The sequence below is a fragment of the Pseudomonas sp. SORGH_AS_0199 genome (assembly GCF_031453735.1).
GTDB lineage: Bacteria > Pseudomonadota > Gammaproteobacteria > Pseudomonadales > Pseudomonadaceae > Chryseomonas > Chryseomonas aestiva.
In genome coordinates, this window is sequence record NZ_JAVJAE010000001.1 from 4,081,685 (window position 1) to 4,192,599 (window position 110,915).

The 110,915-nt window shown below is 66.4% G+C and carries 110 protein-coding genes and 1 pseudogene (1 of these 111 cut by a window edge); 47 read left to right on the forward strand and 64 right to left on the reverse strand.

The features are described from left to right. Window positions 1–61, reverse strand: the 5' portion of a protein-coding gene (locus tag QE444_RS19115; RefSeq protein WP_263259825.1) for a LysR family transcriptional regulator. Its footprint begins 815 nt before the window's first position; 61 of the gene's 876 nt are visible here — the first part of the coding sequence; its start codon is at window positions 59–61; the stop codon falls past the left edge of the window. Between the two features lie 176 nt (window positions 62–237). Between QE444_RS19115 and QE444_RS19120 the strand changes: the two genes are divergently transcribed. Then, a complete protein-coding gene (locus QE444_RS19120) occupies window positions 238–996 on the forward strand; it encodes an SDR family NAD(P)-dependent oxidoreductase (protein WP_263259823.1) in 759 nt (252 codons plus the stop codon). A 6-nt stretch (window positions 997–1,002) separates the two neighbouring features. On the opposite strand, the gene QE444_RS19125 is transcribed toward QE444_RS19120, so the two are convergent. Next, window positions 1,003–1,746, reverse strand: a complete 744-nt coding sequence (locus QE444_RS19125) for a class I SAM-dependent methyltransferase (RefSeq protein ID WP_263259821.1) — start codon at window positions 1,744–1,746, stop codon at window positions 1,003–1,005. Between the two features lie 97 nt (window positions 1,747–1,843). On the opposite strand from QE444_RS19125, the gene QE444_RS19130 reads away from it, so the two are divergent. After that, window positions 1,844–2,311, forward strand: a complete 468-nt coding sequence (locus QE444_RS19130) for an RNA methyltransferase (protein ID WP_208692104.1) — start codon at window positions 1,844–1,846, stop codon at window positions 2,309–2,311. On the opposite strand, the gene QE444_RS19135 is transcribed toward QE444_RS19130, so the two are convergent. After that, entirely contained in the window at window positions 2,308–3,138 is an 831-nt protein-coding gene (locus QE444_RS19135; RefSeq protein WP_263259819.1) for an IclR family transcriptional regulator, read from the reverse strand. The two genes, QE444_RS19130 and QE444_RS19135, sit on opposite strands and share 4 nt — an antisense overlap. A 240-nt stretch (window positions 3,139–3,378) precedes the next feature. On the opposite strand from QE444_RS19135, the gene QE444_RS19140 reads away from it, so the two are divergent. From QE444_RS19140 to QE444_RS19175, 8 genes are all read left to right on the forward strand, one after another. Continuing rightward, window positions 3,379–4,398 carry an ABC transporter ATP-binding protein gene (locus QE444_RS19140; protein ID WP_263259818.1) on the forward strand — a complete coding sequence of 340 codons (1,020 nt, stop codon included), beginning with the start codon at window positions 3,379–3,381 and terminating at the stop codon, window positions 4,396–4,398. Then, window positions 4,395–5,261: an ABC transporter permease gene (locus tag QE444_RS19145; RefSeq protein WP_160923395.1), complete on the forward strand. Its 867-nt coding sequence runs from the start codon at window positions 4,395–4,397 to the stop codon at window positions 5,259–5,261. Before QE444_RS19140 ends, QE444_RS19145 begins: the two co-directional genes overlap by 4 nt. A gap of 4 nt (window positions 5,262–5,265) precedes the next feature. Beyond that, window positions 5,266–6,060, forward strand: a complete 795-nt coding sequence (locus QE444_RS19150; protein ID WP_133863274.1) for an ABC transporter permease — start codon at window positions 5,266–5,268, stop codon at window positions 6,058–6,060. Window positions 6,061–6,077: 17 nt separating this feature from the next. After that, the gene (locus tag QE444_RS19155; RefSeq protein WP_007160508.1) at window positions 6,078–6,368 is read left to right on the forward strand and encodes a (2Fe-2S)-binding protein; all 291 of its coding nucleotides are present in this window, start codon (window positions 6,078–6,080) and stop codon (window positions 6,366–6,368) included. After that, window positions 6,365–7,726 (forward strand): NAD(P)/FAD-dependent oxidoreductase, encoded by a 1,362-nt coding sequence (locus tag QE444_RS19160; RefSeq protein WP_263259815.1) that lies wholly within the window; start codon window positions 6,365–6,367, stop codon window positions 7,724–7,726. The genes QE444_RS19155 and QE444_RS19160 overlap by 4 nt, the downstream gene beginning before the upstream one ends. Next, window positions 7,723–8,859 (forward strand): FAD-binding oxidoreductase, encoded by a 1,137-nt coding sequence (locus QE444_RS19165; RefSeq protein ID WP_263259814.1) that lies wholly within the window; start codon window positions 7,723–7,725, stop codon window positions 8,857–8,859. The genes QE444_RS19160 and QE444_RS19165 overlap by 4 nt, the downstream gene beginning before the upstream one ends. Beyond that, a complete protein-coding gene (locus QE444_RS19170; protein ID WP_263259812.1) occupies window positions 8,850–9,878 on the forward strand; it encodes an ABC transporter substrate-binding protein in 1,029 nt (342 codons plus the stop codon). Before QE444_RS19165 ends, QE444_RS19170 begins: the two co-directional genes overlap by 10 nt. Window positions 9,879–9,980: 102 nt before the next feature. After that, complete coding sequence (locus QE444_RS19175) at window positions 9,981–10,328, forward strand: cupin domain-containing protein (protein WP_263259811.1); 348 nt, start codon at window positions 9,981–9,983, stop codon at window positions 10,326–10,328. A gap of 39 nt (window positions 10,329–10,367) precedes the next feature. On the opposite strand, the gene QE444_RS19180 is transcribed toward QE444_RS19175, so the two are convergent. From QE444_RS19180 to QE444_RS19190, 3 genes are read right to left on the reverse strand one after another with little or no spacing between them, the layout of a single operon-like run. Next, on the reverse strand, window positions 10,368–11,390 hold the full coding sequence (locus QE444_RS19180) for a histone deacetylase family protein (RefSeq protein WP_309740959.1): 1,023 nt from the start codon (window positions 11,388–11,390) through the stop codon (window positions 10,368–10,370). 1 nt (window position 11,391) lies between these two features. Continuing rightward, window positions 11,392–12,621 (reverse strand): Zn-dependent hydrolase, encoded by a 1,230-nt coding sequence (locus tag QE444_RS19185; protein WP_263259808.1) that lies wholly within the window; start codon window positions 12,619–12,621, stop codon window positions 11,392–11,394. A gap of 16 nt (window positions 12,622–12,637) precedes the next feature. Further along, window positions 12,638–13,933 carry an MFS transporter gene (locus tag QE444_RS19190; protein WP_263259797.1) on the reverse strand — a complete coding sequence of 432 codons (1,296 nt, stop codon included), beginning with the start codon at window positions 13,931–13,933 and terminating at the stop codon, window positions 12,638–12,640. A gap of 239 nt (window positions 13,934–14,172) precedes the next feature. On the opposite strand from QE444_RS19190, the gene QE444_RS19195 reads away from it, so the two are divergent. Together QE444_RS19195 and QE444_RS19200 are read left to right on the forward strand one after the other, a co-directional pair. Beyond that, window positions 14,173–15,159, forward strand: a complete 987-nt coding sequence (locus QE444_RS19195; RefSeq protein WP_263259795.1) for a LysR family transcriptional regulator — start codon at window positions 14,173–14,175, stop codon at window positions 15,157–15,159. Window positions 15,160–15,231: 72 nt separating this feature from the next. Continuing rightward, on the forward strand, window positions 15,232–16,092 hold the full coding sequence (locus QE444_RS19200) for an ion transporter (protein ID WP_187979975.1): 861 nt from the start codon (window positions 15,232–15,234) through the stop codon (window positions 16,090–16,092). Window positions 16,093–16,107: 15 nt separating this feature from the next. Here QE444_RS19200 and QE444_RS19205 read toward each other — a convergent pair whose 3' ends face one another. Next, window positions 16,108–16,731, reverse strand: a complete 624-nt coding sequence (locus tag QE444_RS19205) for a glutathione S-transferase family protein (RefSeq protein ID WP_263259794.1) — start codon at window positions 16,729–16,731, stop codon at window positions 16,108–16,110. Next, the gene (locus QE444_RS19210; RefSeq protein ID WP_263259793.1) at window positions 16,725–17,357 is read right to left on the reverse strand and encodes a DJ-1/PfpI family protein; all 633 of its coding nucleotides are present in this window, start codon (window positions 17,355–17,357) and stop codon (window positions 16,725–16,727) included. The genes QE444_RS19205 and QE444_RS19210 overlap by 7 nt, the downstream gene beginning before the upstream one ends. A gap of 245 nt (window positions 17,358–17,602) precedes the next feature. On the opposite strand from QE444_RS19210, the gene QE444_RS19215 reads away from it, so the two are divergent. Then, window positions 17,603–18,619: a diguanylate cyclase gene (locus tag QE444_RS19215; RefSeq protein WP_263259792.1), complete on the forward strand. Its 1,017-nt coding sequence runs from the start codon at window positions 17,603–17,605 to the stop codon at window positions 18,617–18,619. Window positions 18,620–18,625: 6 nt separating this feature from the next. Here QE444_RS19215 and QE444_RS19220 read toward each other — a convergent pair whose 3' ends face one another. The 3 genes from QE444_RS19220 to QE444_RS19230 all read right to left on the reverse strand — a co-directional run bounded on the left by QE444_RS19220 (window position 18,626) and on the right by QE444_RS19230 (window position 21,186). Beyond that, window positions 18,626–19,024 carry a septal ring lytic transglycosylase RlpA family protein gene (locus QE444_RS19220; RefSeq protein ID WP_263259791.1) on the reverse strand — a complete coding sequence of 133 codons (399 nt, stop codon included), beginning with the start codon at window positions 19,022–19,024 and terminating at the stop codon, window positions 18,626–18,628. Between the two features lie 144 nt (window positions 19,025–19,168). Continuing rightward, window positions 19,169–19,795 (reverse strand): hemolysin III family protein, encoded by a 627-nt coding sequence (locus QE444_RS19225; protein WP_133863286.1) that lies wholly within the window; start codon window positions 19,793–19,795, stop codon window positions 19,169–19,171. 29 nt (window positions 19,796–19,824) lie between these two features. Next, window positions 19,825–21,186 carry a sodium:proton antiporter gene (locus tag QE444_RS19230; protein ID WP_263259789.1) on the reverse strand — a complete coding sequence of 454 codons (1,362 nt, stop codon included), beginning with the start codon at window positions 21,184–21,186 and terminating at the stop codon, window positions 19,825–19,827. A 180-nt stretch (window positions 21,187–21,366) separates the two neighbouring features. Between QE444_RS19230 and QE444_RS19235 the strand changes: the two genes are divergently transcribed. Beyond that, complete coding sequence (locus QE444_RS19235) at window positions 21,367–23,766, forward strand: DEAD/DEAH box helicase (RefSeq protein ID WP_263259787.1); 2,400 nt, start codon at window positions 21,367–21,369, stop codon at window positions 23,764–23,766. A gap of 247 nt (window positions 23,767–24,013) precedes the next feature. On the opposite strand, the gene QE444_RS19240 is transcribed toward QE444_RS19235, so the two are convergent. Then, a complete protein-coding gene (locus QE444_RS19240; protein ID WP_187979981.1) occupies window positions 24,014–24,481 on the reverse strand; it encodes a DUF4442 domain-containing protein in 468 nt (155 codons plus the stop codon). Window positions 24,482–24,638: 157 nt separating this feature from the next. Then, on the reverse strand, window positions 24,639–25,829 hold the full coding sequence (locus QE444_RS19245; protein ID WP_183628990.1) for a sugar transporter: 1,191 nt from the start codon (window positions 25,827–25,829) through the stop codon (window positions 24,639–24,641). Between the two features lie 416 nt (window positions 25,830–26,245). Here QE444_RS19245 and QE444_RS19250 point away from each other — a divergent pair, with 416 nt between their 5' ends. Continuing rightward, complete coding sequence (locus QE444_RS19250) at window positions 26,246–26,581, forward strand: DUF305 domain-containing protein (protein ID WP_263259784.1); 336 nt, start codon at window positions 26,246–26,248, stop codon at window positions 26,579–26,581. A gap of 61 nt (window positions 26,582–26,642) precedes the next feature. Then, on the forward strand, window positions 26,643–27,023 hold the full coding sequence (locus tag QE444_RS19255; RefSeq protein WP_178083934.1) for a VOC family protein: 381 nt from the start codon (window positions 26,643–26,645) through the stop codon (window positions 27,021–27,023). Here QE444_RS19255 and QE444_RS19260 read toward each other — a convergent pair. After that, window positions 27,020–27,868 (reverse strand): CAP domain-containing protein, encoded by an 849-nt coding sequence (locus QE444_RS19260; RefSeq protein WP_263259782.1) that lies wholly within the window; start codon window positions 27,866–27,868, stop codon window positions 27,020–27,022. The genes QE444_RS19255 and QE444_RS19260 overlap by 4 nt on opposite strands. Window positions 27,869–28,021: 153 nt before the next feature. Between QE444_RS19260 and QE444_RS19265 the strand changes: the two genes are divergently transcribed. The 5 genes from QE444_RS19265 (at window position 28,022) to QE444_RS19285 (ending at window position 33,638) form a co-directional block, all read left to right on the forward strand. Then, a complete protein-coding gene (locus tag QE444_RS19265) occupies window positions 28,022–28,303 on the forward strand; it encodes a peptidylprolyl isomerase (protein ID WP_133862742.1) in 282 nt (93 codons plus the stop codon). A 94-nt stretch (window positions 28,304–28,397) separates the two neighbouring features. Further along, window positions 28,398–28,820, forward strand: a complete 423-nt coding sequence (locus QE444_RS19270; protein ID WP_263259780.1) for a GFA family protein — start codon at window positions 28,398–28,400, stop codon at window positions 28,818–28,820. A 237-nt stretch (window positions 28,821–29,057) separates the two neighbouring features. Beyond that, window positions 29,058–31,091, forward strand: coding sequence for a methyl-accepting chemotaxis protein (locus QE444_RS19275; protein ID WP_309740987.1), 2,034 nt, complete (start codon window positions 29,058–29,060; stop codon window positions 31,089–31,091). Window positions 31,092–31,686: 595 nt separating this feature from the next. After that, window positions 31,687–33,282, forward strand: coding sequence for an isocitrate lyase (locus QE444_RS19280; protein WP_263259492.1), 1,596 nt, complete (start codon window positions 31,687–31,689; stop codon window positions 33,280–33,282). Window positions 33,283–33,308: 26 nt separating this feature from the next. After that, window positions 33,309–33,638, forward strand: coding sequence for a hypothetical protein (locus QE444_RS19285; RefSeq protein WP_187979988.1), 330 nt, complete (start codon window positions 33,309–33,311; stop codon window positions 33,636–33,638). A 115-nt stretch (window positions 33,639–33,753) separates the two neighbouring features. On the opposite strand, the gene prpD is transcribed toward QE444_RS19285, so the two are convergent. From prpD to QE444_RS19305, 4 genes are all read right to left on the reverse strand, one after another. Beyond that, window positions 33,754–35,238 (reverse strand): 2-methylcitrate dehydratase, encoded by a 1,485-nt coding sequence (prpD, locus tag QE444_RS19290; protein WP_263259490.1) that lies wholly within the window; start codon window positions 35,236–35,238, stop codon window positions 33,754–33,756. A gap of 106 nt (window positions 35,239–35,344) precedes the next feature. Then, a complete protein-coding gene (prpC, locus tag QE444_RS19295) occupies window positions 35,345–36,472 on the reverse strand; it encodes a 2-methylcitrate synthase (RefSeq protein ID WP_263259489.1) in 1,128 nt (375 codons plus the stop codon). 207 nt (window positions 36,473–36,679) lie between these two features. Beyond that, the gene (gene prpB / locus QE444_RS19300) at window positions 36,680–37,567 is read right to left on the reverse strand and encodes a methylisocitrate lyase (RefSeq protein WP_309740998.1); all 888 of its coding nucleotides are present in this window, start codon (window positions 37,565–37,567) and stop codon (window positions 36,680–36,682) included. Between the two features lie 4 nt (window positions 37,568–37,571). Then, window positions 37,572–38,273, reverse strand: a complete 702-nt coding sequence (locus tag QE444_RS19305; protein WP_158892711.1) for a GntR family transcriptional regulator — start codon at window positions 38,271–38,273, stop codon at window positions 37,572–37,574. 153 nt (window positions 38,274–38,426) lie between these two features. On the opposite strand from QE444_RS19305, the gene pabB reads away from it, so the two are divergent. From pabB to QE444_RS19320, 3 genes are all read left to right on the forward strand, one after another. Beyond that, on the forward strand, window positions 38,427–39,770 hold the full coding sequence (gene pabB / locus QE444_RS19310) for an aminodeoxychorismate synthase component I (RefSeq protein ID WP_263259487.1): 1,344 nt from the start codon (window positions 38,427–38,429) through the stop codon (window positions 39,768–39,770). A 48-nt stretch (window positions 39,771–39,818) separates the two neighbouring features. Next, window positions 39,819–40,439 (forward strand): phosphoadenosine phosphosulfate reductase family protein, encoded by a 621-nt coding sequence (locus QE444_RS19315; RefSeq protein WP_263259486.1) that lies wholly within the window; start codon window positions 39,819–39,821, stop codon window positions 40,437–40,439. 61 nt (window positions 40,440–40,500) lie between these two features. Then, complete coding sequence (locus tag QE444_RS19320) at window positions 40,501–41,781, forward strand: MFS transporter (RefSeq protein ID WP_263259485.1); 1,281 nt, start codon at window positions 40,501–40,503, stop codon at window positions 41,779–41,781. On the opposite strand, the gene QE444_RS19325 is transcribed toward QE444_RS19320, so the two are convergent. Beyond that, window positions 41,754–43,064: an MFS transporter gene (locus QE444_RS19325; RefSeq protein WP_187979994.1), complete on the reverse strand. Its 1,311-nt coding sequence runs from the start codon at window positions 43,062–43,064 to the stop codon at window positions 41,754–41,756. The genes QE444_RS19320 and QE444_RS19325 overlap by 28 nt on opposite strands. Window positions 43,065–43,332: 268 nt before the next feature. On the opposite strand from QE444_RS19325, the gene QE444_RS19330 reads away from it, so the two are divergent. From QE444_RS19330 to QE444_RS19365, 8 genes are all read left to right on the forward strand, one after another. After that, complete coding sequence (locus tag QE444_RS19330; protein ID WP_133862729.1) at window positions 43,333–44,088, forward strand: FadR/GntR family transcriptional regulator; 756 nt, start codon at window positions 43,333–43,335, stop codon at window positions 44,086–44,088. Between the two features lie 29 nt (window positions 44,089–44,117). Then, entirely contained in the window at window positions 44,118–44,804 is a 687-nt protein-coding gene (locus QE444_RS19335; protein WP_133862728.1) for a FadR/GntR family transcriptional regulator, read from the forward strand. 80 nt (window positions 44,805–44,884) lie between these two features. Then, window positions 44,885–45,754, forward strand: a complete 870-nt coding sequence (locus tag QE444_RS19340) for an SMP-30/gluconolactonase/LRE family protein (protein WP_263259484.1) — start codon at window positions 44,885–44,887, stop codon at window positions 45,752–45,754. A 221-nt stretch (window positions 45,755–45,975) separates the two neighbouring features. Further along, window positions 45,976–46,980, forward strand: a complete 1,005-nt coding sequence (locus QE444_RS19345) for a substrate-binding domain-containing protein (protein WP_263259483.1) — start codon at window positions 45,976–45,978, stop codon at window positions 46,978–46,980. Window positions 46,981–47,039: 59 nt separating this feature from the next. Then, entirely contained in the window at window positions 47,040–48,566 is a 1,527-nt protein-coding gene (araG, locus tag QE444_RS19350) for an L-arabinose ABC transporter ATP-binding protein AraG (RefSeq protein WP_133862725.1), read from the forward strand. Window positions 48,567–48,592: 26 nt separating this feature from the next. After that, the gene (gene araH, locus QE444_RS19355; protein ID WP_166655940.1) at window positions 48,593–49,561 is read left to right on the forward strand and encodes an L-arabinose ABC transporter permease AraH; all 969 of its coding nucleotides are present in this window, start codon (window positions 48,593–48,595) and stop codon (window positions 49,559–49,561) included. Between the two features lie 82 nt (window positions 49,562–49,643). Continuing rightward, window positions 49,644–51,383 carry an IlvD/Edd family dehydratase gene (locus tag QE444_RS19360; protein ID WP_158892690.1) on the forward strand — a complete coding sequence of 580 codons (1,740 nt, stop codon included), beginning with the start codon at window positions 49,644–49,646 and terminating at the stop codon, window positions 51,381–51,383. Between the two features lie 123 nt (window positions 51,384–51,506). Next, on the forward strand, window positions 51,507–52,655 hold the full coding sequence (locus tag QE444_RS19365) for an aldose epimerase family protein (RefSeq protein WP_263259482.1): 1,149 nt from the start codon (window positions 51,507–51,509) through the stop codon (window positions 52,653–52,655). 357 nt (window positions 52,656–53,012) lie between these two features. On the opposite strand, the gene QE444_RS19370 is transcribed toward QE444_RS19365, so the two are convergent. Together QE444_RS19370 and araD1 are read right to left on the reverse strand one after the other, a co-directional pair. After that, window positions 53,013–54,590: an aldehyde dehydrogenase (NADP(+)) gene (locus tag QE444_RS19370; RefSeq protein ID WP_263259481.1), complete on the reverse strand. Its 1,578-nt coding sequence runs from the start codon at window positions 54,588–54,590 to the stop codon at window positions 53,013–53,015. A gap of 151 nt (window positions 54,591–54,741) precedes the next feature. Beyond that, a complete protein-coding gene (gene araD1 / locus QE444_RS19375; RefSeq protein WP_263259480.1) occupies window positions 54,742–55,737 on the reverse strand; it encodes an AraD1 family protein in 996 nt (331 codons plus the stop codon). A 102-nt stretch (window positions 55,738–55,839) separates the two neighbouring features. Between araD1 and QE444_RS19380 the strand changes: the two genes are divergently transcribed. Beyond that, window positions 55,840–56,763 carry a LysR family transcriptional regulator gene (locus QE444_RS19380; protein WP_187979999.1) on the forward strand — a complete coding sequence of 308 codons (924 nt, stop codon included), beginning with the start codon at window positions 55,840–55,842 and terminating at the stop codon, window positions 56,761–56,763. A gap of 324 nt (window positions 56,764–57,087) precedes the next feature. Here QE444_RS19380 and cysB read toward each other — a convergent pair whose 3' ends face one another. The 3 genes from cysB to QE444_RS19395 all read right to left on the reverse strand — a co-directional run bounded on the left by cysB (window position 57,088) and on the right by QE444_RS19395 (window position 59,100). Further along, window positions 57,088–58,062 carry an HTH-type transcriptional regulator CysB gene (gene cysB, locus QE444_RS19385; RefSeq protein WP_007160555.1) on the reverse strand — a complete coding sequence of 325 codons (975 nt, stop codon included), beginning with the start codon at window positions 58,060–58,062 and terminating at the stop codon, window positions 57,088–57,090. 112 nt (window positions 58,063–58,174) lie between these two features. Continuing rightward, window positions 58,175–58,657 carry a universal stress protein gene (locus tag QE444_RS19390; protein ID WP_133862718.1) on the reverse strand — a complete coding sequence of 161 codons (483 nt, stop codon included), beginning with the start codon at window positions 58,655–58,657 and terminating at the stop codon, window positions 58,175–58,177. A gap of 116 nt (window positions 58,658–58,773) precedes the next feature. Next, a complete protein-coding gene (locus tag QE444_RS19395) occupies window positions 58,774–59,100 on the reverse strand; it encodes a co-chaperone YbbN (protein WP_187980000.1) in 327 nt (108 codons plus the stop codon). Between the two features lie 165 nt (window positions 59,101–59,265). Here QE444_RS19395 and QE444_RS19400 point away from each other — a divergent pair, with 165 nt between their 5' ends. Continuing rightward, window positions 59,266–60,345 (forward strand): 3-deoxy-7-phosphoheptulonate synthase, encoded by a 1,080-nt coding sequence (locus tag QE444_RS19400; protein WP_133862716.1) that lies wholly within the window; start codon window positions 59,266–59,268, stop codon window positions 60,343–60,345. Between the two features lie 241 nt (window positions 60,346–60,586). On the opposite strand, the gene QE444_RS19405 is transcribed toward QE444_RS19400, so the two are convergent. After that, window positions 60,587–60,868, reverse strand: coding sequence for a GNAT family N-acetyltransferase (locus QE444_RS19405; RefSeq protein ID WP_187980002.1), 282 nt, complete (start codon window positions 60,866–60,868; stop codon window positions 60,587–60,589). Window positions 60,869–61,312: 444 nt separating this feature from the next. On the opposite strand from QE444_RS19405, the gene QE444_RS19410 reads away from it, so the two are divergent. Further along, window positions 61,313–61,564: an Lpp/OprI family alanine-zipper lipoprotein gene (locus QE444_RS19410; protein ID WP_059315705.1), complete on the forward strand. Its 252-nt coding sequence runs from the start codon at window positions 61,313–61,315 to the stop codon at window positions 61,562–61,564. 122 nt (window positions 61,565–61,686) lie between these two features. Here QE444_RS19410 and QE444_RS19415 read toward each other — a convergent pair whose 3' ends face one another. The 3 genes from QE444_RS19415 to QE444_RS19425 all read right to left on the reverse strand — a co-directional run bounded on the left by QE444_RS19415 (window position 61,687) and on the right by QE444_RS19425 (window position 63,673). After that, a complete protein-coding gene (locus QE444_RS19415; protein WP_133862714.1) occupies window positions 61,687–62,664 on the reverse strand; it encodes a L,D-transpeptidase family protein in 978 nt (325 codons plus the stop codon). Window positions 62,665–62,738: 74 nt separating this feature from the next. Further along, window positions 62,739–63,020: a hypothetical protein gene (locus tag QE444_RS19420; RefSeq protein ID WP_007160562.1), complete on the reverse strand. Its 282-nt coding sequence runs from the start codon at window positions 63,018–63,020 to the stop codon at window positions 62,739–62,741. A gap of 98 nt (window positions 63,021–63,118) precedes the next feature. After that, window positions 63,119–63,673 (reverse strand): arylesterase, encoded by a 555-nt coding sequence (locus QE444_RS19425; protein WP_178083933.1) that lies wholly within the window; start codon window positions 63,671–63,673, stop codon window positions 63,119–63,121. 148 nt (window positions 63,674–63,821) lie between these two features. Between QE444_RS19425 and QE444_RS19430 the strand changes: the two genes are divergently transcribed. From QE444_RS19430 to greB, 3 genes are read left to right on the forward strand one after another with little or no spacing between them, the layout of a single operon-like run. Then, on the forward strand, window positions 63,822–64,496 hold the full coding sequence (locus QE444_RS19430; protein ID WP_133862712.1) for an ABC transporter ATP-binding protein: 675 nt from the start codon (window positions 63,822–63,824) through the stop codon (window positions 64,494–64,496). After that, window positions 64,493–67,003 carry an FtsX-like permease family protein gene (locus QE444_RS19435; protein WP_309741049.1) on the forward strand — a complete coding sequence of 837 codons (2,511 nt, stop codon included), beginning with the start codon at window positions 64,493–64,495 and terminating at the stop codon, window positions 67,001–67,003. Before QE444_RS19430 ends, QE444_RS19435 begins: the two co-directional genes overlap by 4 nt. Before the next feature lie 3 nt (window positions 67,004–67,006). Then, window positions 67,007–67,516 (forward strand): transcription elongation factor GreB, encoded by a 510-nt coding sequence (gene greB, locus QE444_RS19440; protein ID WP_133862710.1) that lies wholly within the window; start codon window positions 67,007–67,009, stop codon window positions 67,514–67,516. Here greB and QE444_RS19445 read toward each other — a convergent pair. Both QE444_RS19445 and QE444_RS19450 read right to left on the reverse strand, forming a co-directional pair. After that, window positions 67,513–67,818, reverse strand: coding sequence for a hypothetical protein (locus QE444_RS19445; protein WP_309741052.1), 306 nt, complete (start codon window positions 67,816–67,818; stop codon window positions 67,513–67,515). The two genes, greB and QE444_RS19445, sit on opposite strands and share 4 nt — an antisense overlap. Before the next feature lie 153 nt (window positions 67,819–67,971). Beyond that, window positions 67,972–69,402, reverse strand: a complete 1,431-nt coding sequence (locus QE444_RS19450; RefSeq protein ID WP_309741054.1) for a transglycosylase SLT domain-containing protein — start codon at window positions 69,400–69,402, stop codon at window positions 67,972–67,974. Between the two features lie 88 nt (window positions 69,403–69,490). On the opposite strand from QE444_RS19450, the gene QE444_RS19455 reads away from it, so the two are divergent. The 3 genes from QE444_RS19455 (at window position 69,491) to QE444_RS19465 (ending at window position 72,010) form a co-directional block, all read left to right on the forward strand. After that, window positions 69,491–70,321 carry a TatD family hydrolase gene (locus QE444_RS19455; RefSeq protein WP_280306047.1) on the forward strand — a complete coding sequence of 277 codons (831 nt, stop codon included), beginning with the start codon at window positions 69,491–69,493 and terminating at the stop codon, window positions 70,319–70,321. Window positions 70,322–70,481: 160 nt separating this feature from the next. Next, the gene (locus tag QE444_RS19460; RefSeq protein ID WP_187980010.1) at window positions 70,482–71,756 is read left to right on the forward strand and encodes a methyl-accepting chemotaxis protein; all 1,275 of its coding nucleotides are present in this window, start codon (window positions 70,482–70,484) and stop codon (window positions 71,754–71,756) included. A 74-nt stretch (window positions 71,757–71,830) separates the two neighbouring features. After that, on the forward strand, window positions 71,831–72,010 hold the full coding sequence (locus tag QE444_RS19465; protein ID WP_309741059.1) for a hypothetical protein: 180 nt from the start codon (window positions 71,831–71,833) through the stop codon (window positions 72,008–72,010). On the opposite strand, the gene QE444_RS19470 is transcribed toward QE444_RS19465, so the two are convergent. The 5 genes and pseudogenes from QE444_RS19470 to QE444_RS19490 all read right to left on the reverse strand — a co-directional run bounded on the left by QE444_RS19470 (window position 71,992) and on the right by QE444_RS19490 (window position 77,638). Further along, window positions 71,992–74,001, reverse strand: coding sequence for a DUF3488 and transglutaminase-like domain-containing protein (locus QE444_RS19470; RefSeq protein ID WP_309741061.1), 2,010 nt, complete (start codon window positions 73,999–74,001; stop codon window positions 71,992–71,994). The genes QE444_RS19465 and QE444_RS19470 overlap by 19 nt on opposite strands. Continuing rightward, a pseudogene (locus tag QE444_RS19475) lies at window positions 73,998–74,983 on the reverse strand (DUF58 domain-containing protein). Before QE444_RS19475 ends, QE444_RS19470 begins: the two are co-directional and overlap by 4 nt. Beyond that, window positions 74,953–75,870: a MoxR family ATPase gene (locus QE444_RS19480; RefSeq protein ID WP_007160574.1), complete on the reverse strand. Its 918-nt coding sequence runs from the start codon at window positions 75,868–75,870 to the stop codon at window positions 74,953–74,955. The pseudogene QE444_RS19475 and the gene QE444_RS19480 overlap by 31 nt, the downstream one beginning before the upstream one ends. 103 nt (window positions 75,871–75,973) lie before the next feature. Then, window positions 75,974–76,672 carry an orotidine-5'-phosphate decarboxylase gene (gene pyrF, locus QE444_RS19485; RefSeq protein WP_187980013.1) on the reverse strand — a complete coding sequence of 233 codons (699 nt, stop codon included), beginning with the start codon at window positions 76,670–76,672 and terminating at the stop codon, window positions 75,974–75,976. Between the two features lie 90 nt (window positions 76,673–76,762). Continuing rightward, the gene (locus tag QE444_RS19490) at window positions 76,763–77,638 is read right to left on the reverse strand and encodes a LysR family transcriptional regulator (RefSeq protein ID WP_309741066.1); all 876 of its coding nucleotides are present in this window, start codon (window positions 77,636–77,638) and stop codon (window positions 76,763–76,765) included. Between the two features lie 82 nt (window positions 77,639–77,720). On the opposite strand from QE444_RS19490, the gene QE444_RS19495 reads away from it, so the two are divergent. After that, a complete protein-coding gene (locus tag QE444_RS19495) occupies window positions 77,721–78,176 on the forward strand; it encodes a multidrug/biocide efflux PACE transporter (protein ID WP_309741068.1) in 456 nt (151 codons plus the stop codon). A 48-nt stretch (window positions 78,177–78,224) separates the two neighbouring features. Beyond that, complete coding sequence (locus tag QE444_RS19500) at window positions 78,225–78,392, forward strand: DUF2897 family protein (RefSeq protein WP_007160578.1); 168 nt, start codon at window positions 78,225–78,227, stop codon at window positions 78,390–78,392. Window positions 78,393–78,453: 61 nt separating this feature from the next. Here QE444_RS19500 and QE444_RS19505 read toward each other — a convergent pair whose 3' ends face one another. The 5 genes from QE444_RS19505 to QE444_RS19525 form a co-directional block, all read right to left on the reverse strand. Next, window positions 78,454–79,563: a Gfo/Idh/MocA family oxidoreductase gene (locus QE444_RS19505; protein WP_309741072.1), complete on the reverse strand. Its 1,110-nt coding sequence runs from the start codon at window positions 79,561–79,563 to the stop codon at window positions 78,454–78,456. Between the two features lie 113 nt (window positions 79,564–79,676). Continuing rightward, window positions 79,677–80,204, reverse strand: coding sequence for a hypothetical protein (locus QE444_RS19510; RefSeq protein WP_252977182.1), 528 nt, complete (start codon window positions 80,202–80,204; stop codon window positions 79,677–79,679). 107 nt (window positions 80,205–80,311) lie between these two features. Next, the gene (locus QE444_RS19515; protein WP_309741076.1) at window positions 80,312–81,745 is read right to left on the reverse strand and encodes a PLP-dependent aminotransferase family protein; all 1,434 of its coding nucleotides are present in this window, start codon (window positions 81,743–81,745) and stop codon (window positions 80,312–80,314) included. Between the two features lie 217 nt (window positions 81,746–81,962). After that, window positions 81,963–82,892: an electron transfer flavoprotein subunit alpha/FixB family protein gene (locus QE444_RS19520; RefSeq protein ID WP_133862695.1), complete on the reverse strand. Its 930-nt coding sequence runs from the start codon at window positions 82,890–82,892 to the stop codon at window positions 81,963–81,965. Next, entirely contained in the window at window positions 82,892–83,644 is a 753-nt protein-coding gene (locus QE444_RS19525) for an electron transfer flavoprotein subunit beta/FixA family protein (RefSeq protein WP_309741078.1), read from the reverse strand. Before QE444_RS19525 ends, QE444_RS19520 begins: the two co-directional genes overlap by 1 nt. 292 nt (window positions 83,645–83,936) lie before the next feature. Between QE444_RS19525 and QE444_RS19530 the strand changes: the two genes are divergently transcribed. After that, window positions 83,937–85,586: an electron transfer flavoprotein-ubiquinone oxidoreductase gene (locus tag QE444_RS19530; protein WP_133862693.1), complete on the forward strand. Its 1,650-nt coding sequence runs from the start codon at window positions 83,937–83,939 to the stop codon at window positions 85,584–85,586. Window positions 85,587–85,617: 31 nt separating this feature from the next. On the opposite strand, the gene QE444_RS19535 is transcribed toward QE444_RS19530, so the two are convergent. The 4 genes from QE444_RS19535 to QE444_RS19550 form a co-directional block, all read right to left on the reverse strand. Further along, window positions 85,618–86,178 carry a DUF1285 domain-containing protein gene (locus QE444_RS19535; RefSeq protein WP_309741082.1) on the reverse strand — a complete coding sequence of 187 codons (561 nt, stop codon included), beginning with the start codon at window positions 86,176–86,178 and terminating at the stop codon, window positions 85,618–85,620. Between the two features lie 11 nt (window positions 86,179–86,189). Continuing rightward, window positions 86,190–86,804 (reverse strand): DUF4823 domain-containing protein, encoded by a 615-nt coding sequence (locus QE444_RS19540; protein WP_273807815.1) that lies wholly within the window; start codon window positions 86,802–86,804, stop codon window positions 86,190–86,192. A gap of 87 nt (window positions 86,805–86,891) precedes the next feature. Beyond that, window positions 86,892–87,860 (reverse strand): GTP 3',8-cyclase MoaA, encoded by a 969-nt coding sequence (locus QE444_RS19545; protein WP_133862690.1) that lies wholly within the window; start codon window positions 87,858–87,860, stop codon window positions 86,892–86,894. A 65-nt stretch (window positions 87,861–87,925) separates the two neighbouring features. Next, the gene (locus QE444_RS19550) at window positions 87,926–88,567 is read right to left on the reverse strand and encodes a TetR/AcrR family transcriptional regulator (protein WP_007160588.1); all 642 of its coding nucleotides are present in this window, start codon (window positions 88,565–88,567) and stop codon (window positions 87,926–87,928) included. Window positions 88,568–88,738: 171 nt separating this feature from the next. On the opposite strand from QE444_RS19550, the gene QE444_RS19555 reads away from it, so the two are divergent. Continuing rightward, complete coding sequence (locus QE444_RS19555; RefSeq protein WP_309741090.1) at window positions 88,739–89,869, forward strand: aminotransferase class V-fold PLP-dependent enzyme; 1,131 nt, start codon at window positions 88,739–88,741, stop codon at window positions 89,867–89,869. Window positions 89,870–90,085: 216 nt separating this feature from the next. Here the strand turns inward: QE444_RS19555 and QE444_RS19560 are convergent, their stop codons facing one another. From QE444_RS19560 to QE444_RS19620, 13 genes are all read right to left on the reverse strand, one after another. After that, window positions 90,086–90,868, reverse strand: a complete 783-nt coding sequence (locus QE444_RS19560) for a TatD family hydrolase (RefSeq protein ID WP_187980021.1) — start codon at window positions 90,866–90,868, stop codon at window positions 90,086–90,088. A 55-nt stretch (window positions 90,869–90,923) separates the two neighbouring features. Continuing rightward, window positions 90,924–91,280 (reverse strand): PilZ domain-containing protein, encoded by a 357-nt coding sequence (locus tag QE444_RS19565; protein ID WP_017641886.1) that lies wholly within the window; start codon window positions 91,278–91,280, stop codon window positions 90,924–90,926. A 39-nt stretch (window positions 91,281–91,319) separates the two neighbouring features. Beyond that, entirely contained in the window at window positions 91,320–92,303 is a 984-nt protein-coding gene (locus tag QE444_RS19570) for a DNA polymerase III subunit delta' (protein ID WP_309741094.1), read from the reverse strand. Continuing rightward, the gene (gene tmk / locus QE444_RS19575; RefSeq protein WP_309741096.1) at window positions 92,296–92,934 is read right to left on the reverse strand and encodes a dTMP kinase; all 639 of its coding nucleotides are present in this window, start codon (window positions 92,932–92,934) and stop codon (window positions 92,296–92,298) included. Before tmk ends, QE444_RS19570 begins: the two co-directional genes overlap by 8 nt. After that, complete coding sequence (mltG, locus tag QE444_RS19580) at window positions 92,931–93,989, reverse strand: endolytic transglycosylase MltG (RefSeq protein WP_309741097.1); 1,059 nt, start codon at window positions 93,987–93,989, stop codon at window positions 92,931–92,933. The genes tmk and mltG overlap by 4 nt, the downstream gene beginning before the upstream one ends. A 3-nt stretch (window positions 93,990–93,992) precedes the next feature. Continuing rightward, the gene (gene pabC, locus QE444_RS19585; protein ID WP_273861496.1) at window positions 93,993–94,805 is read right to left on the reverse strand and encodes an aminodeoxychorismate lyase; all 813 of its coding nucleotides are present in this window, start codon (window positions 94,803–94,805) and stop codon (window positions 93,993–93,995) included. Continuing rightward, window positions 94,805–96,049: a beta-ketoacyl-ACP synthase II gene (gene fabF / locus QE444_RS19590; protein WP_183628885.1), complete on the reverse strand. Its 1,245-nt coding sequence runs from the start codon at window positions 96,047–96,049 to the stop codon at window positions 94,805–94,807. Before fabF ends, pabC begins: the two co-directional genes overlap by 1 nt. 137 nt (window positions 96,050–96,186) lie before the next feature. After that, window positions 96,187–96,423: an acyl carrier protein gene (gene acpP, locus QE444_RS19595; RefSeq protein WP_007160597.1), complete on the reverse strand. Its 237-nt coding sequence runs from the start codon at window positions 96,421–96,423 to the stop codon at window positions 96,187–96,189. Window positions 96,424–96,591: 168 nt separating this feature from the next. Beyond that, window positions 96,592–97,335 carry a 3-oxoacyl-ACP reductase FabG gene (fabG, locus tag QE444_RS19600; protein ID WP_133862682.1) on the reverse strand — a complete coding sequence of 248 codons (744 nt, stop codon included), beginning with the start codon at window positions 97,333–97,335 and terminating at the stop codon, window positions 96,592–96,594. A gap of 15 nt (window positions 97,336–97,350) precedes the next feature. Then, window positions 97,351–98,286 carry an ACP S-malonyltransferase gene (gene fabD, locus QE444_RS19605; RefSeq protein ID WP_187980024.1) on the reverse strand — a complete coding sequence of 312 codons (936 nt, stop codon included), beginning with the start codon at window positions 98,284–98,286 and terminating at the stop codon, window positions 97,351–97,353. Window positions 98,287–98,368: 82 nt separating this feature from the next. Continuing rightward, window positions 98,369–99,358 carry a phosphate acyltransferase PlsX gene (gene plsX, locus QE444_RS19610; RefSeq protein ID WP_405046484.1) on the reverse strand — a complete coding sequence of 330 codons (990 nt, stop codon included), beginning with the start codon at window positions 99,356–99,358 and terminating at the stop codon, window positions 98,369–98,371. Between the two features lie 6 nt (window positions 99,359–99,364). Beyond that, window positions 99,365–99,547 carry a 50S ribosomal protein L32 gene (rpmF, locus tag QE444_RS19615; RefSeq protein WP_007160601.1) on the reverse strand — a complete coding sequence of 61 codons (183 nt, stop codon included), beginning with the start codon at window positions 99,545–99,547 and terminating at the stop codon, window positions 99,365–99,367. Window positions 99,548–99,557: 10 nt separating this feature from the next. After that, on the reverse strand, window positions 99,558–100,085 hold the full coding sequence (locus QE444_RS19620) for a YceD family protein (RefSeq protein WP_133862679.1): 528 nt from the start codon (window positions 100,083–100,085) through the stop codon (window positions 99,558–99,560). A 99-nt stretch (window positions 100,086–100,184) separates the two neighbouring features. Here QE444_RS19620 and QE444_RS19625 point away from each other — a divergent pair, with 99 nt between their 5' ends. Then, window positions 100,185–100,763, forward strand: coding sequence for a nucleoside triphosphate pyrophosphatase (locus QE444_RS19625; RefSeq protein ID WP_280306008.1), 579 nt, complete (start codon window positions 100,185–100,187; stop codon window positions 100,761–100,763). Between the two features lie 21 nt (window positions 100,764–100,784). Here the strand turns inward: QE444_RS19625 and sppA are convergent, their stop codons facing one another. The 3 genes from sppA to rluC are packed head-to-tail and all read right to left on the reverse strand — an operon-like array spanning window position 100,785 to window position 103,402. Continuing rightward, entirely contained in the window at window positions 100,785–101,777 is a 993-nt protein-coding gene (sppA, locus tag QE444_RS19630; RefSeq protein WP_133862677.1) for a signal peptide peptidase SppA, read from the reverse strand. After that, entirely contained in the window at window positions 101,770–102,456 is a 687-nt protein-coding gene (locus tag QE444_RS19635) for an HAD-IA family hydrolase (protein ID WP_133862676.1), read from the reverse strand. The genes sppA and QE444_RS19635 overlap by 8 nt, the downstream gene beginning before the upstream one ends. Next, window positions 102,449–103,402 carry a 23S rRNA pseudouridine(955/2504/2580) synthase RluC gene (gene rluC / locus QE444_RS19640; protein ID WP_309741128.1) on the reverse strand — a complete coding sequence of 318 codons (954 nt, stop codon included), beginning with the start codon at window positions 103,400–103,402 and terminating at the stop codon, window positions 102,449–102,451. Before rluC ends, QE444_RS19635 begins: the two co-directional genes overlap by 8 nt. 704 nt (window positions 103,403–104,106) lie before the next feature. On the opposite strand from rluC, the gene rne reads away from it, so the two are divergent. Beyond that, a complete protein-coding gene (gene rne / locus QE444_RS19645) occupies window positions 104,107–107,385 on the forward strand; it encodes a ribonuclease E (protein WP_309741129.1) in 3,279 nt (1,092 codons plus the stop codon). A gap of 569 nt (window positions 107,386–107,954) precedes the next feature. Here the strand turns inward: rne and rpsI are convergent. The 4 genes from rpsI to zapE form a co-directional block, all read right to left on the reverse strand. Beyond that, window positions 107,955–108,347 carry a 30S ribosomal protein S9 gene (gene rpsI, locus QE444_RS19650; RefSeq protein WP_017640910.1) on the reverse strand — a complete coding sequence of 131 codons (393 nt, stop codon included), beginning with the start codon at window positions 108,345–108,347 and terminating at the stop codon, window positions 107,955–107,957. 15 nt (window positions 108,348–108,362) lie between these two features. After that, the gene (gene rplM / locus QE444_RS19655; protein ID WP_007160609.1) at window positions 108,363–108,791 is read right to left on the reverse strand and encodes a 50S ribosomal protein L13; all 429 of its coding nucleotides are present in this window, start codon (window positions 108,789–108,791) and stop codon (window positions 108,363–108,365) included. Between the two features lie 207 nt (window positions 108,792–108,998). Further along, the gene (gene nfi / locus QE444_RS19660; RefSeq protein WP_187980029.1) at window positions 108,999–109,700 is read right to left on the reverse strand and encodes a deoxyribonuclease V; all 702 of its coding nucleotides are present in this window, start codon (window positions 109,698–109,700) and stop codon (window positions 108,999–109,001) included. A 54-nt stretch (window positions 109,701–109,754) separates the two neighbouring features. Continuing rightward, window positions 109,755–110,849, reverse strand: a complete 1,095-nt coding sequence (gene zapE / locus QE444_RS19665; RefSeq protein ID WP_133862673.1) for a cell division protein ZapE — start codon at window positions 110,847–110,849, stop codon at window positions 109,755–109,757. Window positions 110,850–110,915: the final 66 nt, after the last annotated feature.

Consider the following 110,915-nt stretch of genomic DNA (forward strand, 5'->3'; position numbering starts at 1 on the left):
CGGCCAGGCTGCCGCGCTCAACCACGGCGACGAACACCTGCATGCTGTCGAGCAGATCCATTCCACACTCCTGCTAAGGAATCCTCGCACTGGGACGGCGTTTATCTCATTTGGGTGATGGGTGAGGCTAGTGGTGTGGATGAGGTGGCGGCGTGTTGGACTTCGCTGCGCTTGGCCAACCGCGTGGAAAAGGCTGCGCCGTTTTCCACCCTACGACCCTGAAGTGGAGAATCGATCATGGATCTGCAACTGCACGACCGTACCGCCCTGGTGACCGGCGCCAGCATGGGCATAGGCACTGGCATCGCCCGCATCCTGGCGGCCGAAGGCGTTCGGCTGGCGATCACCGCGCGGCGGCGGGACGCCCTGGAGGACCTGGCCGAGGAGATTGCCGCAGCCGGTCATGCCCGGCCGCTGGTGATCGTGGCGGATATCACCGACGCCGAAGACGTCCAGCGCCTGGCGCGGGAAGCGGAGGAAGGGCTGGGCCGGGTGGACATCCTGATTAACAATGCCGGCGGTACAAGACCGCTTTCAGTGACAGCGGACGATGCGGCCTGGGACGAAGCCTGGAATCTCAACTTCACCGCCACGCGCCGCCTGACCCAGGCGCTGCTGGGTGGAATGCGCGAAAGGCGTTGGGGACGCATCATCAATTTCAGCGGCAGCATGGAGCCGCGGGACGTGAACGGCGCCGGAACGGCCAAGGCGGCGATCCAGTTCTGGTCCAAGGGGCTGGCGAGTCAGCTGGCGGCCGAGGACATCACGGTCAACACCATCGCCCCGGGGCGGATCAATTCCGAGCAGATCCTGCAGCGGCTGCATCCGACGCCCGAGGCGCGCCAGGCCTTTATCGCCCGGCACATTCCCATCGGCTATTTCGGCGAGCCGGAAGACGTGGGCCAGGTGGTGGCCTTTCTCGCCTCACCGCTGGCGCGCTACCTCACCGGCGATGTGATCGCGGTGGATGGCGGGATGCATGCCCATGCCCACTAACACCCTCTAGCGCCTGACGCAGACAAACAGCGCATTGCCCGCCTCGCCGGCCCAGGGTTCGATGCGCTGGTAGTCGTGCTCCAGCATCTGCACCTCGAACTGTGGCTCCAGCAGGGCCAGCAGTTCGGGGAAGTCCACCGCCACCATGGGGTGCTCGTCCTGCCAGGTCTGCTGCTGGCCGGCGTAGCGGCGTTCGATGCGCAGGCGGAGTTGCTGGTGTTCGCCCTCGCCCGGGTAGTGCCAGGCGGAGGCGAAGCTGAAGTGGCCATCGGCCCGTTCGACGCTGTGGCCGACGCTGGAGGCATTGTCGATACGGCGCTTGTCGACGGCGTTGAAGCAGAACAGGCCGCCGGGGGTCAGGGCCGCCCGGACCTGCGTCAGGCACGCCTGGAGCCGGGCAAGGCTGCCGCTGTAGTGCAGGGAGTAGAGAAAGCAGGTGATCAGGTCGACCGGCTGGTCCAGCTCGAAAGCGCACATGTCCTGGCAGGAGAAGTCCGCCTCGGGGCAACGCAGCGCGGCCTGGGCCAGCATCGGCGGATTGAGGTCCAGCCCGCTGCTCTGGAAGCCGGCATCGAGGAAATGCCGCACATGGGGGCCGGTGCCGCAGGCGAGGTCGAGATGACGACTGCCACCGTTGCCGAACAGTCGCTGCAGGCGCAGCACCGCCTGGCTCTGGGCCCGGTAGTCGATGTCGGCGCAGAGCAGGTCGTAGTAGGCCGACAGGTCGGTGTAGAGTGCGGTGGCGGACATCGCAGGGGCTCGGGGCTGGAGACGCGGGCGCGCATCTTAGTCGGTTTCTGCAATCTTCGACGCCTTATACTGGCGGTTTTCCCGAGAGTCCCCTGACGTGAGCAACAAGAGATACGCCTGCATCGGCCTGAGCAACCCCAAGTCGCCGTCCAACGTCGGGTCCATCATGAGGGCGGCGGGTTGCTACGGGGTGGCCTCGGTGTTCTATACCGGCACCCGCTACGACCGCGCCAAGGACTTCGTCACCGACACCAAGAAGGTCCATCAGGACATCCCGCTGATCAACATCGACGACCTGCGCCGCATCCTGCCGCTGGGTTGCGTGCCGGTGGCGGTTGAGCTGGTGGAGGGCGCCCGGCCGCTGCCCGAGTACACCCATCCCGATCGCGCGCTCTATCTGTTCGGCTCGGAGGACGGTTCGCTGAGCCAGGAGCTGCGCGACTGGTGCGAGGACGTGGTGTACATCCCCACCCAGGGCTGCATGAATCTGGCGGCCACGGTCAATGTGGTGCTCTATGACCGCCTGGCGAAGGGCAATAACACCCGCTCCGGTCCGCTGTTTTAACCAAACCCCTGGGTCGGCCGGCGCAAGACCGGATCGAAGGGGTTGATGCGCGCGGCGATCACCCCGGCTTCGCGGCGGAGCAGTTCGATCACCGTGGGCAGGCGCTGGGGGTTGAGGCGTTCGCTCAGGGTGCCCACGCTCAGCGCCGCCACCGCCCGGCCATTGCGGTCGAGGATGGGCACGGCGAGGCCCGCCATGCCGGCCAGCACCCCGGTGTTGCGCGCGGCGTAGCCCTGCTGGCGGACGTTGTCGATTTCGGCGCGCAGCAGCACCTCATCGTAATGATGGGCATCGCGCAGCCGCGGTAGGTTGTAGCGGATCACCTCGTCGCGCTCTTCCTCGGGCAGGAAGGCCAGGATCGCCAGGGCGCCCTGGCCTCCGCCCAGCGGCACGCGACCGCCGATGTCGCCGGTGAAGGTACGGATCGGATAGGGCCCCTCGCTGCGATCCAGGCACATGGCGTCGAAGCCGCTGCGCGCCAGCAGGAACAGCGAATCACCTAGGGACGCCGACAGCCGCAGCAGACTCGGCCGCGCCAGGTCGCGCAGATTGCCGACCTGGCCGGCGCGGGCCGCCAGGGCGAAGAAGTCCAGGCTCAGGCGGTATCTCTTGCTGCGGGCGCACTGCTCGACCATGCCCTCTTCCACCAGGCCACGCAGCAGCCGGTGGGTGGTGGGTTGCGACAGGCCCACTCGCTCGGCGAGGCGGGTGACCTTTTCCCCCTCCGGATCACCCTCACCCAGGGCGCGCACCACGGCGAACACCCGGCTGATGGCGCCAACACCTACCTCACCTGCCGCTGTCTTTCTTTCACTGGAATCTTCCATCTAACACGCTCCAAAATATTCCACTGAGTGAATAAATCTGAAAAAAGAGTTCATTCAGTGAAAAACCTGCTTGTCCCGCATCCTAGGTCGCCCTTACCTTCAGGTCCATAGGGCGATACTCACAATCACCGGACGCCGCCAATCGAGCGAGCGCCAACGTCCCAGATCCAGGCTGTCTTTCGCCCTGCCAAAACCTTGCCCAGCCTCTCCCGTGGGCGCGACCGGAGGAGCATTGCGGCCATGGCTTTCCTGACTCTCGACAATCTCAGCAAGCGCTACGGCGACAGCTACGCGGTGGCCGGTTCGACCCTGGCCATCGAGCGCGGCGAATTTGTCTCCCTGCTCGGCCCCTCCGGCTGCGGCAAGACCACCACCCTGCAGATGATTGCCGGCTTCGTCGACGTCAGCAGCGGGCGCATCCTACTCGACGGCCAGGACATCACCCACGCCAAGCCGGCCAGTCGCGGCCTCGGGGTGGTCTTCCAGAGCTATGCGCTGTTCCCCCACATGACGGTGCGCGACAACGTCGCCTTCGGCCTGCGCATGCGCAAGGTGGCGGGCGCCGAGCTGGCGCGCCGCGTCGAGGAAGCCCTGGGCCTGGTGCACCTGGGCCAGCACGCCGAGCGCTATCCGCGCGAACTTTCCGGTGGCCAGCGCCAGCGGGTCGCCCTGGCCAGAGCGCTGGTGATAGCACCCCCGGTGCTGCTGCTGGACGAGCCGCTGTCCAACCTGGACGCCCATCTGCGCGAAGAGATGCAGTTCGAGATCCGCCGCATCCAGCGCGAGGTGGGCATCACCACCCTGATGGTCACCCACGACCAGTCCGAGGCGCTGTCCATCAGCGACCGGGTGGTGGTGATGGAGGCCGGGCGCATCACCCAGGTGGATGCGCCCTATCGGCTCTACGAACATCCGCGCAACAGATTCATCTCCGACTTCGTCGGCAAGGCCAATCTGCTGCCCGGCAGCCTGGATGCCCAGGGTCGGCCACAGGTCACCGCGGGCGGCGCCCTGGCGATCTCGCTGCGGCCGGAAAAGATCGAGTTGCGCACCGCTGGTGAGGGGCGTCTGCAAGGGCGAGTGCTGACCCGCTTCTTCCTCGGCAGCCAGTGGCTGTATCGCCTGGAGACGGCACTGGGCGAGGTGTCGGTGCTGCGCAGCAACGACGGGCTGCCGCCGCTGGACGAAGGCCAGCGCGTCGGGCTGCACTGGGACGACGGTCTGCTGCGCCGCCTGGAAGCCACGGAGGCCGCGGCATGAGCACCCTGCTGCGCGGCACCGGTCGCGCCTATCTGCTCAGCGCCCCGGCCCTGGTGCTGTTCGCCGGACTGCTGCTGGCGCCCCTGGCGCTGACCCTGGCGCTGTCGTTCAACGTCTTCGACTACGAAACCGGGATCAAGGAAGGCAGCTACACCCTGGCCCACTACCTGAGCCTGCTGGGCGATCCCTACTTCTACGAGATCTTCCTGCGCACCTTCTGGATCAGCGCCCTGGTCACCCTGCTCTGCGTGCTGATCGGGGTCCCGGAGGCCATCGTCCTCAGTCGCATGGGCGCGCCCTGGCGCTCGATCTTCCTGATCCTGGTACTGACGCCGCTGTTGATCTCGGTGGTGGTGCGCGCCTTTGGCTGGAGTCTGCTGCTGGGCGCCGACGGCCTGGTCAACCAGGCCATCGTGGCCCTGGGCGGGCGGCCGCTGAAGCTGCTCTACACCCCCTTCGCGGTGATCGTCGGCCTGGTCCACGTGATGCTGCCCTTCATGATCATCCCGGTCTGGACCTCGCTGCAAAAGCTCGATCCCGCCGCCGAGCAGGCCGCGCTGTCGCTGGGCGCCAGTCACCTGACGGTGCTGCGGCGCATCGTGCTGCCCCAGGTGATGCCCGGGGTGCTGTCGGGGACGCTGATCGTCTTCGGCCTGGCCGCCAGCTCCTTCGCCATTCCCGGCCTGCTCGGCGGACGCCGCTTGAAGATGGTCGCCACCCTGATCTACGACCAGTACCTGGCGGAACTCAACTGGCCGATGGGCGCCACCCTGGCGGTGGCCCTGCTGCTGCTCAACCTGCTGGTGATGCTGGGCTGGAATCGCCTGGTGGAACGCCGCTACAAACGTGCCCTGGGAGTCTGACCTCATGACCCGCAACGGCCCGCTCGGGCTCGCCTTCCATACCTTGGTGATGGTCTTCATGCTGGCGCCGCTGGTGGTGGTCTGCCTGGTGGCCTTCACCCCGGAAAACACCCTCAGCCTGCCCACCTCCGGCTTCTCGCTGCGCTGGTTCGCCGCCGTGTTCGAGCGGGCGGATTTCCTCACCGCCTTCTACAACAGCCTGCAGCTGGCGGCGCTGTCGGCCACCCTGGCGACACTGATCGCGGTGCCGGCGGGGCTGGCCATCACCCGCTACCGCTTTCCCGGCCAGGGCTTTCTCAATGGCCTGTTCCTCTCGCCGATCATCATCCCGCACCTGGTGCTGGGCGTGGCCATGCTGCGGCTGTTCGCCCTGCTGGGGGTGAATGGCAGCTTCAGCTGGCTGGTGCTGGCCCACGTGGTGGTGATCACCCCCTATGTGCTGCGCCTGGTGATCGCCGCCGCCATCGGCATCGACCGCAGCGCCGAGCAGGCCGCCGAGAGCCTGGGCGCCAGTCGCACCACGCTGTTCTGCCGCATCACCCTGCCGATGATCCTGCCCGGGGTGGCCGGCGGCTGGCTGCTGGCCTTCATCAACAGTTTCGACGAGGTCACCCTGTCGATCTTCGTCACCTCTCCGGCGACCCAGACCCTGCCGGTGCGGATGTACGTCTACGCCACCGAATCCATCGATCCGATGATGGCGGCGGTGTCGGCGCTGGTGATCGCCCTGACCGCGGCCACCATGATCCTGCTCGACCGCATCTATGGCCTGGATCGCGTGCTGGTGGGCAAACAATGAACAGCCGAGACCCGTCCATGGCACTGCTCAAGCGGGTGGCCGAACGCGACCGCCCGACCCTGGCCTTCACCCTCGACGGCCAGCCGGCCGAGGGCCTGCAGGGCGACACCCTGCTCACCGCCATCCTCACCCAGAGCGATCACCTGCGCGGCAGCGACTTCGGCGGCGAACCCCGCGCTGGCTTCTGCCTGATGGGCGCCTGCCAGGACTGCTGGGTGCGCCTGGCCGACGGCCGCCGGGTGCGTGCCTGCGCCACCTTTCTCGAAGCGGGCCAGCAGGTCAGCCGCGATCCAGGGCGGCCGCTGTGAGCGCCGTCGTGGTGGTGGGCGCCGGGCCGGCGGGCATTCGCGCGGCCCAGACCCTGGTCGCCCATGGCCTTGAGCCGGTGCTGCTGGACGAAAGCGCCCGCGGCGGTGGCCAGATCTATCGCCAGCAACCGGGCAATTTCCAGCGTCCGAGCAAGGCGCTGTACGGCTTCGAAGCTGGCAAGGCCCAGGCGCTGCACGGTGCTTTGACCGAGATGCAGACGACGCTGGACTATCGGCCTGACACCTTGGTGTGGAATGCCGAGCAAAGCGCCCTGGATACCCTCAGCCAGGGCCGCTATGTCGATCGCCTGGCCTTCGACCAGGTGATCGTCGCCACCGGTGCCACCGACCGCATCCTGCCGGTGCCGGGTTGGACCCTGCCGGGCGTCTACAGCCTGGGCGCCGCCCAGGTGGCGCTCAAGTTCCAGGGCTGCGCCATCGGCAGCCGCTCGGTGCTGGCCGGTACCGGTCCGCTGCTCTATCTCGTCGCCTATCAATACGCCAAGGCCGGGGCCAAGCCACTGGCGGTGCTGGACAGCGCGCCCTTCCGCGACCAGGCCGCAGCTACCCCGGCCCTGTTCGGTCAACCGGCCACCTTCGCCAAAGGGCTCTATTACCGCAGCTGGCTGGCGCTGCATGGCGTGCCCGTGCACCAGGGCGCTGAACTCCTTGCCGTCGAAGGCGAACGCCGGGTGGAGGCCGTGCGTTGGCGCGCTGCCGATGGTGAAGCGCACCGGCTGGAGTGCGATGCGCTGGGCTTCGGCCAGACGCTGCGCAGCGAGACGCAACTGGCCGACCTGCTGGGGTGCGACTTCGCCTGGAGTGCCCTCAATAGGGCCTGGTTGCCGGTGCGGGACAACGGCGGGCGCAGCAGTCAGACCGGGGTCTACCTGGCCGGCGACGGCGCCGGCATCCAGGGCGCCGATGCTGCCGAACTGGCGGGCGAACTGGCAGCCCTGAGTCTGCTGGAGGATCGTGGCGTGCCGGTGGACAGGGCGCGTATCCAGGCCCTGCAGGCACGCCTGGCGCGCTTCGAGGTCTTTCGCCAGGGCTTGGAGCGGGCCTTCCCCTTCCCCGCGGACTGGGCGGCCAAGGCGCCGGACGAACTCATGGTCTGTCGCTGCGAACAGGTCAGCGCCGGCGAGATCCGCGCTGCGGTGGATCAGGGGCACTGGGAGATCAACCGGGTCAAGGCCACCTGCCGGGTCGGCATGGGCCGCTGCCAGGGCCGCATCTGCGGCGCGGCGGCGGCCGAGTTGATCGCCTGCGCCAGTGGTCGGCCGCTGGACCAGATCGGTCGGTTGCGCGCCCAGGCGCCGATCAAGCCGCTGCCCTTTGGCGTGGAGCTGGCGCCATGAGCCGGCTGGACGTGGATGTCCTGATCATCGGCGGCGGCATCGTCGGCAGCAGCGCGGCGCTGTTCCTGGCCCAGGGCGGCCAGCGCATCGCGCTGCTGGAACGCAACTTCTGCGGCGCCCAGGCCAGTGGCGTCAACTACGGCGGGGTGCGCCGCCAGGGCCGCCCGCTGGTGCAGTTGCCGCTGTCCAGTCGCGCCCATCAGCTCTGGGGCGGTCTGCAGGACCTGCTGGGTACCGATGGCGAATACCTCAGATCCGGCCACCTCAAGCTGGCCCGCAGCGACACCGACTTCGCCTCCCTGCAGGCCTATGCCCAGGCCAGCCAGGGCTTCGACCTCGACCTGCAACTGCTCGACCGGAGCGAATTGCGCCGGCGCTTTCCCTGGGTCGGCGACATCGCCGTGGGCGCCTCCTTCTGCCCGGAGGACGGCCACGCCAATCCACGGCTGGTCTCCCCGGCCTTCGCCCGGGCAGCCGCGCGTGCCGGCGCGCAGATTTTCGAGCGTACCGCCGTGACCGCCGTCGAGCACGACGGCCAGCGCTTCCAGCTCCGCACCGACAGCGGCCTGACCTTGAGCGCACCCTGGCTGCTGAATTGCGCCGGCGCCTGGGCCGCGGAGCTGGCCGCCCGCTTCGGCGAGCCGGTCCCCCTCACCGCGGCCCATCCGGCCATGCTGGTGACCGAACCGCTGCCGCCCTTCATGAGCGCCAGCACCGGCGTGGAAGGCGGCGGCATCTATGCCCGCCAGGTGGCGCGCGGCAATTGCGTGCTGGGCGGCGGGCGCGGTTTCGCCCTCGACGCCGATCGCGCCCGCCCCGGCCAGCTGGCCATCCTCGACATCCTCAGAAACGCCGCCGAACTCTATCCGGCTCTCACCGGTGCCCAGGCCATCCGCACCTGGAGCGGCGTCGAGGGCTATCTACCGGATCACCAGCCGGTGCTCGGCCCCAGTCTTACCACCCCCGGCCTGCTGCACGGCTTCGGCTTTGCCGGCGCGGGCTTCCAGATCGGGCCGGCGGCTGGCGAAGCCCTGGCCGAGTGCATCCTGCAGGGCGCGCCCCGGCACAGCCTGCAGGCCTTTTCCATCGCCCGTTTCCCTTCCCAGCCCAGGAGTTCCCAATCATGCGCCTGACCCCCGCCCTGCTCGTGGCCCTCGCCGGCCTGCCCCTGGCCGCCGTGGCCGAACCGACGCTCTACCTCGGCATGAACGGCGGCACCATGGAGCGCCTCTATGCCGACAGCGTGCTGCCCGCCTTCGAGAAGGCGCACAACGTCAAGGTGGTGATCGTGCCCGGCACCTCGGCGGACATCCTCGCCAAGGTCCAGGCCAGTCCGCAGAAGCCGCCGATCCACGTGATGTTTCTCGACGACGGCATCATGTACCGCGCCATCGGCATGAATCTCTGCAGCCCGCTCAAGCCCAGCGCGAGCCTGGCGCAGATTCCCGAAAAGGCCAAGATCAAGGACCAGGCCGCCGCCGTCAGCCTGGGCGTGACCGGTCTGGCCTACAACAGCCGGCTGTTCAAGGACAAGGGCTGGGCGGCGCCGACCTCCTGGGCGGACCTCGCCGATCCCAAGTACAAGGGCAAGGTGGTGTTCCAGTCGCTGTCCTCGTCGACCTTCGGCCTGCACGGTTTCCTGATGTTCAACCGCCTCAAGGGCGGCACCGAGCAGGACGTCGACCCCGGCTTCAAGGCCTGGCCCACCACCGTCGGCCCCAATGTGCTGGAGTACATCCCCAGTTCGGCCAAGCTCTCGGAGATGGTGCAGACCGACGAGGCGGCACTGTTCCCGCTCACGCCCACCCAGGTCACCGCGCTCAAGCTCAAGGGCATCCCGGTGGAATACGCGCCGCCCAAGGAAGGCGCCGTGGTGCTCAACGTCGCCGAATGCGTGACCGCCAACAACGACCAGCCGGAGCTGGCCCAGCAGCTGGCGGAATACCTGCTGACGCCCGAAGCCCAGGCGCCGGCGCTGGAACTGGGCGACCAGATCCCGTCCAACCCCAACACCCCCACCACCGACAAGACCCGCGGCCAGGTGGACGCCATGCAGAACTACCTGAAGACCGCCGTGACCATCGACTGGGATGAGGTCAACAAGGTGCGGCCGCAGTGGAACGCCCGCTGGAACCGGCAGGTGGAGCGCTAGTCGCTCGAACAGCGCAAACGCACCGCTGGATGTCGACCCTGGACAACTCCGGTCCGGGGCGACCCCTCACCCTTGACGGCTTCCATCACCAGGAGAGCCGCCATGGCCAACCCGCCCATCACCGTTCTGCGCGACACCCAACCCCTGCCCGTGGTCGATGCCTGCAAATGGGAGCGCATCGAAGGTGAGCCCCATACCGTCAACCTCAATGCCTACACCTCCGATGACGGCAGCAAGATCATGGGCACCTGGATCTGCACCCCCGGCAAGTGGCGCGTCGACTACGTGAAGTGGGAGTACTGCCACTTCCAGGAGGGGTACTGCATCATCACCCCCGATGGCCAGCAACCCATTCACCTCAAGGCCGGCGACATCTTCGTCGTCGAACCCGGCATGAAGGGCACCTGGGAAGTGGTCGAGACGGTGCGCAAGTATTTCGTCTTCGCCTGATCCCGCCAGGCCCCGGCACCGCTGCCGGCGGCCCAGGCTTCAGCGACCGTCGAAGCCGCGGAAGAAGCGCTCGGCGTTGTCGCTCAGGGTGTCCAGGTCGTACCCCCCTTCCTGCACGATCACCGTGGGCAGTCCCAGGGCCTTGATCCTTTCGCCCAGCACGCCGAATCCCGCCTGACTCACCGCCACCTTGGACTGAGGATCGTTTTCGTAGATGTCGAAGCCGAGGGACAGCACCAGCACGTCCGGCGCCCACTGCCGTAGCGCCGCCTCGGCTTCCTCAAGCCGGGCGAAGAAGTCGGCCTCGGAAGCGCCATGGGGCATCGGCAGGTTGAGGTTGCAGCCTTCGCCCTGCCCACTGCCATGCTCGTCGGCGAAGCCGGCCACCACCGGATAGAAGTTGGTCGGATCGCCGTGGATCGACAGGTAAAAGACGTCGTCGCGCTCGTAGAAGATTTCCTGGATGCCCTGACCGTGGTGCATGTCGGTATCCAGGATGGCGACTCGGGCAAAGCGCGTCCGTAGCTCCTGGGCGGCGATGGCCGCTCCGTTCAGGTAGCAGAAACCACCAGCCGCCTCGGCCCGGGCATGGTGGCCTGGCGGGCGACACAGCGCATAGGCGGCCGGCTCGCCGTCACGTACGCAGCGCGCCGCCGCCACCGCGCTCTGGGCGGAGCCATAGACGGCGGCCCAGGTCTGGGCGCCGATCGGGCAACTGCCGTCCGCCAGGTAGCGGGCGGTCTGGCCAAGGATGCCACGCAATGGGTTGTTCTCGCGGACATAGATGTTCGACATCACCTCGTCACCCCAGTCTTCGGGCACCTGGTGCCAGTCGCGATAGGCATTCTCCAGGTAGGTCACATAGGCCTCGCCGTGCACGGCATGCAGCGGCGCGCGGCCGTGATCCGCCGGCTGTTCGAGGGGATAGCCCAGCCGCTCCACCGCGGCCAGCAGGGCGTCGAGGCGGGCCGGCACTTCCTGGGGGGTGCGCATCTGGCCACGGGACAGGTAGCTGGTGCGCGGATGATGCAGGCGCTGATCGGGATGGAAAAAGGTCTTCATGTCATCTCTCCTGACGGCCCGCGCGGGCCAGCACGGCATTGAACAGGACGTCGGCGCCGCGGCGGACGTCATCGAAACTGGCCGATTCGGCCTCGTTGTGGCTCAGGCCGCCGGCACAGGGGATGAAGATCATCGCCGTGGGGCAGTGCCTGGCCAGGTGGATGGCGTCGTGACCGGCGCCGCTGATGATGTCGCGGTGGGGATAGCCCAGCGCCTGGACCGCCTCGCGCACGGCGCCGACGCAGTCGGCGGCAAAGGGGGTGGCAGGGCTCAGCCAGTGCCGCTGGACGTCCAGCGACAAGCCGCGCTCGTCGGCCACGGCGGCCAGGCAATCGCGTGCGGCGGTTTCCAGCGCTGCCAGGGTCTGGTCCTGGGGGTGACGCAGGTCCAGGGTGAAGCGCACCTCGCCGGCGATGGTGTTGCGCGAGGAGCGCGCCACGTCCAGTTGCCCCACGGTGACCAGTCCGTCACCGAAGCGAAAAGCCAGATCCTCCAGCGCCGCCAGCATCCGGCCGACGCCGAACAGGGCATCCCGGCGCCTGGCCATGGGGGTGGTGCCGGCGTGGGCCGCGGTGCCGCGAACGCACACGTCGAGCCAGCAGATCGCCTGGCCCCCGGTGACCACGCCCACGGCCAGGCCTTCGTCTTCAAGCACCGGGCCCTGCTCGATATGGGCCTCGAAATAGCTATCGAAGGACCGCCCCAACGGCTGGTCGCCGGCATAGCCGGTGCGTTCCAGACTCGTGGCCACGGAGATGCCGTCACGGTCGCAGGTCGCCAGGGCCTCGGCCAGGGGCAACTGCCCGGTGAAGACCGCGGAACCCAGCATGGCCGGCGTGAAGCGCGCACCCTCCTCGTTGGTCCAGACGGCGAGTTCCAGGGGTCGATCGGTCTGGATGTCCGCGTCGTTCAGGCTGCGCATCACCTCCAGCCCGGCGAGCACGCCATAGACGCCATCGAAGCGACCGCCCTTGGGTTGGGTGTCCAGATGGCTGCCCATGACCACCGGCGCGGCCTGGTCATCAAGCCCCGGACGACGGGCGAACAGGTTGCCGATGGGGTCCACCGTCAGGCTGAGGCCGGCGGCCACGCACCACTGGCTGAACAGCGCCCGCCCCTGGCGATCTTCTTCGCTCAGGGCCAGGCGACTGCTGCCCCCGGCCTCGCCCGGGCCGACCTCGGCCATGGCCGCCAGACTCTGCCAGAGGCGCTCGCCATCAACTTTATACATGCGGGATTCCTTGTGCTCAGGCGTGAGAGACATGGGCGGTGGCCTCCCGGCGGCGCGCCAGAGCCGCCACGCACAGCAGCGACAGGCCGGCCAGCAGGGAATAGAAGACCGCCAGCGGCCACCACTCGCCCGTGAAGCGATGGGCCAGCAGGGTGCCGACCATGGGGGTCAGGCCACCGGCAATGGCGCCACAGACCTGGTAGGCCATGGAGATGGCGGTGTAGCGCACCCGGGTAGCGAAGACGCCACTGACGAAGCCGGCGATCACCGCATAGAAGGACGCCATGCAGGCGGCCGCCAGGGCGATTCCCAGCACGATCAGCGGCGCCGAGCCGGTCTTGACCAGCACGAACATCGGATAGGGCGAGGCCATGGCCAGGGCCGCGATCAACAGCAGGAAACGTGCGCTGCCCATACGCTCGGCGAGCAGCGCGGCCAGCGGCTGGACCAGGAACTGGATGAGGGCGACGAACAGCAGGCAATCAAGGATCAGCGAGCGCGACAACTCCAGCACCTGGGTGGTGTAGCTGAGCATGAAGGTGTTGGTGAAATAGACTCCGGCGATGCCCAGGGTATTGGCGCCGATGCACAGCAGCAGCGGACGCCAGGCGGTGCGCAGCACTTCGGCCGCCGGCGCCTTGGCCGTTTCCTGGCGCTCCTTCATCTCGGCGAATTCGGGGGACTCGTCCACGCCCAGGCGGATGGCCAGGCCGACCACCAGCAGCAGCGCGCTGGCCAGGAACGGCAGGCGCCAGCCCCAGTCGAGCAGATCCTCTTCCGGCAGGCTGGTGACGCTACGAAAGGCGATGATCGACAGGATCAGGCCGGCCGGGCTGCCCCACTGGGCGAAGGAGGCGAAAAAGGTCCGTCGACCGGCCGGTGCATGCTCGCCGGCCATCAGCACGGCGCCGCCCCATTCGCCACCCACGGCGATGCCCTGCACCACCCGCAGCAGGATCAGCAGGATCGGCGCCCAGACGCCGGCCTGGCTGTAGGTGGGTAGCACGCCGATGAGCACGGTGACCACGCCCATCATCAGCAGGGTGACGATCAGGGATTTCTTGCGGCCGATGCGGTCGCCGATATGGCCGAAGACCAGGCCACCCAATGGCCGGGCGAAGAACCCCACGGCGAAGGTGCCGAAGGCGGCCAGGGTGCTCAGCAAGCGGTCTTCGGAGGGAAAGAACAGCTGGCCGAAGACCAGCGCGGCGGCGGTGGCGAAGATGTAGTAGTCGTACCACTCGATGGTGGTGCCCACGAAGGCAGCGGCGGCGGCGCGCCTGGGTTGGCGACGCGGTGAGGTGGACGGCATGCAGGGTGCTCCTATCGACTGCCGGAAAAGGAAGCGGCGCGGCGGATCAAAGGCCGGACGCACGGAGAGCGATGGGCAGGGGCGGTCAGGGAGACATGGACGCAGCACTCCTGGGGATATCGTTCTTGTTGGGCAGGAGAGAGAGAAGAATGCAGGAGCGTTCTAGGGCGCCTTGACGTCGTTATCCCTTGGCAGGCTAAGATTAGTCAATTTTCTAATTCTTATACCTATCTATAAGCATGGCTAATAATCAGGATGAACCGCTCTCCCCCGCGCCCTTGCCAGACGGCCGGCGTTTTCTCAACGATCGGCTGGACTGGAATCTCCTGCGCACCTATCTGGTGATCGTTCAGGAGGGCAGCGTGAGTCGTGCGGCCGCGCGGCTGCACCTGACTCAGCCAGCCGTCAGCCAGGCTCTCAAACGGCTGGAGGAACAACTCGATCGCGGGCTGATCATTCGCCGGGGGCCGCGCTTCGCCCTCACCGAGGCCGGCGAAGAGGTGGCCCGCATCGCCAGCGACCTCTATGGCAACGTCTCCCGCCTCGGCGCTGCGCTGGAGCGCTCAACGGAAACCGTGGTGGGCAAGGTGCGGATGCTCACCATCAGCCGTATCCAGTCGCGCTGCTACGACGACTTCCTCGCCGACTTCCACCGCCGCTTTCCGCGGGTGGAACTGGTGATCGACGTGATGCGCAGCTCGGACATCATCAGCTCCCTGCTGCAGAAGACCGCGACCCTGGGCCTCGCCCTCTGCCGTATTCCTCAGCCAAAACTGGAGCAACGGGTGCTGTTGCAGCAGCGCTATGCCTTTTTCTGCGGACGTCGCCATCCCCTGTTCGGGCGCAGTGACCTGTCGCTGGCCGATCTGCAGGGCGAGAACTTCGTCAGTTTCACCAGCGACCAGATTGGCGGCAGCCTCTCGCCGCTCACCATCTTTCGCGATCAGCAGGGCTTCACCGGACGGATCGTCGCTTCCTCACCCAGCCTCGAAGAAATCCGCCGCCTGGTCGGCGCCGGTTACGGCATCGGCTGTCTGCCCCAGCATGTAGTGGCCGATGACGTGGCCGCCGGCCAACTCTGGCGACTGCCGCCCGGCGAAGGCGTGGCCGATGTCGACGTGCACCTGCTCTGGCACCGCGAGCAGCGCATGACCCAGGCGGAAACGGCGCTGCTGGAAGGCTTCCAGCATCTGCTGGCGACCACCGAGGTGGCCGCGCGGCTCTAGGGCGCTTTCACTCGGTCCACGGGAAGGGTCTTGCTATGCTGATCCGTTGGATATCCCTGCTAAGGAGCTCCCATGGATCCCTACCCTCGCCCAGGCACCTGGCGCGAGCGCCTGTACATCATCATCTTCCACACCTACACCCCGGCCGGAAGACTCTTCGACACCCTGCTGCTGGCGGTCATCATGGCCAGCCTGGGCGTGGTGATGCTGGACAGCATCCAGGCCATCCATCTGCGCTACGGCAGCTGGCTCTATGGACTGGAATGGATCTTTACCGGTCTCTTCGCGATCGAATACCTGCTGCGGGTGATCTGCGCGCCCCGACCGCGCCAGTACGTCACCAGTTTCTATGGCTTCATCGATTTGCTGGCCGTGCTGCCGGCCTTTATCGCCCTGCTGATGCCCGATGCCCAGTATTTCCTCGTCATCCGGGTGCTGCGGATGATGCGGGTGTTCCGCGTGCTCAAGCTGACGCCCTACCTGAGCCAGGCGGATTTCCTGATGGTGGCGCTGAGCAGCAGCCGGCAGAAGATCACCGTCTTCCTGCTGGCCATCTGCACCCTGGTGACCATGTTCGGCACCTTCATGTACGTCATCGAAGGACCGGCCAACGGCTTTACCAGCATCCCGCGCAGCATCTACTGGGCGGTGGTGACCCTGACCACCGTGGGCTTCGGCGACATGGTGCCCAAGACGGCGCTGGGCCAGACCCTGGCGGGCATGATCATGATCACCGGTTATTCGATCATCGCCGTGCCCACCGGCATCTTTACCGCGGAGCTGGCCAACGCCATGCGCAGCGCCACGCTACAGCGCGACTGTCCACGCTGCCAGAAGCCTACCCACGAGCCCGACTCCTCCTTTTGCAATCGCTGCGGCAATCCGCTGTTCCCTCCTACTGAGAAGAGCCAGCCGGAGGAGTCGGCCCACTAGGCCGGACGCTGCGTCTCAGGGCGTGGCGTCGCTGGCATAGCAGGCCCAGGCCGGGCGCGTGGCCAGACGTTCGAGATAGGCCGCGATTGCCGGCGTCGCGAAGCGCTCGATCGGAGTGCACCGCCAGCGGTGCAGCGACAGGCCGAGGGCGATGTCGGCCAGGCTGAAGTGTTCGCCGGCCACATAGGGGCCGTGCTGCGCCAGGTGCGCTTCCAGAATGGCGATGCGCCCGTTCCAGGCGGCGACACCTTGCGCCAGGCGCTGCGGATCGGGTTCCGCTGGTTGCTGCTTCACCAGGGCCAGATAGGCGTAGCTCCAGGCCGGATTGAGTTCGCAGGCCTGCCAGTCCAGCCACTGATCGACCCGCGCCCGGGCGCGCGGAGCGGTGGGATACAACGCTTCGCCACCATGGGCATTGGCCAGGTAGCGCAGGATGCTGTTGGATTCCCAGAGCACGAAGTCGCCATCCAGCAGGACCGGGATCTGGCCATTGGGATTCCACTGCAGGTACTCGGCGGATTGCGCCGAGCGAAAGCCGGCGCCCCAGTCCTCGCGCTCATAGCCCAGGCCCAGTTCGTCGAGGCACCAGAGCGCCTTGCGGACGTTGATCGAAGAGACGCGACCGAGAATTTTCAGCATGCCGAGGCGACCTCCCGGGATGGATGGCTGAGATAGGGCTCGATATTGCCGAGCGCGCGCTGCACATAGTCCTCCTTCTCGCCCACCGGTGCCACGTAATGCAGCGCCTCGGCCGCGGCCTCGCGGCCCAGCAGCCGGGCGATGGCCCAGGCCGCCAGGTAGCTGGAGGCCAGGCAGCCGCCGGCGGTGGCCAGGTTGCCGTGGGCGAAGAAGGGTTGCGCCAGCACCTCGATGCCGGCTTCCTGCACCCAGGGCCTGGTGGTGAGATCGGTGCAGCCGGGTACACCGTCGAGCAGGCCGAGGCGCGCCAGCAACAGGGTGCCGGAGCACTGGGCGCCGATCAGCTGGCGTTCGGGGTCGAGCACCGCCAACTGTTCCAGCAGGGCGGCGTCTCGCGCCAGTTCCCGGGTACGGCTGCCACTGCCCACCAGCACGGCGGTGCAGTCCGCCAGCTCGTCGAAGCCGGCCTGACGCTCCAGGCGAACACCGTTCATGGAGGTCACGCAGGGGGTCGGCGCCATCAGCGAAGCCCGCCAGTCCGGACGCTTGATGCGATTGAGGAGGCCCAGGGCGATCAGGGAGTCCAGTTCATTGAAGCCGTCGAAGGTGAGGATGGCAAGGTGCATGGGGCTACCAGGGGCGCGGGGTGAAGCGAGAGTCTCGGCTCCACGGGCGGGCGTCGGCCAGATACAGTGCCGTGCCAGGCTGGCCATACAGTCAGGCCGGCCATCGACAAACCGCTCTAAGGCGGGCAATAGCACCCCTGCCCTACTTGGAAGTACTAGCACTTAGACATTACAGTGACGCACCCTGGCCGAGCCATCGGCCGATTTGCCATCGTCCAGCGGCCCTATCCCTTTCCGAGATGTCGATGGACGACGATATTCGCTATGAACAGCATGTCCGCCGGGTGCTGCGCACGCCCCTGCTGGTGTTGCAGCCCCTGATGCTGGCGATGTGGCCGCTGAGCCTGTGGAGCAATCCGCTGATCGGCAGTCCCTACAAGACGCGCTATTTCGCGCTGATGCTGCTGTTGCTAGGGATCAGCGCCCTGCTCAGCGTGGCGCGCAGCGCGCGCATGATGAGTCTGACCTTCACGGGCAACATCTGGGCGCTCATCCTCGCCTTTCGCATCCAGATCCAGGATGGCGGCGCCGTGGGTCACTACTGGAATCTCCCCATCGCCATCGTCGTCGTGCTGGGCACCTGCGGCCTGACCTATCGCCTCTCCCACTACCTGACCACCCTCGCCGGCGCCGCCTTCATCCTCTTCGCCGGTCAGGCCCAGCTGATACCCGCCGCCATGCCGGTGCAACTGGTCGGTTTGCTGGTAGGCGCCACCCTGGCCATCGGCATCGCCTACAACCACGCCAACAGCCAGTGGATGCGGCGGACCTTCATTCTCAAGGAGCGCTATCGGATTCTCGCGGAGACCGATGAACTCACCGGAATCGCCAACCGCCGCAAGCTCCTCGAGCGGGTCGACGCGGCCCGCGGCGAGAGCGGGCAGGCGCCCAGGCATTTCGTCATGCTCGACATCGACAACTTCAAGGAGATCAACGACCGCCATGGCCATCAGGTCGGTGACCAGGTGCTGTTCGCCACGGCGCGGCAACTCGATCAGCTCGATCCGCGGTTGCAGGGCGGCCGGCTGGGCGGCGAGGAATTCGGGCTGCTGATCCGCGACCTCGACGAGGCACGAGTCAGTCAGCTGCTGGAAACCCTGCGCAGGCGCCTGGCTGAAGCCGAGCCCCTGGGTATCCGCTTCAGTGCCGGGGCGCTACGGCTCACGCCGGAGCTGTCGCTGAACGAATTGCTGCGCCAGGCGGACGAAGGGCTCTATCGGGCCAAGCGCCAGGGCAAGGACCAGACCGTCTGGATCCGTTGAGGGTCGCTACTCCAGCTTTTCCACCTTCACCGCGGTGGTGCCGTCGTCGACCATGTCCACCCGCCGGGCAGCGGCGCGCGAAAGATCGATGATGCGGCCGCGGATATAGGGGCCGCGGTCGTTGATGCGCACCACCACGGCGCGATCGTTTTCCAGGTTGGTCACCTTGACCCGGGTGCCAAGCGGCAGGGTCTTGTGAGCGGCGACCAGCTCGTTGTTGTTGAAGGTCTCGCCACTGGCGGTTTCCTTGCCATGGAATTTGCGCGCATAGAAGGAGGCCTTGCCGCGCTGTTCGAAGCTGGCTTCCTTCTTGACTGGCGCGGCGACGGTCTTGGCATCCTTTTCCTGGCAGGCGCTGCAGGCGAGCAACAGGAGCAATACGAGGGATCTGGGACGGATGAACACGTTTCACCTTCCTCTTTTTCTTCGTTTTCGGGAAAGCAACGCTCGGGGATCGGGTTCAGCTAGCTCTGAACCCGGGCGTCCCCCGGAGGTTCGCCAGGGATGGCCAGCGGCCATCCTATCTGTGACGAGCGCCTCAAGACCGCCCTAGGGCGCCGGCAGCACGTACCTGAGAATGGCGACGAAGTGCAGCGCGCTGCCGGCCATGACGAAGCCATGCCAGATGCCATGCCAGTGGCGGAAGCGATCGTCGAAGACGAAGAAGAGGATGCCCACGGTATAGAGCACGCCGCCGGCCGCCAGCCAGGCGAAGCCTTCACCGCCCAGGCGGTCCAGCAGCGGTCCCACCGCCACCAGCACGATCCAGCCCATGACGGCGTAGATCACCAGCGACAGGATGCGCGCCTCCGAGCGCGGCTTGAGCTCCTGCGCCATGCCGATCAGCGCCAGGCCCCAGACGATGCCGAACAGCGTCCAGCCCCAGGGCCCGCGCAGGGTGACCAGGCAAAACGGCGTGTAGCTGCCGGCGATCAGCAGATAGATCGACAGGTGATCGAGCTTCTGCAGCAGGCGTTTCGCGCGCCCCTTCACGCTGTGGTAGAGGGTCGAGACGCTGTAGAGGATCACCAGCGCGACTCCGTAGATGGCCACGCTGACGATGCGCCAGGGATCGCCCTGCAGGCTGGCCAGCACCACCAGGGTGATGGCGCCGGCCAGGGCCAGCAGGGCGCCGACCAGATGGGTCCAGGCATTGAGACGTTCGCCGTGATACATGCGTCCTCCGGTATGGGTCGCAAACGGGCTCAGGGTCTCGCCGAGCCCTCGCGACGGGCAGTGAGGCGCTCGTAGCGGTCGAGCAGCGGCTGGATGGAAATCCCGTGGACCGCGATGCTCAAGGCCACCACCGACAGGGTCAGGTCGACGATGGTCCCGGCCCAGTCGGCCGTGACGTGATGCGTGAGCGCGTAGCACAGATAATACAGGCTACCGATGCCACGGATGCCGAACCAGCCGATCAGCGCACCCTGGTGGCGATCGATGCGCGTGAAGGGCAGCATGGTGGCCACGCCCAGCGGGCGGATCACCACGAACAGCAAGGCGCCCAGCAGCAGCGCGCGGCTGTCCCAGTGGGTGATCAGCACCACTCCGAGCAGGGTCACCAGCAGCACCTCGAAGGAGCGCTCCACCAGGCTACCGAAGGCGAGCATGTCACCCATCATCACCCCGGCCGCCATCCGCGGCTCTTCGATGTCCTCGGCGCTGGCGACGGTGGCGCGCTCCGGCGCGCCGGTGAGATGACCGATCACCGGCTGCGCCAGGTGCTCGGAAGGCACTTCCGCATGGCCGGAGGTCTGCACCTCGGCCTGGCGCAGGCCCAGGCCGGCGGCGAACACCGCGAGAAAGCCGAAGGCGCCGATCTCGTCGGCCAGCACATAGGACAGGGCGATCAGCGCCAGGGCGAGAAAGTCATTGGGCGAGATGGTGCTGTCGCCATGCCGGGTGCGCAGGAAGATCATCAGCCGTCCGACCCCCTTGCCCATGAAATAGCCCAGCAGCAGGCCCGCCGGCACGCCCCAGACCACATTCTTGAGGAACCACTCCAGGGTCCAGCCCCACTGCAGTTCGCCATGCTGCAGGAGCAGCAGGCCGAGCAGCACGAAGGGAAAGGCGGTGCCGTCGTTGAGGCCCGCCTCGCCGGAGAGACCGAAGCGCACCCGGTCGAAATCCTGGGCATGGTTGACCTGCACCAGCCCGGCCAGCACCGGATCGGTGGGCGCGAGAATGGCGCCGATCAGCAGGGCCACGCCCCAGGGCAGGCCGAGCAGATAGTGGGCCACCAGGCAGACCCCGGCGATGCTGAGGATCATCACCGGACCGGCCAGCAGGTAGGCGCCGTGCCAGGACGAGCGATGAAAGGACAGGCGCAGCTTGAGGCCGCTGACGAACAGCGAAAAGAGCACGGCCACCTCGGTGAGGTGACCGATCCAGGTCGCCGACTCCTGGAAGTTGACCTCGGCGAGCCCCAGGCCGATGGGACTGATCAGCATGCCGAAGGCCAGACAGACCACCGAGGTGGTGACCGGCAGCCAGCGCAGATAGGCGGATGTCAGGGCCAGGATCATCAACAGCGATCCCAATACCCCGACCCAGACGAGAAATGTCATGTGGGTAGCGTGATCCAGAACAGAAGAAGGAGAGCGGGTGGCGAACGCCACCCTTGTGATGGAGACTGCGCAAACGCAGCCACGGTGCCCCCTATCTGCCGAATGGCGCGCGCAGCCGTGACCCCGTGCCCATCGCCGGGGTCCCATGCCCTATAGTCCCCAAGGAAAATCTCTCCTCGCATGAGCGATCACCGCCTCCGCAAGCAACGCCGCCTCGAACGCCTGCAGCGCTTCCTCGACTGGGCCGGCCGCACCCATCCCGACTTCGTCGCCAGGCAACAGCACCAGGAACTCTGGTTCAAGCCCTATTCGGGTTATCCCCTGCCGCACCTGGGGCGGATCGCCAAGGCCTTCTGGCTGGGTCTGGACGAAGCCGCCGCGGTGGCTGCAGGCAGCGCGCCCGATCCCGACAGCCTGCTGGGCCAGGCGCTGCTCAATGCCGGCAAGACCTTCGGCTATCCGGTGGATGTCTTCGGCAGTGAAAAGCTCTTTACCGGCGGCGCGGCAAGCGAACTGCTCGAACCCCACTGGGCGCTCAATCTGGCTGACAGCGCTTGCGCCGAAGCCTTCGCCGCCGCGGTCGGCGAGCGCCTGGGTGACGCTGTGCGCGAGCGTCTGGGCCTCCTGGCGGTGCCCTTCGCCGAGATGGCCGACGAGGATCGCCAGCGGGTGCTGGAGCGGGTGCCCCAGGCGCTGATCCGTCTGGACGACTTCCTGCCGCGGGCGGTGGAGGTGCTCAACGAGACGCGCCACGAACTGAGATTCAACGTGGTCCTGACCCACGACGACATTCGCCTGGAGATCCCCCGGCGGCTGGCGGCCAACCAGGGCCGCCTGCTCGGCGCTGCCGATGTCGCCGCGCTCAGGGCCGAAGCCGAGAGGGACCTGCGCGAGCGTTTCGCCGTGCTGGTGGGCGAAGCCGACGCCCTGGACTTCGACCTGCACCAGCTGGGCACGCCGCGTCTGCAGGAGCTGATGCGCCTGGAAGCCGACAAGCTGCGCCGCGCCCTGCGCCATGCGGTGGCCCAGCAGCGCGAGAAGATGGCCTTCGCCGTGCTGCTGGAAAACAACCCGCGCTTCGGCCAGTACCACCAGAACTATCCGGCCCGGCGGCTGACCCGCACCTGGACCGCCCTGCTCGGCCCCACCAACAGCGGCAAGACCCACAGATCCATCGAGGCCATGGCGGCGGTGACCCATGCCATCTACCTCTCGCCGCTGCGGCTGATGGCCCTGGAAAACCAGGAGCGCCTGGAATCCCTCGGCGTACCCTGCTCGCTGGTCACCGGCGAGGAGGAGATCATCCGTCCGGGCGCCACCCACTTCTGCTGCACCGTCGAGGAATTCGCCCGCTTCCGCCGCCAGCAGTGGGAGGTGGTGGTGGTCGACGAGGTGCAGATGCTGGCCGATCCGCAGCGCGGCTGGGCCTGGGTCGATGCCCTGGTCAGTGCCCACACCAAACGCCTGCTGATGACCGGTCCGGCGCTGATCGAACCCTCGCTGCGCACCCTCAGCGCCCTGTGCGAGGACCGTCTGGAGATCAAGCCTACCAAGCGCCTGTCACCGGTCACGGTGGCGCGCCACGCCACCACCCTGGAACGCCTGGAACCGGGTTCGCTGCTGGTGGCCTTCAGCCGGCGGGTAGTGCTGGAACTCAAGGGCCTGCTGGAGATGGCCGGCCGCCGGGTCTCGGTGGTCTACGGCGCCCTCTCGCCGGAAGTGCGCCGGGAGCAGGCACGCCGCTTCCGCGAAGGCGAGACCGAGATCATGGTCGCCACCGATGCGGTGGGCATGGGCCTCAACCTGCCGGCCCACACCCTGTGCTTCTACACCGACGAGAAATTTGACGGGGTGGAGAATCGTCCACTGCGGGTGCAGGAGGTCAAGCAGATCGGCGGGCGCGCCGGGCGCTTCGGTCACCATGCCGAAGGCGAGATCACCGCGCTGGAACCCCATGTGCTGCGCAACATCAAGCGGCTGTTCCACAGTCCGGACGATCCGGTTGACCTGCACCAGTTCCAGGTGCGGCCGAGTCTGGAGCACCTGCGCGCGCTGTCCGAGTTCATGGAAGAGCCCAGCCTGCTGCGCACCTGGCTGACCTTCAATCGCAACATCAACTATGGCGACGCCTTCGTCTCGGTACTGCCCGACGAGCTGGCCGAGTGGATCAAGCTGATCGACCTGCCCGGCATCGATTTCCAGCTGCGCTGGATCTTCGCCTGCACGCCGATCCGCGGCGGCCTGGAAGGCCCGGCCAGCGGCCAGGCCCAGCGCTGGCTGCGCAGCGTCGCCCGTGGCGAGCCGGTGGACCTGCCGCGCATCCCCATGGGCACCGATCTCGCCGGGCTGGAAAGCGCCCTGCACGTGGTGGAGACCTATCTGCACCTGTCGCGCAGCCTGCCCGAGCTGTTTCCGGCGCTGGAACGCGGCCAGGACCATCGCGACCTGCTCAACGACGCCATCACCCGGGAGTTGTCGCGCCGGCGGCGGCCACGCGGCCAGGAAAAGGGTCAGGGCAAAGGCAAGGGCGAGCGTCGCCAGGGACGGGGCGAGCGGCGCAGTGGGCGCTTCGGGCGTTAGGCGGCGCGGAAAGCCACAGGGGGTCACGCTACCAATCGCGGCCATGGCGGTCCGCCTGCCACAGGTACCATGGTAACCGTAGGAGCGGCCCATGGCCGCGATCAACCGCGTAGGGTGGATAACGGCGAAGCCTTATCCACCCCTCGAAGCATCCTGCCCGTGGATCACGCTGCCGATCGCGGCCATGGGCCGCTCCTACGTGAAACGGATATTCCTATAGGAGTGGCCGCGATAAAGACAGTCGCTCCTACCGGGACGTCCCTAGCGGCACCCGCGCCTTGAAGCTCCAGGTAAAGAAGAACTCCGACACCTGCTCACCGCTTTCGTCGGTGCCTACGCTTCGCAGCTCGACCTGCTGCGGCTCGCCGGTCTCCCGGGCGCGCACCAGCGCTGCGGCGATGGCCGCGCCCTGGTCGCAGCGAAAGACGAGGGTGCCCACGGCCTTCTTGCTGAAGGTCGCGCTCATGGCCACCACCAGCATGGCGTAGCGGCTGCCGGAACGGCGAATGTGCCGGTCGGCGAGGATGCCGGTGGAAAATTCCGCCGCCATGCCCTCCACCGCCCAGAACATGCTCTTGAAGGGATTCTGGTTCAGCCAGCCATGGGTGACCTGCATCTGGCAGCCGGCATCGTCCAGGTGCCGCAGGCGCAGGCCGGCGATCTTGGCGATGGGCACCTTGGTCCAGACGAAGAGATTGAACAGCAGTCGATTCATGGCGAGCGCATCCGGCAGCCTGGCCGGAGCGCCAGGTGTCCGCAGCTTAGCGCTTCGTCCCGGGCTGCTCCACGACTGGCGGACGCGGCGCGGCAGACAGTTCGCGACCCCCGGGTCGCGTGGCCGGGGCGCCTCGCCGAGGAGGCGCCCGCGGGCCTTACAGCGGGTTGGCGTTGAGCTGCTCGGTGTAGCGCCGCGTCATGAAGATCGCGAACAGCAGGCCGGCCACCGCCAGGCTGCCACCCACCAGGCCGATGTAGGGCATGCCGACATGGGTCCCCACCACGCTGCCCAGCAGGGCGCCGCCACCGATGCCGACGTTGTAGATGCCGGAGAACAGCGCCATGGCAACGTCGGTGGCGTCCTTGGCCAGGGCCAGCACCTTGGATTGCAGCGCCAGGCCGAAACTCATGATGGCGATGCCCCAGACCACGCTCAGCCCTTCCAGCATGAAGCTCTTCCAGGCGAAGGGCAGCAGCAACAGCAGCGACAGGGCGATGCCGGCGATGGCCGCAACCAGGAAGCCATTGGGGAATCTCAGGCTGTAGCGGCTGAACAGCAGCGAACCTATGACGCCGGAACCGCCGAACAGCAGCAGCAAGGCGGTGATCTGCATGCCGCCCATGCCCGCCACTTCCACGGCGAAGGGCTCGATGTAGCTGTAGCCGGTGAAGTGGGCGGTCACCACCAGGGTGGTGAGCAAGTAGATGCACAGCAGCGCGGGGCGCTTGAACAGCACCGGCAGGCTGGCCAGGGAACCGGAGTTCTCGCTGGGCAGCAGCGGCAGGTTGCGCGCCAGCCACAGGACCGTGCCCACCGCCAGCGCCGCGATGGCGACGAAGGTGTAGCGCCAGCCCAGCAACTCGCCCAGTACCCGACCCAGTGGAATGCCCAGCACCATGGCCAGGCAGGTGCCGGTGGCCAGCAGGCCGAGCGCCTGGGTCTGCTTGCCGGCCGGGGCGATGCGCACCGCCAGCGAGGCGGTGATCGACCAGAACACCGCATGGGCAAAGGCGATGCCGATGCGGCTGGCCACCAGCACCTCGAAGCTCCAGGCCACCCCGGAGAGGCCGTGGCAGGCGATGAAAACAATGAAGACGAACATCAGCAGGCGGCGCCGCTCGATGGAGCGGGTGGCGAGCATCATCGGCAGCGACATCAGGGCGACCACCCAGGCATAGATGGTCAGCATCAACCCGACCTGCGAGGGACGCATGTCGAAACTGCGGCCGATGTCGCTGAGCAGCGCCACCGGGACGAATTCCGTGGTGTTGAAGATGAAGGCGGCCAGGGCCAGGGCGATGACACCGGACCAGCTGGATTTCCGGGCTTCGGCGGTAGCATCCATGGGGGGTCTTCTACTCCAGAGCGAAAGGGTGGACAGCGACTTCCAGGCAGAAAGCCGACGACGAAAACCCACGAGCAAAGGCTTGGCCCGCCTGCGACGCCTGTTCGCGAGCGAGAAGTCTGCTGTAGGTAGGGATTGGAATTGGATGTGGTAAAAATTCTACGCTGTCGATTCGGACCCTCACAACCACCCGCAGTTGCGCCCGGCTGCCGCAATTGGCGGTCCAGAGTACCCAACTGCCTGATCGGCGGCGCTTTTTCGCCTAGTAACCGGCCTGGCAGCTGCCCGTCGCTGCGACAAAACATCGCGAAACCTTTTGCCCGGCTCAAGCTGTTGGCGAAAGGCAGCGGGTCATTGACCTTGCCCCAGGGGCAAGCTCTAGCCTCGCGTCATCAGCCCAGTCAGGAGCTCTGAACATGCGTATTACCCTTACCTCCACCCTGCTCGCCCTCACCTTGCTGGCGGGCGGCGTCGCCCAGGCCGCCGAGACCCAGCACCCGGCCCACCAGGACATGCAGAAGAGCATGGAGACCATGCACCAGGGCATGGAAGAAGGCCTCAAGGCCAAGGACCCGGACCTGGCCTTCGCCAAGGGCATGCTGGCCCACCACGAGGGCGCCGTCGACATGGCTCGCTACCAGCTCCAGCACGGCAAGGACCCGGAGATGCGCAAGCTGGCCGAAGACATCATCCAGGCCCAGCAGAAGGAAATCGACCAGCTCAACCGCTGGATCAAGGCCCACGACAAGTGATGGTGCGCCGCGTCCGGGACTGGCACAGTGAGCTGCCAGTCCCGACACGGAGACCACCATGCTGATCGACCATCTGGATCATCTGGTCCTGACCACCACGGACCTCGCCGCCTGCGAGGATTTCTACACCCGGGTGCTGGGTATGCGCCTGGAGACATTCGGCGCGGGGCGCAAGGCGCTGCGCTATGGCAACCAGAAGATCAATCTGCACGAGCGGGGGCACGAATTCGAACCCAAGGCCCACCTGCCGGTGCCGGGCGCCCTCGACCTCTGCTTCATCGCCCGTGAGCCGCTGGAGCGAGTGATCGCCCATCTGCAGCACGAAGGCTGGCCGATCATCGAGGGTCCGGTGGCGCGCACCGGCGCCACCGGACCGATTCGCTCGGTCTATGTGCGCGATCCCGACCTCAACCTGATCGAGATCGCCGAATACCCGACCTAGCGCGGCCGGCCAAACACCTGGGTCCAGTAGAGGCTGTGGGTGCTGCGCGGATTCAGGGCATAGGCCGCGCCCATTTCGGTGAATTCCGGATTCATCAGATTGGCGCAGTGGCCCGGACTCGCCAGCCAGCCCTGCATCGCCTGGGTGACCGAACCGGCGCCGGCGGCGATGTTCTCGCCGATGCGGGTCCAGCCGTAACCCTGCCTGGCTACCCGCTCGGCCACGGTGCCGCCACCGGGGGCGGTGTGGGAGAAGTAGTCGCGCCCGGCCATGTCCTGGCTGTGGGCCAGGGCGGCATTGGCCAGCGCCGGATTCCAGCGCAACGGCGTGGTGGCGGCAAAGCGGCGGGTGCCGCAGGTGCGCGCCTGGGCCCGGGCGCGATTGACCTCGGCGAGCACCGCCTTGCCGGCGGTCTGCCAGTCGCCCAGGCCGGCGCTCACCACCGGCCGCGCCAGCACCAGTTGCCAGCGCGGTCCCTGCTGACTCACCCCGATCTGCGCATAGTCACTGCTGGCCAGCGGTCGGCAATACTGCTGGCGCAGCCCGGCCATGGCCGCTTGGGCGGTCGGCGCGCCTGCCAGCATGATCACCTGCACCGCGGACGCCTGATAACCCGCGGCGCGCAGATCGCTCTGCAGCCGATCACGACCGGTCAGGCGCACCGCCGCCAGGCGACCGTCGGCGGCGAGGGGCGCCGCGGCGCGGGTGCCGGGGCAGCCCTGGGGCACGGCGCGATAGGCGTTGATCAGGCTGACCAGCCGCGCCTCCTCGGGCGTCGCGGCCAGGGCGGCCTGGGCCAGCAGGCCGGTAGTCAGCAACAGGGAAAAGACAGATAGACGAGGCATGCGCGAGCGGATCCGGAAAACAGGGAAGCGCTATGTACCCGGCCTGAACGCGAGGCGCAAGCCAGCCGCCTGGCCAACCGAGGAACGGATGGCAGTTTGCTTGCAGGGGTGATTGGGGTAGGCTCGCCGGCTCATTCAACAGGAGTCTCTCCCATGGCCAAAGCCTCTGCCCGCCACATCCTGGTTTCCGACGAAGCCAAGTGCAACGAACTCAAAGCCGCCATCGAAGGGGGCGCCGACTTCGCCCAGGTGGCCAAGGACAATTCCAGCTGCCCCTCCAGCCGCCAGGGCGGCGACCTGGGCACCTTCCGCCCGGGCCAGATGGTCAAGGAATTCGACACCGTGGTGTTCAGCGCGCCGCTGCACCAGGTCCAGGGTCCGGTAAAGACCCAGTTCGGCTATCACCTGGTGGAAGTCACCAGCCGCGAGGATTGATCGCGCCGGTGCTCCCGCTGAAGGCGGGAGCACCCTCCCCGCCCTGCCTCCAAACGACTATCCTGCAGACTTCCTGCCTCCCGAGGATAGCGCCATGCCCCTGCCCCTCGAACGTCACGGCCAGTGCCTGTGCGGCGCTGTTCAGCTGGATTGTCGCCTTGATACCCTCGCCGTTTCGGCCTGCCATTGCCGGACCTGTCGCCGCTGGAGCGGTGGCCCGCTGCTGGCGGTGGAATGCGCCCAGCCGCCGGTGATCGGTGGCGGCGACGCCCTGACCGTCCATGCCTCGTCCGCCTGGGCCGAGCGCGGCTTCTGTCGCAACTGCGGCACCCACCTGTTCTACCGCCTCAAGGCCGAACCGCACTACGCCATCCCGGTCGGCCTGCTCGAAGGCGCGGACTGGTTGCTGGACAGCGAAATCTTCATCGAGGAAAAGCCGGCCTGGTACTGCTTCACGCACTCGCGCCGCCAGTTGACCGGGACCGAAGCCTTGGCCGAGCACGACAACCGGGACTAGCTGCCCGGGTTCGCCCCCGGGCGCCAGCCATGACCGCTGGTCGGCTGACCCCGGGCGTCTCCAGGCAAGGCGCTTAGCGCGCCAAGGCTCGTGCCAGAGCCCCCTTCCCTTTCCCACCCCTGAGCCACCCTGCCCGCGTGCCTGCGGCCTGGGCGCACACCCCTATCAAGCCGCCGCCAAACGCGCCGATGCCTGGGTGAGCTCCCTTTCCCAGCCTGCCAGACAAGAGGAACAATCATGGGGTTTCTGCAACGCTTCGGCGCGCGTGCCCGCCAGGGCGGTAGCGGCGTGTTCAGCCTGACCTGCTCCGCTCGCGAATTGGGCGACCGCCTCGGCGGCGTCGCCCTCAAGCCCACCTACATCGCCGGCTTCGTCTCGCCGCACCTGGACCTGGACGCCATTGCCCGGCAACTGGCCGGACGCTTCCCCGCGGCGTCCATCAGCCTGTGCACCACCTCCGGCGAACTCTGTGGCAGCGAGCAGCGCCTGTATTGCGCCGCCGACGGCGCCTGGGACCGGCTGGTGCTGCAATTCTTCGACGCCTCGGTCATCGCCTCGGCCGAGGTGGTGCACGTCCCGCTGGACAGCGAAGACATCCGCCGCGGCGGACCGCGGCGCAGCATGAAGGAACGCCTTGCCCGCCTGACCGAGTCGCTCAAGCGCCTGCAGGTGCGCACGCCCATCGATCACCGCGATACCCTGGCCTTCGTGCTGTTCGACGGCCTGTCCGCCTCGGAATCCTTCTTCATGGAGGCACTGTACGAGTCCGGCCGCTTCCCCTGCCTGTTCGTCGGCGGCTCCGCCGGCGGCAAGGGCGACTTCCGCCAGACGCTGCTGCACGATGGCCGCCAGGCCTATGAAAACCATGCCCAGCTGGTCTTTCTGAAGATGGCCAGGAACACCCGCTTCGGGGTGTTCAAGAGCCAGAATTTCAGCGCCACGCCGCTCAGCCTCAGTGTCCTCACCGCCTCCCTGGAAGAGCGCTACATCAGCCAGGTGGTCGACAGCCGCGGCCAGATCAAGAGCATGGTGGCGGCCCTCTGCGAGGCCCTGAGCTGCCGCGCCGAACAGCTGGAGCAGCGCCTGGCGGATTATTCCTTCGCGATCCGCGTGGGCGAGGAGCTGTTCGTCCGCTCCATCGCCCGCATCGACTACGCGCGCGAGCGCATCCATCTGTTTTGCGACGTGGCGCCCGGCGAAGAGCTGGTGATGGTTAAGCGCACCTCGCTGGTGGACGCCACCCGCCAGGACTTCGCGCGCTTCCTGCAGGGCAAGAGCGGCACCCCGCTGGTGGGCGTGCTCAACGACTGCATCCTGCGCCGCGCCAACAATGGCGCCGAGCTGCCGCGCATGGGCGAGGTGTTCGGCCAGACGCCAGTGGTGGGCTTCTCCACCTTTGGCGAGATCCTTGGCCTGAATCTCAACCAGACGCTCACCGCGGTGTTCTTTTTCCGCACCCCCGAAGGCGCGCCCTTCCGCGACGACTACGTCGACAACTTCGCCGCCCACTACGGCGAGTTCAAGGCCTTCTTCCTGCGCCGGCAGATCAAGAAGCTGGCCGGCCTGAGCCAGGTGGTGGTCAATCAGATCAACGAATTCAAGCGGCAGAACTTCACCGGCGTGGTGGATGCCCAGGGCCTCGACGACTCCATCCAGGCGGTGTTCGGCGGCCTCGCCGATCTGGGTCAGGTCCTGCGCCAGGCCCACCAGAGTCGCCAGGAGATCGGCGAACAGCTGCGGCACTACTCCGGCGAACTGCACAGCAGCATGGACGATCTGGCGGGCAACATCCTGCAGCAGGGCGAGGTCACCCGCCAGGCCGACAGCACCGTGCAGCACCTCACCGAACAGGCCGAGGACGTGGTGCGCAGCGCCAACGAACTGAGCCAGTCGAGTCTGCGCATCCAGTCCATCGTCCAGGTGATCCAGCAGATCGCCGGCCAGACCAACCTGCTGGCGCTCAACGCGGCCATCGAGGCGGCGCGCGCCGGCGAGAGCGGTCGCGGCTTCGCGGTGGTGGCCGACGAGGTGCGCAACCTGGCGGCCATCACTCACAAGAACGCCGCCGAGATCGGCGGCGACATCGACCAGCTGTCCCGCGCCATCAGCGACGTCGGCGCCCATATCGCCGGCCAGGCCGAGGACGTGGGCTCGCTGCAGGAGTTGCTCGCCGTCCTGCGCGAATCCGGGCGGCTCACCGCCCAGACCTCTCATCGTACCAAGGACATCGCCGATACCCTCACCGGCCTCACCGCCGCCACGTCGTCCTAGGCCGCAGGGACTTACCGTTCGTCGGCACTGACCGGCAAGTCGCACCCGCCGCCCCCGTATCTGCCCCTCACCAGGGGCAGATACCGGTGGGCGCCGGATCACCTTCCGAGTGACCGCAGGGTCACGGCCAGCGCCGTGGCTTGCACCCCCATTTTGCCCCTGCCAGCGACCCATGAGTCAGCAATAGACGCCCCAAACCCGCTCCCAGTCGCGTCTACGACTTTTGTAGTGACTATACGAAAGCACTACAAAACTCGATTGACGACGGCCTGATCTCCTGTAAATCTCTAGCTGCACCGGACGCGAACCCCCTATTCATGCGGGTCGCGCCTGGGCTCCGGGTGACCCTCGGGCCGTCTTGCGTAGTGATGCTCAAGAGGCACTACAAAAGAAGACGACTGAAATGCCGCGCTGCTCGAGGCAGCGTCGCCAGAGGTGACGTCCGGATCCATGCAGGTACGTACGGCGACATGACTCGACAGCTGGGCTGACCTTTCGCCTTCGCGACCGGCATCCGGATGGCAACCGCCATCCCGCTGCCGGACGTTGGGAAAAGACTGGTACCCAAGCCAACCTCATCGAGAAGGATCGACTCATGTCCGCTTACGAGAACGACGTTCAGGCCATCGCCGCCCTCAAGAACAGCACCGGCAATCACTGGAGCGCCATCAATCCGGAATACGCAGCGAGGATGCGCCTGCAGAATCGCTTCAAGACCGGTCTCGACATCGCCCGCCACTGCGCGGCCATCATGCGCCGGGACATGGCCGCCTACGACGCCGACAGCAGCGCCTACACCCAGTCGCTGGGCTGCTGGCACGGTTTCATCGGGCAGCAGAAGCTGATCGCCATCAAGAAGCACCTGGGCAGCACGAAAGGCCGCTACCTCTATCTGTCGGGCTGGATGATCGCCGCGCTGCGTTCGGAATTCGGCCCGCTGCCGGATCAATCCATGCACGAGAAGACCAGCGTGCCGGCGCTGATCGAAGAGCTCTACACCTTCCTGCGCCAGGCCGACGCCCGCGAGCTGGCCATGCTGTTCCGCGACCTGGACGCCGCCCGCGCCGCCGACGAGAACGCCAAGGCCGCCGCCATCCAGGCGAAGATCGACAACTACGAGACCCACGTGGTGCCGATCATCGCCGACATCGACGCCGGCTTTGGCAACGCCGAGGCCACCTACCTGCTGGCCAAGAAGATGATCGAGGCCGGCGCCTGCTGCATCCAGCTGGAAAACCAGGTCTCCGACGAGAAGCAGTGCGGCCACCAGGACGGCAAGGTCACGGTGCCCCACGAGGACTTCCTGGCCAAGATCAACGCGGTGCGCTACGCCTTTCTGGAGCTGGGCGTGGACGAGGGCGTCATCGTCGCCCGTACCGATTCCCTGGGCGCCGGCCTGACCAAGCAGATCGCCGTGAGCAAGCAGCCGGGCGACCTGGGCGACCAGTACAACGGCTTCCTCGACTGCGATGAGGTGGATGCCAGCCAGCTCGGCAACGGCGAGGTGCTGATCAGCCGCGACGGCAAGCTGCTGCGGCCCAAGCGTCTGGCCAGCGGCCTGTTCCAGTTCCGTGCCGGCAGCGGCGTGGACCGGGTGGTGCTGGACTGCATCACCTCGCTGCAGAACGGCGCCGACCTGCTGTGGATCGAGACCGAGAAGCCCCACGTCGGCCAGATCAAGGCCATGGTCGACCGCATCCGCGAAGTCGTGCCCAACGCCAAGCTGGTCTACAACAACAGCCCCTCCTTCAACTGGACCCTGAGTTTCCGTCAGCAGGTATTCGACGCCCTGCAGGCCGAAGGCAAGGACGTGTCCGCCTACGACCGCGCCAAGCTGATGAGCGTGGACTACGACGATACCGAACTGGGGCGTCTAGCCGATGCGCGGATCCAGAGCTTCCAGCGCGATGCGGCGCGGGAAGCGGGCATCTTCCACCACCTGATCACCCTGCCCACCTACCACACCGCGGCCCTGTCCACCGACAACCTGGCCAAGGGCTACTTCGCCGAGGAAGGCATGCTGGCCTACGTCAAGGGCGTGCAGCGCCAGGAGATCCGCCAGGGCATCGCCTGCGTCAAGCACCAGAACATGGCCGGCTCGGACATGGGCGACGACCACAAGGAATACTTTGCCGGGGAGGCCGCGCTCAAGGCGGCGGGCAAGGACAACACCATGAACCAGTTCCATTGATCACGGCCACTGCGGAGGACACGCTCATGAACCTGAACGACAACCCCAGCCTGGACGATCTCAAGCAACTGTTCGGCCGGCTCAAGGACAAGAACCACACCCACATCCTCTGGGTCTGCGAGAGCGGCGCGGTGCACGTCGACCGCCTGCCCGGCGGCGAGACGCCCGAGCAGTTCGAGGAGCGCCATCCCAGCCTGCGCATCCGCTTCAAGACCTACAACAAGGGCGGCGGCTACGTCGGCAAGTCGGCCGCGGCGGACGACAACTTCATCAGGAGCGTCCACGCCGCCCTGCAGGAGCACTGGCGCCTGGCCGGTCGGCAGCAGCAGCCGGCCTATGTGGATCGCTACTGCTAGCCATGAAAAAAGGGCGCGCCGGGTGATTGACCACCCGGCGCGCCCTGCCCCACCTATGAGGTGACTCGCCTGATCCTGCATGGCCCTGCAGGGCCATGCGAGTCACCTCTTCTCTTCATAGAACGAACAGATCGACGAAGCGATGCACCGGAGTGGCTTCCAGTCCCGCCTGGTCCTTGCACAGCTCGAAGATCTGGGCGCAGCGAGCGGCCGGGAAGCGCGTCGCCAGGTTGCTCTGGAATTTGCGCTCCAGCAGCGGAATGCCCTCCTCGCGGCGACGGCGATGACCGATGGGATATTCCACGGCGATCTTCTCGGTGCTGCTGCCGTCGGTGAAGAACACCTGCAGGGCGTTGGCGATGGAACGCTTGTCGGCTTCCAGGTACTCGCGGCTGTAGCGCTCGTCCTCGACGATCTCCATCTTCTCGCGCAGCTGGTCGATGCGCGGATGGGCCTGGTGGAAGGCATCCTCGTAATGCTCGGCGACCAGGTCGCCGAACAGCAGCGGTACGGCGATCATGTACTGCAGGCAGTGGTCGCGGTCGGCGGCATTGGCCATGGGGCCCTGCTTGGAGATGATACGGATGGCCGATTCGTGGGTGGTCACCACGATCCTCTCGATCTGATCGACGCGATCGCGCACCTGGGGATGCAGGATCACCGCGGCCTCGGCGGCGGTCTGGGCATGGAATTCCGCCGGGAAGCTGATCTTGAACAGCACGTGTTCCATCACGTAGCTGCCAAAGGCCTGGGGAAAGCTGAACTGGCGCTGGTCGGCCGGCTTGGTGGCCAGGTCCTTGTTGGTGTGGCTGAAGAGCACGTCGTAGAAGCCCCACTGGGGTGCGCTGAGCACGCCGGGAATGCCCATCTCGCCGCGCAGGGCGATGTCGGCCAGGCGCACGCCGCGGCTGGAGGCGTCACCGGCGGCCCAGGACTTGCGGCTGCCGGCATTGGGCGCATGGCGATAGGTGCGCAGCGCCTGGCCATCGACGAAGGCGTGGGACAGCGCCGCCAGCAGTTGCTCGCGGTTGGCGCCCATCAGCTTGGCGCTGACCGCGGTGGAGGCCAGCTTGACCAGGAAGACGTGGTCGAGACCGACACGGTTGAAGGAGTTTTCCAGGGCGAAGACGCCCTGGATCTCGTGGGCCATGACCATGGCTTCCAGCACCTGGCGCATGGTCAGGGGGGCTTCGCCCTGGGCCACGCGGCGCTGGGAGAGGTGGTCGGCCACCGCCAGGATGGCACCGAGGTTGTCGGAAGGATGGCCCCACTCGGCGGCCAGCCAGGTGTCGTTGTAGTCCAGCCAGCGAATGATGCAGCCGATGTCCCAGGCCGCCTTAACCGGGTCCAGGCGATAGCTGGTGCCCGGCACTCGCGCGCCCTGGGGCACCACGGTGCCCTCCACCTGGGGGCCGAGCAGCTTGGTGCACTCGGGGAAGCGCAGGGACAGCAGGCCGCAGCCGAGGGTGTCCATCAGGCAGTTGCGGGCGGTGTCCAGGGCCTCGCGGGAGGTGACCTGGTAGGTCAGCACGTAATCGGCCAGGTCCTGGATGACCTGGTCGTAATCGGGTCGGTTGTTGAGATCGACGTTGGCGCTCATGAATTTTCCTTATATCGCGTCTATCGCGGCCATGGGCCGCTCGTACAGGGGATTGGCAGCCGTAGGCGCTCCCGCAGGAGCGGCCCATGGCCGCGGTCAGAGATATTCAGCGATTGGCGATGGGCGTGAAGGCCCGCTGCTCGACGCCGGTGTAATCCGCGCTGGGGCGGATGATGCGGTTGTCGGCGCGCTGCTCGAAGACGTGGGCGCACCAGCCGGCCGTGCGCGAGCAGACGAAGATCGGCGTGAACAGCGGCGTCGGGATACCGAGGAAGTGATAGGCCGAGGCATGGTAGAAGTCGGCGTTGGGGAACAGCCCCTTCTCTTCCTTCATGGTGCGGTCGATGGCTTCCGATACCGGGAACAGCACGCTGTCGCCCACCTCCGCCGCCAGTTGCCGGGCGTAGTCCTTGATCACCTCGTTGCGCGGATCGCTGTCGCGGTAGATGGCGTGGCCGAAGCCCATCACCTTTTCCTTGCGTTCGAGCATCTGCTTGAGGCCGGTGACCGCTTCCTCGGGCGAGGCGAAGCGCTCGATCAGCGCCATGGCCGCCTCGTTGGCGCCGCCATGCAGTGGGCCGCGCAGGGAGCCGATGGCGCCGGTGACGCAGGAATAGAGGTCGGACAGCGTCGAGGCGCAGACCCGGGCGGTAAAGGTGGAGGCGTTGAATTCGTGCTCGGCATAGAGGATCAGTGAGACGTTCATCACCCGGGCATGCAGGTCGCTGGGTGCCTTGCCGTGCAGCAGGGTGAGGAAGTGGCTGGCGATGTCCGGGGCGTCACTGCTGCAGTCGATACGGGTGCCGCGCTGGCTGAAGTGATGCCAATAGAGCAGGATCGCCGGAAAGGCGCCGAGCAGGCGATCGGCCACCTGCTGCTGGTCGGCGAAGCTGTGCTCCGGCTCCAGGGTGCCGAGCAAGGAGGCGCCGGTGCGCATCACGTCCATGGGGTGGGCACTGGCGGGAATGCGCTCCAGGCCTTCCTTGAGCGGCTGCGGCAGGTCGCGCAGCGCCGCCAGGCGCTGGCGATAGGCGTCCAGTTGCGCCTGGGTGGGCAATTCGCCATAGAGCAACAGGTGGGCGACTTCCTCGAAGTCGGCTCCTGCCGCCAGTTCACGGATGTCATAGCCCCGGTAGGTGAGGCCGGCGCCGGTCTTGCCGACGGTGCAAAGCGCGGTGCGGCCGGCGACCTGGCCACGCAGGCCGGCGCCGCCGAGGGTTTTGCTGTCTGCCATCGTCTCGCTCCTCTTGGAGTTGTTGTGCGAAAAAGCGGGCGTTCAAAGCTTTCTTTACGATCTCGCGAGCTAGCGACAAACAAGGCGGAAGTGGCTGAGGAAGCGGATCGGACTCGCGCTCGAGTTTACGAGTGGTAAATGAGCATTCCGACCGGGCTGGCGACCCAGGCCACTTCCAACGCAGTTTGGCCGACGCGCAGCAGATCGTTAGGATTTCTGCTGCTGGAACAGGCGATCCAACTGGTCCTCATACCTGTGATAGTCGATGCGGTCATAGAGCTCGGCGCGGGTCTGCATGGTGTCGACCACTGCCTGCTGGCTGCCGTCGCGGCGGATCGCCGTATAGACGTTCTCGGCGGCGCGATTGGCCGCGCGGAAGGCCGACAGCGGATAGAGCACCAGGCTCACGTCGGCGCCGGCCAGTTGCTCGGTGGTGAACAGCGGCGTGGCGCCGAATTCGGTGATGTTGGCCAGGATCGGCACCCCTACCGCCTGGGCGAACTGGCGGTACATGGGCAGCTCGGTGATGGCCTCGGGAAAGATCATGTCGGCGCCGGCCTCGACGCATGCGCAGGCGCGGTCGATGGCGGCCTGCAGGCCCTCCACTGCCAGGGCGTCGGTGCGCGCCATGATGACGAAGTCGGGATCGGTGCGGGCATCCACCGCCGCCTTGATGCGATCGACCATCTCCTGCTGGCTGACGATTTCCTTGCCCGGTCGATGGCCGCAGCGCTTGGCGCCCACCTGATCCTCGATGTGCATGGCCGCCGCGCCGGCCTTGATCAGGGCGCGGGTGGTACGGGCCACGTTGAAGGCCGAGGCACCGAAGCCGGTATCAACATCCACCAGCAATGGCAGGTCGCAGACATCGGTGATGCGGCGGACGTCGATCAGCACGTCTTCCAGGCCGCTGATGCCCAGGTCCGGCAGCCCCAGGGAGCCGGCCGCGACGCCGCCGCCGGACAGGTAGACGGCCTGGAAGCCGGCGCGCCTGGCCAGCAGCGCATGATTGGCGTTGAGGGTGCCGACCACCTGCAGCGGGCGTTCGGCGGCGACGGCGGCGCGGAATTTCTGGCCGGGACTGACGGCAGGCATGGCGTTACCTCGACTGATCTTGGACTAGGGGATGGTGCTGCAGATTGCGCTTGGAGGCGGCGATGTGGCGGCGCATCAGCAGCTCGGCCAGTTCGCCGTCGCCCTCGGCCAGGGCATCGAGGATGCGATGGTGCTCGGCGAAGGCTTGGCGCGGCCGATTGGGGGTGGCGGAGACCTTGAGCCGGTACATGCGCACCAGGTGATAGAGCTCGCCGCAGAGCAGCCGCACCAGCATGCCGTTGCCGCTGGCCTGGATGATGCGGTAGTGGAAGTCGTGGTCGCCTTCCTGCAGGTAGTAGCCGGTGCCGGCCTGGAACGCCGGATCGCGCTCGTGGGTGTCCAGCAACTGGCGCAATTCGTCGATGCCCTGGGGCGTGAGGCGTTCGGCCGCGAGGCGGCAGGCCATGCCTTCGAGGGATTCGCGGATTTCGTAGAGTTCGACCAGTTCGGCCAGGCTCAGGGCAGCGACCCGGGCGCCGGCATGGGGCACCCGCACCACCAGGCGCTGGCCTTCCAGCCGGTGGATGGCTTCGCGCAGCGGTCCGCGGCTGATGCCATAGGTGCGGGCCAGCTCCGGCTCGGAAATCTTGCTGCCCGGCGCCACGTCGCCACGGACGATGGCCTCGCGGATCCGCCGGAACACCTGCTCGGAGAGGGTCCCGCTGTCGGTCTCGGGCGCTTCGGCCGGGAGGGGGCTATCGATCATTGTCGACACCTTTTGTGTTTATGGGCTGAATAACTACGCCTGAACGCCTTATCAGTCAATATTTGTCGACAATCCGGCTGTGACAGCCTGTATCTCGCTCCGCCAGAGGCGGTTCGCTACACTAGCGCGCCGTCCCTCCCAGCCGATTTCGCCATGCCCCTCTGCCACCTGCATCCCCTGCCCTACCACGCCGATCCCACGGTGCGTTTCACCCTGCTGCAGGGCGAACCCGGCGCGGTGCTGCTGGATTCAGGGCGGCCGCTTGCCGAGCGGGGTCGCTACGACCTCATGGCGGCCTGGCCGCTGCAGGTGCTGCAGCCCGCTGCCGGTGAAACGGGCCAGGCCTTCTTCACGCGGACGCGCGCGGCCCTGGCCAGCCTGGGTCGCGCCGACCTGCCGGCTGGTGCGGACCTGCCCTTCGCCGGTGGCCTGCTGGGCTATCTCGGCTATGACTTCGGCCGGCGCCTGGAGCGCCTGCCCACGGGCGCCCGCGCCGACCTGGCACTACCCGATGCGCACCTGGGCCTCCATGCCTGGGCGCTGGTCAGTGATCACCAGGCCCGCACCAGCCAACTGGTCTGCCATCCGGCGCTGGACGCCGGGGAACGCCAGCGACTGATCGCCCTGTTCGACACCGGGGCGGCGCCCAGGGCCGAGGGCTTCCGGCTGACCGCCCCCTTCGCCGCCGAGATCGACCAGCCCACCTATCGCCAGCGCATCGAGGCCATCCAGGCCTATATCGCCGCCGGCGACTGCTATCAGGTCAACTTCGCCCAGCGCTTTCGCGCGCCCTTCCAGGGTTCGCCCTGGACCGCCTACCAGGCCCTGCGCGCGGCCTGCCCGACGCCCTTCTCCGGCTATCTGGCACTGGAGCGCGGCGCCCTGCTCAGCCATTCGCCGGAGCGTTTCCTGCGGGTGAGCCGTGGCCAGGTGGAAACCCGCCCGATCAAGGGTACTCGCCCGCGCCGCGCCGACCCGGCCGCCGATGCCGGCGAAGCCCGCGCGCTGCTGGCCAGCCCCAAGGATCGCGCCGAGAACCTGATGATCGTCGACCTGCTGCGCAACGACCTGGGGCGCAGTTGCCGCATCGGCTCGGTGCGGGTGCCCGAGTTGTTCGCCCTGGAGAGCTATCCCAACGTCCATCACCTGGTCAGCGCCGTCACCGGCGAATTGGCCACGGACCTGGACGCCCTCGACCTCCTGGCCGGCAGCTTTCCCGGTGGCTCCATCACCGGCGCGCCGAAGATCCGCGCCATGCAGATCATCGACGAGCTGGAGGAAACCCGCCGCGGCCCCTACTGCGGCTCGCTGCTCTATCTGGACGTGCGCGGCGAGAGCGACAGCTCCATCCTGATCCGCAGCCTGCTGGCCGAAGACGGCATGCTTAGCTGCTGGGGCGGCGGCGGCATCGTCATGGATTCCCACTGGGCCGACGAATACGCCGAATCCCTGGCCAAGGTGCGGGTGCTGCTGGAGACGCTGGAGACCCACAGCTGATCCGGCTTTGCTACCATGGCGGCATCCCTTCCCCGGCTGGAGCCCGCCATGTCTCTCGATCTCGCCCGCATCAACGCCGACCTCGGCCGCGATCCCGAAAAGCTCGTCGCCTGGGCCCTGGGCCTGGGTAAGAGCGCCATCGTCACCACCAACTTCCGCCCCTTCGAGGCGGTGATCCTGCACCTGGTCAGCCAGGTCAAGCCGGATATCCCGGTGGTCTGGATGGATAGCGGCTACAACACCCCCGCCACCTACCGCTGCGCCGACGAGATCGTGCGCAAGCTCGATCTCAACCTGGTGACCTACCTGCCCAGGCGCTCCCGCGCCCATCGCGAGGCCATCGACGGCCCGGTGCCGGGGCTGGACGATCCGCGCCACACCGCCTTCACCGAAGAGGTCAAGCTGGAACCCTTCGCCCGCGCCCTGCGCGAGACGGCGCCTGAAGTCTGGTTCACCGCCCTGCGCGCCACCGACACCGCGGTACGCGCCCAGATGGACCCGGTCAGCGTCAATCCGGACGGCCTGATCAAGGTCGCGCCGCTGCTGCACTGGACCTCCAAGGACCTCTACCAGTACCTCACCGCCCACGACCTGCCCAACGAATTCGACTACTTCGACCCCACCAAGGGTGACGAAAACCGCGAGTGCGGCCTGCACCTCGCCCACTGAGTCGATACCTCCCGCGCGCTCGGTTCCGGGCGCGCGCTCTGCTCCTGCTGAACCATCGCCCATGACTGCTTCCCGCCCTATCCACTCCCGCAAGGGCGTCTTTGCCGTGGTGCTCGGCAACGCCGTGGAGTTTTTCGACTTCGGCGTCTACGCCACCTTCGCCGTGCTGATCGGCCAGGTGTTCTTTCCTTCGCAGAATGCCTTCGCCAGCCTGATGGCCAGCGTCATCACCTTTGGCGTCGGCTTCGTCGTCCGGCCGCTGGGCGCCATTCTCATCGGCGCCTGGGCCGACCGCGTCGGGCGCAAGCCGGCGATGCTGCTGACCATGGTGCTGATGGCCCTGGGCACCGGTGGCATCGCCGTGCTGCCGGGCTACGAGCAGATCGGCATCGCCGCCCCCATCCTGCTGGTGCTGACGCGGCTGTTGCAGGGCCTGGCCTGGGGTGGCGAGGCCGGCCCGGCCACCACCTACATCCTGGAGGCGGCGCCGCTGCACAAGAGAGGCACCTACGCCTGCTGGCAGGTCGTGGCCCAGGGGCTGGCCGCGGTAGCGGCCGGGCTGATCGGCTATGGCCTGACCCTCTGGCTGACGCCGGAGCAACTGCTGGCCTGGGGCTGGCGCCTGCCCTTCCTGCTGGGCCTGGCGATCCTGCCCATCGGCCTCTATATCCGCCGGGGCCTGGTGGATACCCACGTCGGCGAAAGCCGGGGCGCCGGCGCGGTGCTGGGCGAGGTGCTGGCCACCCAGCGGCGGCCACTGCTGCTGGGGCTGCTGATCCTCTCCGGCAGCACCATCACCCAGTACTTCCTCAACTACATGACCACCTTCGCCCTGGTGGAACTGAAGCTGCCGACCGGGACCGCCATGCTCGCCACCCTGGTGATGGGCGCGGCCATGGCGGTCTGCTCGATCCTGGGCGGGGTGCTCAGCGATCGCTATGGCCGGCGCATCGTACTGATCCTGCCGCGACTGCTGTTGCTGGTGCTGCTCTATCCGGCGCTGCAGCTCATCACCCAGGCACCCGGGCCGGGCACCTTCCTGCTGACCCTGGCGGTGCTCTCCGGCCTGCACGGCATGAGTGGCGCCGCCCTGATCGTGCTGCTGGTGGAAAGCTTTCCGCAGCGGGTGCGGGCGACCGGCTTCTCGCTGGTCTATGCGCTGGGGGTGGCGGCCTTCGGCGGCACCGCCCAGATCGTGGTGACCTGGCTGATCGGCGCCACCGGCGACCGTATGGCGCCGGCCGCCTACCTGCTGGTGGCCAACCTGGTGTGTCTCGGCGCCGCCTGGTTCGCCGCCGAGACCTGTCCGGGGCGTCAGCCGGCGGAACGCTCCGCGGCATAACCCTCTTCCCGCCGATTCTTGCGCTCCAGGCGGACGTAGACGAGGCCGGTGAGCAAGAGGCCGAACAGCAGCACCGCGGCCAGCAGATAGAGCCCCGAGGCCAGGGTGCCGGTGGCCGCCTTGAGCGCGCCGATACCATAGGGGCCGAGATAACCGCCGAGATTGCCCACCGAGTTGATCAGGGCGATACCGGCGGCGGCGCTGGCCCCGGCGAAGAAGCGCCCCGGCAGGGTCCAGAACAGCGCGGTGAGGGAAAACAGACAGAAGGCCACCACCGACAGCGCCGCCAGTTGCAGCACGGCAGTGCCGAACCAGGCGCTGCCGGCCATGGCCAGGGCACCCACCCCATAGAGCACGGCCAGGTGGCCATAGCGATCGCCCAGGCGATCGGAACTGCGCGGCACGATGAGCAGGCCGAGAATGCCGAAGGCGTAGGGAATGGCGGAAATGAAGCCTGTGGTGAGATCGCTGCCGCCGAACTGGTGGATCAGCGTCGGCAGCCACAGCCCCAGGCCATAGATGCTCAGGGTCACCGGCAGATAATAGAGCGCCAAGAGCAGCACGCGGCGATCCTTGAGCGCATGCAGGGGATTGCCATGGCGGGTCTGGTCGAAGAGGTGCAGGTCCTTTTCCAGCTCCGTTGCCAGCCAGCGCTTTTCATCGGCGTCCAGCCAGGCGACCTGTTGCGGACCATCCGGCAACCGGGTCAGGGTCGGCCAGGCCAGCAGCACCGCCGGCGCGCCGATGCAGAGGAACAGCCACTGCCAGCCGTGCAGACCGAGTGCGCCATCCAGTTGCAGGAGCATGCCCGACAGCGGTCCCGTCACCAGCATGGCGATGGGCTGGGAGAGGATGAACAGCCCCATGATCTTGCCGCGATGGCGTACCGGGAACCACTGGGTGAGGTAGTAGAGCACGCCGGGAAAGAAGCCGGCCTCGGCCGCACCCAGCAGGAAGCGCATGACATAGAAGCTGTTCGGTCCCTGGACGAAGGCCATGCCCATGGTGATGGCACCCCAGGTCACCAGGATGCGGGCGAACCAGCGGCGCGCACCGAAGCGCTCCAGCAGCAGGTTGCTGGGCACCTCGCAGAGGAAATAGCCGATGAAGAACAGCCCGGCACCAAGGCCGTAGGCGGCATCGCCGATGCCGATGTCGGCGCCCATGTGCAGCTTGGCAAAGCCCACGGCAGAGCGGTCGATGTAGGCGACCAGATAGAGCAATACGAGAAAGGGGACCAGCTTGAGCGTGATCCGACGGATGAGGGCGGATTCAGGGTGCATGGCGTTCTCCGACTTGTTGTTGTTGTGCGGTTGAAGCGCAGATTGCTCAAAATTCTAACGTACTATCATTGAATCGTTAAATACCCTAATCAGGCCATTAATCGGCTCTTAAGGTTATTTTGATAATACTAAAATATTGTTACGAAGTGGGAGATCTTACCTCTTGATTTCCGCTGATCCCCGTTACAGAGCCGCTTGGCCCGCGATAACATCGGTTATCGCGCTGATGGTGTTATAGTGATGGCACGACGACTTCGGATGCCTTTCGATGAATTACAAGACACCGCTGCCGCGCAAAAGCAGACACGCTCGCATCGTTCATGAGCTCGGCACCCAGATCGTGTCCGGGCACTTCCTGCCAGAACAGCGCCTGCCCCCCGAGGCGCAGCTGTGCGAAGAGTACGAAGTGAGCCGCCCCGTCCTGCGTGAGGCCACCCGGGTGCTCGTGGCCAAGGGTCTGGTCAGGTCCAAGCCCAAGGTCGGAACCGTAGTCAAACCACGCAACGAGTGGCATCTGCTCGATCCGGACGTGCTCCATTGGCTGCTGGAGAGCGATTCGCGGCACAGCTTCTACGAGACCCTGGTCAAGGTGCGCAACATCATCGAGCCGGAGGTCGCCGCCATGGCGGCTGCCAACGCCCAGCCCGAAGACGTCAAGGCCATCGAGGACGCCTACCAGCGGATGGAGCAGGCGGCGGACATCGCCAACATGGCCGAGCCGGACATGGCCTTCCATCTGTCCATCGCCACGGCCACCCACAACGAATTGCTGACTCACCTCTACAGCATCATGCTGCTGCCGGTGCGGGACTATCTGGAACGCTCCTCGGCGCTGTTCGCCGCCGGAGACAGCCTCAACCTGCTGGTCTCCCGGCACAAGGCGATCCTCACCGCGATCCAGCACCGTGATCCGCTGACCGCCCGCCACGCCGCCATCGCCCAGTTGGCCGGTGTCGATGACATGGTCGCCGAAGCCTTCCGGCCGCAGCCCTTGTCTGAAGGTGAAATTTCGTATGATCATTGAGGGCAAGAACCCACTCGCGGTATGCCCTTATGTCCAGCAGCTACCATGCCTCTACCGTAGAACAACTCGGCCAGCGACTCGCGGCCGGGCAATTTCCACCCGGTAGCGCCCTTAAGGTAGAGGCGGACCTCTGCCAGGAACTGGGTGTCAGTCGTACCATCCTGCGCGAGGCGATCAAGACCCTGGCGGCCAAGGGCATGCTGGAAGTCGGCCCGAAGGTCGGTACCCGGGTCCTGCCGCTCAGTCGCTGGAATCTGTTCGATACCCAGGTGGTGGGCTGGCTGGCCACGGGCGGTCTGCCCGCTCATTTCGTCAAGGACCTGCTGGATCTGCGTCACGCCATCGAGCCGGCGGCGGTGCGCTGGGCCTGCGAAAGGGCCACTCCCGAGCAGGTCCAGGCGATCCAGGTCGCCTACCAGCACCTGGAAGCGTCGCTCGATGGCGGCGACTACAACACCGCCGACCAGCGCTTCCACGAATGCGTCCTGGCGGCCAGCCACAATCAGTTCATCGAGCAGATGGTGCCCGCCCTGGGCGCGCTGCTAGCAGCCTCCTTCACCCTGTCGTCGGCCGATCCCGACGAATTGCGGCGTACCCTCCCCCTGCACAAGACCCTGGCCGACGGCATCGCCTCGCGCGATGCGGCGCGCGCCGTCTGGGCCTGCATGATGCTGATCGACAGCGCGGCGGTGACCCTGGCGCGCTATACCGACTGACGTTTCGGTCGGCAACCTTGGCGTCTCTCCAGGTTCCCATGCCTGGATTTCCCGTCCTGCCACAACAAGAGAGGTGAACGATGGATTGGCAGCCGCTGCTTCCCCAGCGCTTCAAACTGGCCGAAGGTCCCTTCTGGGACCAGGAGACCCAGGCGCTCTACTGGGTAGATATCGCCGGCTTCAAGGCCTGCCGCCTGCGCGGCGAGCAGTATCAGGAATGGCAGCTGGATCGTCCCTGCTCCGCCTTCGTGCCCACGGTCCGCGGCGATGCCCTGGTGACCCTGCCGAACGGCGTCTTCCGCCTGGATCTCGATTCCCCGCCAGAGCGTCCCGCGCTGGAACTCTTCTGCGTCGCCGATCCCGATCCGGGCAATCGCGGCAACGAGGCCCGCTGTGACGCCCAGGGGCGTCTGTGGCTGGGCACCATGCAGAACAACCTCGATGCCCAGGGCGGCGACGTGGCCATCGACCGACACTCGGGCGCTCTGTTCCGCATCGATCCCGACGGCAGCGTCAGCCGGCACGCCAGCGACCTCGGTATCGCCAACACCCTGGTATGGAGCGCGGCGGACAACCACGTCATCAGCGCCGACACCCTCAAGGACACCCTCTATCGCTATCCGCTGGATGCCAGCGGCAACCTGGGTGCACCCACCGTCTGGGCCGGTCCCCACGAGCGCGGCTCGCCGGACGGCTCGGCCATCGACAGCGAAGGCTGCGTATGGAACGCACGCTGGGACGGCAACTGCCTGCTGCGTTTCTCGCCGGAGGGCGAGCTGCTGGAGATCGTCGAGCTGCCTGTGCAGCGGCCCACCAGCTGCGTCTTCGGCGGAGCGGATCTGCGCACCCTCTACGTCACCAGTGCCGCCGCCGACGGTACCCTCGACGGCGCCCTGCTCAAGGCGACCGCGCCGGTCGCCGGCATGCCCTGCCACAGGTTCGCCGGCTGATTCATCCTACCGACCCAGGCGCCCTTCCGCGGCGCCTTTCCGCTTCGGGCCCTATGTAACAGCTTGGTGACAGAGGTGACGAAAAATCTCGTCACCTTTTTCTTGCGCCCGCACCCATCCAATCATAATATCAATGCAGAGCGGCGTCGTCTGACCTCCTCGACGGCAGCCCGCCGCCTCGCATTGCCTGGCCACACCAATAAAAACAAGGAGTTCCAGCTATGTTCCGTGTTCCGGGAGTTCGTTCTCTGCTGCGTGCCGCCCTCGCCGCCGGCGCTGTCAGCCTGTCCCTTTCCGCTTTCGCTGCCGATCCGGTCAAGATCGGTTTCCTGGTCAAGCAACCCGAGGAACCCTGGTTCCAGACCGAGTGGGCCTTCGCCGAGAAAGCCGCCAAGGACAAGGGTTTTACCCTGCTCAAGATCGCCGTGCCGGATGGCGAGAAGACCCTCGCCGCCATCGACAGCCTGGCCGCCAACGGCGCCAAGGGCTTCGTGATCTGCCCGCCCGACGTCTCCCTCGGCCCGGCCATCGTGGCCAAGGCCAAGCTCAACGACCTCAAGGTCATGGCCGTGGACGACCGCTTCGTCGACGCCAAGGGCAAGTTCATGGAAGACGTGCCCTACCTGGGCATGGCCGCCTTCGAGGTCGGTCAGCAGCAGGGCGCCGCCATGGCCGCCGAAGCCGAGAAGCGTGGCTGGAAGTGGGATGACACCTATGCGGTGATCAACACCTACAACGAGCTGGATACCGGCAAGAAGCGCACCGACGGTTCGGTGGAAGCCCTGAAGAAGGCCGGCCTGCCCGCCGACCACATCATCTTCGCGCCGCAGAAGACCCTGGACGTGCCCGGCAGCATGGACTCCACCACCTCCGCGCTGGTCAAGCTGCCTTCGGCCGCCAAGCACCTGATCATCGGCGGCATGAACGACAACACCGTGCTGGGCGGCGTCCGCGCCACCGAAAGCGCCGGCTTCAAGGCCGAGCAGGTGATCGGCATCGGCATCAACGGCACCGATGCCATCGGCGAACTGAAGAAAGCCAACAGCGGCTTCTTCGGCTCCATGCTGCCCAGCCCCCACGAAGAGGGCTACCAGACCGCCAGCATGATGTACGAGTGGGTGACTACCGGTAAGGAACCGCCCAAGTACACCGCGATGGACAAGGTCACCCTCATCACCCGCGCCAATTTCCAGCAAGAGCTGGAAAAGATCGGCCTCTGGAAGTGATGACCCCGGCGGCGCCGGTCCTGGCGCCGCCCTCCTCTTTCGTCTGACAGGAGGGCTTCATGGCAGCCCTGGAACACACCACCGCCCAGAGCGCCGACAGCCTCGGTTTCGTCGGCATCGGCAAGACCTTTCCCGGCGTCAAGGCGCTCGCCGACATCTCCTTCAACGTGCGTCCCGGCTCGGTGCACGCCCTCATGGGCGAGAACGGCGCCGGCAAGTCGACCCTGCTGAAGATCCTCAGCGGCTACCACGCCCCCACCACCGGCCACCTCAACATCGACGGCCAGGAACTGGTGTTCAAGAGCACCGCCGAAGCCATCCGCGCCGGCGTTGCGGTGATCCAGCAGGAACTGCAGCTGGTGCCGGAGATGACCGTCGCCGAAAATCTCTTTCTCGGGCACCTGCCGGCGCGCTACGGCATCGTCAATCGCGGCCACCTGCGCCGCCAGGCCCTGGACCTGCTCAAGGGCCTGGCCGAAGAGATCGACCCCAACACCAAGGTCGGACGCCTGTCGCTCGGGCAGCGCCAGCTGGTCGAGATCGCCAAGGCGCTCTCCCGCGGCGCCCGCGTCATCGCCTTCGACGAGCCGACCAGCTCGCTGTCCGCCCGCGAGACCGATCGGCTGATGACCATCATCGCCCGGCTGCGCGACGAAGGCCGGGTGGTGCTCTATGTCTCCCACCGCATGGAAGAGGTGTTCCGCATCTGCGACGCGGTGACGGTGTTCAAGGACGGTCGCCACGTGCGCACCATCGAGCGCCTGGCCGACATCACCCCCGACCAGTTGATCACCCTGATGGTCGGCCGCGACCTCGCCGACATCTACGACTACCGCCCGCGCGAAATCGGCGGTGGCTGCCTCAAGGTCGAGGGCCTGCTCGGCCAGGGCCTGCAGCAGCCGGTGGGCTTCGAGGTCTGCCAGGGCGAAATCCTCGGCCTGTTCGGCCTGGTCGGTGCCGGTCGCACCGAGCTCCTGCGCCTGCTGGCGGGCCTGGAAAAGCACAAGGCTGGCAGCCTGAGCCTCAAAGGCGCCCCGATCAGCCTCAGGTCGCCGCGTGACGCCATCGCCGCCGGCATCCTGCTGTGCCCGGAAGATCGCAAGAAGGAAGGCATCGTGCCGCTGGCCAGCGTGGCCGAGAACATCAACATCAGCGCTCGTGCCCATCACGCCAGCCTCGGCTGCCTGATCCAGGGTCGCTGGGAAAAGGCCAACGCCGAAAAGCAGATTCGCGCGCTGAACGTGAAGACACCCCACGCCGGGCAGAAGATCAAGAACCTTTCCGGCGGCAACCAGCAGAAGGCCATCCTCGGTCGCTGGCTGTCGATGCCCATGCAGGTGCTCCTGCTCGACGAACCCACCCGCGGCATCGACGTGGGCGCCAAGTCGGAGATCTACGCCATCATCCATGACCTCGCCGCCCGCGGCATCGCCGTGGTGGTGGTGTCCAGCGACCTGATGGAAGTCATGGGCGTGGCCGATCGCATCCTGGTGATGAGCGAAGGCGCCATCACCGGCGAGGTGACCCGCGCCGAGTTCAACGACGAGCGCCTGCTGCAGCTCGCCCTGCCCCGTACCCGGGCCTGATGAAAACAAGAAAAGAGGTTCAGTCCATGTCCGCCCAACCCCACAGCCTGACCCCGCCGCGCCGCGGCTTCGACATGCGTCGCTTCCTCGACGACTGGGCCATGATGCTGGCCGCCGTCGTCATCTTCACCCTCTGCGCGCTGTTCGTGCAGAACTTCCTCTCGCCGCTGAACATGCGCGGTCTGGGGCTGGCGATCTCCACCGTGGGCATCGCCGCCTGCACCATGCTGTTCTGCCTGGCCTCCGGCCACTTCGACCTCTCCGTGGGTTCGGTCATCGCCTGTGCCGGGGTGGTCGCCGCGGTGGTGATGCGCGAATTCGACAGCGTCTTTCTCGGCGTCGCCGCCGCCCTGGCCATGGGCCTGGTGGTCGGCCTGATCAACGGCCTGGTGATCGCCAAGCTCAAGATCAACGCCCTGATCACCACGCTGGCGACGATGCAGATCGTGCGCGGCCTGGGCTACATCTTCTCCGACGGCAAGGCCGTGGGCGTCTCCCAGGAGCAGTTCTTCGTGTTCGGCAACGGCCAGCTGTTCGGCCTGCCGGTGCCCATCGTCATCACCCTGCTGTGCATCCTGTTCTTTGGCTGGCTGCTCAACTACACCACCTTCGGCCGCAACACCATGGCCATCGGCGGCAACGAGGAAGCCGCGCTGCTGGCCGGGGTCCACGTCGATCGCACCAAGATCATCATCTTCGCCATGCACGGGGTGATCGGCGCCCTGGCCGGCGTGGTGCTGGCCTCGCGGATGACCTCCGGCCAGCCGATGATCGGCCAGGGCTTCGAACTCACGGTGATCTCCGCCTGCGTGCTGGGCGGGGTTTCCCTGGCCGGCGGCATCGGCATGATCCGCCACGTGATCGCCGGCGTGCTGATCCTGGCGATCATCGAGAACGCCATGAACCTGAAGAACATCGACACCTTCTACCAGTACGTCATCCGCGGAACCATCCTGCTGCTGGCCGTGGTCATCGACCGCTTCAAGCAGCGCTAAACCCAGACTGTGCCCTCCCCCGCGGCGCCACGGGCGCCGTGCCGGGGACCGCTTTGCCCGTGAAATGCCCGAGGACAAGACAATGACCACGCCCAAACGCCCGCTCCGCTCCGCCCAGTGGTTTGGCAGCAACGACAAGAACGGCTTCATGTACCGCAGCTGGATGAAGAATCAGGGCATCCCGGATCACGAATTCCAGGGCAAACCCGTCATCGGCATCTGCAACACCTGGTCCGAGCTGACCCCCTGCAACGCCCACTTCCGCAAGATCGCCGAACACGTCAAGCGCGGCATCTACGAAGCCGGCGGCTTCCCGGTGGAATTCCCGGTGTTCTCCAACGGCGAATCCAACCTCAGACCCACCGCCATGCTGACCCGCAACCTGGCCAGCATGGACGTCGAAGAAGCCATTCGCGGCAACCCGGTGGACGCCGTGGTGCTGCTCACCGGCTGCGACAAGACCACGCCGGCGCTGCTGATGGGCGCCGCCAGCTGCGACGTGCCGGCCATCGTCGTCACCGGCGGCCCCATGCTCAACGGCAAGCACCACGGCCGCGACATCGGCGCCGGCACCATCGTCTGGCAGATGCACGAGGCCTACAAGGCCGGTGCCATCGACCTCAACGAATTCCTCTCCGCCGAAGCCGGGATGTCGCGTTCGGCCGGTACCTGCAACACCATGGGCACCGCCTCCACCATGGCCTGCATGGCCGAAGCCCTGGGCACCTCGCTGCCGCACAACGCCGCCATTCCGGCGGTGGATTCGCGGCGCTACGTGCTGGCGCACCTGTCCGGCATGCGCATCGTCGAGATGGTGGAAGAAGACCTGCGGCTATCGAAGATCCTCACCAAGGAAGCCTTCGAGAACGCCATTCGCGTCAACGCCGCCATCGGCGGTTCCACCAACGCGGTGATCCACCTCAAGGCCATCGCCGGCCGCATCGGCGTGGACCTGGAGCTGGACGACTGGACCCGGGTCGGCCGCGGCACCCCCACCATCGTCGACCTGCAGCCCTCCGGACGCTTCCTGATGGAAGAGTTCTACTATGCCGGCGGCCTGCCGGCGGTGATCCGCCGCATGGGCGAAGCCAAGCTGCTGCCCCACCCCGAGGCGCTGACCGCCAACGGCAAGAGCCTCTGGGCCAACTGCGCCGAGGCGCCCATCTACGGCGACGACGAGGTCATCCGCGCCCTGGACAACCCGCTGCGCGCCGACGGCGGCATCTGCGTGCTGCGCGGCAACCTGGCGCCCAAGGGCGCGGTGCTCAAGCCCTCGGCCGCGACCCCGGCACTCATGCAGCATCGCGGTCGCGCCGTGGTGTTCGAGAACCTGGAAGACTACAAGGCGCGCATCGTCGACCCGGACCTGGACATCGACGAGACCTGCGTGATGGTGCTGAAGAACTGCGGACCCAAGGGGTATCCGGGCATGGCCGAGGTGGGCAACATGGGCCTGCCGGCCAAGCTGCTGGCCAAGGGCATCACCGACATGGTGCGCATCTCCGACGCCCGCATGAGCGGCACCGCCTACGGCACCGTGGTCCTGCACGTGGCACCCGAGGCCTCGGCCGGTGGCCCCCTGGCAGTGGTCCGCGAAGGCGACATGATCGAACTGGACTGCGCTTCCGGGCGCCTGCACCTGGATATCCCCGACGAAGAACTGGCCGCGCGCCTGGCCGACTGGCAACCGCCGGCCGACCAGCTGCTGGCCGGCGGTTATCGCCGCCTCTACGTCAACCATGTGCTGCAGGCCGACGAAGGCTGCGACTTCGACTTCCTAGTCGGTTGCCGCGGCGCCGAGGTGCCTCGCCACTCCCATTGACCGGCTCTACCCCCTCTCCCACCGGGAGAGGGTCGGGGTGAGGGGCTGGCGCAGCCTCTCTTTCCGGAACTCGGGGCCCTCTGCCCCACTCTTGCACAACAACAAACCGAAAAGGTGGTCGAGATGAAAAGCACGTTAGCCCTCACCGGACTTGGACTGTCACTCATGATCAGCACCCTTACCGCCCAGGCGGCCGGCCTCAGCAGCCAGCAGTCGAGCTTTGGCAAGCTGCCCGATGGCACCCCCATCGAGAAGTTCGTCCTGACCAACAGCCACGGCATGCAGGCCACCGTCATCACCTACGGCGGCGTGCTGCAGGCGCTCAAGGTGCCCGACCGCAAGGGCCACAGCGAAGACGTGGTCCTGGGCTTCGATGACGTCCAGGGTTATCTCGACAACCCCACCGTATTCTTTGGCGCCACCATCGGCCGCTTCGGCAACCGCATCGCCGAGGGCCGCTTCAGCCTCGATGGCAAGAGCTACCAGATCCCCCAGAACGACAAGACCAACGCCCTGCACGGCGGTCCCCAGGGCTTCAACACCAAGGTGTGGAAGGCCGAGCCGGCCAAGGGCGACGGCTGGGTCGGCGTGACCCTGAGCTATGTCTCCCCCGATGGCGAGATGGGCTTTCCCGGCACCCTCACCACCCAGGTGACCTACCAGCTGGACGAGCACAACCAGCTGACCCTCAAGTACCGCGCCACCACCGACAAGCCGACGGTGCTCAACCTGACCAACCACAGCTACTTCAACCTGGCCGGCGCCGGCAGTGGCACCGTGCTCAAGCAGGTGGCGATGCTCAATGCCGACAAATACACGCCGGTGACCGCCAAGCTGATCCCCACCGGCGAATTGCCGCCCGTGGCCGGCACGCCGATGGACTTCCGCAAGCCGACCGCCATCGGCAAGCACATCGCCGACGAAAATCAGCAACTGAAGTACGCCGAACCCAAGCAGGGTGGCTATGACTTCAACTGGGTGCTCAACACCGCTGGCGATCTGCAGAAAGCCGCTGCCGTGGTGACCGACCCGGGCTCCGGCCGCACCCTGACCCTCTACACCACCGAACCGGGCGTGCAGTTCTATACCGGCAACTTCCTGGAGGGGAACATCAAGGGCAAGGCCGGCAAGACCTACGGCCACTGGGGCGCCTTCACCCTGGAAACCCAGCACTACCCGGATGCGCCCAACCAGCCGAACTTCCCCACCACCCGCCTGGATCCCGGCCAGACCTACACCCAGACGACCATCTTCAAGTTCGCCGGCAAGTAGGGCCTGCTCCGACTCAAGCAAAGGCCGCTCCCGGGAGCGGCCTTTGCTTTGGTGCTCCCCTCACCCCAACCCTCTCCCAGAGGGAGAGGGGGCAGGAGCGGAGCGCCTTTCGCCTCCGTGCTCCGTGTTCCGTAGCGTGGAAAACGGCGCACCCTCCTCCGCTCGTACCCTCCCCCCGTAGCGTGGAAAACGGCATAGCCTTTTCCACTTGCACCTCTCCCATGACACCCGGCCCTCCCCGTAGCGTGGCAAAGGGCGCAGCCTTTTCCACTGTCCTGCCACCGCCCCTTTCCATCACCCAATAAAAAACCCGGCGCCTTGCGACGCCGGGTTTCTTACCACCTCAAAGCACTAGGATCAGATCGCGGCCTTGGTGTTCTCGCCGTTCACCAGACGCTGGATACCCAGCGGATTGGCGTTCTGCAGGGCTTCCGGGAGGAAGGCATCCGGATAGTTCTGGTAGCACACCGGACGCAGGAAGCGATCGATGGCCAGGGTACCGACGGAGGTGCCGCGGGCATCGGAGGTCGCCGGATAGGGACCGCCATGGACCATGGCATCGCTGACTTCCACACCGGTGGGATAGCCGTTGAGCAACAGGCGACCAGCTTTCTGCTCCAGCAGGCCGATGATGGCCTCGAAGCGCTGCAGATCGGCCGGCTCGGCCAGCAGGGTGGCGGTCAGCTGACCATGCAGGCCTTGCAGCGCCTGGTGTAGCTGGGCTTCGTCAGCCACCTCGACCACCACCGTGGTGGGACCGAAGACTTCTTCCTGCAGCAGCTCGTCGTTTTCCAGCAGCAGGCTCACATCAGCCTTGAACAGCTGCGGACGCGCCTGATTGCCTTCCTGGCTGGCACCGGCCAGGTGCTGCACACCGGAATGGGCCAGCAGCGCCGCAACGCCCTTCTCGTAGCTCTTCAGGGTGCCCGGATTGAGCATGGTCTGGGGCGCCTGCTCGTTCATGGCACCGGCCAGGCGCTCGAGGAAGCTGCTGAACTCGGGCGAACGCACGCCGATGACCAGACCCGGATTGGTGCAGAACTGGCCGCAGCCCAGGACCACGGAGGCCGCGAGTTCACCGGTGATAGCCTCGCCACGGGCCTTGAGTGCCTCGGGCAGGACCACCACGGGGTTGATGCTGGACATCTCGGCGAACACCGGGATCGGCTGCGGACGGGCCGCGGCCATGTCGCACAGGGCGCGACCGCCGCGCAGCGAGCCGGTGAAGCCCACTGCCTGGATGGCCGGGTGCTTGACCAGCTGCTCGCCCACGCCACCGCCATAGATCATGTTGAACACGCCCTTGGGCATGCCGGTCTTCTCCGCGGCGCGCAGGATGGCATCGGCCACGTATTCGGCGGTGACCATGTGGCCGCTGTGGGCCTTGAACACCACCGGGCAACCGGCGGCCAGGGCCGCGGCGGTGTCGCCACCGGCAGTGGAGAAGGCCAGCGGGAAGTTGCTGGCACCGAACACGGCCACCGGACCCAGGCCGATGCGGTACTGACGCAGGTCAGGACGCGGCAGCGGCTTGCGCTCGGGCAGCGCGGTGTCGATGCGTGCACCGTGGAAGTCACCGCGGCGCAGCACCTTGGCGAACAGGCGCATCTGGCCGCTGGTACGGCCGCGCTCGCCCTGGATACGGCCAGCCGGCAGTGCGGTTTCCTGGCAGACCAGCTGGACGAAATCATCGCCCAGGCCGTCCAGTTCGTCGGCGATGGCATCGAGGAAGGCCGCGCGCTGCTCGGCGCTCAGCTTGCGGTACAGGGGCGCGGCCTGCTCGGCGGCACGGGCGGCGGCATCGACCTCGGCCGCGGACGCCTGGAAGAATTCGTAGGGCAGCTTTTCGCCAGTCGTGGCGTCGATGCTGTAGACCCGCACCTCGCCCTCGCCGCTGCGAGCGCCACCGATGTAGTTCTTGCCTTGGATCTGCATTGTTCTCGACTCCTTATACCTAGGGGTTCAGGGAAGACCACCCGACTGGGGTGGTCTTCGAAGGGGTGGCACGCTCAGTCTCAGAGCGGCCGGGCCAGCCTGTGCGATACCCACTCTAGCATTCGCATAGTCAGCAGTCATCATACAACTATCAGAGCTGCTGGACCTGCCCGGGCTGGAAGGCTGCCGTGCCGGCCTTGACGCCATTGCTCAGCGGCTCGCCGAATTCCGGCACCGCGATCTCGAATCTGTCGCCCGGCTCGACGCGCACACCGTCGGCGAAGGACAGGGTCGCCGTGCCGAAGAAATGCACATGGACATCGCCCGGTCGCAGGAACTGCGCATACTTGAAGTGGTGATACTCGAGGTTCTCCAGGCTGTGGCACATGTTGTCCTCGCCGGAGAGGAATTCCTTCTCCCAGACCACCTGCGCGCCGCGACGGATCCGGCTGGTGCCCGCCAGATGGCGCGGCAGCTCACCGGTGCGCAGCGCCGGACCGAAGCTGCAGTAGCGTAGTTTGGAATGGGCCAGATAGAGATAGTTCTTGCGTTCCATCACGTGGTCGGAGAATTCGTTGCCCACCGCGTAACCCAGGCGATAGGGCTTGCCGTCGTCGCCGATCACGTAGAGACCGGTCAGCTCGGGCTCTTCACCGGCGTCCTCGGCGAATTCCGGCAGCGGGATGTCGGCACCGGGACGCACCAGGATGCCGCCGTCGCCCTTGTAAAACCATTCCGGCTGGGCACCGGCGCTACCCGCTGCAGGCCGACCGCCCTCCACGCCCCATTTGAACATGCGCATGGAGTCGGTCAGCTTGGCCTCCTCCTGGCTGTTCTGCTGGTGCATCTTGTCGCGGGTGGCGGCGCTGCCCAGGTGGGTCAGACCGGTCCCGGTAACCAGGCAGTGTGCGGGGTCCTCGTGGTCCAGCGGCGGCAACAGGCGGCCGCCATCGAGCAGCTCGGCATAGGCCGGTCCGGGCTCCAGGCCCAGGGTCTGCACCTGAGACTCCAGCGACACGCCAGCGCGGATGGCCTGCAGCGCCAGGGTCCGGGTGCTGGTCGCACCCCGGACCTGCTGGACTTCGCCGCGCTCGACCACGCCGACGCGGCGCTGGCCCTGTTGGTCTTCGAACTGAATCAGGTGCATGGCATTCTCCTTGTTGGTTATCGCCTGAAGGAGACTTTACTCGGCGCTACGGGGCCTGCCTAATGAGAGCTCCCTATCCCGCGATAACCAACGGTTATTCCCATGCTGCCATCCCTGGGCTCCATCGCCTCCCGTCTGCGCCTGCGGCAACTGCGCCTGCTGATCGCCCTCGACGAGGAAGGCTCGCTGCACAAGGCCGCCGAACGCATCGCCATCTCCCAGCCCGGGGCCACCAAGGCGCTGCACGAAATCGAGAGCACCCTGGGCGCCACCCTCTTCCTGCGCACCCACCAGGGCCTGCAGCCCAACGACCTGGGCCGCTGCGTGATTCGCTATGCGCGGCTGATCGAGAGCGACCTGGCCCATCTGCGCGAAGAGATGCTCGGCATTCTCCAGGGCGAAGGGGGCCGGTTGGCGGTGGGGGTGATCATGGGCGCCGTGCCCCGCCTGATCGCCGCGGTGTCGCGCCTGGGTGCGGCGCAACCCCAGCTGGGGATCGAGATCATCGAGGACACCAGTGTGCGTCTGCTCGACCTGCTCGACGCCGGCCGCATCGAAGTGGCCATCTGCCGCAGCAGCGTCAGCCGCCGGCCGGATGCCTATGACTGTCTGGAGGTGCGCGAAGAGCGGCTGGAGATCGTCTGCCATCCCCGCCATCCGCTGGCGGAGTCGGAGACGCTGGGCCTGGCCGAGCTGGTCGACAGTCGCTGGATCGTCTATCCGGCCAACCTGCCCATGCGCCTGACCCTGGAACGGGAATTTCGCGCCGCGGAACTGGAGTTTCCCCGCTATCCGGTGGAAACCTCCTCCACCTTCACCCTGCTTGGCCTGCTGCAGGAAGATGCCAATCAGGTGGCCATGCTGCCCAGCGACATCGCCCAGTTCGGCGAAAGACACGGCCTGCTGCGCCGCCTGCCGGTCGTCCAGCGCACCCGCAACGAGCCCTATTCCATTCTGGTGCGCCAGGGCGCGGGATTGTCGGCGGCCGCGCAGCTGCTGCTGGAGCAGTGGCGGCTGGAAGCGTGAAACATCTATCGCGGCCATGGCGGTCCGCCGATGCTGCCGCTCCTATAGATGAAAGCACTACGGCTTGTTGCGATTTCGCCGAGTCTGACGCGACTAAACGCCTACTCGGATAGCCCCCTCTCCCCTCGGGAGAGGGTTGGGGTGAGGGTTGTCCCCTTCAGCGCAGTCTCCATTGGAAAGGCTACGCCGTTTTCCACGCTACGTACTGCTGCGGCCTGAAATGCATCGCGGCCATGGCGGTCCGCCGATGCTGCCGCTCCTACGAAAGCATCATGCCCTGTAGGAGCGGCCCATGGCCGCGATAAACCATCAAAAAAACCAACCTCAATACGTCGGCAACGTCACCCCGTGGAAGAGGGTCTCCAGCTCCTGTCGCGAGGGCGTTTGCATCGCTTCGGTGAGGACATCGCGGGTCAGGTGCGGCGCGAAGCGGCCGATGAAGTCGCACATGAAGCCGCGCAGGAAGGTGCCGCGGCGCAGGCCGATCTTGGTCACGCTGGCCTCGAAGAGGTGGCTGGCGTCCAGGCAGACCAGGTCGGCATCGGCTTTGTGATCCACCGCCATGTCGGCGACGATGCCCACGCCCAGGCCGAGGCGGACATAGGTCTTGATGACGTCGGCGTCCGCCGCGGTCAGCACCACGTTGGGCTCCAGGCCCTGGCGGGCAAAGGCCTCGTCGAGCTTGGAGCGCCCGGTGAAACCGAAGACGTAGGTCACCAGCGGCTGTTCCGCCAGGTGCTCCAGGGTGAGGTGCTCCACCTTCGCCAGGGGATGGCCCTGGGGCACGATGACGCAGCGGTTCCAGCGATAGCAGGGCATCATCACCAGGTCGTTGAAGCGCTCCAGCCCCTCGGTGGCGATGGCGAAGTCGACGGTGCCGTCGGCGGCCATCTCGGCGATCTGGGTCGGCGAACCCTGGTGCATGTGTAGGGCCACGTCCGGATACTGCTTGATGAATTCGCTGATCACGTCCGGCAGCGCATAGCGCGCCTGGGTGTGGGTGGTGGCGATGGACAGGGTGCCCTTGCGCTCGTTGGAGAATTCCTGGGCGATCTGCTTGATGCTCTCGCACTTGCGCAGGATCTCGCCCGCGGTCTGGATGATCCGCTCGCCGGCCGGGGTCACCCGGGTCAGGTGCTTGCCACTGCGGGCAAAGACCTCGACGCCCAACTCGTCCTCGAGCAGGCGGATCTGCTTGCTGATGCCGGGCTGCGAGGTATAGAGACTCTGGGCCGTGGCGGATACGTTCAGATCGTGGTGGGCGACTTCCCAGATATATCTCAACTGTTGCAGCTTCATGCCGGCTCCTCGCTGACCCCATGCGCAAGCATATAACAGTAATGCAGCCCTTAAGCTTTTTCTAGACCGAAATCGAATTAAGTCGCGAAGGGGCAAGGCTGACGCTTATGGATCAGCCCTGACGCAGCGGAACCAGGTACACCGGGATGCGCGCGGTCTGCAGCAGGCAGCTGGCGGTCCGCCCCAGAGGTGTCACCTGGGCGTCGCCCTGGCTGCGACTGCCGATTACCAGCAGATCCGCGGCGAACTCCTGGGCCTGCCTGAGGATGGCCGCTGGCGGATCGCCCTGCACCACCCGCACGGCACGCACCAGCCCCACGGTGGCGGGAGTTTCCAGCAGGTCCTCGCGCAGGGATTCGAACACCTGCTGCTCGATGGTCTCCAGCACCAGATCCAGACCGCCATTGCGCAGGCGGTCCAGGGATTCACCGTCCAGATGCTGTTGCAACAGGGTAGACGCCAGCAGGCCGAGCGGCTCCACCACATGGACGACATACAGCTGGGCCTGATGGATACGGGCGAGATTCAAGGCATGCTGAAAGACATAGGGCGAACACAGGCCCAGGTCCGTGGCGTAAAGCAGCGAGCGGATCACGATTCCTCCTGGCCAGATCAGCCGATCAGGCCGGTACGACGCGGGATAGCCTCACCAGCGTAGCAGGGGATCACCGATTGCGCTGCAACCCGCGCCTTAGAGCCTGCTCAGGACGCTCAGGGCAGTTCCTCGGACGCGCGCCCATCCGCCGCCTGGATCGCTGCCACCAGGGCCGGCTCGCGTAGCGGCGCCTGTACCGGGCCGAGCAGCTCGCCGTCCCGGACCAGAAACAGCGCCGGCAGATGAAAGACGCCATAGCGCTGCACCAGGCCGCCGCTGCGCTCGGCGTCCACCCAGTACAGTCGGTCGACCGGCAGCCTCGCCGCAGGTAGCACCTGGCGCGCCAACCGGCAGGTGGCGCAACCGACGCTGGTGAAGATCAGCAGCGAGCGCCCGGGCGCCGCCAGCAGGACGGCATCCGCCGTCCCATCGTCCAATTCCATTGCTTCCTCGCCACGCTCATCGCCAAGGCGCGCCCTCAGGCTCGCCAATAGCGTCGTAACCATTGTGACCGGGCGGGACACGCGTTAAGGTGCCCCACCCTCTCCACCGTATTTTGCCTGCACGGGCCCCGTCCTGTCGCAGCGCCGTGACCGACGAGTAGCACCATGGCCGCACAGCCCCGCCTTAACGACCTCAACATCGAAGCCAACGAGCCGCTCATCACGCCCGAGCAGCTCAAGCAGGAGATCCCGCTGAGCGATCTCGCCGCCGACACCGTCGCCCAGGGCCGCCAGGTCATCCGCGATATCCTCGACGGCAAGGACCATCGCCTGTTCGTGGTGATCGGCCCCTGCTCGATCCATGACATCAAGGCCGCCCACGAATACGCCGAGCGGCTCAAGGCACTGGCCGCCCAGGTCAGCGACAGCCTCTATCTGGTCATGCGCGTCTATTTCGAAAAGCCCCGCACTACCGTGGGCTGGAAGGGCCTGATCAACGATCCCTACCTGGATGACTCCTTCAAGATCCAGGACGGCCTGCACATCGGTCGCCAGCTGCTGCTGGACCTGGCGGAAATGGGCCTGCCCACCGCCACCGAGGCACTGGACCCCATCTCCCCGCAGTACCTGCAGGACCTGATCAGCTGGTCGGCGATCGGTGCCCGCACCACCGAATCCCAGACCCACCGGGAAATGGCTTCGGGCCTCTCTTCCGCGGTCGGCTTCAAGAACGGCACCGATGGCAGCCTGACGGTGGCCATCAATGCTCTGCAGTCGGTCTCCAGTCCGCACCGCTTCCTGGGTATCGACCAGCGCGGCCAGGTCTCGGTGGTGATGACCAAGGGCAATGCCTATGGTCATGTGGTCCTGCGCGGCGGCAACGGCAAACCCAACTACGACTCGGTCAGCGTCACCCTGTGCGAGCAGGCGCTGGTCAAGGCCAAGGTCAAGCCGAACATCATGGTCGACTGCAGCCACGCCAACTCCAACAAGGATGCCGCCCTGCAGCCGCTGGTGATGGACAACGTCGCCAACCAGATCGTCGAGGGCAACAACTCCATCGTCGGCCTGATGGTGGAAAGCCACCTGGGCTTCGGCAGCCAGCCGATTCCGGCGGATCTGTCGCAACTGGAGTACGGCGTCTCGGTGACCGACGCCTGCATCGACTGGGCGATGACCGAGAAGAGCATTCTCGACATGCACCGCAAGCTCAAGGATGTGCTGCCGCGCCGCGCGCGCAGCTGATCCGCCAGCGGATACGAAAACGCCGGGCTCAGCCCGGCGTTTTTCTTCCGCACCAGAGCCTGTTCAAAGTCTCGCGAGCTAGAGACAAACAAGGCGAAGCTGGCTGAGGAAGCGGATCGGACCCGCGCTCGGGTTTACGAATGGTAAATGAGCATTGCGACGGGGCCACCTTGGCCGGGCTGGCGACCCAGGCCAGTTTCAACGCCGTTTGGCCGACGCGCAGCAGACTTAGGACAGGCTCTCAGGCCAGCGGCGTCACCTGGCCACGCCGCTCCAGATAGTGCTCCACATAGGAACAGGACGGTATGACGCTGTAGCCGCGGCTCTCGGCGTAGTTCAAGGCGTGCTCGGCAAGCCTGGCGGCCAGGCCGCGCCCACGCAGGGCATCGGGGACGAAGGTGCGATAGAAATCCATCGTCTGCTTACCCAGATCCATGTAGGCGAGATAGGCGCGTTGACCGTCGACAGAAAGCTGGAATTGATGATTGGCCTCATCGTGTTCCACGTGCAGGGATTCGTTCATGACTACTCCTTGGCGGTTTGGCTCCGCCTTATCCATTGTTATCGATGATACCCGAAGACGAGAACGCACCCTTCCTGTGCGGGACTGAGCCACAGCGCGTCAGACCCCTCCGGAAGAAGCAGGTTCTGACCAGCCGTCGCACCGAGAAATCACACTATATCAGGGCTGTTCACGCGGGAGCAGGCGCGGCTTTGACCTTGACAACTTCCGGTCATCCTCTAACGTTTTGAAACGTTCGTGGCTTTCAGCCATCCAAGCAGTTGCTGGTACCGGGTGCGGGCATTCGGGGACGAACTCGGGGAGCGAAGCAGGATTTCCGCAAAAAATCTTTCTTCAACGGGTTTAGCTCAGTTTACTTACGACCGGTAATGAGTAGTATGTAGCCGCAATTTTCCACCTGGGAAATTGATCTTAAAACAGGATGTCTACCTCAAGGGGTTTACGATGAACAACGCTCTGAAATTCGCCGCCCTGGCTCTGGCCGCTGCTATGGCCACTGGTTGCAGCACCGCTAACAAGGAAAGCGAAGCTCGCCTGACCGCTACCGAAGACGCCGCTGCCCGCGCTCAGGCTCGTGCTGACGAAGCCTACCGTCACGCTGACGAGGCCCTGGCCGCCGCTCAGAAAGCTCAGCAGACCGCTGACGAAGCCAACGAGCGCGCCCTGCGTATGCTGGAAAAAGCCAGCCGCAAGTAAGCGCCTCGGCTGGAAAGGCGAGTGGCAACAGTCGCCTTTCCCGGAGCAAACAAAAAGCCCGCCATCTCAGATGGCGGGCTTTTTGTTTGTCTAACCGGCCGAGTGCGCTCGGCCGGTCGCGATCACAGGGTCTTGGCGGGCGCCTTGGCCACCGTACCGGTAACCATGCCGGCAGGCAGGTCGGCGATTTCCACCGGCAGGCCGTCCTGGCCCTGGACCACGTCCCGTACCGTGTTCCAGTTCACCGCGCTGTTGGCCTGCAGCAGGTCGTCACGCTTGATCAGCGCATTGACCACCGCGGCCTGACGGTCGATATCGGTCGGGTCGCCCTTGAGGTTGACCGGCTGATGAGCTTCCAGATAGAGCTTGCCCTGGCTCACGCCGAACTTGTAGGGCTCGTCGATGATGCGCACCGGCGTGCCGATTGGCAGCATGCCAACCAGTTCGGTGACGTTGAAGTTGTACATGCGGAAGCAGCCATGGCTGACCTGCATGCCGATACCGAACTTCTTGTCCGAGCCGTGGATGAGATAGCCCGGCAGGGTCAGACGGATCTTGTAGGGGCCAAGGGGATTATCCGGACCGGGCGGCACCACCTTGGGCAGCGGATCGCCTTCGGCGGCGTGCTCGGCACGGATGGATTCCGGCGGATACCAGGCCGGATCCTTGATCTTGTCCACCACCTTGGCCACGCCGACCGGCGAGCCCCAGCCATCACGACCGATGCCCAACGGGTAGGTGAACACCGAATGACCACCCTTGGGGTAGTAGTACATGCGGTATTCGGCGATGTTGATGACGATGCCTTCGCGCGGCCCGGGCGGCAGGATGAAGCGCGTCGGCAGCACGATCTCGGTGCCGGCGCCCGGCAGCCAGGCGTCCACGCCCGGATTGGCGGCCACCATCTCGGTGTAGCCCAGATCGTACTTCTGGCCGAGATCGGCGAAGGTGTCTTCGTAGGCGGCCTTGATGACCTGAACCTCGCCGACCACGTCTTCACCGGGTGGCGGCAGCGGCAACTCCAGTGCCTGCGCCGTACCCGCGCTCAACAGACCAAACAGCGAGAGGGAACCGACCAGGGTCGAAACGCGCGCGGGCATGGGATGAATCCTTGCAAGAAGCAAAAAGGTGACGGCGCGAATTGTACACGCCTCGATCGGCGTCCGGCAGGGCCTCAAAAGACCTGTAATGGATTCGGCAGGCCTCGTTTGGCACCCTGCAGCCGTTGCATGCAGGCCGGACAGAGGGTCTTGAGACCGAGCGCCCGGCGATTCAGCGGATGCAAGCGGGGCCGCGCCGGCAACAGGGTGCCGCACAGGGTCCGGTCGGTGGGCGAGCCCAGCTCCAGCTGCCGGGCGACGATATGCACCCGCCCCTCGCGGCAGGCGAACAGGTCGAGCTGGGCATCGGGCTGGATCAGCTGATAGCCGTGCATGGACCGGGAAAGGCGGGACATCGGGATACTCCAGGGGCGGATCCGCCGGGCGGTAGATTGGCCGGACCGGCGGGGCGCGCAACCTTAGCGGAAAGCCCCGCCGGGGAAAAGTCCGACGTTCAGTCGCGCAGCAGCGGCTGCAACTGGGGCCAGGCGTTGTCCAGCAGACGTTGCTGGGCATTGGCCTGAGGATGAATGCCATCCGGCTGCATGAAGGCGGGATCGCCGCCCACTCCTTCGAGCAGGAAGGGCACCAGGGCCACCTGCTGGGCCTTGGCCACGTCGGTATACACCTGGGCGAAGCCGTCGGTATAGCGCGGTCCGTAGTTGGGCGGCAGGCGCATGCCCAGCAGCAGGACACGGGCGCCCCTGGCCTTGGCCTGCTCCACCAGGGCGGTGAGGTTGCGCTCGAACTGGGCCAGCGGCTGGCCCCGCAGGCCGTCGTTGCCGCCCAACTCGATGGCCACCACCGTGGGCTGATGATCGGCCAGCAGCTTTGGCAGGCGCGCCAGGCCACCGGCGGTGGTATCGCCACTGATGGACGCATTCACCACCTGATAATCGAGCTTCTGCTCCTGCAGGCGCCGCTCCAGCAGCCGCACCCAGCCCTGGCCTTCGGCGAGGCCGTAGCCGGCGCTGATGCTGTCACCCACCACCAGCAGGGTGCGCGCCATGGCCAGGGGCGCCAGGGTCAGGCAAAGCACGGCCAGCAGCCAGGCAATGCCTTGGCGCAAAGGCGCACTGGACTTCGCCCGGCTTTTTGACTCTAACTCGCCACAGCCGCCCGCGTGCGGGCCCTTCGAATACGGCATCGGAATCCTCATGAGCGAAGTCATACTGCTGGCACGCGACCTTAGCAAGGTCGTCACGGGCGCGGAAGGCGCGCTGCCGATCCTCCAGGCGCTGGATCTGCAACTGGAGGCCGGCGACAGTTTGGCCATCGTCGGCAGCTCGGGTTCCGGCAAGTCCACCCTGCTCGGCCTGCTGGCCGGTCTCGACCTGCCCAGCGGCGGCGAGGTCCATCTCGCCGGTCAGCGGCTGGACACCCTCGATGAAGACGCCCGCGCCCGCCTGCGCGCGGAACGGGTGGGCTTCGTCTTCCAGTCCTTCCAGTTGCTGGACAGCCTCACGGCGCTGGAAAACGTCATGCTGCCGCTGGAACTGGAGGGCGTGCGCCAGGCCCGGGAACAGGCGGTAGCCCTGCTGGAACGGGTCGGCCTGGGCGAGCGACTGCGGCACTATCCGCGCCAGCTCTCCGGTGGCGAGCAGCAACGGGTGGCCCTGGCCCGCGCCTTCGCGCCGCGACCCAGCATCCTCTTCGCCGACGAACCCACCGGCAATCTCGACAGCCGCACCGGCGCCCATATCAGCGATCTGCTGTTCGAACTCAACCGTGAGCGGGGCACCACGCTGGTGCTGGTGACCCATGACGAACGCCTGGCCGCGCGCTGCGCCCGCCAACTGCGCCTGGAAGGCGGTCGGCAGGTCGCGGCATGAGGCGCACCGGTCTACCCTTCGCCCGGCTGTTCGGCCTGGCCTGGCGCCAGAGTCTGAGAGAACTCCGCGCCGGCGAGATCCGCATGCTCTGCCTGGCGCTGGTGATCGCCGTCGCGGCCAGCGTCGCCATCGGCTACTTCACCGCCCGCCTCGGCGCGGGCATGGCAAATCGCGCCAGCGAATTCCTCGCCGCCGACCTGGTGCTGCTGGGCAGCGAACCGCCCCGTCCGGAACAGGTGGACGCCGGCCTGCAGCTCGGCCTCGAACACAGCCGCTCGCTCAACTTCAGCACCATGGCGGCAGGTGCCGAGGCCCTGCAACTGGCCAGCGTCAAGGCGGTCCAGGCCAACTTCCCCCTGCGCGGCGAGGTGCGCAGCGCCGCGGTACCGGACGGTCCCGAACAGCCGGGCGGCGCTCCGGCGCCCGGGGAGGCCTGGGTCGAGCCGCGCCTGCTGCTGGCGCTGGATGCCAAGGTCGGCGATCGCCTGGACATCGGCCGCAAGGCCCTCACCATTACCCGGGTGCTCACCTATGAACCCGACCGTGCCGGTGACTTCTACAGCCTGACGCCACGAGTGCTGATCAATCTCGACGACGTGGCCGCCACCGGGGTCATCCAGCCCGGCAGTCGGGTGCGCTATCGCGAACTCTGGCGCGGCGAATCCCAGGCACTGGCCGCCTATCGCCAGGCCCTCACCCCGGCCCTGGCCGCCAACCAGCGCTTCGAGGGACCGGGCGACGGCAATCGGCAACTGGGCAACGCCCTGGAGCGCGCCCAGCGCTATCTCGGCCTGGCCAGTCTGGTGGCGGTGGTGCTGGCCGGTGTAGCGGTGGCGCTGTCGGCCAATCGCTTCGCCGCGCGGCGCTTCGACGCCAGCGCCCTGCTGCGCTGCCTGGGCCTGACCCGGCGCGACGCCCTGATGCTCTACGGCCTGCAACTGGGACTGCTGGGCCTGGCGGCGAGTCTGCTCGGCGCCCTGCTCGGCTGGCTGGCGCAGCTGGTGCTGTTCGAGCTGCTGCACGGACTCTTGCCGGCGCGCCTGCCGGCCGCCGGGATCGGTCCGGCGCTGGCCGGCATGGGCACCGGGATGGTCGCCCTGGTCGGCTTCGCCCTGCCACCACTGGCCGCCCTGGGGCGGGTCCCGCCACTGCGGGTCCTGCGCAGCGACCTGCAGCCGGTGCCCCTGCGCACCTGGCTGGTCTATGGCTGCGCCCTGTTGGCCCTGGGGCTGATCATGTGGCGACTGTCGCTGGACCTGCGCCTGACCCTGGCGCTGCTGGTGGGCGGCCTGCTCGCCGGGCTGCTGTTCGGCAGCCTGCTGTACCTGGCCCTGCGTGGCCTGCGCCGGGGGATGCAGGGTGCGCCACTGGCCTGGCGGCTGGGGCTGGGCCAACTGCTGCGCCATCCGCTGGCGGCGGTGGGCCAGACCCTGGCCTTCGGCCTGATCCTGCTGGCCATGAGTCTGGTGGTGCTGCTGCGGGGCGAGTTGCTGGAACGCTGGAAGGCGCAATTGCCGCCCGAGGCACCCAATCACTTCGCCCTCAATGTCCTGCCGGACGAGCGCCAGGCCTTCGCCACGGCAGTGGGCAATCTCTCGCCCCACGCCAGTCCGCTCTATCCCATCGTGCAGGGGCGGCTGGTCAGCGTGAAGGGGCATCCGGCCCAGGAAGGCCTGGAAGACGACTCCCGCGGTGGCCGTGCCACCCGGCGCGATCTCAATCTGACCTGGTCGGCTGGGTTGCCGGACGGCAATCGCCTGGAAGCCGGTCAGTGGTGGGATGCGCTGCCCGCCGGCGAGCTGCCCGGCGTCTCGCTGGAAAGCGAGCTGGCGCGCAGCCTCGGCGTCGGCCTGGGCGACACCCTGGGCTTCGTCATCGGTGACCGCCAGATCGAAGCGCGGATCACCAGCCTGCGGCAGGTCAGCTGGGACAACTTTCAGCCGAACTTCTTCGTCATCTTCGCCCCGGGCGCCCTGCAGGACGTGCCCTTCACCTACCTGGGCAGCTTCTACCTGCCGCCCGGCCACGACCGCGAATTGCTGAACCTGGCCCGGCAATTCCCGGCGGTGACCCTGCTGCCCATCGATGCCCTGCTCGACCAGCTGCGCAGCATCCTGCGCCAGGTCAGCGTGGCCGTGGAATTCGTGCTGCTGTTCGTGCTGGCCGCCGGTATCGCCGTGCTGCTGGCCGGCCTGCAGGCGACCCTCGACGAACGCATCCGCCAGGGCGCCCTGCTGCGCGCCCTGGGTGCCCGGCGCGAATTGCTGCAACGGGCGCGGCGCACCGAATTCATCCTGCTCGGCGGTGCCAGTGGCTTGCTCGCGGCGCTCGGTTGCGAGATCGTCAGCGCCCTGCTCTACCGGCTGGCCTTCGAGCTGGACTGGCAACCCCACCCCTGGCTGTTGCTCCTGCCGGTGCTGGGCGCCCTGCTGGTCGGCACGGCGGGCCTGCTGGGCACGCGGCGGGCCCTCACCGCCAGTCCGTTACTGATCCTGAGAGAAAGCTGATCCATGAGTCGCTACCGTCCGCCGCGCACCGCCGGCACGCCCCTGATCACCGCCGCCGGCGAAGCCCGGCTGCGCGCCGAACTCCACGAACTGTGGAACGTGCGCCGGCCCCAGGTCACCCAGGCGGTGAGCGAGGCGGCCGCCCTGGGCGATCGCTCGGAGAACGCCGAGTACATCTATGGCAAGAAGATGCTGCGCGAGATCGACAGCCGAGTGCGCTTCCTGCGCAAGCGGCTGGAGAATCTCAAGGTGATCCGCGAGCGCCCGGCGGATCCGGGCAAGGTCTATTTCGGCGCCTGGGTCACCCTGGAAGACGATGACGGCGCCGAGAAGCGCTATCGCATCGTCGGCCCGGACGAACTGGACCTCCGGCAGAACCTCATCAGCATCGACTCGCCCCTGGCGCGGGCGCTGGTCGGCAAGGCGCTGGACGCGGAAGTCCGCCTGCAGACGCCGGCTGGCGAACAGCGCTGGTACATCGTCGAGATCGCCTATCCGGAAGAAGCGGGCTAGCGCCTCCGGGTGATCACGCCCTGCCGCGCCACCCGCGTCAATTCCCGCACCAGGAGTGCAAGACCGGCCTGGCCGGGCGACTGCACCACGGCGAAGTCGAAGCTGCCGTCAGCAAAGCCACGCAGCTGTTCGGCGCGGTCGGCGAAGCGGATCTGCAGAGTACGACTGTGGGGCCAGCGCCTCGGCCAGCCTTCGAGATAGCGCAGCAGGGTGGGCTGATCGGGACCGCCGAGCAGGATGGCGGGATGACTGGCGAGCTTGCCCTGGGTCAGGGGGGTAAGGCGTAGCGGGAGCGGTAGCATGGACGAAATTCCGCCTCGTGGATCCAGCTGGGCGGTAGTACGAGGCCTGTTCCGTCCAGCGCTTTAGCGGTATTTGTAAGCGCCCCGCAAGTTGCTGTTTAAATCGGCGCAGGATCATCCTAGGGAGGGCCAGACTGCCCTGTCAAGCGGGCTTCAACCGTCTTCGCGGCGGATCGCCCTGGCGCTCGTCGCCGCCACGGCCGGTGCTTCCAGGCGCGCCCGTTCACGACTGAAGGCCACCCGGTACTTGTTGACGCTGGCCACGTAGTTGACCACCCCGATACCCACCTCCTCGGCGGCGATGCGTTCGACCTGGAAGAACCAGCGATCGCCGTCCAGGCCCTGTTCGCGCGCCTTGGCCCGCAGCGCCTGGACGCGCTCCGGGCCCAGGTTGTAGGCCGCCAGGGTAAAGGCGCGGCGCTCGCGCTCGGCCAGCCGCGGACTGGAGAAGAATTCTCGCCGCAGGCGCGCCAGATAGCGGGTGGCGGCCTTGACGTTGTCCTCGGCGGAATGCAGGTTGCGTACCCCGACGCTGCGCGCCGCCCGCGGGGTGATCTGCAGCAGCCCTGCGGCGCGGCCGGCACCGCGGGCATGGGGATCGAGGCCGGATTCCTTGTAGGCCATGGCGGCCAGGGTCAGCCAGTCGAAGTCGTAAGCCTTGGCGTAGCGCTGCAGCAGCGGTCGCACCTGGGCCAGGCGCTTGCGGTCATGGGCCTGTAGCGGATCGCGCACCTGATAGCGGCGCGCATAGGCCTGGCGAAAGGCCTTGTCGTCGTCACGCGCCTGGGGTTGCCGGGCGAAGGCCCGTATCCGCTCGGTGAGCTGGTGCGCCGAGGCACGCAGATACCAGAGCTGCGCCTGGTCATGGGCCACCACTACCCGATCGGCGACCCGCAGGCGCGACAGCACCCGTGTCCAGCGATGCGCCAGGCCGGACTCGACGACGCTGAGCGGATAGATGCCGGCCTGGGTCAGCTCCAGTACATCTTCCACCGCCAGGCTCGGATCGGCCCACTCGACCTGTACCGGCCGCAGCCTGCGCTTTTCCAGCTGGGCGTTGAGCCGTTCCAGGGCCGGGCCGGCGGCACTGCCCTGGGGCAGCACCACCCGGCGCCCGGCCAGTTGTTCCAGATGACGTGGCAGGCGCTGACCACGTCCGCCCACTACCACCAGGCTGGCAGGCGCCGCCACCGACGCGGCGATCAGGGCCGAATGCGGCGGTGGCAGCAGGGTTTCGCCCGGCGCCACCAGATCGCCCTCGCCTCTTTGCAGCGCCGCCAGGAGGTCGTCCTTGGCCTTGGGCACGAAGACCAGGCGCAGCGGCCGCCCGCCGGGCTGCTGCCGCAGGTAGCGGGCGAAGGCCTCCAGGCGCCGATACTCGATGCCCAGCGCCTGGCCGTTCCATTCGCCGGAGCTGTGCCGACTCTGGTTGACCAGGACGCGCAACTCGCCGGTACGCTCGATGGCAGTCAGGTCACGGGCCGCGACATGCCGCGGTGCTTCGGGTGGCAGCGCGCCGAGCCGTGCCTGGGCGGAACCGGCGAGCAGGCAGCCGAGGATGACAAGGGTGAATCGAAACGGCATCCAGGACTCCTGACCTGGCCGGGACAGCGCCGATAGCACCCGGACTACGGATAGAATGATGGAACAAAGTCTGTAGAAGGTCCGCACCATGCAATTGATCGACATCGGCGTCAACCTCACCCACCCCAGCCTGCTCAAGGAGGTGGATGCGGTGATCGAGCGGGCCCAGGCCGCCGGTGTGATGCAACTGGTGCTGACCGGTACCACCCTGGAAGACAGCGAGAACGCCCTCAATCTCTGCCTGCGCCTGGACGCCGGCGAAGCCCTGTTCAGCACCGCGGGCGTCCATCCCCACGAAGCCTCGACCTGGAACGCAGCCGCGGCCAGGACCCTGCGTGAACTGGCCGGCCAGCCCAAGGTGCGGGCCCTGGGCGAATGCGGCCTGGACTTCAATCGCGACTTCACCCCGCGACCGCAGCAGGAGCGCTGCTTCGAGGAACAGCTGGCCCTGGCCGCCGAATTGCGCCGCCCGGTGTTTCTCCACGAACGCGACGCCAGCGAGCGGATGCTGGCGATCCTGCGCGACTATCGCGACCATCTGCCGGCCGCCGTGGTGCACTGCTTCACCGGCGAGCGCAAGGCGCTCTACGGCTATCTGGATCTCGACCTGCACCTGGGCATCACCGGCTGGATCTGCGATGAGCGCCGTGGCCTGCACCTGCACGAGCTGGTCGGGCAGATCCCGGTCGGTCGGCTGATGCTGGAAACCGATGCCCCCTACCTGCTGCCGCGTACCCTCAGACCCAAGCCGCGCCATGGCCACAACGAACCGGCCTTCCTGCCGGAGATCCTGCGCACCGTGGCGCGCCTGCGCAACGAAACGCCGGAGCAGACCGCCCTGCACACCACCGCCACCGCTCGTGCCTTCTTCGATCTGCCGGAGATCGCCGAGCCAGAGCGGGTGGAGGACTACGACTAGGCGCAGGACGCCGCTGCGCTAAAGTCGCGCAGGCCGGAGCCGTTAACCTCAGGGCTTGTTCCGCGGCGTCACCCTCCTCCCTGCAGGACGTTGACGCCAGTCAAGATCCGGGGCGCGCCGGCCTGCCAGGCTGTGCGGCCCCGCCGACTGGATGCCCCCTATGTTTGCCTGGCTGCGCGATATTTCCCTCAAGTACAAATTCTGGGCGGTCAATGCCGTCGCCTTCGTCACCAGCCTCTTGCTGGTGCTGTTCGCCATGCAGCTGGAAGTCTCGGGTCGCGCCGAACAGCTCAAGGCGGTCAAGGCCGCCGTGGGCGACGCGGCGGCCAGGCTGAGCGCCCCGACCTTCGGCGACATCTTTATCGCCCGGGCGCCGGAATACGCCCTGGCCGTGGGTGTGTTGATGCTGGTGCTGCTGGTGGCCTCGCAGCTCCTGATCCGCTTCATCCTCGGCAATCTGCAGCGCCTCAAGGACACCATGCTGCGGGTGGAGCGCGACGGCGATCTCACCGCCCGGGTCGAGGTGCGCGGGCGTGACGAGGTCGGGCAAATGACCCAGGCCTTCAACGCCATGCAGGACAGCTACACCCGCGTCGTCGGTACCGTGGCCGCCAGCGCCTCGCGCCTGGACGAAGGCGCCGGGCGCCTGGCCAGCGGCATGCAGGGCGTCCGTGGCGGCATGCACGATCAACAACACGAGACCGACCAGGCCGCCACCGCGATCAACGAGATGAGCGCCACCGTGCAGCAGATCGCCGAGCACGCTGCCGGCACCCGCGACCAGTCCCAGGAGGCCGATCGCCTGGCCGGCGCCGGCCAGCAGGCGGTGGAGCGCGTCGGCCATTCCATCGCCGACCTGTCCCAGGGCGTGCAGCAGACCGCGGTGATGATCCAGGAGCTGGCCGAGAACAGCGAGCGCATCACCAGCGTGGTCAACGTCATCCACGGCATCGCCGAGCAGACCAACCTGCTGGCGCTCAACGCCGCCATCGAGGCGGCCCGCGCCGGCGAGGCCGGCCGTGGCTTCGCCGTGGTGGCCGACGAGGTACGCAACCTGGCCAAGCGTGTCCAGGGCTCCACCGACGAGATCACGCGCATGGTCGACAGCCTCCAGGCTGGCACCCGCGATGCCGTGGAATTCATGCGCGAGAGTTCGCTCAAGGCCGACGATTGCGTGGTCCAGGCCGGCGCCGCCGGGCAGGCCCTGGCCGACATCACCGCCGCCGTGACCCTGATGCGCGACAGCAACACCCAAATCGCCGTGGCCGCGGAGCAGCAGGCCCAGGTGGCGGAAGAGATGAGCAGGTCGGTTGTAGGCATCCGCGATGTCACGGAAAGGACCATGCTGCTGACGCAGGAGTCGGCCAGCACCAGCACCGAACTGGCCGCCCTCGCAGGAACCCTGAATCAGGCGATCCGCCAGTTGCGCCTATAGCCTCCATAGCGAGAGCGCATTCGCGCGGTTGCCCGACAGGCGGCAAGATGCCCGCACGTTTTTGGAGAACCGCCATGCGCTCGGTCACCACCCTCACTTCCGCCGTTCTGTTGTTACTGGGCCTGGGCTGCATCGCCCAGGCACTCGGCAATCCGCATCCGCAACCGCTGATCCTGGCGGCCGTCGTCTGCCTGGTGGCCTTCGCCCTGCAGGACCCCGACGCCCTCCCCGTGCCTCAGTCGTTGCGCGTCTGACGCTCACGCAGCTGGCGTTTCAAGGCTTTCAGCGCCCTCGATAGCGCCGCCGGATCCGCGGGTCGACCGGCATAGCGCTGTGCCTGGAACTCCGCGGAGAAAGCCATTATCGCCGCCCGTGCCGCCGGCAATTCGGCCATGGCGCGCCCGGCGAAGCTGCCGGCAGGCTCGCCGCCTTGCCGCTTTAGCCCCTGGCGCGCCAGCAGGCGCTCGAACTGGCCGAAGCGCGTCAGCAGGGGATCGCGGGTCCGCTGCCAGGGCTTGAGCACCAGCAGCGCCATCACCCCGAGAACGCCCAGCACCACCACTGCCAGCAGCAGTCCCAGCCGTTGCAGCGAGCCCTCGCCGAGCAGTCGCTTGAACAGTTCGCCCTGGGTGTCTTCCTGGTAGTTGAGCACCCAGCGCTGCCAGCCGTAGTTGATCCGGTCCCAGCCCAGACGCAGCTCATTGAGCCAGGCCAGGTTGCGATAGCGATTGGCGGCGAAGGGATTGTCGGCGAGGAATTCACTGGCCGCGCCCTGGGCCGCCAGGGCCTCCTGCAAGCCGCGCTCGATCCGCTCGGGCGCTACCTGGGCGGTGGGATCGACGCTGATCCAGCCGCGCCCTGGCAGCCAGTATTCCACCCAGGCATGGGCATCGAATTGCTGCACCAGCAGATAGCCACCCGCCGCGTTGAATTCGCCGCCCTGGTAGCCCGCCACCACCCGCGCGGGGATGCCCGCCACCCGCAGGGCAAAGGTCATGGCGCCGGCATAGTGGGCGCAGAAACCGCGACGGTTGTCGAAGAGAAAGGCGTCGATGGCATCGACGCTCGCCGTAGGCGGCTGCAGGGTGTAAACGAAGGGCTGCTGGCGGAAATAGGCCAGGATCGCCTGGGCCAGGGCCTCGGGCGTCGACGCCTGGGTCTTGAGCTGGGCTACCCAGGCACGGGTACGCGGTTCGCCGCCACTGGGCAGCTGCAGCGCGCGCCGCTGGCTGGAGGCGGACAGCCGCTCCGGCTCGCGGATGGCCTGCGGCCAGCTGGAAATCCGGTAGAGCAGCGCCTGGTCCACCGGGCGGCGGCGCTGCAGGTGGAAGTCGCTGGCCAGGCGCACGTCGCGCTGATCGCTGCGCGCCACGTCCAGGCCATAGAGCCAGGGCCGACCACTCGGCTCCATGACCACCTGATAATCCAGTCGGAGTCCGCGCGGCGCCCAGGCCGGTTCCGGACTCCAGGCCGTGTCGGGATCGACCGACCAGCGCGCGCCATCGAAGCGTTCGTAGGTGGTGGCCCGCCAGTAGAGGTCACGCTGCGCGGGCCGGTCGCCGGCGAAGCTGACCCGGAACACCCGCTCGGCGGATTGCGACAGCTGGGCGATCTCGCCGGGCGCCATGCTGTCGCCCAGTCCGGTGCGCGCCTGGTCGCCCGGTTGCGGCAGCGACCACAGCGGACCGATGCGCGGAAACACCAGGAACAGCAGCAGCATCAGGGGCACCGCCTGCAGCAGCAGGGTACCGGCGACCTTCAGCGTCGCCAGCGGCCGACTGGCCAGGGCGCTCTGCTGCAGACCGATCAGCGCCGCCACCAGGGCGGTCACCGGCAGCAGGCTGTAGAGCGCGGCGAGCAGGCCGTCCTCGAACAGGTAGGCGATCACCACCGCGAAGAAACCCAGGTAGATCACCACCAGGGCATCGCGGCGACTGTGCATCTCGATCAGCTTGAGGGCGAAGGTCACCAGCAGCAGCACGGCACCGGCGTCCAGGCCGATGAAGGAGCCGCGCGACAGCCAGATGCCGCCCATGGTCAAGAGCAGCAGGCCGCCCTTCTCGATCCGCGTCGGCGCCCGCACCCGCATGCGGAACAGCAGCACCCGCCAGCCGGCGCACAAGGCCCAGAGCAATCCGACCCAGGGCGGCAGATGGGTGAGGTGCGGCAGGATCACCAGGGCCTGGGCCACCAGCAGCCAGATCAGGGCGATGCGCGGAATGGGTTGCGGCACGGCGGTGCTCATGTCGGCCGTCCGAACAGGGCCAGGGCCTGCAGCGCCGCGTCACGCTGGCTCTCGCCGGTGGCCGGCGCCAGCTCCACCCCAGGCAGGCGCAGGCCGAAGCGCAGCTGGCGGGCGCTGCAGTCCAGCACCGCCTGGCACAGCCAGGACAGCCGGGTCTCGGTGTCGCCATCGAGCACGCTGAAATCCAGCCAGAGTTCGCTGCCGGCCAGGGCGGTGAAGTCCTTGACCAGCAGGCCCTGCCCGCGGGAAAAGGCCTTCCAGTCCAGCCGCCGGCGTGAATCGCCGGGCTGATAGGGCCGCAGACCCTGGAAGTCGTCGGCGCCCTGTCCGGCCTGGCGCTGGCCCTCCTCGCCGCCGGCATCCTGGCCGCTGCGCAATGGCGTCGTGGTCGCCAGGGGCTGCGGATAGACCAGGGCGCGCACGTCCAGGTCCAGCCAGCTCCAGGCAACGAACAGGCCGAGGGGAAAGCGGCTCTCCACCCGCAGCCGTCCGGGTCCCAGCCAGCCGCGGCTCGGCGCCGGGTGAAAGATCTGCAGGGCGACGCTCTCCTCCGCCGGTACGTCGCTGAGCACCAGCGGCTCGTTACGCCAGCCCAGGGCGATGCCCTGGTGCGCGCGGCCACTGCTCTCCAGGCGCAGGCGAAATCCGGCGACCTCCCCGGCGAACACCGGGCTGGCGCCGCCGCCGACCAGTTGCAGGCCGGCCAGGTTGCGATAGGTGTGCAACATGGCCACCAGCGCCAGGGAAAACAGCAGGAAGGTCAGGCCATAGGCCAGGCTGTTCTGGTAGTTGATACCGGCCAGCAGCATCAGCAGCAAGGCGATGGCGAAGGCGCCGCCCTGGCGCGGGTGGGCAGGATGAAGATGCGTCGCTGATCGAGGGTGATGCGATTGGCTGGCGGAATCCGCCGTGTCAGCCAGCCATCTCGATAGCGCTGCCAGGCGCCGCCGGTCACAGCGCCGGGACTTCGCGCAGCAGCCACTGCACCAGGGCGCCGCCACCGTGCCCGGCAGGATCGGCGATGTCGCGCAGGCGATGGCCGGCTACCGCCGGCAGCACCGTCTGGACGTCCTCGGGCAGCACGTGGTCGCGCCCCGCCAGCAGCGCCCAGGCCCGCGCCGCGGCCAGCAGCGCCAGGCTGCCGCGTGGCGACAGGCCGAGGGCGAAGGAGGTCTGGGTGCGGGTGGCCTCCACCAGGCGCAGCACATAGTCCACCACCGCCTCGCTGGCGTGGATGCGCGGCACCTCGGCCTGGATCAGCCGCAGCTGGGCGTGATCCAGCAGGGGCTCCAGCCGCGGCAGCTGCTCGCGTCCGGAACCGCCGAGCAGCAGCGCCCGCTCGGCGGCGCGGCCGGGATAGCCGAGCGACAGGCGCATCAGGAAGCGATCGAGCTGGGATTCCGGCAGGGCGAAGGTGCCGCCCTGGGAGATGGGATTCTGGGTGGCGATGACAAAGAAGGGGTCGGGCAAGGGCCGGGTGGCGCCCTCGATGGTCACCTGCCCCTCCTCCATGGCTTCCAGCAGCGCGCTCTGGCTCTTGGGCGTGGCGCGATTGATCTCGTCGGCCAGCAGCAACTCGGCGAACACCGGCCCGGGATGGAAGACGAACTGCCCGCTGTCGCGATCGAACACCGAGGTGCCGAGGATATCGCCGGGCAGCAGGTCCGAGGTGAACTGGATGCGCTGGAAGGACAGCCCCAGCACCTTGGCCAGGGCATGGCTGAGGGTGGTCTTGCCCATGCCGGGCAGGTCCTCGATCAGCAGGTGACCCCGCGCCAGCAGGCAGGCCAGCGCCAGCCTGACCTGGGTTTCCTTGCCCAACAAAACGCCGTCTACCGCCTTGAGACAGGCGTTCAACCTATCGTGCATGCCCTGAGGTCTCTTGCCTTGCGCCGACCCGAGAAGGGGTCGGCCTGCAGAACGAGAATAGCAGCACCTTTTGCCGGCGACCGCCGCCCCGGAGGTTTACCGCTTATTTCAGGGTGGCGAGGATCTCTTCCACGGCGCGGGCCGGATCGGCGGCGCGGGCGATGGGCCGACCGATCACCAGGTAGTCGGAGCCGGCATCCAGGGCTTCGCGCGGGGTGAGGATGCGGCGCTGGTCGTCCAGGGCACTGCCGGCCGGCCGGATGCCGGGGGTGACCAGTTGCAGCGCCGGCTGCGCGGCCTTGAGCGCCGAGGCCTCCTGGGCCGAGCAGACCAGCCCGTCCAGGCCGGCGCGAGCGGCCAGACCGGCCAGGCGCAGGACCTGCTCCTGGGGATCCACGTCCAGGCCGATGTCGGCCAGGTCCTCGCGCTCCATGCTGGTCAGCACGGTGACACCGATCAGCAGCGGCTTGGGACCGCTCATGGCCTCCAGGGTCTCGCGGCAGGCGGTCATCATGCGCAGGCCGCCCGAGCAGTGGACATTGACCATCCAGACGCCCATCTCCGCCGCGGCCTTGACCGCCATGGCGGTGGTGTTGGGGATGTCGTGGAATTTCAGGTCGAGGAAGACTTCGAAGCCGCGCGTGCGCAGGGCTTCCACCACCCCGGCGGCGCTGGCGGTGAACAGCTCCTTGCCGACCTTGACCCGGCAGGTGGCGGGGTCGAGGCGGTCGGCCAGCGCCAGGGCGGCGGACGATGAAGGGAAATCCAGGGCGACGATGATGGGAGACTGGCAGGCGGACATGGGAGCTCTCGGCAAAACGGCAAAGGCCGGCATTTTCGCAGAAAAGCGCCGCCCCGGCACTTGGCCGCTGTCGGCATGCGCTCCCCTCCTTCAACTCGGCTTGAGCAATCGCTCGCGCAGCCAGTTGCCCGCCGGACCCAGCGGCCGCCGGCGCGACCAGACCACATCCACCGCCACCCGCTGCGGCCAGCCAGGAACGGCCAGTTCCACCAGATGGTCCTGGCCAAAATTGGTCACCAACCAGAGCGGCAGCTCGGCCCAGCCGAACCCCTGCACCGCCATATCCAGCAGCAGCAGATAGTCGGGCGCCGACCAGCAGCGCCCGCGGGTGTCCGGCAGGCGACTGACCTGCTGGGAGGATTCAATCACGGTGCTCAGACGCAACAGGCGATAGGGCGCAAGGTCAGCCGTGGTGACCCGCGGCAGCGCCGCCAGCGGGTGATCGGCAGCCACGTACAGGCCAAAGGTCACCAGGCCATCCAGGGTCGCCGCCTCGATGTCCGCCGGATAAGGCGGCTGACCCGCCAGCAAGCCCAAGTCCGCCCGCCCCTGTACCAGGTTGAGCACATCGGCGTCTTCGGCGATCAGGCATTCGAATTCGAGATCCGGATAGCGCTGGTCCAGCTCGGCCAGGAGCGCCTCGTAGCGGGTGGGCTGGTAGGTATCGGAAATCACCAGGGTCAGGCGCGGCTCCACCCCGGCCGCCAGCTGGGTGGCGCGATTGGCCAGGCGGTCATGGGCCGAGAGTACGGCGCGGGCCTGGTCGAGCAGTTGCTCGCCGGCAGCCGTCAGCACCGGGTAGCGGCCCTGGCGATCGAACAGCGGCACCCCCAGTTCGTCCTCCAGCCGGGCGATGCTCTCGCTGATACTGGACTGCCGCTTGCCCAACACCCGGGCCGCCGCACTGAAGGAGCCTGTCGCGGCTGCCTCGACGAAGGCCTCGAGGGCTTCGGCATTAGGATACATATCGTCTCAGCCTATGGATTCCATTTTGATCTCCCCAGCTTAGCCGATGAGACTGAGGGCCTGTCCATTGTGGAGTCGTCTCATGTCCATTCCGCTCACCCAGCGTCCTGCGAGTGCTCGCGTGCTGCATGCCCTGCTCTTCGAAGGCCTCGCGGTGCTGCTCGCCACCCCGACCCTGGCCTGGCTGCTGGATCGCTCCCTGGGGCACATGGGCCTGCTCACCGCGGCCTTTTCCGCTATCGCCATGCTCTGGAATCTGGTCTTCAACCTGGGCTTTGATCGACTGCAGGAGCGCCTGGGCTTCACCCGTGGCCTGGGTGTGCGGCTGCTGCACGCCCTCGGCTTCGAAGGGGGATTGATCGTCGTGCTGGTGCCCCTGGCCGCCTGGTGGCTGTCCATCGGTCTCTGGCAGGCGCTGCTGCTGGACCTGGGACTGATCCTGTTCTTCCTGCCCTATACCCTGGCGTTCAACTGGCTCTACGACCTGGGTTACGCCGCCTGGATCAGACGCACGAATGCGAGCTGCCGGGCGCACTGACGGCCTCTCCCGTGGTCGAAGCGATATAGCCACTCAAGGAGAAGAAAGATGCCCTGGTATGCCTGGTTGATCCTGCTGGTCGCCATCGGCTCGGTGGTCGGCAGCCTGCTCATGCTCAAGGACACGGCGCGCAAGGTGCCCTTGACCGACGAACAGAAAACCAAGATCCGGCAGCGCAATGCCGAGATGGATGCCAAGGAGGCCCAGGACCGCTGATCGCGCTCCGGGTTGTCCAGACGAAGCCCTGCCGCGTCCCGTGCGGCAGGGCTTCGTGGTCTCAGGACTCCAGCGGGACCTTGGTGTTGACGTATTCCGGCACCTCCGCCAGTGGCAGGCTGCGCATCTGCTCGCGGGTCGGTCCCTGGCGCTTGGGTAGCGGCTCCAGGGACTGCGGCTGACCGCTCTGCAGGGCGCGCTCGATGGCCGCCAGCACGCGCACGTCGCGCCAGCCCTCCTCCCCGTCCATCTCCGGCTGGCGATCCTCGAGGATGCAATCGGAGAAATAGGCCGTCTCACCGCCGAAGTGATCCACCACCGGCGCCTTGAATTCCTCCGTCTCCCCGTCCACGGTCAGGCGATAGCCGATGGCGACGCCTTCGCCGAAACCGAAGCACGGCGAGGCCTCGATCTCGCCCTTGCGGCCCACCAGCTGGAAGCGCTCGGTATTGGGGCCGCTGAAGCTGACGGAGAACGTCGCCAGCCGCTCTTCGGGAAAGCGCAGGGTCACGGTCACGGCATCCCAGGTGGTGATGTCGCGCCCGGGTGTCTGCACCCCGACGGCACTGACCTCGATGGGCTCGTCACCAAAGAGCGCCCGCACGGCGTTGAGTGGATAGGGCCCCATGTCGGTGACGGGACCGGCCCAGAAGCCGCTCTGGGCACGGTGGTTGGCCGTGTCGACCGGCTGGGTGAAGGTCGAGGTAAACAGGCGCGGATCGCCGATCTCGCCGTTGCGCACCCGCTCGATCATCTCCACCGTGCCCGGCTCGCAGTGCAGTCGATAGGCGATCATCAGCTTGGCTCCGGAGCGCTCAGCCGCCGCGTTAATCGCCTGGCATTCTTCCTCGCTGATCGCCATGGGCTTTTCCAGCAGGACGTGAATGCCGGCGTCCAGCGCCGGTACGGCGAATTCCAGATGGCGAAAATTGGGCGTGGCCAGGTAGATCGCATCGATCTCGCCGGAAGACAACAGCGCCGGGAATTCTTCGTAGGTATAGCTCTTGAGACCGTACTTGGCGGCCAGATCCCGCGCCTTGACGGGATCGCCGGTGACCAGGGCGGTCATCTCGGAATTGCGGGTCTGGCCGACCCCGGGCATGAAGGCGCCCTGGGAAATCCAGCCACCGCCTACCACCGCATAACGAATCTTGCCTGTCGCACTGGGCATGGAACGCTCCCGAATCCGGGCAGACGTTGTGTCCGCCACCTGAACTGTCGGCAAGCGTTGCGGCGATGAAGTTCCGGGCCGATGTTCAGCACCGACCACCTGGCAGCCTCGGACTAGCGCCGAAAGCGCAATTCGACCTCCGCCCCTTCGAAGTCGTCGCTGCGATCCCGACTGATTACCCGACCGCCCAGTTCGAAACGACCGGGGTCGCCTTCCTTGCGAAACAGCTGCGGCAGCAGACCCGCCTCGGCGACGCTGTTGTCGGCCTTGCCCGAGCCCAGGCGACGAGCGCTCACCGACGGGGACGCCGCTTCACCGGGCACGCTGAGGTCGAGCGGATGGGCGACAGCCGGCGTCGGCTTGGGCACGGCAGGCTTCTTGAGCTGGCTGTTCCTGGCCAGGTCCTGTTTCTTGGGTGGCGGTGCAGGCAGCACGAAGGCCCTGGTCGGGAGCGGGTCCAGGCGGTAGGCGCGCAGATCGGCGGCGCTGCCCTGGGGCTCGGTTGCCACCGATGACTTCGGCGCCTCTGGCGCTGGCGCCGCTGCCGGAGGCGCCTTGGCCGTAGCGGGCGGTGACTTGTTATCGCAGCCCGCCAGCAGCAGGGTCACGGCCAGCACCGTCGTTGCCAGGTATCCACGCATAGGCTCACCACACTCAAGATATCGCCCCCGGAGCGAGGCACCAGGCGCGACAGGGCGAAGTCTCTACAACCGACTCTGCTGTCCCGTGGCGGGTTCCAGGCGTGCCGCTAGGCGGCCAGGCTTTCCTGGCAGAGCTGACGGGCGAGCAACCCGAGGATCATCAGCGCCCGTTGAGCGTCGCGCCCCCAGGGCAGACCGCAATTGAGACGGATGCAGTGATTGAACTGGTCAGTGTTGCTGAAGATCATGCCCGGCGCGATGCTCACCCCCTGATCCAGGGCACGCTGGTGCAGCAGGCGGGTGTCCACCCGCACCGGCAGGCTGACCCAGAGGATGAAGCCGCCATTGGGCCGACTCATCTGGGTGCCTTCGGGAAAGTGCTCCTGGATCGCCAGCTGGAAGGCGGTCATGTTGCGCCGGTATTCCTGGCGGATGGCTCGCAGGTGGCGGTCATAGCCGCCGTTCTCCAGATAGGCGGAGACCCCCATCTGGGTCACGCTGCAGGCGGAATGGGTGGTAAAGGTCTGCAGGCGGCAGATGTCTTCCTGGTAGGGCCCGGCCACCACCCAGCCGATGCGAACACCGGGCGAAAGGGTCTTGGAAAAGCTCGAGCAGTAGATGACCCGACTCTGCTTGTCGAGCGCCTTGAGCGCCTTGGAGCCGCTGTCGTAGGTCAGCTCGCCATAGATATCGTCCTCGACGATGGCGATGTTGCGCTCGGCCGCCAGCCTCAGCAGCTGCTTCTGCCGCGCCTCCGGCATGCTGCCCCCCAGGGGATTGCTCAGCCGCGCGGCCACCACCAGGGCCTTGACCGGCCACTGGCTCGCGGCCAGCTGCAGCGCCTCCACGCTGAGCCCGGTCTCGGGATCGCAGGGAATCTCAATCACCTTGAGGCCCAGCACCTCGGCCAGCTGCAGCAGCCCGTAGTAGGACGGCGATTCGGTGGCGATCAGGTCGCCCGGCTTGGTCAGCACCCGCAGCGACATCTGCAGCGCATCCACGCAGCCATGGGTGATCACCACCTCTTCCGGACCCACTACCACCCCCGCATCGCGCAGGCGGATGGCCACCTGGCGGCGCAGTGGCTCGTAGCCCGGACTGTGCAGATAGGAAAAGGCCGCGCGGGCCTGGAAACGGGTCACCTTGGACAGTTGCTGGTGCAGGGCCCGCAAGGGCAGGTAGTCGGGCTGGGGGACCGCCATGCCGAGGGGCACCACGCCTTCCCGCCGCGATTCCGCCAGCACCTGGTTGATGATGCCGGCGCGGGTCACCAGGCTGGGCCGTTCCACCGTGGCGATGTCCGGCGTCGGCGCGGTCAGCGCCGGGGTCTGGTGCACATAGAAGCCCGATTGCGGCCGGGCCCGGATCAGCCCCTGGTCTTCCAGGGTGGCATAGGCCTGCAGCACGCTGGCATGGCTGACGCCCAACTGCTGACTCAGCTTGCGCACCGAAGGCACCCGTTCGCCGGGCTTGTAGACCCCCGTGCGGATGTCGTTCGCCAGTTGCTGGGCGATACGCTGATAGAGCAACAGATTGGTCATGGCGTCTTCCTGGACGAAAGCGGAACAGTAGCAGGCTACCCTGAAGGTATACCGGTACAGCTAGGCCTGACCTTAACCCTTCCCTTCCCGGGGCGGCAATGTCCAAAAACGACAAGGAACCGGCGCACCCTACCTTGACGCCAGCGGCTCTGCCAGAGGCCTTGCCGCGCCCATGAAAAAGCCCGCCAAAGGGCGGGCTCTTGCACGGGCGTGGGCCTCAGATGGCCTTTTCCAGCTCGGGGATCAATTCGAACAGGTCACCCACCAGACCGTAGTCGGCCACCTGGAAGATCGGCGCCTCCTCGTCCTTGTTGATGGCGACGATAACCTTGGAATCCTTCATGCCCGCCAGGTGCTGGATGGCCCCGGAGATGCCGACGGCGATGTACAGCTGCGGCGCGACGATCTTGCCGGTCTGGCCGACCTGCATGTCGTTGGGCACGAAGCCGGCGTCCACCGCGGCGCGCGAGGCACCCACCGCCGCGCCCAGCTTGTCGGCCAGGGCGTAGAGGATCTTGAAGTTGTCACCGTTCTGCAGACCGCGACCACCGGAGACCACCACCTTGGCGGCGCCCAGCTCGGGACGGTCGGACTTGGCCAGCTCTTCGCCGACAAAGCTGGAGATGCCGGCATCCTTGACCAGGCTCACGGCTTCGATGGCGGCGGAACCGCCCTCGGCGGCGACCGGATCGAAACCGGTGGCGCGCACGGTGATCACCTTGACCGGCGCCGTGGAGCGCACGGTGGCGATGGCGTTGCCGGCATAGATCGGCCGCTTGAAGGTGTCGGCGGATTCGACGGCGATGATCTCGGAGATCTGGTCGACGTCCAGCAGCGCGGCGACGCGCGGCAGGAAGTTCTTGCCATTGGTGCTGGCAGCGGCCAGTACGTGGCTGTAGTTGGCGGCCAGCTCGACCACCAGCGGCGCGACGTTTTCCGGCAACTGGTGCGCGTAGGCGGCGTTGTCGGCCAGCAGCACCTTGCCGACGCCGGCGAGCTTGGCGGCGGCGTCGGCGACCGGCTGGGCGTTCTGCCCGGCGACCAGCACATGGATGTCGCCGCCGATGGCCTGGGCCGCGGCAACGGTGTTCAGGGTAGCGCCGAAGAGGTTGGCGTTGTCGTGGTCGGCAATGACGAGAATGGCCATCAGATCACCTTAGCTTCGTTCTTGAGTTTTTCGACCAGCTCGGCCACGGACTTGACCTTGATGCCCGCCTGACGACCCGCCGGGGCTTCCACCTTGACCACCTCGTAGGAGGCTTTCACCGCCACGCCCAGAGCGTCCGGGGTCAGGGTTTCCAGCGGCTTCTTCTTGGCCTTCATGATGTTGGGCAGCGAGGCGTAGCGCGGTTCGTTGAGGCGCAGGTCGGTGGTCACCACCGCCGGCAGCTTGAGCGCCACGGTCTGCAGACCGCCATCGATCTCGCGGGTCACGTTGAGGCCGTCAGCGGCCTGCTCCACCTTGGAGGCGAAGGTGCCCTGGGCGAAGCCGGTCAGAGCGGCCAGCATCTGGCCGGTCTGGTTGTTGTCGCTGTCGATGGCCTGCTTGCCGAGGATCACCAGCGGCGGCTGTTCCTTGTCCACCACGGCCTTGAGCAGCTTGGCGGTGGTCAGCGACGACAGCTCGGCGGTACCGGTGTCGATCAGCACGGCGCGATCGGCGCCCAGTGCCAGGGCGGTACGCAGTTGTTCCTGCGCCTGGGCGGGACCCGCGGTCACGACCACGATCTCGCTGGCGATACCCTTTTCCTTCAGGCGCACCGCTTCTTCCACGGCGATCTCGCAGAAGGGGTTCATGGACATCTTGACGTTGGCCAGGTCGACACCGGTCTGGTCGGCCTTGACGCGGACCTTGACGTTGTAGTCCACCACGCGTTTGACAGCTACGAGAACCTTCATGAATCCCTCGATTTATTCTGGTGAATAAACAGGACGCCAAGGCGACCTTGCGTTGGACACGACCCCTGCCGCTCCAAGCTTGTTGCAAATTCTTCTTATGTTGACCTCCACGGCAGCAGGGGTCAACGCGACAGTCCGTCAGGGGCTGGTAACTCCCGAGTCTAACAGGCTTGCAGAAAATTTAAACAAACGTTTGAATGGGTGCCAGGGAGCACGCCGGATATAATGAAGTCTTTTGTTGCACCCTTACATAAATAACCAGATCGTGAGTTTTGCCTGAGGAGAGTGAGCCGTGGAACGCGAATACATGGAATTCGACGTGGTGATCGTCGGGGCCGGCCCCGCGGGCCTGTCCGCGGCCTGTCGCCTCAAGCAGCAGGCGGCCGAAAACGGCCAGGAGATCAGTGTCTGCGTGGTCGAGAAAGGCTCCGAGGTCGGTGCCCACATTCTCTCCGGCGCGGTCTTCGAACCCCGCGCCCTGGACGAGCTCTTTCCCAACTGGAAGGAACTCGGCGCGCCCCTGAACACCCCGGTCAAGCGCGACGACATCTACCTGCTCAAGGATGATCGCCAGGCGACCAAGGTGCCGAATTTCTTCGTGCCCAAGCCCATGCACAACGAGGGCAACTACATCATCTCCCTGGGCAATCTCTGCCGCTGGCTCGGCCAGCAGGCCGAAGCCCTAGGCGTGGAGATCTATCCGGGCTTCGCCGCCCAGGAGCCGCTGATCGATGAGCAGGGCGTGGTGCGCGGCATCATCACCGGCGATCTGGGCGTGGATCGCGAAGGTCAGCCCAAGGAGGGGGTCTACACCCCCGGCATGGAGCTACGCGGCAAGTACACCCTGTTCGCCGAAGGCTGCCGTGGCCATCTGGGCAAGCAGCTGGGCCAGAGATTCAAGCTCGGCGAAGGCGCCGATCCGCAGCACTACGGCATCGGCATCAAGGAGCTGTGGGAGATCGATCCGGCCAAGCACGAGCAGGGTCTGGTGATCCACACTTCCGGCTGGCCGCTGGACAAGGAGAACCCGGGCGGTTCCTTTCTCTATCACCTGGAAGACAACCAGGTGGTGGTCGGCCTGATCGTCGACCTGGCCTACAGCAATCCGCACCTCTCGCCCTATGATGAATTCCAGCGCTACAAGCACCACCCGGTGGTGGCCCAGTACCTGGAAGGCGGCAAGCGCGTCTCCTACGGCGCCCGTGCCCTGGTCAAGGGCGGCCTGAATTCCCTGCCGAAGATGGTCTTCCCCGGTGGCGCCCTGATCGGCTGCGACCTGGGCACCCTCAATCCGGCCAAGATCAAGGGCAGCCACACCGCCATGAAGTCCGGCATGCTCGCCGCCGACGCCATCGTCGCCGCCCTGGCGGCCGGTCGCGAAGGCGACGAACTCCAGGGTTACGTCGACGGCTTCAAGGGCAGCTGGGTGCAGGAAGAGCTGCACGCCAGCCGCAACTTCGGTCCGGCCATGCACAAGTTCGGTCCGCTACTGGGCCCGGCTTTCGCCTTCGTCGAGCACAACCTGCTGGGTGGCGCCCTGCCCTTCACCCTGCACGATCGGCGCATGGACCACACCTGCCTGAAGAAGGCCGACGAGGCGCCGCGCATCAGCTATCCCAAGCCGGATGGCAAGCTGAGCTTCGACAAGCTGTCCTCGGTATTCCTCTCCAACACCAACCACGAGGAAGACCAGCCGGTTCATCTGAAGCTCAGGGATCCCTCGATTCCCATCGCGCAGAACCTGCCGCTGTACGACGAACCCGCCCAGCGCTACTGCCCGGCCGGGGTCTACGAGGTGGTCCGCGATGGCGGCGAGCCGCGCTTCCAGATCAATGCCCAGAACTGCGTCCACTGCAAGACCTGCGACATCAAGGACCCGGCGCAGAACATCACCTGGGTAGCGCCGGAAGGCAGCGGTGGTCCCAACTACCCCAACATGTAAGCGTAAAAAAGGGCCCTGCGGGGCCCTTTCGCTATTCAGCGGGCGCGACGGGAAAGAAGCTGCCGCGACTCCAGAGGCCGAGCCAGGAGCGGCCCTCATGGGTGCCTTCCTCGACCCTCTCCATCAGCCGATAGAACACCGCCCGATTGAGCCGCGCCTCCAGTCCGCCGCGCACCCGGACATAAGGTGCAGGCTGGTCATCCTGTTCTTCGAATCGCAGCGGGTACTCGGCGCCCGCGGCGACTCGATCCCCGACGTTAGTGAGGAAATCCAGGGCCTGCTCCCTGCCGCTGCCGCTCCATTCGACATCCACGGCCAGAAAGGGCACATCCTCGACCTGGATGCCCACGCATTCCACCGGTGTCACCAGTACATAGCGCTCGGGATCGCGCCTCAGGATGGTGGAGAACAGCCGGACCATGGCCGGGCGGGTGATGGGCGTGCCCTGGTGATACCAGGTACCGTCCCGGGCGATGCGCAGGTCGATGTCGCCGCAGAACGGCGGGTGCCAGAGCTCCACGGGCGGCAGCTTGCCGTCCTCGGCGGCTGGCAGCTGCGCCAGCAGATTCCGCGTCACGTCAACCTGGGTCACGCCCTTCTCCTCTATCGGGAGCCCAAACCGAGTAGGCGTTGGGCATATTCATTGAGCGCCGGCCCGAGCAGGTCTTCCGGGCGCTCGTCATAGAACGTCAGGAAACCGCCACGACTGCGAATCCGTGCCGTGTCCACCAGGCGGAAGGTAGCGGTCTCCACCAGCATCATCTGCACGACGCTGCGATCGCGCCCGACCCTCCCGATGTCGTCCTGATCTTCCCATTCCTCCCAGGTGCCGATGCGATCGTCCGCGCCGGCGAAGCGGGTATAGAGCACATAGTGGGCTCCGAGCTGCCGGGCCTTGGCCATGGCCTCGTCGAAACCCTCAGGTTTGTCTGCCCGCCTTACCCGCGGGAAGTATTCCACAAAGCCTTTGAAGGCCTCTTCCGCCACCACGTTCGGACGGGCATAGGGATGGCCCACCGGCACGAAGGCCCCCTGGGCTATGTAGATGTAGGAGTCGGCCTGTAGCCGAAAGTTGTTCAGCCGCTGGGTCTTGCTGTAGTCGAGCAGCCCCGCGTCGCGCAGGTGGTACTCGACACCGGACGCCATGTCGCTGACGTTCATGCAGCCACCCAGGCAGGCCAGCAGCACGGAAATGAAGAGAAAACGCAGTTTGACCATGAAGAGCAGACCCCTGTCCGGCGCCAAGTTGTCGCCGATACAGGGGCCTTAGCAGCTTTCGCGCCAGTTCGAGGCGCAGCTGCTAGATCAGCCGCCGATGATCTTCATGACGGTCACGCCCCCCGAGAAGGCCACCTCCTGCTTGTCGCCCAAGGCCTTGACCAGCAGCCGCTGCAGCGCTGGCAATGCCAGGTGACGCGGCTTGTCCAGCAGATCGCCGACATAGTGGCGGTTGCTCGACGACAGGCAGCCATGCAGCCAGCCGGTGGACGACAGGCGCAGTCGCGAGCAGGTCCGGCAGAAGGGCACGCTTTCGTTGGCGATGACACCGAAGTGGCCGCCCGACTCGACGCGATAGCGCAGCGCCGTGGAATCCACCGGGGCATCGGCCTGCACATAGGCATGGCGCGAACCTATGATCTCCAGCAATTCGGCCAGGGGTACCAGCTGGTTGTTGAAGGTCGCGGGATTCTTGGCCAGGTGCCCCATGCGCATCAGCTCGATGAATCTCAGCTCGAAACCCCGCTCCAGGCAATAGTCCAGCAGCGGCAGCACCTGGTCGAGATTCTGGCCGCGCAGGGGCACCATGTTGAGCTTGATCTTGAGACCGGCGGCCCGCGCCGCTTCCAGTCCGGCCAGCACCGTGGCCAGATCGCCCCCCCGCGCCAGACGCGGGAAGGCTTCGGCATCGAGGGTGTCGAGGGAAACGTTGAGGCGACGGATACCGTGGTCGATGAGGAAGTCCAGCTTGCGCGGCAGCAGCTGACCGTTGGTGGTCAGGCTGATGTCCTTGAGGCCGAGCTGGGAGACACGGGCGAGAAAGGGTTCCAGCCGCGGCGTGACCAGGGGTTCGCCCCCGGTGATGCGCAGCCGTTCGATACCGGCGGCATCGATGAGGTATTCCACACCCCGGGCCATGGTTTCGGCACTGAGTTCGTCCTGCGCCGCCACGAGCCGCTTGCCATCGGGCACGCAGTACGTACAGGCATAGTTGCAGGCCGCCGTGAGGCTGATCCGCAAGTTGCGAAACGCCCTACCCTGGCGGTCAACGATCATCTTGGGGGTACTCCAGTGGGACAAGAGAAAAGGGATGGCGCGGCATCCCTTGCCTCTATCGGACCCTAGGATCGGACAGGCGTTTCGACGTCTCGCTTGCGGCGGTTGCCCATGCGCACGCCGATCTCCATGAGGAACTGGAAGAAACCTTCCTGATCCTCCAGCACGTCGCGCCAGAAGGGCGAATGGTAAAGGGCCACGGCCCCGTGCACCAGCGCCCAGGCGGCGCAGTAATGGAAATAGGGCGGGACGTCCTCGAGCTTGCCTTCGTCGATCCGGCCTTCGATCAGGCTGGTCAGCCGCTGGAAGTTGGAAGTACGGATGCTGTGCAGCTGCTCGACCAGCTCGGGCACCTGACGCGTCTTGACCACCTTCTCCTCGAGTCGATCGAACAGGCGGTAGCGCTGCGGATCGCTCATGCGGAATTCGAAATAGGCGCGGGAGAGCGCTTCGCGGTCGCGGGCGACGTTGTCCGACTGGAACAGCTCGGCCAGGTCCCGCTCGTAATCCAGCATCAGGCGCAGATAGATCTCGGCCTTGGAATTGAAGTGCTTGTAGATGGTGCCTTTGCCGATACCGACCGCCTCGGCGATCATCTCGACGGTGACGCTGTCTTCTCCTTCGGAGAGAAACAGCTGCAGGGCGGTATCGAGGATTTCCTGTTCGCGGCGACGGAACTCGCGGACTTTGCGGGATTCTTTCTGCATGGCAGCCCACTTGTTGTTTTGAAAAGGGATAGGGCCTTCGAATCGCCAGTCACCCCTCGGCATACCGGCACTTCGTCACACCTTGGGCGAGCTGCACCGAAAGCATCGGTGAACCGCGCGGGCGCGCCCCTTATTATGCCCCATCACACCCAGATTGTACGGATCGAGTCAATGTCTTCCTGGAAGCACGAATTCCCTCAGGCCTACGCCATGAGATACCTCAACCACGCGGCCGTGGCCCCGTGGCCCAAGCGCGCTGCGCAGGCCGTCACCGAATTCGCCGCCGAAAACTGCCAATACGGTGCGCGCAACTATCCGACCTGGCTGGTCATGGAACAGCGCCTGCGCGATCGCCTGACCCGCCTGCTCAATGCGCCGTCCAGCAGCGACATCGCCCTGGTGAAGAACACCTCGGAAGCGCTCTCCTTCGTCGCCTTCGGCCTGGATTGGCAGAGCGGCGACCAGGTAGTGATCAGCGACGAGGAGTTCCCCTCCAACCGGGTGGTCTGGGAAGCCCTGGCCCGCTTTGGCGTCGAGGTGGTGGAAGTCAGCCTGGGTGACACCCCCGAGGCCAATCTGCTAGCGGCCTGCGGCCCGCGCACCCGACTCATGGCCATCAGCGCCGTGCAATACGCCAGTGGCCTGCGCCTGGACCTGCCCCAGCTGGGCCAGGGCTGCGACGCCAAGGGCGTGCTGCTGTGCGTCGACGCCATCCAGCAACTGGGCGCCCTGCCCTTTGATGCCCAGGCCTGCAACTGCGCCTTCGCCATGGCCGACGGCCACAAGTGGATGCTCGGCCCGGAAGGCCTGGGGGTGTTCTATTGCCGCGCCGATCTGCGTGAGCAGCTGGAGCTGCACGAGTACGGCTGGCACATGCTGGACAACGCCGGCGACTACAGCCAGCGCGAATGGCAACCGGCCAGGACGGCGATGCGCTTCGAGTGCGGCAGCCCCAACATGCTCGGTGCGGTGGCCCTGGAGGCGAGTCTGTCGCTGCTGGAGGATGCCGGCATGGAACAGGTGGGCAAGGACCTGCTGGCGCGGATCGAGCTGCTCGACAGTCATATCCGCCGCTTACCCGGTGCCGTCCTGCATTCGCCGGCCAACGTCGAGCGGCGCTCGGGCATCCTCACCTTCTCGCTCGAAGGCTGGGACAACCGCCAACTGTTCGAACGGCTCAAGACCGCCGACGTGGTCTGCGCCCAGCGGGGTCCGGGCATCCGCCTGTCGCCACACTTCTATACCAGCGAGCACGTCCTGGAACAGACGCTGGATCTGGTCGGGGCGCTGGCGCGCTTCTGATGGCCTGAAAGGCCCGGGATAGCCAGTGTCGGGGCAGCGCTATTCCAAAACTGTTTAAAAAACGTCCAATCCCGACTGGACCTTTCTCCGAGCTGACCAATACTCAAGTGACTGGCCGCGTCGACCCCCGCGGCGCGGGCCAGGGAGGCGGCTCTCCGTCCAGGCGAACCGCTGGTCCGGCCCGGGTATCCCTGGATACCCGGGCCATTTTTTTGCCTAGAGGGTGGCGCGGGGAAACAGCCGCCGGAAGTTGGCTGTGGTCTGCTCGGCCAGGGTCTCCAGACTGACGCTTCGCACGTCGGCCAGGCACTGGGCGACCTCGACCACGAATTGCGGCAGATTGGCCTTGCCGCGGTGGGGCACCGGAGCCAGATAGGGCGAATCGGTTTCCACCAGCAGGCGATCGGCCGGCACCTGGCGCGCGACGTCGCGCAGGTCGGCGGCATTGCGGAAGGTCAGGATACCGGAAAAGGAAATGTAGAAGCCCAGGTCCAGCGCCGCCTTGGCCGTCGCCCAATCCTCGGTGAAGCAGTGCAGCACTCCGGCGCCTGGCAGGTCGGCAGCGCCCAGCATGGCCAGGGTGTCGGCCCGCGCCTCGCGGGTATGGATCACCAGGGGCAGCGCCGTGCGGCGGGCCGCCTCCAGGTGCAGGGCGAAGGACCGCTGCTGGATCTCGGCGGTGTCCGGCTGATAGTGATAGTCCAGCCCGGTCTCGCCGATGGCGGCGACGCGGGGATGGGCCAGCCGCGCCAGCAGCCAGTCGAGATCGATGGCACTGCCCTGGGCCGCATCCAGCGGGTGGATACCCACGGCGCAGTGGACGTCGGCATAGCGTTCGGCCAGGGCCTGCACCGTGGGGGCGTTGCCGGCATCGACGCCGATGCAGAGGAACTGGCTGACGCCCCGGGCACGCGCGGCATCCAGCGCTGCGTCCAGGGAGCCGTCGTGAAGGGAAAGATCGAGTCGATCCAGGTGACAGTGGGAGTCGACGAAGTGCACGAGAAATAGCCTTGAATCAGCAGCGACACCCCGCCCCAGCGGGACGGCGCAGGCATCACATGGTATGGGTGGGACGGTCCGACTTCAGCGAGCCGGCCAGATAGGTTTCGATCTTGTTGCGCGCGGTATTGTCGCCTTCGTTGAACTGCACGCCGACCCCGGCGGCTCTATTGCCCTGGGCGCCCTTGGGGGTGATCCAGACCACCTTGCCGGCGACCGGGATCTTGTCCGGCTCGTCCATCAGGTTGAGCAGCATGAAGACCTCGTCGCCGAGCTTGTAGGTCTTGCCCGTCGGAATGAACAGGCCACCGTTGCGGATGAAGGGCATGTAGGCGGCATAGAGCACCGACTTGTCCTTGATGGTGAGGGACAGGATGCCATTACGGGGGCCCAGGTTCTGCGGCAAACTCATGAGATTCTCTCGAGACAGGCAAGACGAACGCGCGGATCGCTAGCGTCCGGGCACCAGGCCGGCCCAGCGGATCAACAGCGATTCCAGCAACAATACGCGGTTGAGGTTGGCTTTGCCCAGCACCTTCTGCCGCTCGGCATGCAGCCATTCCTGCAGGGTCAGCACCGCCTGCGGCGCGCTCTTCTCGGCCAGATAACCCAGCACCTTGACCATGTCCGGTGCGGCTTCGGCATCGGCTCCACCCCACTGCTGGCGCAGGACGCCATGGGTCCACTCGCAGAACCAGTCGAGCAGCAACGGCAGCGGCACGGCGTTCCAGCTCTCGGCCAGCTGACTGGGCGCCGCCTGGCGCTTGAGCAGGCGCTTCACCCCCTCCACCACCAGGGCCCGGCGGGCGAGCACGTCCTCGCCATGCAGGCGCAGGGCCGCCAGCGGCGAGCCGCCGGCCAGCACCAGCAACTGGATGCGGATCTCTTCCTCAAGCTCCGGCAGGCGCTCGCCCAGCCAGGCGAGACTCTCGGCGCGCGAGGGCACCGGAGAGGCCTGCTGCACGCAGCGGCTGCGCACGGTGGGCAGCAGGCGACTCGGCTGGTGACTCACCAGCAGCAGCACCGTTGCGCCCGAGGGCTCCTCCAGACTCTTGAGCAGGGCGTTGGCGGCATTGAGGTTCATCGCCTCGACCGGCTCCAGCAGGATCAGCTTGCGCCCGCCCAGCTGGGCGGTCTGGGTAACGAAGTCCACCAGCCCGCGGATCTGGTCGACGCGGATAGGCTTCTCGGCCTCTTCCGGCTGGATCACGCAGTAATCGGGATGGGTCCCGGCCCTGAGCAGGGAACAGGCCTTGCACTGGCCGCAGGCGGCATCCCCCTGGGGCGCCTGGCACAGCAGCAGGGCGGCCAGGCGTTCGGCCAGGTCACGCTTGCCGATGCCGCGCGGGCCATGCAGCAGATAGGCATGGGGATGCTGCCGCCGGGGCGAGATCCGCGCCCAGAGGTCCTGCTGCCAGGGATAGACGTCAGCCACCAAGCGTCGACTCCAGGGTGGCGACCAGGGCGCGCAGATCCGTCTGCACCTCGGCGAGGCTGCGCGAGGCGTCGATCAGGCGATAGCGGGCCGGCACGGCCCGGGCGCGATCCAGATAGGTCTGGCGCACCGCCTCGAAGAAGGCGCGCTGCTCCTGCTCGAATCTGTCCAGGGCGCCACGGCGGGCGGCACGGGCCAGGCCGATGTCCACCGGCAGGTCGAACACCAGGGTCAGATCGGGTTGCAGATCGCCCAGTACGAAGGCTTCCAGGGTGGCGATGCGCTCGACGGGTACGCCGCGGCCGCCGCCCTGGTAGGCATAGGTCGCATCGACGAAGCGATCGCAGAGCACCAGGGCTCCGCGCGCCAGGGCGGGCCGGATGACCTGGGCCAGGTGCTGGGCGCGGGCGGCGAACATCAGCAGCAATTCGGTATCCACGGCCATGGGCTCGGCCGCCGGCGCCAGCAGGATCTCGCGGATGCGCTCGGCCAGCGGCGTACCACCCGGCTCGCGAGTCAGCACCACCTCACGCCCGCTGGCGCCGAAGAGTTCGGCGAGATAGTCGCGGTTGGTGCTCTTGCCCGCGCCCTCGGGGCCTTCGAGGGTGATGAACAGGCCGTTTGCCGTCATGGGGTTTCCTTGGTTTCGGGCGTCTGCGGAGCGGGACTGGAGCGATAGTCGGAGCGCCGCTTGAGCTGGAAGTCGCGGACCGCCTGGTTGTGCGCCTCCAGGTCCTTGGAGAAGACATGGCTGCCATCACCACGGGCGACGAAATACAGGCTGTCGCCGTCCTTGGGATGCAGCGCCGCATGGATGGCCTCGCGACCGGGCATGGCGATCGGCGTGGGGGGCAGTCCCGCGTTGAGATAGGTGTTGTAGGGCGAAGGCTCGCGCAGATCGGCGCGGGTTATCCGGCCGTTATAGCGCTCGCCCATGCCGTAGATCACCGTGGGATCGGTCTGCAGCAGCATGCCGGCCGCCAGGCGCCGGACAAAGACCCCGGCGATTTCGTCGCGCTCCTCGGGGACGCCCGTTTCCTTTTCCACCAGCGAGGCCATGATCAGCGCCTGGTAGGCGTCCTTGTAGGGCACCGCGGGATCCCGCGCCTGCCATTCCTGATCGAGCACGGACTGCAGGCGCTGGTTGGCCTGGCGCAACAGGTCGGATTCGCGCTGGCCCTTCACATAGCGATAGGTATCGGGGAAGAAGCGCCCCTCGGGGTGCTGGCCGTCCAGCCCCAGGCGTTTCATCAGGGCCGCATCGTCCAGCTCGGCGGTATCGTGCTCGAGCTTGGGCTGGCGCGCCAGGGCAGCGCGGACCTGGTGGATATTCCAGCCTTCCACCAGGGTGAGGCCGTATTGCACCACCTCGCCCTTGCGCCAGAGGCTGAACAATTGCTCCACCGTCATGCCCGGGGTCAGGCGGTATTCGCCACTGTGCAGCGTCTGCCCGGCCAGATTGAAGCGCCAGTACAGGCGCAGCCAGAAGGCGCCATCGAGCACGCCCTGCTCTTCCAGGCGCAGCAGACTGCCGCCCGGGGTCCCGCCCTTGGGGATCTCGATCAGTTGCTCGCCATCGACTTTCAACGGCTGAATCAGTGCCTGGTGCTGGCGCCAACTGGCCAGGACCAGCAGCAGGCCACCGGCGGCCAAGACCGCCGTAAGCAGAGCTCTCGCCTTGCGCATCGGCTATTCCAGAATCTCGTTTATCGAACCTTGCAGTTTACGGGTCACCGGCCCCACGGACCAGTTCGCGGCTGCGTACCGGCGCACGGGCCAGATACCGTATTGGCTGTTGCAGAGGAAAACTTCGTCGGCACCGAGCAGTTCGTCCAGCGCCAGCGGCCGGATCTCGCTCGGGATGCCTGCCTGGGCGGCGAGGTCGAGCAACAGACCGCGCAATACCCCGGCCACGCCACAGCGATCGAGCGCGGGGGTCTGCAGCCGCCCCGCGCAGACCAGGAACAGGTTGCTGAACACCCCTTCGATCGGCCGGCCGTCCTGATCCAGCATCAGGCCTTCGGCATAGTCGGTGCTGGTCCATTCCCCGCGCGCCAGGACCTGCTCAAGTCGATTCAGGTGCTTGAGCCCGGCCAGCAACGGCTGGGTAGCCAGACGCGTCGTGCAGGGATAGAGGGCGATACCCTCGGTCGCGTGAGCCGGTGGATAGGCCGGCGTGGGCGATCCCAGCAGCAGGCGCCGCACCTCGGGTTCGGCCGGCGGGGCGTAACCGCGCAGGCCATCGCCGCGGGTGAGCAGCAGCTTGGCCACGCCCTCCCCCAGCAGCGCCGCATAGGCGCGAATCTCGGCGTCCAGCTGGGCGATGTCGCAGGGAATACGCAGCCGCTGGCAACCGGTGGCCAGCCGCTGCAGATGACGGTCGAGCAGACGCGGCTGGCCCCGGCGTACGGCGATGGTCTCGAACAGCCCATCGCCATAGGCCAGACCCCGATCGCGTTGCAGACCGGGGTCCAGCGGTTGGCCGTTGAGCCAGTCCTGGATCAAGCGTCGAAGCGCCGGAACACCAGACTGCCGTTGGTGCCACCGAAGCCGAACGAATTGGACAGGGCCACTTCGATGGGCCGCTGCCGTGCCTCGTGGGGCACGAAGTCCAGATCGCAGCCGTCGCTGGGATTGTCCAGATTGATGGTGGGCGGCGCCACCTGGTCGCGCAGGGCGAGCACCGTGAAGATGGCTTCCACCGCGCCTGCGGCGCCCAGCAGGTGACCGGTCATGGACTTGGTGGAGCTCACACTCAGACGCTTGGCCTGCTCGCCGAACACCTGCTTCAAGGCCGCCACTTCGGCCAGGTCGCCGGCTGGCGTGGAGGTGCCATGGGCGTTGACGTAGTCGACCGCTTCCGGCGCGATACCGGCATCCTTGAGCGTCGCTCTCATGCAGCGAGCAGCACCCGCGCCATCTTCCGGCGGGGCGGTCATGTGGAAGGCGTCCGCGCTCATGCCGAAGCCGATCAGCTCGGCATAGATGCGGGCGCCCCGCGCCTTGGCGTGCTCGTAGTCTTCCAGCACCAGGGCGCCGGCACCGTCGGACAGCACGAAGCCATCGCGATCGCGATCCCAGGGACGGCTGGCGCGGGTCGGATCGTCATTGCGGGTCGACAGGGCACGCGCCGCGCCGAAGCCACCCAGACCCAGACCCGAGGTCGCCATCTCCGAACCGCCGGCGACCATGACGTCGGCTTCGCCATAGGCGATGTTGCGCGCCGCCATGCCGATGCAGTGCGTTGCCGTGGTACAGGCAGTGGCGATGGCGTAATTGGGGCCCTGCAGACCCAAGTGGATCGACAGGAAGCCGGACACCATGTTGATGATGGAGCCCGGTACGAAAAAGGGGGAAATACGGCGGGGACCCTGGGCGAGCAGCGACTGGCAATTCGCCTCGATATTGGTCAGTCCACCGATGCCGGAACCCATGGCGACACCCATGCGCTCGCGATTGCCATCGTTGACCTCGAGACCGCTGTCACGCATGGCCTGGAAGCTGGCGGCGAGACCGTATTGGATGAACAGATCCAGCTTGCGGGCTTCCTTCGCGGACAGGTACTGCTCCACGTCGAATCCCTTGACCGATCCGCCGATCCGCGTGCTGAAGGCAGAGACGTCCATATGCTCGATCGGCGCGATACCGCTGCGACCGGCCAGGATGCCTTCCCAGCTGCTCGCCACATCGGCGCCAAGCGGCGATACCATGCCCATACCCGTGATCACGACACGTCTACGCGACACACCCAACTCCTCTTGTCCTTCCGGGGCGGCCACCCCTCTTAAAAACAGCCGATTGCATCGATCTTGACCCTGGACCTAAAGAAAAGCCGCACGCCCTACAGGACGTGCGGCTTCTTTTGTCCGAAACTGGCGACTACTTATTGCTGGTGAGCAACGATGTAGTCGATAGCTTCCTGGACGGTGGTGATCTTCTCAGCCTGCTCGTCCGGGATTTCGGTCTCGAATTCCTCTTCCAGAGCCATCACCAGTTCGACGGTGTCAAGGGAGTCGGCGCCCAGATCCTCGACGAAGGAAGCGCTGTTGGTAACTTCCTCTTCCTTCACGCCGAGCTGCTCAGCGACGATCTTCTTAACGCGTTCTTCGATGGTGCTCATACCGTGTTCTCACTCCTAAAGGAAAAATCCGCACAACGGATTGCGCGTAAGTGTATAGAAAGGGATTTCCGTATTTCAAGCTGACGCGACATCAAGACGTATGCGCGGCCATTGCTGGTCCGACAGTTTACCAGCTTAGCGCAATAGCCGCGCGGGGGGTAACGTCGGTCAGCTCATGTACATTCCGCCATTCACGGGGATCGTGGCGCCGGTCACATAGGCCGCGCCCTCGCCCGCCAGGAAGCCGACCACCTTGGCGATCTCGTCGGCCTGACCGAGGCGGCCGGCCGGGATCTGGGTCAGCAGCGCGGTGCGCTGGGCTTCGGGCAGCTCACGGGTCATGTCGGTATCGATGAACCCCGGGGCCACGGCATTGACGGTGATGTTGCGCGAACCCACCTCGCGGGCCAGCGCCCGGGTAAAGCCCTCGAGGCCGGCCTTGGCGGCGGCATAGTTAGCCTGACCGGCGTTGCCCATGGCGCCGACCACCGAGCCGATGCTGATGATACGACCCCAGCGACCCTTGGTCATGCCCTTGAGCACGGCCTTGGAGAGACGGAACAGGCTGTTGAGGTTGGTATCGATCACGTCGAACCACTCATCGTCCTTCATCCGCAGCATCAGGTTGTCGCGGGTGATACCGGCGTTGTTGACCAGGATCGACGGCGCGCCGAATTGCGTCTGGACCTGCTCGAGGGCAGCCGCGACGGAGGCGTTGTCGGACACGTTGAGCACCAGACCGGTACCTTCGATGCCATTGGCCTTGAGCGACTCGGCGATGCGCTGGGCACCCGCCTCGCTGGTCGCGGTGCCGATCACGGTGGCGCCGAGCCGACCCAGTTCCAGGGCGATGGCTTGACCGATACCACGCGTGGCGCCCGTGACCAGGGCGACCTTACCTTGCAGACTCATCTCGTTTTCCTCGATTCAAAAAGCCGCGCGCGCGGCGGCGAAGGCGTCGGGGGTGTCCAGGGCCAGTGTTTCCACGCCCTTGACGCATCTCTTGTTCAGACCGGCCAGTACCTTGCCGGGGCCGCACTCCATTAGGTGGGTGACGCCCTGGGCAGCCAGGTACTGCACGGACTCGACCCAGCGCACCGGACTGTACAGCTGGGCCAGCAGATCCTGCTGGAGGCTGGCCAGATCGGTGTTGACGCCGGCATTGACGTTCTGCACCACCGGAATTTCCGGCTGGCTCCAGGTGCAGCCACGCACGTCCTCGGCGAAGCGCTCGGCCGCCGGACGCATCAGGTCGCAGTGAGAGGGCACGCTGACCGGCAGCGCCACGGCGCGCTTGGCACCCAGGGCCTTGCAGGCCTCGATGGCGCGCTCCACCGCAGCGGCGGCACCGGCGATCACCACCTGGCCCGGAGCGTTGAAGTTGACCGCGCTCACCACTTCACCCTGGGCGGCTTCGGCACAGGCGGCCAGCACCTGGGCATCTTCCAGACCCAGGATGGCGGCCATACCGCCCTGCCCGGCGGGGACGGCTTCCTGCATCAGCTCACCGCGGCGCGCCACCAGGCGTACCGCCTCGGCGAACGGCAGGCTGCCCGCGGCGACCAGCGCCGAATATTCGCCCAGGCTGTGACCGGCGACATAGGCCGGCTTGGCGCCGCCTTCGGCCAGCCACAGACGCCACAATGCGATGGAGGCGGCCAGGATGGCGGGCTGGGTGCGGTCGGTCTGGTTGAGCGACTCCTGCGGGCCCTGCTGGGTCAGCGCCCAGAGGTCATAGCCGAGGACAGCGGACGCTTCGGCGAAGGTTTCGCCGATCAGCGCGTGGTGCGTGGCCAGCTCACCCAGCATGCCCAGGGCCTGGGAACCCTGACCGGGAAAGACGAAAGCGAGAGAGGCGGACATAGGCAGGTCTCTTGTAGGTCCATTGCCGGCGAAACCGCGGTTCCGCCACTGACAGACTGAGATGTCGGTGTCGACCGGTCGGTCACACCGCTTTCAGAACCGCCAAGTTTAACCGGATCCGCCCGGGGAGATCAGTCTCCACATCGCGCAGGGCACGCTCGATGGCCTGAACGAGACCAACTTCGCCTGCCGCGCCATGGCTTTTCACCACCACCGCATTCAGGCCGAGAAAGCTCGCGCCATTGCGCAACTCCGGATCCCAGTGGCGGAAACGCCGGGCCAGCCAGGGCTGCAGCAACTGACGCTCGAGCCAGGAAGCCGTGCCGCTGCGCTCGACCAGCAGGCGCAGCAGCGCCTCTCCGGACTTGAGCACGGCATTGCCGGTGAAGCCATCGCAGACCACCACATCCGCCACCGCCGCATAGAGATCGCTGCCCTCGACGAAGCCGATGAAGTCGAAGGCCTGACTCTCGGCGAGGCGCCGTGCGGCGTCCTGGATCACCGGCGTGCCCTTGCCCGGTTCGCGACCGACATTCAGCAGCGCGACCCTTGGCCGCGCCAGGCCCCGGGCCTGGGCCGCACCTGCCCCCAGATAGGCGAATTGCACCAGCTGTTCGGCGGTGGTGTCGAGATTGGCGCCAAGATCCAGCAGCAGCGTCTGATGCCCGCCCTGCCCGGGCAGTGCCGACATCATGGCCGGGCGATCGATGCCCGGCAGCGTCCCGAGCAGCAGGCGCGCAAGCGCCATCCAGGCCCCGGTATTGCCGGCGCTCAGGCAGCCCTGGGCGCGGCCTTGCTGCACCGCTTCGAGCGCAGCGTGCATGGACGTACGGGTGCGACTGCGCACCACACTGGCGGGTCGCTCATCGGGCCCGACGAGGCCATCGACGTATTCGAACTGCAGGCGAGCGGCAAGAGAGGCAGGCGGTGACCAGGCCGACAGGGCGTCGCGCTGACCACAGAGAAGGAGGTGTAAGGCGGGGAAACGCTCGAGAGCGTCGAATGAAGCAGGAACAATGCAGCGGGGACCGAAGTCCCCGCCCATTGCATCGATCGCGATGACGATTTCGATCGAGGATTACTCGTCGGAACCTTTGTCGATCACTTTGCGACCGCGGTAGAAACCGTCGGGCGACACGTGGTGGCGCAGGTGAACTTCACCGGTGCTCTTTTCCACGGATAGAGCGTTCGCTTCGAGGGCGTCGTGCGAACGACGCATGTCGCGAGCGGAACGGGATTTTTTGTTCTGCTGAACAGCCATGATTTAACTCCTAAACGTTTGGGTCACGCTTCAACTGCGCAAGTACACTGAACGGGTTGGGTCGCTTTTCCTCGTCCGCCGGCTCTTCGGGCGCCTCGAAACCTTCCGGATGCTGGCAAGCACCTTCTGGATGCACGGGAATGATCGGCAGCGCGAGCAGCAGCTCTTCTTCGATCAGACTATGCAGATCCAGGGGCTCTTCACCAACCTCCAGGGCATCGTAACCCTGTGGCAAGGCATCGGCCGACTTCCCTTCCCAGAGCACGGCGAAATCGAATTCGCTGCTAATGGGAAGCACTGCCGGCTCCAGACAACGCTGGCAAATCATCTCGACCTTGGTATCCAGGACACCATGGATGACGAATTGCTTTTGTTGATCACGCCCGAAGTCGAGGACGACGGCAACCGCGCCTTCGGACTTCACGAGCTGCTCGCCGACACGCCGCATGTTCGCGAGAGGCAGCTCACCCTTGAGGGTTACGCCGCGATCCGCCAATTTGCGAGGATCGACCTGAGGTGGAATTGGCCCATTCAACATAAGCGCGCCATTATAGGGACGGCCTTACGGCTGTCAAAGGAAATTAACCCCGAAGCGACTCCGACCGACCTTTGGTCGATCTCGCCCGAGAACAAACTGATGCCTCTCATTCTACTCGCTTCCAGCTCGCCTTACCGCCGCCAATTGCTGGAAAGGCTGCAGCTGCCCTTCGCCCACCAGTCGCCGGACATCGACGAGACGCCGCTACCCGGCGAGAGCCCGCGGGCGCTGGTAGAACGCCTGGCCCGCGCCAAGGCCGCCGCCCTGGCCGATCAGCGGGAGCCGACACTTATCATCGGCTCGGATCAGGCGACCGCCATCGACGGCGAGATTCTTGGCAAGCCCCTGACTCATGAACGGGCTCATCAGCAACTGGCCCGGGCCAGCGGTCGCGCCCTGGTGTTCCATACCGGCCTGGCCGTACTGGACAGTCGAACCGGCGAGTGCAGCAGCGAGGTGGTGGATTTCCAGGTGCGCTTTCGCCCGCTGGATGCTGCGACGATCGATCGCTATCTGCGGGCGGAGCAACCCTATGATTGCGCCGGCAGCTTCAAGGCCGAAGGCCTCGGCATCGCCCTGTTCGAAGCCATGCAGGGAGAGGATCCGACCAGTCTGATCGGCCTCCCGCTGATCCGCCTGGCCGCATTGCTGCGCCAGGCAGGAGTGCAGGTGCCCTAGGCCACCTGCAGCTGGCACCAATTAACGCAGCGCCGGACCCTGCCAGCCCATATAGAGCGCCAGACGCTCGGCAACGCTGGCACCCAGGCGCTTGGCGAAGCGATCAAAGGGCGAGTCCTCCTGGGTAAAGTCCACCAGGCGCTCCTCCTTGACCACATCCCGTGCCACGTAGCTGGCACTGCCGAGGCCATCGATCAACCCCAGGGAAAGCGCCTGCTCGCCGGACCACACCAGTCCGGAGAACAACTCGGGATGACCCTCGACCTTGAGTCGATCGCCGCGGCCTTTCTTGACGCTGTCGATGAACTGCTGATGGGTGGTATCCAGCACCTGCTGCCAGAAGCGGGTCTCTTCGGGCTTCTGCGGCTGGAAGGGATCCAGGAAGGCCTTGTGTTCGCCGGAGGTATAGACCCGCCGCTCCACGCCCAGCTTTTCCATGGTGCCGACGAAACCGAAGGAAGCCGCGGTGACGCCGATGGAGCCGACCAGGCTGGCCTTGTCGGCATAGATGGCATCGGCCGCACTGGCCACATAGTAGGCGCCCGAGGCACCCAGGTCGGTGATCACCGCGTACAGCTTGATGTCCGGGTGCAGACCGCGCAGACGCTTGATCTCGTCATAGATGTAGCCGGATTGCACCGGACTGCCGCCTGGGCTGTTTATACGCAGCACCACACCGCGGGTGTTGCTGTCGTCAAAGGCCTTGCGCAGCGCCGTCACGACATTGTCGGCACTGGCCTTCTCGTCGTCGGCGATCACGCCCTTGAGTTCGATGAGCGCGGTATGGGCGCCGGACTCGGTCACCCCGCCCTTCTTGCCCAGGGACAGCAGGGGCGTGAACAGCACCAGCATGACAATCAGATAGGCGAAGGTCAGCAACTTGAAAAAGATGCCCCAGCGCCGCGCTCGCCGTTGCTCGCGCACGCTGGCGAGCATGGTCTTCTCGATCAGGGCCCAGGTCTTGTCGTCCGCCGGACGCGTACGTCCGCTGTCTTCCTTCCACTCGTCAGCCATGCCCGCTATCACTCCTGCACACCACATTGTCACCCAGCCATAGCGCCAGGTCCGCGAAAGCTTCGATCACCAGGCGCGGTCCGAAATCCCTGAGGACCTCGGCCGGCTGGGCACCATAGGCGACCCCGACCGCCGCGACCCCGGCGCGCCGTGCCATTTCCAGGTCGAAGACCGCATCTCCTACCAGGAGGGCCCGCTCCGGCGCCACGCCACAGTGGGCAAGAATCTCCTGCACCATCTGCGGATCGGGCTTGCCGGCGGCCTCGTCGGCGCAGCGGGTGATGTCGAAGAAATCGCTCAGGCCATGCTGCTGCAGCGAACGCGCCAGCCCGCGCCGGCTCTTGCCCGTCGCTACGGCCAGCTGATAACCCTGGGCGCGAAAGCGCTGCAGCCCGCTCAGCACATCGGGAAACAGCGGCGAGGCCGCCTGCTCGCGACGGACGAATTCGGCGCTGTAGGCATCGCGAAAGCCCTCGATCTGCGCCGGGGTCACCAGCTGCGGATAGAGGGTCTGGATCGCCGCGACCAGCTCCAGGCCGATGATGCCCTTGATGGCCACGTCGCTGCGCGGCGGCAACCCCAACTGCTCGGCCGCCACGTGCATGACCTCGACGATCCGGCCGATGGAATCCGCCAGGGTGCCGTCCCAGTCGAAGATCAGCAGCTGGTAGTCAGGCATCCAGACGCTCCAGCGTCTGACTCCAGGTGCTGTCGACCGGCGCTTCCAGGCGCAGCTCACCGCCTTCGGGCAAGGGGATCACCAGACTCGCCGAGTGCAGGAACAGTCGCTTGCCGCCGAGTTCGCGGATCTCCTGGGAAAAGGCTTCGTCGCCGTACTTGGGATCGCCGGCGATGGCGTGCCCCGCATGGCGCGCATGGACTCGGATCTGATGGGTCCGCCCGGTCACCGGCCGCGCCTCGACCAGGGTGGCGAATTCGCCATAGCGCCGCAGCACCCGGAATTCGGTGAGCGCCTCCTTGCCCTCGTCGTTGACCTCGACCATGCGCTCGCCGGACCTGAGGGTGTTCTTCAGCAGCGGCGCGCTGATCTTCTTCTTGGCCGCCGGCCAATGGCCGCGCACCAGGGCGTGATAGCGCTTGTCCATACCGTCGCCGCGCAAGGCTTCGTGCAGGAAGCGCAGCATGCTGCGCTTCTTGGCGATCATCAGCAGGCCCGAGGTATCCCGATCGAGACGATGGACCAGCTCGATGTCGCGGGCGTCGGGACGCAGCTGGCGAAAGACCTCGATGACCCCGCCGGACAGGCCACTGCCGCCGTGCACGGCGATGCCGGCCGGCTTGTTGATGACGATGAGGGTCTTGTCCTCGTGGACGATGGAGTCTTCCAGGCGCTCAAGCAGTCCCTTGGCCAGGGGCGCTGGCTCGTCGGGTTCGGACAGGCGCAGTGGCGGTACGCGGATCTGGTCGCCGGCCTGCAGTCGGTAGTCGGGCTTGATGCGCCCCTTGTTCACCCGTACTTCGCCCTTGCGCAGGATGCGATAGATGAGGGTCTTGGGCGCGCCCTTGAGCTGGGTACGCAGGAAGTTGTCGATACGCTGGCCGGCATAGTCGGCGGGCACATCGAGCAGTTGAACGCCGGTGCTGGGAGAAGGAGGCTTAGTCATCGGCAGATGATAGCAATTTTCCCTTATTTGAAGCACTTAAAGCTTGCTGCTATAGTCCGGAGGCGGTTATCAGTCCTGTCTGGATGGCACCGCTCGCGAGGCCGTAGATTCCGCCCGCGAATAATAGGCTGCAAATGCAATAGTCACTGGACGTCTGGCCGTCCAGCAGACCGCCGACTCTGCCCAAGGGGGTGAGTGGCGAGCTGCGATCCGCCTGGTAACCAAGGCAGCGGCACCCAGGGTGTCAGCTGTAAAACGACAACCGCTCCGGACCTTGCGGGCGGCACCAGATTCCTGAAGATTGTGTGCAGGATGGAGATGCACAACCAGCGTATCGCGTAGCCTGACAGTACGCCTGCAGCCCGCTTCGCGCCCAGCTTCGGCCAAGGTGACGATCGCAGGTGGAAGCCTCAAGGCCAACGGCCGATGCTCCAACCGCGACACCTGACACGAATCCCGCGACGACCCGGCTGCCCGAGCCTTTCGGCTGTCACGCCCGCACCATGCCTGGTTGATTCCTCCTCTTGTGGAGCTGCAACGGCAGTCGCTCAAGCGCCTGCAGGAGACGTAGTCGCGGCACGCCCCCGGGCCTGCTGCTGGACACGAAGGCCGGCTTGGACCGGCTTCGATACGACCCCGTGCACCCTTCTCCTGAATCCTGTTGCCACCACGTGGGCCGAGAGCCTGGAACGTAGTGGTATTACATGAAAAGAATGCTCATCAACGCGACCCAGCCCGAGGAATTGCGGGTTGCCCTGGTCGACGGTCAACGTCTGTTCGATCTGGACATCGAGTCCGGAGCCCGCGAACAGAAAAAGGCCAACATCTACAAAGGCCGCATCACCCGCATCGAGCCCAGCCTGGAAGCCGCCTTCGTCGACTTCGGCGCCGACCGCCACGGCTTCCTCCCGCTGAAGGAAATCTCCCGGGAATACTTCAAGAAGAACCCGGAAGGCCGCGTCAACATCAAGGAAGTGCTCTCCGAAGGCCAGGAAGTAGTCGTCCAGGTCGAAAAGGAAGAGCGCGGCAACAAGGGCGCCGCCCTGACCACCTTCATCAGCCTCGCCGGTCGCTACCTGGTGCTGATGCCCAACAATCCCCGCGCGGGCGGCATCTCCCGTCGCATCGAGGGTGAAGAGCGCAACGAACTGCGCGAAGCCCTGAACGGCCTGAACGCCCCGGGCGACATGGGTCTGATCGTGCGCACCGCCGGTCTCGGTCGCAGCACCGAAGAACTGCAGTGGGACCTCGACTACCTGCTGCAACTCTGGTCCGCCATCAACGAAGCCTCGGGCGAGCGCAAGGGTCCCTTCCTGATCTATCAGGAAAGCAACGTCATCATTCGCGCCATCCGCGACTACCTGCGCCAGGACATCGGCGAGGTGCTGGTCGACAGCGTCGAAGCCCAGGAAGAAGCCCTGAGCTTCATCCGCCAGGTGATGCCGCAGTACGCCAGCAAGATCAAGCTGTACCAGGACAGCGTCCCGCTGTTCAATCGCTTCCAGATCGAAAGCCAGATCGAGACCGCCTTCCAGCGTGAAGTGAAGCTGCCCTCGGGCGGCTCCATCGTCATCGACCCCACCGAAGCCCTGGTGTCCATCGACATCAACTCGGCGCGCGCCACCAAGGGCGGCGACATCGAAGAAACCGCCCTGCAGACCAACCTGGAAGCGGCTGAGGAAATCGCCCGCCAGCTGCGCCTGCGCGACATCGGCGGCCTGATCGTCATCGACTTCATCGACATGACCCCGGTCAAGAACCAGCGCGCCGTGGAAGATCGTGTCCGCGAAGCCCTGGAAGCCGACCGCGCCCGCGTGCAGATCGGTCGCATCTCCCGCTTCGGCCTACTGGAAATGTCCCGCCAGCGCCTGCGCCCTTCCCTGCGCGAAACCAGCGGCATCGTCTGCCCCCGCTGCAACGGCCAGGGCATCATCCGCGACGTGGAATCCCTGTCGCTGGCCATCCTGCGCCTGATCGAGGAAGAAGCCCTCAAGGATCGCACCGCCGAGGTTCGTGCCCACGTACCCATCCAGGTCGCGTCCTTCCTGCTCAACGAGAAGCGCAACAGCATCACCAAGATCGAGCTGCGCACCCGCGTGCGCATCATCATCCTGCCGGACGATCACATCGAGACCCCGCACTTCGAAGTGCAGCGTCTGCGTGACGACAATCCCGAGCTGCTGAACAGCCAGTCCAGCTACGAGATGGCCAACACCGAAGCCGAAGAGGTGCAGCCGGTCAGCTCCACCCGCACCCTGGTGCGCCAGGAAGCGGCGGTGAAGGTTGCGCCCGAGCGCGCACCGGCCCCCACCCCGGTCACGGCCGAAGTCGTGGCGTCCGTCGCCCCTGCAGCCAAGGCCACCGCCGAGCCCAATCTGTTCAAGGGCCTGGTCAAGTCCCTGGTCAGCCTGTTCGCCGGCAAGACCGAAGAGCAGCCCATGGCCGACAAGGCCGTTGCCGCGCCGGTCGCCGCCAAGAGCAGCGACGAGCAGCGCAGCCAGGATGAGCGCCGCAACGGCCGTCAGCAGAATCGCCGCCGCGAAGGTCGTCGTGACGACGAGCGCAAGCCGCGCGAAGAGCGTCAGCCCCGCGCCGATCGTGGCGAGCGCAGCGAGCGCCCGGCCCGTGAAGAGCGCAAGCCGCGGGAAGAGCGTCAGCCCCGCGAGGAGCGTCAGGCCCGTGAAGACCGCCCGGCTCGCGAAGAGCGTCAGCCCCGCGAAGAGCGCGCCACTCGCGAAGAGCGTCAACCGCGTGAAGAACGCCAGCCGCGCGAAGACCGCCCGGCTCGCGAAGAGCGTCAGCCCCGTGAGGAGCGCGCCTCTCGCGAAGAGCGTCAGCCGCGTGAAGAGCGTCAACCCCGTGAAGAGCGCCAGCCGCGCGAAGAGCGCGTGAGTGCCGAAGAGCGTCCGGCTCGCGAAGAGCGCCAGCCGCGTGAGGAGCGTCAGCCTCGCGAGGAACGCAAGCCACGTGAAGAGCGTCAGCCCCGCGAGGAGCGCAAGGCTCGCGAAGAGCGTCAGGAAGCGGCCAGTGCCGAAGAGCTGAACGAAGAAGAAGTCCTGGAAGGCAATGACGAGCTGGAAGAAGGCGAAGAGCGTCCGCGTCGCCGTTCCCGCGGTCAGCGTCGCCGCAGCAACCGTCGTGAGCGTCAGCGCGATGCCAATGGCAACTTCATCGAAGACGAAGAGCCGGGTACCGATGCCCCTGTAGCGCCCGCCGCCATAGCTCTGGGCACCGCTGTCGTGGTGAGCGAGAGCGTGACTGCCGTCGCCACCCAGGAAGCGGCTCGTGAGGCTCATCAGCAGGAGCCAGTGGCTGCTGCCGACACCCCTGTCGCTGAAGTCACCCGGGAAACCGCGGTGGAGCAGCCTGCCGCCGAAGCGCCGGCCCAGCCGGAGATCCTCACGCCCGACGTGAGCCAGCTGCAGGACGAGCGTGCGCCGCACCAGGAAGTGGAAATTGCCGCACCTGCCGCCGAGCAGATCGCCCCGGTCGCGACCCCTGCCACCATTCCTACCGCACCGGTCGAAGCTGAAACCGCAGAGTCGGCCGCAGGCCGCGCCTCCAACGACCCGCGCGAGCGTCGTCGCCGTGAGCGCATGGCTCGTGAAGCTGAAGCCGCTCGCGCCAGCCAGCCCGAGCAGCAGGCCGAGGCACCCGCGCTGGGCGCCATAGCCGAAACCGAGGAAACCTTCGCTACCGCAGCGGTAGGCACCGTGGAGCCGCAGCAGGCGCCCGAGGTCCAGCCCGCCCAGGCGACCGAGGAGCTGCCCGCAGCCGAGGCCGAGTCGGCACCGATCGTGATGGAAGAGCCCGTCGAGGTCGTACCCAGCCCTGCCCAGGAAGAAGCGGCCAGTGTCGCCCTGACCGGTCAGGACAGTGTCACTGACGAAGCGCCCAAGGCCGATGCCGTGAAAGAGGACGAGGCCACTCAGGCCGAACTCGATCGCAAGCTCAAGGACTCCCGGGAAAATCATCCCGGCTGATCTCAGCCACCCATGAAAAGGGGCGCCTAGGCGCCTCTTTTTTTATGCCTGGAATCCGTACAGGCGCTGGTACGCGCTCGACGCCACCCTGGACATGCCATAGCAGCCTCGCGAAGGCGAGCACTGAGCCAGCAGCAGGGGAAGATGACCTTCGTGCCAAACCCCACGGTGGGGCTGCCTCAACCCGCCTACGGTGCCCTGCATACTGTGTAAGTTGGCACTGAGCGCGGCGAAGCCCAACGCTGGCGCGATAGCAGGACTGTTGGGCTTCGGCGATGGAGCCGCCTCAACCCAACCTACGGTGCCCCGGCATAGCCGGCAGGTTGGCGCTGAGTGCGGCGAAGCCCATCGCTGGGAGGAATGGCCGGACTGCTGGGCTTCGGCGGTGGAGCCGACTCAGCCCAACCTACCATGCCTCAGCATACCGGGTAGGCTGGCATTGAGCGCAGCGAAGCCCAACGCCGGGCGAAATAGCCTGTCTGCCGGAGGCTCCAGCGCCCATGCGGGAAAAATCCTGGGCATAAAAAAACCCAGCCATTGGCTGGGTTTTTCGAGCGTATCCCGAAGGATTAACGCTTGGAGTATTGCGGACGCTTACGCGCTTTGCGCAGACCGACTTTCTTACGCTCGACTTCACGGGCGTCACGAGTGACGTAACCGGCTTTGCGCAGGGAGCTGCGGTAGCCTTCGTCGTACTCGATCAGAGCGCGGGTAATGCCGTGACGGATAGCACCGGCCTGACCGCTCACACCACCGCCAGCGACGGTAACGTAGATGTCGAACTTCTCCAGGGTCTCGGTCAGCTCTAGGGGCTGACGCACGACCATGCGCGCGGTTTCGCGGCCGAAGAAGGTGTCCAGAGCGCGATCGTTGATGGAGATCTTGCCAGTGCCCGGACGGAGGAAGACACGAGCGGTGGCAGTCTTACGACGGCCGGTACCGTAATTTTGAGTTGCCGACATGTTGTACTATCCCGATTAAAACTTGAGTTCTTGGGGCTGCTGAGCGGTGTGCGGATGGTTCGCACCCTTGTACACCTTGAGCTTGCGATACATGTCGCGGCCCAGCGGGTTCTTCGGCAGCATACCCTTGACGGCGGTCTCGATGACGCGCTCGGGAGCACGGGCGATCAGCTTTTCGAAGTTGATCGACTTGATGCCACCCGGGAAACCGGAGTGATGGTAGTACATCTTGTCGGTAGTCTTGGCACCGGTCACACGAACCTGCTCGGCGTTGATGACGACGATGTAGTCGCCGGTGTCAACGTGAGGGGTGTATTCGGGCTTGTGCTTGCCACGCAGGCGAGTGGCAATTTCAGTAGCCAGACGACCCAGAGTCTGGCCAGCAGCGTCGACGACGTACCAGTCGCGCTTAACGGTTTCCGGTTTTGCGGTGAAAGTTTTCATTCTCTATGGCCTCAGAGGCCGCCCTGGTAAAAAGACGGCAAATTCTACACAACAGTGCAACCCCAGACAAGTCGGGGGCAGCCGGAAACAGACGCTCTTCGGGGGCTCGGGTCGGCGTCCGCTACGGCGATCTCGGCAGGCTTAGGCATCCCCCGCCAAGAAAGCTGCGGCATGATACCCGCTCAGGGTAAAAAAGCAAGCAGAGAATCAGAAGGAAAATAGCGCCTGGGTAGCCGCCGAACCCTGACGGCGTGAGGCCAGGTGGTCTGCCAGTCGCGTAGGTTCCGGCAGGCGGTGACGCCTTACGCAGGCCATGACCAGCGCGGGTGCAGTGGCCAGACCGACCCGGTGCCCGGGCGACACGACCAGCGGCCTGACCCGATCCTTGCTGCGCAGCACCGTACCTATCACCCCACCCTCGCGATCCAGCAAGTCGACCTGGCTGCCGCGTGTCTCGGCGAGTTCGCCGTGGTGGCCGGTAAGGATTTTCTTGGCCACACCGATCGTCGGCAGACCGGTGACCACACCCAGATGAGCGGCGATGCCCAGCCGGCGAGGATGGGCGATGCCGTGGCCATCGCAGAACACCAGATCGGGAGTCTCCGGCAATTCCGCCAGCGCCTGGAGCAGTGCAGGGAGTTCCCGAAAGGACAGCAGTCCCGGGACATAGGGCATCACCGTGGGGATGCGCGCGACGGCATGGGCCAGTGGCTGGAGAGTCTCGGCATCGAGCAGGACGGCCACCGCACGGGTGATCTCGCCGCCCTCTTCGAAACCTACATCGACACCGGCGTAACGCCGCGGCGAGCCGAAGTCGTCGTGCAGCAGGACCTGCCTGGCGAGTTGCCTTTGCAGGATGCGCGCCTGAGTGGGCGAGCCATCCCAATCGGCGAAGGGATCGGAATTCACGCGTACCTCCCGAAAACCTGGGTCAAGGGGTTGATCCCTCAACCCAGGCAGGGTTCACGGCTTGTGCGGACGCGCCAGGTATTCGTGGGACTGCATTTCCAGCAGGCGACTGAGGGTGCGCTGGAATTCGAACTCCAGGCGGCCACCGGAATAGAGGTCCTTGAGCTCGACCTCGGCGGACAGGATCAGCTTGACCTGGCGATCGTAGAATTCATCGACCAGGTTGATGAAGCGTCGTGCCATGTCGTCCTTGAGCGCATCCATCTGCTCGACATTGCTGACCAGTACCGTCTGGAAGATCTTGCCCAGCTCGATGTAGTCGTTCTGGCTGCGCGGACCGTCGCAAAGGGCGCGGAAATCGAACCAGGCGACATCTTCACAGGTGCGGCGGGCGCGGATCTCGCGATTCTCGATCATCAGCGGCACGTCTTCGCAGAGGTCGTTGCACTCGACGGTGAGCGAACGGAAGCTCTTGGCCATCGCCGCCTCGACGGCTTCGCTCAGCGGATAGTGAAACAGCTGGGCCTGCTCCAGGGCGCGCAGGCGATAGTCCACGCCGCTGTCGACGTTGACGATCTCGGTATGCTCCTTGAGCAGCGCGATGGCCGGCAGGAAGCGCGCGCGCTGCAGGCCGTCCTTGTAGAGGCCGTCGGGTACGATGTTCGAGGTGGCGACCAGACTTACGCCGTTCTTGAACAGCTCTTCGAGCAGGGTCGCCAGGATCATGGCGTCGGTGATGTCGGAAACGAAGAATTCGTCGAAGCAGATCACCCGCGCCTCGTCGGCGAAGCGCCGGGCGATGATGGTCAGGGGATTCTTCTCGCCCTTGAGGGTGCGCAGCTCTTCATGCACGCGCTTCATGAAGCGGTGGAAGTGGGTGCGCATCTTCTGCTTGAACGGCAGGGCGTCATAGAAGGTATCGACCAGGTAGGTCTTGCCACGCCCTACCCCACCCCAGAAATACAGCCCCTTGACCGGCGTGACCGTCTTGCGCCCGAGCAGCTTGCCGAACAGGCCACCCTTGGACGCGGGCTCGACGAGCAATTCGTCATAGAGGCGCTGCAGATGGCGGACGGCCTCTTCCTGGGCAGCATCGTAGAAAAACTCCGGGCGCTTGAGGTCGGCCTGGTAACGCTCGAGGGGGGTCATGGCGGCTTCTGGTCGGGTGGGAAAAAAGGGTGGTCACTGTAATGGCGGTCCCTGGCGTTGACAACG

Excerpts from the sequence above, each read along its gene's own strand:
- rne (WP_309741129.1), top strand. The coding sequence starts at position 104,107 with ATGAAAAGAATGCTCATCAACGCGACCCAGCCCGAGGAATTGCGGGTT.
- QE444_RS19430 (WP_133862712.1), top strand. The coding sequence starts at position 63,822 with ATGAGCGAAGTCATACTGCTGGCACGCGACCTTAGCAAGGTCGTCACG.
- QE444_RS19225 (WP_133863286.1), bottom strand. The coding sequence starts at position 19,795 with ATGTATCACGGCGAACGTCTCAATGCCTGGACCCATCTGGTCGGCGCC.
- QE444_RS19120 (WP_263259823.1), top strand. The coding sequence starts at position 238 with ATGGATCTGCAACTGCACGACCGTACCGCCCTGGTGACCGGCGCCAGC.
- QE444_RS19315 (WP_263259486.1), top strand. The coding sequence starts at position 39,819 with ATGTCTCTCGATCTCGCCCGCATCAACGCCGACCTCGGCCGCGATCCC.
- QE444_RS19520 (WP_133862695.1), bottom strand. The coding sequence starts at position 82,892 with ATGGCCATTCTCGTCATTGCCGACCACGACAACGCCAACCTCTTCGGC.
- QE444_RS19140 (WP_263259818.1), top strand. The coding sequence starts at position 3,379 with ATGGCTTTCCTGACTCTCGACAATCTCAGCAAGCGCTACGGCGACAGC.
- QE444_RS19280 (WP_263259492.1), top strand. The coding sequence starts at position 31,687 with ATGTCCGCTTACGAGAACGACGTTCAGGCCATCGCCGCCCTCAAGAAC.
- QE444_RS19275 (WP_309740987.1), top strand. The coding sequence starts at position 29,058 with ATGGGGTTTCTGCAACGCTTCGGCGCGCGTGCCCGCCAGGGCGGTAGC.
- QE444_RS19170 (WP_263259812.1), top strand. The coding sequence starts at position 8,850 with ATGCGCCTGACCCCCGCCCTGCTCGTGGCCCTCGCCGGCCTGCCCCTG.
- QE444_RS19400 (WP_133862716.1), top strand. The coding sequence starts at position 59,266 with ATGGCCGCACAGCCCCGCCTTAACGACCTCAACATCGAAGCCAACGAG.
- QE444_RS19490 (WP_309741066.1), bottom strand. The coding sequence starts at position 77,638 with ATGTATCCTAATGCCGAAGCCCTCGAGGCCTTCGTCGAGGCAGCCGCG.
- QE444_RS19335 (WP_133862728.1), top strand. The coding sequence starts at position 44,118 with ATGTCCAGCAGCTACCATGCCTCTACCGTAGAACAACTCGGCCAGCGA.
- QE444_RS19465 (WP_309741059.1), top strand. The coding sequence starts at position 71,831 with ATGCGCTCGGTCACCACCCTCACTTCCGCCGTTCTGTTGTTACTGGGC.
- acpP (WP_007160597.1), bottom strand. The coding sequence starts at position 96,423 with ATGAGCACCATCGAAGAACGCGTTAAGAAGATCGTCGCTGAGCAGCTC.
- QE444_RS19555 (WP_309741090.1), top strand. The coding sequence starts at position 88,739 with ATGTCTTCCTGGAAGCACGAATTCCCTCAGGCCTACGCCATGAGATAC.
- QE444_RS19425 (WP_178083933.1), bottom strand. The coding sequence starts at position 63,673 with ATGGCGCGCACCCTGCTGGTGGTGGGTGACAGCATCAGCGCCGGCTAC.
- araH (WP_166655940.1), top strand. The coding sequence starts at position 48,593 with ATGTCCGCCCAACCCCACAGCCTGACCCCGCCGCGCCGCGGCTTCGAC.
- QE444_RS19620 (WP_133862679.1), bottom strand. The coding sequence starts at position 100,085 with ATGTTGAATGGGCCAATTCCACCTCAGGTCGATCCTCGCAAATTGGCG.
- cysB (WP_007160555.1), bottom strand. The coding sequence starts at position 58,062 with ATGAAGCTGCAACAGTTGAGATATATCTGGGAAGTCGCCCACCACGAT.
- QE444_RS19210 (WP_263259793.1), bottom strand. The coding sequence starts at position 17,357 with ATGCACCTTGCCATCCTCACCTTCGACGGCTTCAATGAACTGGACTCC.
- QE444_RS19450 (WP_309741054.1), bottom strand. The coding sequence starts at position 69,402 with ATGCCGTTTCGATTCACCCTTGTCATCCTCGGCTGCCTGCTCGCCGGT.
- prpB (WP_309740998.1), bottom strand. The coding sequence starts at position 37,567 with ATGCCTGCCGTCAGTCCCGGCCAGAAATTCCGCGCCGCCGTCGCCGCC.
- QE444_RS19285 (WP_187979988.1), top strand. The coding sequence starts at position 33,309 with ATGAACCTGAACGACAACCCCAGCCTGGACGATCTCAAGCAACTGTTC.
- QE444_RS19185 (WP_263259808.1), bottom strand. The coding sequence starts at position 12,621 with ATGTATAAAGTTGATGGCGAGCGCCTCTGGCAGAGTCTGGCGGCCATG.
- greB (WP_133862710.1), top strand. The coding sequence starts at position 67,007 with ATGAGTCGCTACCGTCCGCCGCGCACCGCCGGCACGCCCCTGATCACC.
- QE444_RS19195 (WP_263259795.1), top strand. The coding sequence starts at position 14,173 with ATGGCTAATAATCAGGATGAACCGCTCTCCCCCGCGCCCTTGCCAGAC.
- araG (WP_133862725.1), top strand. The coding sequence starts at position 47,040 with ATGGCAGCCCTGGAACACACCACCGCCCAGAGCGCCGACAGCCTCGGT.
- QE444_RS19470 (WP_309741061.1), bottom strand. The coding sequence starts at position 74,001 with ATGAGCACCGCCGTGCCGCAACCCATTCCGCGCATCGCCCTGATCTGG.
- QE444_RS19345 (WP_263259483.1), top strand. The coding sequence starts at position 45,976 with ATGTTCCGTGTTCCGGGAGTTCGTTCTCTGCTGCGTGCCGCCCTCGCC.
- QE444_RS19215 (WP_263259792.1), top strand. The coding sequence starts at position 17,603 with ATGGACGACGATATTCGCTATGAACAGCATGTCCGCCGGGTGCTGCGC.
- QE444_RS19250 (WP_263259784.1), top strand. The coding sequence starts at position 26,246 with ATGCGTATTACCCTTACCTCCACCCTGCTCGCCCTCACCTTGCTGGCG.
- fabG (WP_133862682.1), bottom strand. The coding sequence starts at position 97,335 with ATGAGTCTGCAAGGTAAGGTCGCCCTGGTCACGGGCGCCACGCGTGGT.
- rpmF (WP_007160601.1), bottom strand. The coding sequence starts at position 99,547 with ATGGCTGTTCAGCAGAACAAAAAATCCCGTTCCGCTCGCGACATGCGT.
- QE444_RS19510 (WP_252977182.1), bottom strand. The coding sequence starts at position 80,204 with ATGCGTGGATACCTGGCAACGACGGTGCTGGCCGTGACCCTGCTGCTG.
- QE444_RS19365 (WP_263259482.1), top strand. The coding sequence starts at position 51,507 with ATGAAAAGCACGTTAGCCCTCACCGGACTTGGACTGTCACTCATGATC.
- QE444_RS19435 (WP_309741049.1), top strand. The coding sequence starts at position 64,493 with ATGAGGCGCACCGGTCTACCCTTCGCCCGGCTGTTCGGCCTGGCCTGG.
- QE444_RS19245 (WP_183628990.1), bottom strand. The coding sequence starts at position 25,829 with ATGGATGCTACCGCCGAAGCCCGGAAATCCAGCTGGTCCGGTGTCATC.
- QE444_RS19150 (WP_133863274.1), top strand. The coding sequence starts at position 5,266 with ATGACCCGCAACGGCCCGCTCGGGCTCGCCTTCCATACCTTGGTGATG.
- rluC (WP_309741128.1), bottom strand. The coding sequence starts at position 103,402 with ATGACTAAGCCTCCTTCTCCCAGCACCGGCGTTCAACTGCTCGATGTG.
- QE444_RS19240 (WP_187979981.1), bottom strand. The coding sequence starts at position 24,481 with ATGAATCGACTGCTGTTCAATCTCTTCGTCTGGACCAAGGTGCCCATC.
- mltG (WP_309741097.1), bottom strand. The coding sequence starts at position 93,989 with ATGCGCAAGGCGAGAGCTCTGCTTACGGCGGTCTTGGCCGCCGGTGGC.
- QE444_RS19455 (WP_280306047.1), top strand. The coding sequence starts at position 69,491 with ATGCAATTGATCGACATCGGCGTCAACCTCACCCACCCCAGCCTGCTC.
- QE444_RS19125 (WP_263259821.1), bottom strand. The coding sequence starts at position 1,746 with ATGTCCGCCACCGCACTCTACACCGACCTGTCGGCCTACTACGACCTG.
- zapE (WP_133862673.1), bottom strand. The coding sequence starts at position 110,849 with ATGACCCCCCTCGAGCGTTACCAGGCCGACCTCAAGCGCCCGGAGTTT.
- fabD (WP_187980024.1), bottom strand. The coding sequence starts at position 98,286 with ATGTCCGCCTCTCTCGCTTTCGTCTTTCCCGGTCAGGGTTCCCAGGCC.
- QE444_RS19480 (WP_007160574.1), bottom strand. The coding sequence starts at position 75,870 with ATGCACGATAGGTTGAACGCCTGTCTCAAGGCGGTAGACGGCGTTTTG.
- QE444_RS19545 (WP_133862690.1), bottom strand. The coding sequence starts at position 87,860 with ATGATCGTTGACCGCCAGGGTAGGGCGTTTCGCAACTTGCGGATCAGC.
- QE444_RS19625 (WP_280306008.1), top strand. The coding sequence starts at position 100,185 with ATGCCTCTCATTCTACTCGCTTCCAGCTCGCCTTACCGCCGCCAATTG.
- QE444_RS19505 (WP_309741072.1), bottom strand. The coding sequence starts at position 79,563 with ATGCCCAGTGCGACAGGCAAGATTCGTTATGCGGTGGTAGGCGGTGGC.
- QE444_RS19565 (WP_017641886.1), bottom strand. The coding sequence starts at position 91,280 with ATGAGTTTGCCGCAGAACCTGGGCCCCCGTAATGGCATCCTGTCCCTC.
- QE444_RS19460 (WP_187980010.1), top strand. The coding sequence starts at position 70,482 with ATGTTTGCCTGGCTGCGCGATATTTCCCTCAAGTACAAATTCTGGGCG.
- araD1 (WP_263259480.1), bottom strand. The coding sequence starts at position 55,737 with ATGCACCTGATTCAGTTCGAAGACCAACAGGGCCAGCGCCGCGTCGGC.
- prpD (WP_263259490.1), bottom strand. The coding sequence starts at position 35,238 with ATGAGCGCCAACGTCGATCTCAACAACCGACCCGATTACGACCAGGTC.
- QE444_RS19180 (WP_309740959.1), bottom strand. The coding sequence starts at position 11,390 with ATGAAGACCTTTTTCCATCCCGATCAGCGCCTGCATCATCCGCGCACC.
- QE444_RS19320 (WP_263259485.1), top strand. The coding sequence starts at position 40,501 with ATGACTGCTTCCCGCCCTATCCACTCCCGCAAGGGCGTCTTTGCCGTG.
- QE444_RS19540 (WP_273807815.1), bottom strand. The coding sequence starts at position 86,804 with ATGGTCAAACTGCGTTTTCTCTTCATTTCCGTGCTGCTGGCCTGCCTG.
- QE444_RS19445 (WP_309741052.1), bottom strand. The coding sequence starts at position 67,818 with ATGCTACCGCTCCCGCTACGCCTTACCCCCCTGACCCAGGGCAAGCTC.
- QE444_RS19330 (WP_133862729.1), top strand. The coding sequence starts at position 43,333 with ATGAATTACAAGACACCGCTGCCGCGCAAAAGCAGACACGCTCGCATC.
- QE444_RS19190 (WP_263259797.1), bottom strand. The coding sequence starts at position 13,933 with ATGCCGTCCACCTCACCGCGTCGCCAACCCAGGCGCGCCGCCGCCGCT.
- tmk (WP_309741096.1), bottom strand. The coding sequence starts at position 92,934 with ATGACGGCAAACGGCCTGTTCATCACCCTCGAAGGCCCCGAGGGCGCG.
- QE444_RS19270 (WP_263259780.1), top strand. The coding sequence starts at position 28,398 with ATGCCCCTGCCCCTCGAACGTCACGGCCAGTGCCTGTGCGGCGCTGTT.
- rpsI (WP_017640910.1), bottom strand. The coding sequence starts at position 108,347 with ATGTCGGCAACTCAAAATTACGGTACCGGCCGTCGTAAGACTGCCACC.
- QE444_RS19415 (WP_133862714.1), bottom strand. The coding sequence starts at position 62,664 with ATGCCCGCGCGCGTTTCGACCCTGGTCGGTTCCCTCTCGCTGTTTGGT.
- prpC (WP_263259489.1), bottom strand. The coding sequence starts at position 36,472 with ATGGCAGACAGCAAAACCCTCGGCGGCGCCGGCCTGCGTGGCCAGGTC.
- QE444_RS19200 (WP_187979975.1), top strand. The coding sequence starts at position 15,232 with ATGGATCCCTACCCTCGCCCAGGCACCTGGCGCGAGCGCCTGTACATC.
- QE444_RS19410 (WP_059315705.1), top strand. The coding sequence starts at position 61,313 with ATGAACAACGCTCTGAAATTCGCCGCCCTGGCTCTGGCCGCTGCTATG.
- QE444_RS19235 (WP_263259787.1), top strand. The coding sequence starts at position 21,367 with ATGAGCGATCACCGCCTCCGCAAGCAACGCCGCCTCGAACGCCTGCAG.
- QE444_RS19495 (WP_309741068.1), top strand. The coding sequence starts at position 77,721 with ATGTCCATTCCGCTCACCCAGCGTCCTGCGAGTGCTCGCGTGCTGCAT.
- QE444_RS19155 (WP_007160508.1), top strand. The coding sequence starts at position 6,078 with ATGGCACTGCTCAAGCGGGTGGCCGAACGCGACCGCCCGACCCTGGCC.
- QE444_RS19360 (WP_158892690.1), top strand. The coding sequence starts at position 49,644 with ATGACCACGCCCAAACGCCCGCTCCGCTCCGCCCAGTGGTTTGGCAGC.
- QE444_RS19500 (WP_007160578.1), top strand. The coding sequence starts at position 78,225 with ATGCCCTGGTATGCCTGGTTGATCCTGCTGGTCGCCATCGGCTCGGTG.
- QE444_RS19380 (WP_187979999.1), top strand. The coding sequence starts at position 55,840 with ATGCTGCCATCCCTGGGCTCCATCGCCTCCCGTCTGCGCCTGCGGCAA.
- QE444_RS19635 (WP_133862676.1), bottom strand. The coding sequence starts at position 102,456 with ATGCCTGACTACCAGCTGCTGATCTTCGACTGGGACGGCACCCTGGCG.
- QE444_RS19550 (WP_007160588.1), bottom strand. The coding sequence starts at position 88,567 with ATGCAGAAAGAATCCCGCAAAGTCCGCGAGTTCCGTCGCCGCGAACAG.
- QE444_RS19145 (WP_160923395.1), top strand. The coding sequence starts at position 4,395 with ATGAGCACCCTGCTGCGCGGCACCGGTCGCGCCTATCTGCTCAGCGCC.
- QE444_RS19515 (WP_309741076.1), bottom strand. The coding sequence starts at position 81,745 with ATGACCAATCTGTTGCTCTATCAGCGTATCGCCCAGCAACTGGCGAAC.
- QE444_RS19230 (WP_263259789.1), bottom strand. The coding sequence starts at position 21,186 with ATGACATTTCTCGTCTGGGTCGGGGTATTGGGATCGCTGTTGATGATC.
- sppA (WP_133862677.1), bottom strand. The coding sequence starts at position 101,777 with ATGGCTGACGAGTGGAAGGAAGACAGCGGACGTACGCGTCCGGCGGAC.
- QE444_RS19260 (WP_263259782.1), bottom strand. The coding sequence starts at position 27,868 with ATGCCTCGTCTATCTGTCTTTTCCCTGTTGCTGACTACCGGCCTGCTG.
- QE444_RS19325 (WP_187979994.1), bottom strand. The coding sequence starts at position 43,064 with ATGCACCCTGAATCCGCCCTCATCCGTCGGATCACGCTCAAGCTGGTC.
- QE444_RS19420 (WP_007160562.1), bottom strand. The coding sequence starts at position 63,020 with ATGTCCCGCCTTTCCCGGTCCATGCACGGCTATCAGCTGATCCAGCCC.
- QE444_RS19340 (WP_263259484.1), top strand. The coding sequence starts at position 44,885 with ATGGATTGGCAGCCGCTGCTTCCCCAGCGCTTCAAACTGGCCGAAGGT.
- QE444_RS19305 (WP_158892711.1), bottom strand. The coding sequence starts at position 38,273 with ATGATCGATAGCCCCCTCCCGGCCGAAGCGCCCGAGACCGACAGCGGG.
- QE444_RS19165 (WP_263259814.1), top strand. The coding sequence starts at position 7,723 with ATGAGCCGGCTGGACGTGGATGTCCTGATCATCGGCGGCGGCATCGTC.
- QE444_RS19525 (WP_309741078.1), bottom strand. The coding sequence starts at position 83,644 with ATGAAGGTTCTCGTAGCTGTCAAACGCGTGGTGGACTACAACGTCAAG.
- QE444_RS19175 (WP_263259811.1), top strand. The coding sequence starts at position 9,981 with ATGGCCAACCCGCCCATCACCGTTCTGCGCGACACCCAACCCCTGCCC.
- pyrF (WP_187980013.1), bottom strand. The coding sequence starts at position 76,672 with ATGTCCGCCTGCCAGTCTCCCATCATCGTCGCCCTGGATTTCCCTTCA.
- pabB (WP_263259487.1), top strand. The coding sequence starts at position 38,427 with ATGCCCCTCTGCCACCTGCATCCCCTGCCCTACCACGCCGATCCCACG.
- QE444_RS19405 (WP_187980002.1), bottom strand. The coding sequence starts at position 60,868 with ATGAACGAATCCCTGCACGTGGAACACGATGAGGCCAATCATCAATTC.
- rplM (WP_007160609.1), bottom strand. The coding sequence starts at position 108,791 with ATGAAAACTTTCACCGCAAAACCGGAAACCGTTAAGCGCGACTGGTAC.
- QE444_RS19370 (WP_263259481.1), bottom strand. The coding sequence starts at position 54,590 with ATGCAGATCCAAGGCAAGAACTACATCGGTGGCGCTCGCAGCGGCGAG.
- QE444_RS19205 (WP_263259794.1), bottom strand. The coding sequence starts at position 16,731 with ATGCTGAAAATTCTCGGTCGCGTCTCTTCGATCAACGTCCGCAAGGCG.
- QE444_RS19135 (WP_263259819.1), bottom strand. The coding sequence starts at position 3,138 with ATGGAAGATTCCAGTGAAAGAAAGACAGCGGCAGGTGAGGTAGGTGTT.
- QE444_RS19395 (WP_187980000.1), bottom strand. The coding sequence starts at position 59,100 with ATGGAATTGGACGATGGGACGGCGGATGCCGTCCTGCTGGCGGCGCCC.
- QE444_RS19265 (WP_133862742.1), top strand. The coding sequence starts at position 28,022 with ATGGCCAAAGCCTCTGCCCGCCACATCCTGGTTTCCGACGAAGCCAAG.